The 115,343-nt window shown below is 49.8% G+C and carries 100 protein-coding genes and 3 tRNA genes (2 of these 103 cut by a window edge); 46 read left to right on the forward strand and 57 right to left on the reverse strand.

The window, feature by feature from the left end:
- Together HHL17_RS33880 and HHL17_RS31555 are read left to right on the forward strand one after the other, a co-directional pair.
- A protein-coding gene (locus HHL17_RS33880; protein WP_169228789.1) for an O-methyltransferase crosses the window boundary here: on the forward strand, positions 1–151 show its end. It extends 647 nt beyond the left edge of the window; the window shows 151 of its 798 coding nt (coding positions 648–798); its start codon lies off the left edge, out of view; the stop codon is at positions 149–151.
- A gap of 54 nt (positions 152–205) precedes the next feature.
- Positions 206–1,003, forward strand: a complete 798-nt coding sequence (locus HHL17_RS31555; protein ID WP_169228790.1) for a carboxylesterase family protein — start codon at positions 206–208, stop codon at positions 1,001–1,003.
- 185 nt (positions 1,004–1,188) lie between these two features.
- On the opposite strand, the gene HHL17_RS31560 is transcribed toward HHL17_RS31555, so the two are convergent.
- The 11 genes from HHL17_RS31560 to hemA all read right to left on the reverse strand — a co-directional run bounded on the left by HHL17_RS31560 (position 1,189) and on the right by hemA (position 14,880).
- A complete protein-coding gene (locus HHL17_RS31560; protein WP_169228791.1) occupies positions 1,189–2,637 on the reverse strand; it encodes a TolC family protein in 1,449 nt (482 codons plus the stop codon).
- Positions 2,630–5,770 carry an efflux RND transporter permease subunit gene (locus HHL17_RS31565; protein WP_169228792.1) on the reverse strand — a complete coding sequence of 1,047 codons (3,141 nt, stop codon included), beginning with the start codon at positions 5,768–5,770 and terminating at the stop codon, positions 2,630–2,632. The genes HHL17_RS31560 and HHL17_RS31565 overlap by 8 nt, the downstream gene beginning before the upstream one ends.
- A gap of 34 nt (positions 5,771–5,804) precedes the next feature.
- The gene (locus HHL17_RS31570) at positions 5,805–6,923 is read right to left on the reverse strand and encodes an efflux RND transporter periplasmic adaptor subunit (protein WP_169228793.1); all 1,119 of its coding nucleotides are present in this window, start codon (positions 6,921–6,923) and stop codon (positions 5,805–5,807) included.
- A 146-nt stretch (positions 6,924–7,069) separates the two neighbouring features.
- On the reverse strand, positions 7,070–7,492 hold the full coding sequence (locus HHL17_RS31575) for a hypothetical protein (RefSeq protein WP_169228794.1): 423 nt from the start codon (positions 7,490–7,492) through the stop codon (positions 7,070–7,072).
- A 143-nt stretch (positions 7,493–7,635) separates the two neighbouring features.
- Positions 7,636–8,931: a glutamate-1-semialdehyde 2,1-aminomutase gene (gene hemL / locus HHL17_RS31580; protein WP_169228795.1), complete on the reverse strand. Its 1,296-nt coding sequence runs from the start codon at positions 8,929–8,931 to the stop codon at positions 7,636–7,638.
- A 56-nt stretch (positions 8,932–8,987) separates the two neighbouring features.
- Positions 8,988–9,959 carry a porphobilinogen synthase gene (gene hemB, locus HHL17_RS31585; protein WP_169228796.1) on the reverse strand — a complete coding sequence of 324 codons (972 nt, stop codon included), beginning with the start codon at positions 9,957–9,959 and terminating at the stop codon, positions 8,988–8,990.
- 43 nt (positions 9,960–10,002) lie between these two features.
- Positions 10,003–10,977, reverse strand: a complete 975-nt coding sequence (gene hemF, locus HHL17_RS31590; RefSeq protein WP_240976010.1) for an oxygen-dependent coproporphyrinogen oxidase — start codon at positions 10,975–10,977, stop codon at positions 10,003–10,005.
- Entirely contained in the window at positions 10,937–11,965 is a 1,029-nt protein-coding gene (gene hemE / locus HHL17_RS31595; protein WP_169228797.1) for a uroporphyrinogen decarboxylase, read from the reverse strand. Before hemE ends, hemF begins: the two co-directional genes overlap by 41 nt.
- A complete protein-coding gene (locus HHL17_RS31600; RefSeq protein ID WP_169228798.1) occupies positions 11,962–12,711 on the reverse strand; it encodes a uroporphyrinogen-III synthase in 750 nt (249 codons plus the stop codon). The genes hemE and HHL17_RS31600 overlap by 4 nt, the downstream gene beginning before the upstream one ends.
- A complete protein-coding gene (hemC, locus tag HHL17_RS31605; RefSeq protein WP_169228799.1) occupies positions 12,701–13,621 on the reverse strand; it encodes a hydroxymethylbilane synthase in 921 nt (306 codons plus the stop codon). Before hemC ends, HHL17_RS31600 begins: the two co-directional genes overlap by 11 nt.
- Positions 13,622–13,626: 5 nt before the next feature.
- Positions 13,627–14,880 carry a glutamyl-tRNA reductase gene (gene hemA / locus HHL17_RS31610; RefSeq protein ID WP_169228800.1) on the reverse strand — a complete coding sequence of 418 codons (1,254 nt, stop codon included), beginning with the start codon at positions 14,878–14,880 and terminating at the stop codon, positions 13,627–13,629.
- Between the two features lie 296 nt (positions 14,881–15,176).
- On the opposite strand from hemA, the gene hemH reads away from it, so the two are divergent.
- The 7 genes from hemH to HHL17_RS31645 all read left to right on the forward strand — a co-directional run bounded on the left by hemH (position 15,177) and on the right by HHL17_RS31645 (position 23,404).
- Positions 15,177–16,220, forward strand: coding sequence for a ferrochelatase (gene hemH / locus HHL17_RS31615; RefSeq protein ID WP_169228801.1), 1,044 nt, complete (start codon positions 15,177–15,179; stop codon positions 16,218–16,220).
- An 11-nt stretch (positions 16,221–16,231) separates the two neighbouring features.
- Entirely contained in the window at positions 16,232–17,581 is a 1,350-nt protein-coding gene (gene hemG / locus HHL17_RS31620; RefSeq protein WP_169228802.1) for a protoporphyrinogen oxidase, read from the forward strand.
- A 61-nt stretch (positions 17,582–17,642) separates the two neighbouring features.
- Positions 17,643–18,788 carry a Re/Si-specific NAD(P)(+) transhydrogenase subunit alpha gene (locus tag HHL17_RS31625; protein ID WP_169228803.1) on the forward strand — a complete coding sequence of 382 codons (1,146 nt, stop codon included), beginning with the start codon at positions 17,643–17,645 and terminating at the stop codon, positions 18,786–18,788.
- A 38-nt stretch (positions 18,789–18,826) separates the two neighbouring features.
- The gene (locus HHL17_RS31630) at positions 18,827–19,138 is read left to right on the forward strand and encodes an NAD(P) transhydrogenase subunit alpha (protein WP_169228804.1); all 312 of its coding nucleotides are present in this window, start codon (positions 18,827–18,829) and stop codon (positions 19,136–19,138) included.
- A gap of 20 nt (positions 19,139–19,158) precedes the next feature.
- Entirely contained in the window at positions 19,159–20,715 is a 1,557-nt protein-coding gene (locus HHL17_RS31635) for an NAD(P)(+) transhydrogenase (Re/Si-specific) subunit beta (protein ID WP_169228805.1), read from the forward strand.
- Between the two features lie 101 nt (positions 20,716–20,816).
- Positions 20,817–22,220, forward strand: a complete 1,404-nt coding sequence (locus HHL17_RS31640) for a methyltransferase RsmF C-terminal domain-like protein (RefSeq protein ID WP_169228806.1) — start codon at positions 20,817–20,819, stop codon at positions 22,218–22,220.
- Between the two features lie 212 nt (positions 22,221–22,432).
- Entirely contained in the window at positions 22,433–23,404 is a 972-nt protein-coding gene (locus tag HHL17_RS31645) for a LysM peptidoglycan-binding domain-containing protein (RefSeq protein WP_169228807.1), read from the forward strand.
- A gap of 84 nt (positions 23,405–23,488) precedes the next feature.
- Here the strand turns inward: HHL17_RS31645 and fmt are convergent, their stop codons facing one another.
- Positions 23,489–24,415, reverse strand: coding sequence for a methionyl-tRNA formyltransferase (gene fmt, locus HHL17_RS31650; RefSeq protein WP_240976011.1), 927 nt, complete (start codon positions 24,413–24,415; stop codon positions 23,489–23,491).
- A 20-nt stretch (positions 24,416–24,435) separates the two neighbouring features.
- On the reverse strand, positions 24,436–25,608 hold the full coding sequence (locus tag HHL17_RS31655; RefSeq protein WP_169228808.1) for an exo-beta-N-acetylmuramidase NamZ family protein: 1,173 nt from the start codon (positions 25,606–25,608) through the stop codon (positions 24,436–24,438).
- 93 nt (positions 25,609–25,701) lie between these two features.
- On the opposite strand from HHL17_RS31655, the gene HHL17_RS31660 reads away from it, so the two are divergent.
- Positions 25,702–26,130, forward strand: a complete 429-nt coding sequence (locus HHL17_RS31660; protein WP_169228809.1) for an FKBP-type peptidyl-prolyl cis-trans isomerase — start codon at positions 25,702–25,704, stop codon at positions 26,128–26,130.
- A 68-nt stretch (positions 26,131–26,198) separates the two neighbouring features.
- Here HHL17_RS31660 and HHL17_RS31665 read toward each other — a convergent pair whose 3' ends face one another.
- From HHL17_RS31665 to metE, 3 genes are read right to left on the reverse strand one after another with little or no spacing between them, the layout of a single operon-like run.
- Complete coding sequence (locus HHL17_RS31665) at positions 26,199–26,591, reverse strand: acyl-CoA thioesterase (RefSeq protein ID WP_169228810.1); 393 nt, start codon at positions 26,589–26,591, stop codon at positions 26,199–26,201.
- A gap of 8 nt (positions 26,592–26,599) precedes the next feature.
- Entirely contained in the window at positions 26,600–26,809 is a 210-nt protein-coding gene (locus HHL17_RS31670; protein WP_169228811.1) for a cysteine-rich CWC family protein, read from the reverse strand.
- A 33-nt stretch (positions 26,810–26,842) separates the two neighbouring features.
- Entirely contained in the window at positions 26,843–29,131 is a 2,289-nt protein-coding gene (metE, locus tag HHL17_RS31675; RefSeq protein WP_169228812.1) for a 5-methyltetrahydropteroyltriglutamate--homocysteine S-methyltransferase, read from the reverse strand.
- A gap of 195 nt (positions 29,132–29,326) precedes the next feature.
- On the opposite strand from metE, the gene pepT reads away from it, so the two are divergent.
- The 3 genes from pepT to HHL17_RS31690 all read left to right on the forward strand — a co-directional run bounded on the left by pepT (position 29,327) and on the right by HHL17_RS31690 (position 31,809).
- Positions 29,327–30,574: a peptidase T gene (pepT, locus tag HHL17_RS31680; protein ID WP_169228813.1), complete on the forward strand. Its 1,248-nt coding sequence runs from the start codon at positions 29,327–29,329 to the stop codon at positions 30,572–30,574.
- Between the two features lie 113 nt (positions 30,575–30,687).
- Positions 30,688–31,401: a MotA/TolQ/ExbB proton channel family protein gene (locus tag HHL17_RS31685; RefSeq protein ID WP_169228814.1), complete on the forward strand. Its 714-nt coding sequence runs from the start codon at positions 30,688–30,690 to the stop codon at positions 31,399–31,401.
- A gap of 12 nt (positions 31,402–31,413) precedes the next feature.
- Positions 31,414–31,809, forward strand: coding sequence for an ExbD/TolR family protein (locus HHL17_RS31690; protein WP_078667353.1), 396 nt, complete (start codon positions 31,414–31,416; stop codon positions 31,807–31,809).
- 54 nt (positions 31,810–31,863) lie between these two features.
- Here the strand turns inward: HHL17_RS31690 and prmC are convergent, their stop codons facing one another.
- Positions 31,864–32,724 (reverse strand): peptide chain release factor N(5)-glutamine methyltransferase, encoded by an 861-nt coding sequence (prmC, locus tag HHL17_RS31695; protein ID WP_169228815.1) that lies wholly within the window; start codon positions 32,722–32,724, stop codon positions 31,864–31,866.
- A gap of 103 nt (positions 32,725–32,827) precedes the next feature.
- Here prmC and ribD point away from each other — a divergent pair, with 103 nt between their 5' ends.
- The gene (gene ribD, locus HHL17_RS31700) at positions 32,828–33,868 is read left to right on the forward strand and encodes a bifunctional diaminohydroxyphosphoribosylaminopyrimidine deaminase/5-amino-6-(5-phosphoribosylamino)uracil reductase RibD (protein ID WP_169228816.1); all 1,041 of its coding nucleotides are present in this window, start codon (positions 32,828–32,830) and stop codon (positions 33,866–33,868) included.
- Positions 33,869–33,901: 33 nt separating this feature from the next.
- Positions 33,902–34,501, forward strand: coding sequence for an IMPACT family protein (locus HHL17_RS31705; protein ID WP_169228817.1), 600 nt, complete (start codon positions 33,902–33,904; stop codon positions 34,499–34,501).
- A gap of 434 nt (positions 34,502–34,935) precedes the next feature.
- Here HHL17_RS31705 and HHL17_RS31710 read toward each other — a convergent pair whose 3' ends face one another.
- Together HHL17_RS31710 and HHL17_RS31715 are read right to left on the reverse strand one after the other, a co-directional pair.
- Complete coding sequence (locus HHL17_RS31710) at positions 34,936–35,820, reverse strand: 3-hydroxyacyl-CoA dehydrogenase family protein (protein ID WP_169228818.1); 885 nt, start codon at positions 35,818–35,820, stop codon at positions 34,936–34,938.
- A 111-nt stretch (positions 35,821–35,931) separates the two neighbouring features.
- Positions 35,932–36,585: a carboxypeptidase-like regulatory domain-containing protein gene (locus HHL17_RS31715; RefSeq protein ID WP_169228819.1), complete on the reverse strand. Its 654-nt coding sequence runs from the start codon at positions 36,583–36,585 to the stop codon at positions 35,932–35,934.
- A 128-nt stretch (positions 36,586–36,713) separates the two neighbouring features.
- Here HHL17_RS31715 and HHL17_RS31720 point away from each other — a divergent pair, with 128 nt between their 5' ends.
- Both HHL17_RS31720 and pyrF read left to right on the forward strand, forming a co-directional pair.
- Positions 36,714–37,811, forward strand: coding sequence for an Mrp/NBP35 family ATP-binding protein (locus tag HHL17_RS31720; RefSeq protein WP_169228820.1), 1,098 nt, complete (start codon positions 36,714–36,716; stop codon positions 37,809–37,811).
- A gap of 271 nt (positions 37,812–38,082) precedes the next feature.
- A complete protein-coding gene (gene pyrF, locus HHL17_RS31725; RefSeq protein WP_168872127.1) occupies positions 38,083–38,904 on the forward strand; it encodes an orotidine-5'-phosphate decarboxylase in 822 nt (273 codons plus the stop codon).
- 86 nt (positions 38,905–38,990) lie between these two features.
- On the opposite strand, the gene HHL17_RS31730 is transcribed toward pyrF, so the two are convergent.
- Complete coding sequence (locus tag HHL17_RS31730; protein ID WP_169228821.1) at positions 38,991–39,428, reverse strand: YciI family protein; 438 nt, start codon at positions 39,426–39,428, stop codon at positions 38,991–38,993.
- Between the two features lie 190 nt (positions 39,429–39,618).
- Here HHL17_RS31730 and HHL17_RS31735 point away from each other — a divergent pair, with 190 nt between their 5' ends.
- Together HHL17_RS31735 and HHL17_RS31740 are read left to right on the forward strand one after the other, a co-directional pair.
- Positions 39,619–40,797, forward strand: a complete 1,179-nt coding sequence (locus tag HHL17_RS31735; RefSeq protein WP_169228822.1) for an acyl-CoA dehydrogenase family protein — start codon at positions 39,619–39,621, stop codon at positions 40,795–40,797.
- 140 nt (positions 40,798–40,937) lie between these two features.
- Positions 40,938–41,957, forward strand: a complete 1,020-nt coding sequence (locus tag HHL17_RS31740; RefSeq protein WP_169228823.1) for an FAD:protein FMN transferase — start codon at positions 40,938–40,940, stop codon at positions 41,955–41,957.
- Positions 41,958–42,037: 80 nt separating this feature from the next.
- Here the strand turns inward: HHL17_RS31740 and HHL17_RS31745 are convergent, their stop codons facing one another.
- The 7 genes from HHL17_RS31745 to HHL17_RS31775 all read right to left on the reverse strand — a co-directional run bounded on the left by HHL17_RS31745 (position 42,038) and on the right by HHL17_RS31775 (position 47,673).
- On the reverse strand, positions 42,038–42,658 hold the full coding sequence (locus HHL17_RS31745) for an outer membrane beta-barrel protein (protein ID WP_169228824.1): 621 nt from the start codon (positions 42,656–42,658) through the stop codon (positions 42,038–42,040).
- A 33-nt stretch (positions 42,659–42,691) separates the two neighbouring features.
- Positions 42,692–43,333: a DUF4136 domain-containing protein gene (locus tag HHL17_RS31750; protein WP_169228825.1), complete on the reverse strand. Its 642-nt coding sequence runs from the start codon at positions 43,331–43,333 to the stop codon at positions 42,692–42,694.
- 231 nt (positions 43,334–43,564) lie between these two features.
- Positions 43,565–44,194: an HAD family hydrolase gene (locus tag HHL17_RS31755; protein WP_169228826.1), complete on the reverse strand. Its 630-nt coding sequence runs from the start codon at positions 44,192–44,194 to the stop codon at positions 43,565–43,567.
- Positions 44,195–44,226: 32 nt separating this feature from the next.
- Positions 44,227–45,480, reverse strand: coding sequence for a DUF2130 domain-containing protein (locus HHL17_RS31760; RefSeq protein WP_240976012.1), 1,254 nt, complete (start codon positions 45,478–45,480; stop codon positions 44,227–44,229).
- 346 nt (positions 45,481–45,826) lie between these two features.
- Entirely contained in the window at positions 45,827–46,150 is a 324-nt protein-coding gene (locus HHL17_RS31765) for a hypothetical protein (protein ID WP_169228828.1), read from the reverse strand.
- A 183-nt stretch (positions 46,151–46,333) separates the two neighbouring features.
- Positions 46,334–46,417, reverse strand: a tRNA-Leu gene (locus HHL17_RS31770).
- Positions 46,418–46,524: 107 nt separating this feature from the next.
- Positions 46,525–47,673, reverse strand: coding sequence for a sensor histidine kinase (locus tag HHL17_RS31775; RefSeq protein WP_169228829.1), 1,149 nt, complete (start codon positions 47,671–47,673; stop codon positions 46,525–46,527).
- A gap of 118 nt (positions 47,674–47,791) precedes the next feature.
- On the opposite strand from HHL17_RS31775, the gene HHL17_RS31780 reads away from it, so the two are divergent.
- The 4 genes from HHL17_RS31780 (at position 47,792) to HHL17_RS31795 (ending at position 50,972) form a co-directional block, all read left to right on the forward strand.
- On the forward strand, positions 47,792–48,811 hold the full coding sequence (locus tag HHL17_RS31780) for a glycosyltransferase family 2 protein (protein ID WP_169228830.1): 1,020 nt from the start codon (positions 47,792–47,794) through the stop codon (positions 48,809–48,811).
- A 506-nt stretch (positions 48,812–49,317) separates the two neighbouring features.
- Positions 49,318–50,544: a PepSY-associated TM helix domain-containing protein gene (locus tag HHL17_RS31785; protein WP_240976013.1), complete on the forward strand. Its 1,227-nt coding sequence runs from the start codon at positions 49,318–49,320 to the stop codon at positions 50,542–50,544.
- Positions 50,545–50,770: 226 nt separating this feature from the next.
- Positions 50,771–50,846 (forward strand) — tRNA-Gly (locus tag HHL17_RS31790).
- Positions 50,847–50,899: 53 nt separating this feature from the next.
- Positions 50,900–50,972, forward strand: a tRNA-Gly gene (locus HHL17_RS31795).
- Between the two features lie 436 nt (positions 50,973–51,408).
- On the opposite strand, the gene HHL17_RS31800 is transcribed toward HHL17_RS31795, so the two are convergent.
- Both HHL17_RS31800 and HHL17_RS31805 read right to left on the reverse strand, forming a co-directional pair.
- The gene (locus HHL17_RS31800; protein ID WP_169228831.1) at positions 51,409–52,575 is read right to left on the reverse strand and encodes a hypothetical protein; all 1,167 of its coding nucleotides are present in this window, start codon (positions 52,573–52,575) and stop codon (positions 51,409–51,411) included.
- Positions 52,572–53,543, reverse strand: coding sequence for a DUF2157 domain-containing protein (locus tag HHL17_RS31805; protein WP_169228832.1), 972 nt, complete (start codon positions 53,541–53,543; stop codon positions 52,572–52,574). Before HHL17_RS31805 ends, HHL17_RS31800 begins: the two co-directional genes overlap by 4 nt.
- Positions 53,544–53,599: 56 nt before the next feature.
- Here HHL17_RS31805 and HHL17_RS31810 point away from each other — a divergent pair, with 56 nt between their 5' ends.
- Positions 53,600–54,472, forward strand: coding sequence for an SMP-30/gluconolactonase/LRE family protein (locus tag HHL17_RS31810; protein WP_169228833.1), 873 nt, complete (start codon positions 53,600–53,602; stop codon positions 54,470–54,472).
- 185 nt (positions 54,473–54,657) lie between these two features.
- Positions 54,658–54,951 carry a GNAT family N-acetyltransferase gene (locus tag HHL17_RS31815; protein WP_078667376.1) on the forward strand — a complete coding sequence of 98 codons (294 nt, stop codon included), beginning with the start codon at positions 54,658–54,660 and terminating at the stop codon, positions 54,949–54,951.
- Between the two features lie 179 nt (positions 54,952–55,130).
- On the opposite strand, the gene HHL17_RS31820 is transcribed toward HHL17_RS31815, so the two are convergent.
- Positions 55,131–55,628 (reverse strand): OmpH family outer membrane protein, encoded by a 498-nt coding sequence (locus HHL17_RS31820; RefSeq protein WP_169228834.1) that lies wholly within the window; start codon positions 55,626–55,628, stop codon positions 55,131–55,133.
- A 271-nt stretch (positions 55,629–55,899) separates the two neighbouring features.
- Between HHL17_RS31820 and HHL17_RS31825 the strand changes: the two genes are divergently transcribed.
- The 4 genes from HHL17_RS31825 to HHL17_RS31840 all read left to right on the forward strand — a co-directional run bounded on the left by HHL17_RS31825 (position 55,900) and on the right by HHL17_RS31840 (position 60,562).
- Positions 55,900–56,535: an RNA polymerase sigma-70 factor gene (locus HHL17_RS31825; RefSeq protein WP_206156238.1), complete on the forward strand. Its 636-nt coding sequence runs from the start codon at positions 55,900–55,902 to the stop codon at positions 56,533–56,535.
- A 10-nt stretch (positions 56,536–56,545) separates the two neighbouring features.
- Positions 56,546–57,526: a FecR family protein gene (locus HHL17_RS33885; RefSeq protein WP_169228835.1), complete on the forward strand. Its 981-nt coding sequence runs from the start codon at positions 56,546–56,548 to the stop codon at positions 57,524–57,526.
- Positions 57,527–57,541: 15 nt separating this feature from the next.
- A complete protein-coding gene (locus HHL17_RS31835; RefSeq protein WP_169228836.1) occupies positions 57,542–59,347 on the forward strand; it encodes a carboxypeptidase-like regulatory domain-containing protein in 1,806 nt (601 codons plus the stop codon).
- 75 nt (positions 59,348–59,422) lie between these two features.
- Entirely contained in the window at positions 59,423–60,562 is a 1,140-nt protein-coding gene (locus tag HHL17_RS31840; RefSeq protein ID WP_169228837.1) for a hypothetical protein, read from the forward strand.
- A 79-nt stretch (positions 60,563–60,641) separates the two neighbouring features.
- Here HHL17_RS31840 and HHL17_RS31845 read toward each other — a convergent pair whose 3' ends face one another.
- Together HHL17_RS31845 and HHL17_RS31850 are read right to left on the reverse strand one after the other, a co-directional pair.
- On the reverse strand, positions 60,642–61,508 hold the full coding sequence (locus HHL17_RS31845; protein WP_169228838.1) for an NHL repeat-containing protein: 867 nt from the start codon (positions 61,506–61,508) through the stop codon (positions 60,642–60,644).
- 61 nt (positions 61,509–61,569) lie between these two features.
- Entirely contained in the window at positions 61,570–62,436 is an 867-nt protein-coding gene (locus HHL17_RS31850) for a helix-turn-helix transcriptional regulator (protein ID WP_169228839.1), read from the reverse strand.
- Between the two features lie 111 nt (positions 62,437–62,547).
- On the opposite strand from HHL17_RS31850, the gene HHL17_RS31855 reads away from it, so the two are divergent.
- The 3 genes from HHL17_RS31855 to HHL17_RS31865 all read left to right on the forward strand — a co-directional run bounded on the left by HHL17_RS31855 (position 62,548) and on the right by HHL17_RS31865 (position 67,430).
- Complete coding sequence (locus HHL17_RS31855; protein WP_169228840.1) at positions 62,548–62,964, forward strand: hypothetical protein; 417 nt, start codon at positions 62,548–62,550, stop codon at positions 62,962–62,964.
- A 172-nt stretch (positions 62,965–63,136) separates the two neighbouring features.
- Complete coding sequence (locus HHL17_RS31860; RefSeq protein WP_169228841.1) at positions 63,137–65,668, forward strand: phosphocholine-specific phospholipase C; 2,532 nt, start codon at positions 63,137–63,139, stop codon at positions 65,666–65,668.
- Positions 65,669–65,858: 190 nt separating this feature from the next.
- Complete coding sequence (locus HHL17_RS31865; protein ID WP_169228842.1) at positions 65,859–67,430, forward strand: L,D-transpeptidase family protein; 1,572 nt, start codon at positions 65,859–65,861, stop codon at positions 67,428–67,430.
- Here the strand turns inward: HHL17_RS31865 and HHL17_RS31870 are convergent.
- Positions 67,427–68,185: a murein L,D-transpeptidase catalytic domain family protein gene (locus HHL17_RS31870; protein WP_317166661.1), complete on the reverse strand. Its 759-nt coding sequence runs from the start codon at positions 68,183–68,185 to the stop codon at positions 67,427–67,429. The genes HHL17_RS31865 and HHL17_RS31870 overlap by 4 nt on opposite strands.
- A 249-nt stretch (positions 68,186–68,434) precedes the next feature.
- Between HHL17_RS31870 and HHL17_RS31875 the strand changes: the two genes are divergently transcribed.
- Entirely contained in the window at positions 68,435–70,150 is a 1,716-nt protein-coding gene (locus tag HHL17_RS31875; protein WP_169228843.1) for a DUF885 family protein, read from the forward strand.
- Positions 70,151–70,178: 28 nt separating this feature from the next.
- Positions 70,179–70,955, forward strand: coding sequence for a DNA-formamidopyrimidine glycosylase family protein (locus tag HHL17_RS31880; RefSeq protein WP_169228844.1), 777 nt, complete (start codon positions 70,179–70,181; stop codon positions 70,953–70,955).
- A gap of 3 nt (positions 70,956–70,958) precedes the next feature.
- Here HHL17_RS31880 and HHL17_RS31885 read toward each other — a convergent pair whose 3' ends face one another.
- From HHL17_RS31885 to HHL17_RS31945, 13 genes are all read right to left on the reverse strand, one after another.
- Positions 70,959–71,771 (reverse strand): SDR family NAD(P)-dependent oxidoreductase, encoded by an 813-nt coding sequence (locus tag HHL17_RS31885; RefSeq protein WP_169228845.1) that lies wholly within the window; start codon positions 71,769–71,771, stop codon positions 70,959–70,961.
- Between the two features lie 12 nt (positions 71,772–71,783).
- A complete protein-coding gene (locus HHL17_RS31890; protein ID WP_169228846.1) occupies positions 71,784–72,677 on the reverse strand; it encodes a phytanoyl-CoA dioxygenase family protein in 894 nt (297 codons plus the stop codon).
- A gap of 292 nt (positions 72,678–72,969) precedes the next feature.
- Positions 72,970–73,554 (reverse strand): nucleotidyltransferase family protein, encoded by a 585-nt coding sequence (locus HHL17_RS31895; RefSeq protein WP_169228847.1) that lies wholly within the window; start codon positions 73,552–73,554, stop codon positions 72,970–72,972.
- Positions 73,554–74,711: an XdhC family protein gene (locus HHL17_RS31900; protein ID WP_169228848.1), complete on the reverse strand. Its 1,158-nt coding sequence runs from the start codon at positions 74,709–74,711 to the stop codon at positions 73,554–73,556. The genes HHL17_RS31895 and HHL17_RS31900 overlap by 1 nt, the downstream gene beginning before the upstream one ends.
- 4 nt (positions 74,712–74,715) lie before the next feature.
- Positions 74,716–76,899, reverse strand: a complete 2,184-nt coding sequence (locus HHL17_RS31905; RefSeq protein ID WP_169228849.1) for a xanthine dehydrogenase family protein molybdopterin-binding subunit — start codon at positions 76,897–76,899, stop codon at positions 74,716–74,718.
- Positions 76,896–77,876, reverse strand: coding sequence for an FAD binding domain-containing protein (locus HHL17_RS31910; RefSeq protein WP_169228850.1), 981 nt, complete (start codon positions 77,874–77,876; stop codon positions 76,896–76,898). Before HHL17_RS31910 ends, HHL17_RS31905 begins: the two co-directional genes overlap by 4 nt.
- Complete coding sequence (locus HHL17_RS31915) at positions 77,873–78,511, reverse strand: (2Fe-2S)-binding protein (RefSeq protein WP_169228851.1); 639 nt, start codon at positions 78,509–78,511, stop codon at positions 77,873–77,875. Before HHL17_RS31915 ends, HHL17_RS31910 begins: the two co-directional genes overlap by 4 nt.
- A gap of 171 nt (positions 78,512–78,682) precedes the next feature.
- Complete coding sequence (locus HHL17_RS31920; RefSeq protein ID WP_169228852.1) at positions 78,683–80,266, reverse strand: RagB/SusD family nutrient uptake outer membrane protein; 1,584 nt, start codon at positions 80,264–80,266, stop codon at positions 78,683–78,685.
- Positions 80,267–80,287: 21 nt separating this feature from the next.
- Positions 80,288–83,626 (reverse strand): TonB-dependent receptor, encoded by a 3,339-nt coding sequence (locus tag HHL17_RS31925; protein WP_169228853.1) that lies wholly within the window; start codon positions 83,624–83,626, stop codon positions 80,288–80,290.
- Positions 83,627–83,898: 272 nt separating this feature from the next.
- Positions 83,899–85,056: a FecR family protein gene (locus HHL17_RS31930; protein WP_169228854.1), complete on the reverse strand. Its 1,158-nt coding sequence runs from the start codon at positions 85,054–85,056 to the stop codon at positions 83,899–83,901.
- A 121-nt stretch (positions 85,057–85,177) separates the two neighbouring features.
- Complete coding sequence (locus HHL17_RS31935) at positions 85,178–85,777, reverse strand: RNA polymerase sigma factor (RefSeq protein ID WP_169228855.1); 600 nt, start codon at positions 85,775–85,777, stop codon at positions 85,178–85,180.
- Between the two features lie 356 nt (positions 85,778–86,133).
- Positions 86,134–86,688 carry a hypothetical protein gene (locus HHL17_RS31940; RefSeq protein WP_169228856.1) on the reverse strand — a complete coding sequence of 185 codons (555 nt, stop codon included), beginning with the start codon at positions 86,686–86,688 and terminating at the stop codon, positions 86,134–86,136.
- On the reverse strand, positions 86,681–87,895 hold the full coding sequence (locus HHL17_RS31945; protein ID WP_169228857.1) for a tetratricopeptide repeat protein: 1,215 nt from the start codon (positions 87,893–87,895) through the stop codon (positions 86,681–86,683). The genes HHL17_RS31940 and HHL17_RS31945 overlap by 8 nt, the downstream gene beginning before the upstream one ends.
- An 81-nt stretch (positions 87,896–87,976) precedes the next feature.
- On the opposite strand from HHL17_RS31945, the gene HHL17_RS31950 reads away from it, so the two are divergent.
- Positions 87,977–88,369 (forward strand): hypothetical protein, encoded by a 393-nt coding sequence (locus tag HHL17_RS31950; protein ID WP_169228858.1) that lies wholly within the window; start codon positions 87,977–87,979, stop codon positions 88,367–88,369.
- Between the two features lie 5 nt (positions 88,370–88,374).
- Here the strand turns inward: HHL17_RS31950 and HHL17_RS31955 are convergent, their stop codons facing one another.
- On the reverse strand, positions 88,375–89,352 hold the full coding sequence (locus tag HHL17_RS31955; RefSeq protein ID WP_169228859.1) for a sugar phosphate isomerase/epimerase family protein: 978 nt from the start codon (positions 89,350–89,352) through the stop codon (positions 88,375–88,377).
- 178 nt (positions 89,353–89,530) lie between these two features.
- On the opposite strand from HHL17_RS31955, the gene lepB reads away from it, so the two are divergent.
- Positions 89,531–90,730 (forward strand): signal peptidase I, encoded by a 1,200-nt coding sequence (gene lepB, locus HHL17_RS31960; protein WP_169228860.1) that lies wholly within the window; start codon positions 89,531–89,533, stop codon positions 90,728–90,730.
- A 56-nt stretch (positions 90,731–90,786) separates the two neighbouring features.
- Here lepB and HHL17_RS31965 read toward each other — a convergent pair whose 3' ends face one another.
- From HHL17_RS31965 to HHL17_RS31975, 3 genes are all read right to left on the reverse strand, one after another.
- Positions 90,787–92,202 carry an amidohydrolase family protein gene (locus HHL17_RS31965; RefSeq protein ID WP_169228861.1) on the reverse strand — a complete coding sequence of 472 codons (1,416 nt, stop codon included), beginning with the start codon at positions 92,200–92,202 and terminating at the stop codon, positions 90,787–90,789.
- The gene (locus tag HHL17_RS31970; RefSeq protein WP_206156239.1) at positions 92,199–93,401 is read right to left on the reverse strand and encodes an MFS transporter; all 1,203 of its coding nucleotides are present in this window, start codon (positions 93,399–93,401) and stop codon (positions 92,199–92,201) included. Before HHL17_RS31970 ends, HHL17_RS31965 begins: the two co-directional genes overlap by 4 nt.
- Positions 93,402–93,478: 77 nt before the next feature.
- Positions 93,479–94,321 (reverse strand): helix-turn-helix domain-containing protein, encoded by an 843-nt coding sequence (locus HHL17_RS31975; protein WP_169228862.1) that lies wholly within the window; start codon positions 94,319–94,321, stop codon positions 93,479–93,481.
- A 149-nt stretch (positions 94,322–94,470) separates the two neighbouring features.
- On the opposite strand from HHL17_RS31975, the gene HHL17_RS31980 reads away from it, so the two are divergent.
- The 6 genes from HHL17_RS31980 (at position 94,471) to HHL17_RS32005 (ending at position 102,668) form a co-directional block, all read left to right on the forward strand.
- Entirely contained in the window at positions 94,471–95,418 is a 948-nt protein-coding gene (locus HHL17_RS31980) for a YheT family hydrolase (protein WP_169228863.1), read from the forward strand.
- Between the two features lie 58 nt (positions 95,419–95,476).
- Positions 95,477–96,577 carry a FecR family protein gene (locus HHL17_RS31985; protein WP_206156240.1) on the forward strand — a complete coding sequence of 367 codons (1,101 nt, stop codon included), beginning with the start codon at positions 95,477–95,479 and terminating at the stop codon, positions 96,575–96,577.
- Between the two features lie 72 nt (positions 96,578–96,649).
- Positions 96,650–97,237, forward strand: a complete 588-nt coding sequence (locus tag HHL17_RS31990; RefSeq protein WP_169228865.1) for a TetR/AcrR family transcriptional regulator — start codon at positions 96,650–96,652, stop codon at positions 97,235–97,237.
- Between the two features lie 49 nt (positions 97,238–97,286).
- A complete protein-coding gene (locus tag HHL17_RS31995; RefSeq protein ID WP_169228866.1) occupies positions 97,287–99,341 on the forward strand; it encodes a HelD family protein in 2,055 nt (684 codons plus the stop codon).
- Between the two features lie 37 nt (positions 99,342–99,378).
- The gene (locus HHL17_RS32000; protein ID WP_169228867.1) at positions 99,379–102,048 is read left to right on the forward strand and encodes a GH116 family glycosyl-hydrolase; all 2,670 of its coding nucleotides are present in this window, start codon (positions 99,379–99,381) and stop codon (positions 102,046–102,048) included.
- Between the two features lie 44 nt (positions 102,049–102,092).
- Positions 102,093–102,668 (forward strand): DUF1543 domain-containing protein, encoded by a 576-nt coding sequence (locus HHL17_RS32005; protein WP_169228868.1) that lies wholly within the window; start codon positions 102,093–102,095, stop codon positions 102,666–102,668.
- A gap of 130 nt (positions 102,669–102,798) precedes the next feature.
- Here the strand turns inward: HHL17_RS32005 and HHL17_RS32010 are convergent, their stop codons facing one another.
- Positions 102,799–103,029 (reverse strand): hypothetical protein, encoded by a 231-nt coding sequence (locus tag HHL17_RS32010; RefSeq protein WP_169228869.1) that lies wholly within the window; start codon positions 103,027–103,029, stop codon positions 102,799–102,801.
- Between the two features lie 112 nt (positions 103,030–103,141).
- Here HHL17_RS32010 and HHL17_RS32015 point away from each other — a divergent pair, with 112 nt between their 5' ends.
- Complete coding sequence (locus HHL17_RS32015; protein WP_240976014.1) at positions 103,142–104,284, forward strand: TlpA disulfide reductase family protein; 1,143 nt, start codon at positions 103,142–103,144, stop codon at positions 104,282–104,284.
- Positions 104,285–104,292: 8 nt separating this feature from the next.
- Here the strand turns inward: HHL17_RS32015 and HHL17_RS32020 are convergent, their stop codons facing one another.
- From HHL17_RS32020 to HHL17_RS32030, 3 genes are all read right to left on the reverse strand, one after another.
- Entirely contained in the window at positions 104,293–105,555 is a 1,263-nt protein-coding gene (locus tag HHL17_RS32020) for an acetyl-CoA C-acetyltransferase (RefSeq protein ID WP_169228870.1), read from the reverse strand.
- Between the two features lie 50 nt (positions 105,556–105,605).
- The gene (locus HHL17_RS32025) at positions 105,606–106,571 is read right to left on the reverse strand and encodes a 2-hydroxyacid dehydrogenase (RefSeq protein WP_169228871.1); all 966 of its coding nucleotides are present in this window, start codon (positions 106,569–106,571) and stop codon (positions 105,606–105,608) included.
- 82 nt (positions 106,572–106,653) lie between these two features.
- Positions 106,654–109,164, reverse strand: a complete 2,511-nt coding sequence (locus tag HHL17_RS32030) for a cation-translocating P-type ATPase (protein WP_169228872.1) — start codon at positions 109,162–109,164, stop codon at positions 106,654–106,656.
- A 184-nt stretch (positions 109,165–109,348) separates the two neighbouring features.
- Here HHL17_RS32030 and HHL17_RS32035 point away from each other — a divergent pair, with 184 nt between their 5' ends.
- From HHL17_RS32035 to HHL17_RS32045, 3 genes are all read left to right on the forward strand, one after another.
- On the forward strand, positions 109,349–110,854 hold the full coding sequence (locus tag HHL17_RS32035) for an ArnT family glycosyltransferase (RefSeq protein WP_169228873.1): 1,506 nt from the start codon (positions 109,349–109,351) through the stop codon (positions 110,852–110,854).
- Positions 110,855–110,998: 144 nt separating this feature from the next.
- Positions 110,999–111,682 carry a hypothetical protein gene (locus tag HHL17_RS32040; protein ID WP_169228874.1) on the forward strand — a complete coding sequence of 228 codons (684 nt, stop codon included), beginning with the start codon at positions 110,999–111,001 and terminating at the stop codon, positions 111,680–111,682.
- Positions 111,683–111,774: 92 nt separating this feature from the next.
- Positions 111,775–112,080, forward strand: a complete 306-nt coding sequence (locus tag HHL17_RS32045) for a hypothetical protein (protein ID WP_169228875.1) — start codon at positions 111,775–111,777, stop codon at positions 112,078–112,080.
- Between the two features lie 274 nt (positions 112,081–112,354).
- Here the strand turns inward: HHL17_RS32045 and HHL17_RS32050 are convergent, their stop codons facing one another.
- From HHL17_RS32050 to HHL17_RS32060, 3 genes are all read right to left on the reverse strand, one after another.
- Positions 112,355–113,413 (reverse strand): response regulator, encoded by a 1,059-nt coding sequence (locus HHL17_RS32050; protein ID WP_169228876.1) that lies wholly within the window; start codon positions 113,411–113,413, stop codon positions 112,355–112,357.
- Between the two features lie 6 nt (positions 113,414–113,419).
- Positions 113,420–114,946 carry a sensor histidine kinase gene (locus tag HHL17_RS32055; RefSeq protein WP_169228877.1) on the reverse strand — a complete coding sequence of 509 codons (1,527 nt, stop codon included), beginning with the start codon at positions 114,944–114,946 and terminating at the stop codon, positions 113,420–113,422.
- 295 nt (positions 114,947–115,241) lie between these two features.
- A protein-coding gene (locus tag HHL17_RS32060) for a pirin family protein (protein ID WP_169228878.1) crosses the window boundary here: on the reverse strand, positions 115,242–115,343 show its 3' portion. 612 nt of this gene lie beyond the right edge of the window; the window shows 102 of its 714 coding nt (coding positions 613–714); the start codon falls outside the window, past its right edge; its stop codon occupies positions 115,242–115,244.

Raw genomic sequence — 115,343 nt, forward strand, 5'->3', positions numbered from 1 at the left:
CGATATCCATTGGACCCCGGACATGGAAGCGGCCTGGCATACCATCCAGGAGCACCCGCAGGTGACCATGACCATCGACCTGTTTTTTATCGGGCTGGTCTTCTTCCGGAAGGACTTCAAAGTGAAACAACATTTCACGCTGAAATATTAAAAAAATTTAAAAATACCGGTTGGCAGGTAGTATATTAGGAAACAAATTCCTCATATGAACTACTGCAGATACCTGTTTTTTTGTTGTTGCTTCCTGCTGGTTGCCCTACAGGGCCAGGCACAGGAGCTCGACGCTTTCAGCTATGAAACCTATTACCACCATGGCGATACCCTGCGCTACCGCCTGCTGACGCCAGCTAACTACGACGTACATAAAAAATACCCGCTGATCGTTTTCCTGCATGGCGCCGGAGAGCGGGGGTATGATAACAACGCGCAGTTGCTGCACGGCGGCACCATGTTCCTGCGGGACAGCCTGCGGACCAGGTACCCGGCCTTTGTACTCGTGCCACAATGCCCTTCCGGCAGCTCCTGGGCGCCCATGAACTTCAAACGTGACAGTACCGGTAAGATCATCAGCGCGGATTTTCCGCTGGATACTCCGGCACCGCCGGCCACAGCGGAACTCAACGTGCTGCTGGACAGCCTGTTGGGCACCGGGAAAATTGATACTAAAAGAGTGTATATCGGCGGCCTGTCCATGGGTGGCATGGGCACCTTCTATATGATCACCCAAAGACCGGGATTGTTTGCCGCCGCGTTCGCGATCTGTGGTGCAGGCAATGTTGCAGAAGCCGGCCGTTTTGCCCGTAAAGTGCCGGTATGGATTTTCCATGGCGACGCCGACGGGGTGGTACCAGTGGAAGGCTCCCGGGTATACGATGCTAAACTGAAATCGCTGCGTGCGGAATACAAATACACCGAATATCCCGGCGTAGGACATAACAGCTGGGATAACGTGTTTGTGGAGCCCGATCTCTTCCGATGGCTCTTCTCTCATAAAAAGAAATAATACATCCCGGTAAGATGTGAAAATAAAAGCCCCTGACCATACAGTCAGGGGCTTCGCTCTTATAAAACCTTCCAGGTCAAACCAATATCACATTGTCATCAAAGAAGGTTTTATTCATCACACTAGTCCATACTCCATCCGCCATTCTAATCTTCATTTTATCATCTGTCTGAAATCATCCGATATCAACGCGCTCCGGAACCTCCCAAAGACCTGTACAGCGACACGAGTCCCTGATACACGCCTTTCCGTGTGTTAACCAACGCCAGTTCTGCTTCCAGTACGCTTTTCTGGGCGGTGATCACCTCCAGGTAGTTGGCATATCCGGTGGTAAACAGGATATTGGCAGTGGACACGGCTTGTTGCAACACCAGTACCTCTTTGGATTTGAGAGAAAATGCCTGTTGCTGGTTTTCTACTTTGTTGAGCGCGGTGGCCACTTCCTGGTAGCCATTCACAATGGCCTGCTGGTATTCATAAAATGCCGTATAGGCATTAGCGGTAGAGATATTGTACTGGGCCTTCAACTGTTTTTTATTGAAGATGGGAGCTGTGATACTTCCCAGTGCGCCCCAGGCCATGGAGGCGGGTGTTTTAAACAGCAGCCCTGCCTTGAAGGCATTAAAGCCGGCATAAGGCGTAATGGTGAGCCCCGGGAAAAAAGCGGCCCTGGCGGCTTTTACATCGGCCTTGGTAGCGCTGAGCTCCAGTTCGGCCCGTTGGATATCCGGACGGTGCAACAACAGATTGGCCGGGATACCGGAAGGAACAGCAGGAGGCCGGTTGGTGGTATCCACCAGATCTGATACGGCGCTGCGCTCAATATGTTGTGGCAGCCTGCCCATCAGGGCATTGAGCTGATTTTCGATGGAAGCGATTTCCTGTTTTACGCCAAATTCCAGTGCCTGGGTGCTCAGCAGCTGTGCGGTGAACTGTTGTACGGCCAGTTCAGTAGCGCGCCCGGCGTCTTTCTGTATATGTACTGTGGCTACGGCTGCTTCCTGTAGCTTGATGTTGCGGTGTATGATCACGAGTTCGTTGTCCATCGCCAGCAGCTCGTAATAAAGGCCGGTAATGCCTGCCACAATTTGTGTGGTAAGCAGGCGGCGTGCCTCGCTTGTGGCAAGGAAACGGGCCATGGTGGCGTGCCGTTGCTGTTTCAGTTTCCCCCAGATATCTATCTCCCAGGAACTTCTGATACCGGCAAAGTACTCAGGAGTGGGATCGGATACACGTTGATCATCGTTGATGTTGGGTGATTTGTTGGTATCGAAGTTACCCACCCCGGTCATGGTATAATCTGCAAAGTGGTCTACCCCGGCTGTCAACGAGAGGTTGACAGAAGGCAGCCATGCATTCCGGGCCATCATCAGGTTGGCCTGTGCGGCGGAGATGCGGCGGGAGGCGGCCAGCAGGTCGTAGTTATTTAGCAGCGCGCTGTCTACCAGGTTTTTCAGGTACCGGTCCTGGAAGATACGGTCAAAGCTTGCCAGTGATATGGTGTCAGCAGCCGGTGCAGTGGTAACGGTAGTGGATATACGTTCCGGCAGCTGCAGTTCTTTCTGCGTGGTGCAGGCGCCGGCACCTGTCAACAGACAGGCGCCCAGCGCATATTGATATATTCGTTTATTCATTGGTGTAAGCTTTCAGTTCAACTTTCTTTTTCGGAATCATGGACGCAAACAGCACATAGAGGCCGGGGATGATAATGACACCGAAGATGGTGCCTATCAGCATACCGCCGGCAGCAGCGGTACCAATGGACCTATTGCCCATGGCGCCTGCGCCTGAAGCGATACACAGCGGGATCAGGCCTGCGATAAACGCGAAGGAGGTCATCAGGATGGGCCTCAGCCTGGACACCGCGCCCTCTTTGGCGGCTTCAAGAACGGAAGCGCCGTGTTTGTTGCGCAGAATGGCAAATTCCACGATGAGGATGGCGTTTTTACCGAGCAGGCCTACCAGCATGACCAGCGCCACCTGTGCGTAGATATTGTTTTCCAGTCCTACCAGTTTAAGGGAGATGAAAGCGCCGAAAATACCAGCCGGGAGGGAGAGCAGTACCGGCAGTGGCAGCAGGAAGCTCTCATACTGAGCCGCCAGCAACAGATATACGAACACGAGTACAATCGCAAAAATGTATATCGCCTGGTTGCCGGAGAGGATCTGTTCGCGGGTCATACCGCTCCATTCGTAGCTGAAGCCTCTGGGGAGTTCCTTGGCGGCCACTTCCTGTACAGCTTCAATTGCCTGGCTGCTGCTGTAGCCGGGGGCGGCGTCACCATTGATCATGGCGGCGGTGTACATGTTGTAGCGGGTAAGCTGCTCTGGTCCGTATACCCGTTCCAGTTTGACGAAGTCAGCGTAGGACACCATTTCTCCGCGATCGTTTTTAACATGCAGCCGCAGCAGGTCGTCTGGCTTGCTCCTGAAGGCGGGATCGGCCTGTACCATCACTTTGTACATCTGTCCGAAGCGGATGAAGTTGGAGGCATAGTAGCTGCCCATCAGTGTTTGCAGGTTTTTCATGGCATTTTCAATGCTGACGCCTTTTTTGGCGGCCATGCCCTGGTCCACATGAATGAGGTATTGGGGGAACTCCGCATCGAAGCTGGTGAAGGCGCTGCCTATTTCGGGCCGCTTTTTCAGGGCATCGATGAAGTTGTTGGTGATATGGGCGGTTTGCCGCAGATCGCCGCTGCCGCTGCGGTCCAGCAGGCGCAGCTCGAAGCCGCTGGCATTACCGAAACCGGGCACTGTTGGCGGCGGGAAAAATTCGATGCTGGCGTCTGCAATGCCTGCTGACAGTTTTTGCAGTTTGGCAATGATATCGTTGACGGTGGCTTTACGGTCATCCCATGGTTTGAGGTTTACCATGCCCATACCGTAGGAGGCGCCAGCTACTTCGTTCACGAGGCTGTAGCCGGCGAGGGTGGACACGGATTCTACTTCATCCAGCTGTGAAGCGAGTACCTGTATCTGGTCCAGCACTTCTTCGGTACGCTCTACCGTAGCGCCGGGAGGTGCGGTCACGTTGACATAGATCATGCCCTGGTCTTCTGTGGGGATAAAGCCGGAAGGCAGGATGGCGCTGGCGCCCCAGGTGGCCACAAAGAAGCCGGCGAGCGCAATCAGCGTGATGAGCTTGCGGCCGGCGATGAAGCTCACCAGTTTGGCATATTTGTTTTCCGTAGCACTATATCCTTTGTTGAAGCCGTTGAAGAAACGTTGCAACAGGTTCTTTTTACGTGGCTGGCCATGGGTGTCTTTGAGCATGATAGCACAGAGTGCAGGCGTTAACGTTACCGCGTTGATACCTGATATCACGATGGAGATGGCGAGGGTGAGGGAGAACTGGCGGTAGAACACGCCCACTGGTCCGGAGAGGAAGGCCACTGGTATAAACACGGCCGACATCACCAGGGTGATGGCCACCAGTGCGCCGCTGATTTCCCTCATGGCGGCAATGGTAGCCTCCATGGGCGGGAGATGGTCTTCACTCATTTTTACGTGCACCGCTTCCACCACCACGATGGCGTTGTCTACCACAATACCGATGGCCAGTACCAGGGCGAAGAGGGTGAGCAGGTTGATGGAAAAGCCCATCATCTGCATGAAGGCGAGCGTACCGATCAGCGCCACCGGTACGGCCAGCGCGGGGATCAGCGTGGACCGGAAATCCTGCAGGAAGATGAACACGACGATAAACACAAGCAGGAATGCTTCAAAGAGGGTGCGTACCACTTCATGGATAGAGGCATCGAGGAAGCGGGACACGTCGTAGTTGAAGTTGTAGGTCATGCCGGGCGGGAAAGAGGTGTTTTTCATCTCTTCCATCTTTTTCTTCACGTTGTTGATCACCTCGCGGGCATTGGAGCCGGGCCGCTGTTTGAGCATGATGGATGCAGAGGGTTTACCATCTGTTTTAGACACCATGCTATAGGTGAGCGAGCCAAATTCCACGTCTGCCACATCTTTGAGGTGGAGCACCGATCCATCGGCGCCGGCTCTCAGTACGATCTGCTTGTATTGTTCCGGTTCAAAGAACTTGCCGGTATAGCGGAGCACATATTGCAGCAAGAGGGGATTTTTATCAGAGCTTTCACCGGTTTTACCGGGAGCGGCTTCGATGTTTTGTTTGCGGATAGCGTCGATGACTTCATCGGAAGATACGTTATAGGCCAGCATGCGGTCTGGCTTCAGCCATATACGCATGGCGTATTCCTTGGCGCCCATGATTTCGGCGCGGCCTACACCGTCAATACGTTTCAGCTCCTGCAATACGCTGATATCGGCGAAGTTGTAGATGAACTGTTCATCCAGTGAGGTGTCTTCACTCATCACGTTGAGATACAGCAGCATACTGTTCACTTCTTTTTCAGTGGTAACACCGGCTTTGATCACCTCTTCGGGTAATTCGTCGATCACGGTGGCCACCCTGTTCTGCACGTTTACGGCAGCCTGGTCGGGATCAACTCCTACCTGGAAAAATATCTGGATAACGGTGATACCATCGTTACTGGAAACAGACGACATGTAAGTCATGCCCGGGACCCCGTTGATAGCACGTTCCAGCTGTGTGGACACGGCTTTGGCCGATACTTCGGCATTGGCGCCGGTATATTTGGCCGTTACGGTTACCGAGGGAGGCACGATATCGGGGAACTGGGTGACGGGCAACGTGAAAAGCGCCAGCAGGCCTACCAGTGTGATAATAAGCGATATGACCAGTGACAACACCGGCCTTTTGATAAATATTTCAAACATTGATCTCTCTTTTTCAGCTAATAAGCAGGGTGATTTATATTCTCAGCAGACTGTCCATCGGCACCGTGCGGGGGGCGATCTGTACGCCGTCGCGGATGTTGCGCACGCCTTCGCATACGATGCGTTCACCGGGTTTCAGACCGGATTTTACGATGTAGAAATGAGAGAACCGGGCCTGCGGAACGAAATTCCGCATCGTTACCTTGTTGGAGGCGTCTACCACGAAGACATAGTTTTTGTCTTGCATTTCAAACACCGCTTTTTGCGGGATGATGATAGCGCTGTCCATTTCTGTTGTGAGCCGCACTTTACCGCTGGCGCCATGTTTCAGGAGCTTGGCGGGATTGGAAAAGCGGGCGCGGAAAGCGATGGAACCGGTGTTCTCTTCAAATTCGCTTTCCATGGTTTCGATTTTGCCGACGTTCGGATAATCACTGCCATCAGCGAGTACCAGCTGTACCTGGTTGTAGCTGTTGTCGCCTTTGGCGATGGCTTTGCTGTATTGGAGATATTCTGTTTCAGATACGTTGAAATAAGCGTATACCTCACGGGTGTCTGACACGGTGGTCAGCAGGGCGCCTTCATTGATAAGGCTTCCTTTTTTCAGTGGTATACGGTCGATGATGCCATCGAAAGGCGCGCGGATACTGGTGTAGGAGAGGCGCATGGCGGCGTTGCTTTCTGCTGAGCGGGCTTCATCTATTTTAGCCTGGGCCGCAGCAAGGCGTGCCTTGGCCACTTCCAGCTCAGAAGCAGCAATGACTTTTTTCTCTACCAGCATTTTCACCCGTTCCAGCTCCAGCGAAGCTGATTTTGCTTCCGCTACCATGTTGCTGAGGACTGCTTTTGCTTTGGTCAGTTCTGCACTGTATTCCGCATCGTTGATGCCAAACAGCAGCTGTCCTTTTTTCACTTCCTGTCCTTCATCCACATAAATTTTATCCAGAAAACCACTCACGCGGGCACGTATTTCCACGTTCTGAACAGCTTGTATATCGGTAACATATGTACGGTGCAGTATAGTGTCCTTTACCATAAGACTGGTAACAGGCAACGATTTCAGTTCTTCGTTTCCGGTACTTTCTCCTTTGGTAATGCAGCCTGCCACGAACAACGCGAGCAGCGAAGCATAAATCCCTGTATTTTGACGCATAGATATAACAGTATTGTTTCCGGTGGAAGCCGGAAAGTTTAGTTCAACACATAGGAAGGCTCATTCCGCGTCAATAGCGGCGATGGTTGTCATCTCCCTAAAAAATAAAAAAAGAAAAACAGTAAAAAACGAAAGGAAACAGGTACTCAGAATGGAGTAAACCGGAAGAGGAAACTGTAGTAGGCGGGTAAAAAAGCCTTTTGCCGGCCATATTCGCCGGGCAAATTTTCTTTGATAAGACAATATTGAGAGAGGTTACCGCCCTCTATATAAGCCACACGGGTGGCGATACTGAACTGTTGGGAAGAAGCGCTGAGGTAGTACCGCGTTTTACGGCGGTGTTTGGTGGCATGTATACACTCGTGATCATCTTCGACATCATCTGCTTCCAGTTGAGGAGGCAGCTTGGCGGCGAGATCCTCCAGAGAATCTTCCAGGGCCGCCTGCCGGTGGATCTGTTCAAACAACAGGTGTTTGTGCGCTGCCAACGAGGGCAGCACGCTTGCTGTCAGCTGTGTTATCATCAGCAGACAAACAAACATCCAACGTTTGAGTATGTGTGACGGCATGCTCATCGGGGGCAAAAATAGTCCTATTTTTTGATATGCTTATTTGGTTATTTGATAATCGGTATGTTACCTTTTTGAAAACAGCATAAAAAAAGGGTTGGCGTAAGCCAACCCTCCCACTCTGCACAGGATTTAATTGTTAACTATTGTTTGATTGCCTGCATAGCGGCTTTGGCGGCCTGTATGGTGGCATCGAGTTCTTCTGTGGTCAGCGCGTTACACATAAACCAGCTTTCAAACGCTGATGGCGGCAGGTATACGCCGCGTTCGAGCATGGCATGGAAGAAGCGCCGGAATAATTCGTTATTGGCAGCGGAGGCGCTAGTGAAGTCAATAATCGGATATTCGGTAAAGTGTACGCTGAGCATAGAGCCCAGGGTATTGATCTGATAAACGCTGCCGGATGCGCCAAAAGCTTCCCGGAGGCCGTTGACCAGGTAATCGGCTTTCTCCTGCAGCTGCTGGTAGATCACCGGATTTTCATTCAGTGTTTGCAACAGCGTATAGCCGGCGATCATGGCGATAGGGTTACCGCTCAGGGTACCTGCCTGATATACTTTTCCGGCGGGCGCCAGGTTTTCCATGATAGCTTTGGGACCTGCCACGGCGCCTACAGGCATGCCGGCGCCAATGATTTTACCGAAAGTAACGAGATCAGCACGGATACCGAACAGTTCCTGTGCGCCACCACGGGCGAGGCGGAAGCCGGTCATCACTTCATCAAAAATGAGCAGGATACCGTTGGCATCGCAGAGCTGGCGCAGCCCTTCGAGGAAGCCCGGCTGGGGCAGGATACAGCCCATGTTACCAGCTACTGGTTCCACGATGATGGCAGCGATCTGCTCCGGATTATCGGCGATCAGCTGTTCTACCGCAGGAAGATTATTATAGGGTGCGGTCAGGGTGTCATCCGCAACGGTGGCGGTTACACCGGGAACGGACTGGATACCAAGCGTTGCCACGCCGCTGCCGGCGCTTACCAGGAATGCATCCGCATGTCCATGGTAGCAACCTTCAAATTTGATGAACTTATTGCGGCCGGTATAGCCACGGGCCAGCCGGAGGGCGGTCATACAGGCTTCGGTACCGGAGTTCACCATACGGACCATGTCGATATTGGGGACCATGCTCACAATGAGCTCCGCAATTTTTATTTCCAGTTCTGTAGGCGCGCCAAAGGAAGTGGAGAAGGCGGCATATTCCTGGATGGCTTTTACCACCGGTTCATAGGCGTGCCCGAGGATCATAGGGCCCCAGGAATTGATATAGTCAATATACCTGTTGCCGTCCACATCATACATGAAGGGACCCTGGGCGCGTTGCATGAATACCGGTACACCACCTACGCTTTTGAATGCACGCACGGGGGAGTTTACGCCGCCGGGGATGACCTCTTTGGCTTTCCCGAATAACATTTCACTTTTGCTGTAGCTGTACATGAAAGGAAACTGTTTTATTTAGTTATTTTTTTATTTTCTTATTGCAAGATACTGAATTAAGCATTCAGCAGTCTTACTGCGTCTTTAGCGAAATAAGTGGCGATCAGGTCGGCACCGGCACGTTTAATGCTGGTCATGCTTTCCAGGATAGCCTTGTTCTCGTCGAGCCAGCCGTTGGCTGCTGCTGCTTTGATCATGGCGTATTCGCCGCTTACATGATAAGCACTAACAGGAACGGTCGTACGGTCTTTGATGATGCGCATGATATCGAGGTAAGCCATGGCTGGTTTTACCATCACGATATCGGCGCCTTCTTCAATGTCCATCAGGGTTTCCTTGATAGCTTCGCGGGAATTGGCGTAGTCCATCTGATAGGTCTTTTTGTCGCCGAAGCCGGGAGCGGAGTCCAGCGCATCGCGGAAAGGACCGTAGAAGCAGGAGGCATATTTGGCGCTGTAGGCCATGATACCTGTTTTGTCGAAACCATTTTGTTCGAGGATATTGCGGATGGCAAGGATACGGCCGTCCATCATATCGCTGGGAGCTACGAAGTCGGCGCCGGCCTGTGCATGGCTGAGGCTCATGCGGGCCAGTACTTCCACGGTGGGGTCGTTCACGATTTCGATGCCATCCACAATGCCATCATGACCGTAGGAGGAGTAAGGGTCCAGCGCTACGTCTGTCATAACCACCATATCGGGAACAGCATCTTTGATGCCGCGGATAGCACGTTGCATTAATCCATTGGGATTAACCGCTTCGGTACCTTTGTTATCTTTAACGCTATCGGGTGCTTTCACAAAAAGCAATACACTTTTGATGCCGAGGCTCCATAATTCTTTGGCCTCTCTGATGGTGAGGTCCAGTGAATACCGGAAATAGCCGGGCATCGAGCTGATCTCTTCCTGCACATTTTCTCCTTCAGTTACAAACAGTGGGGCGATGAAATCGCTCGGCCGCAATATTGTTTCTGCTACCATTGCACGAATGGCAGGGGATACTCTCATGATTCTGTTTCTTCTGATCATCTTAGGTAAGTTTTTGTGTTTGTTATTTTGAGATGATAGTGGATCATCCGTTGTCCTGCATATTAATCCAGTCGCGCGGTTTCAGCCATTCCACCAGTTGTGCCTCCTGGCTTCCGGGCGCCGGATGGAAATCGTATTCCCAGCGGGCTACGGGCGGAAGGCTCATGAGGATGGACTCGGTACGGCCATTGGTTTTCAGTCCGAACAAAGTGCCGCGGTCGTGGATAAGATTGAATTCCACATAACGTCCACGTCTATACGCCTGCCAGCTTCTGTGAGCATCTGTATAGGGGATGTCTTTGGTTTTCTCCACAATGGGCAGGTATGCTTTCAGGAAAGCGTTGCCATTGGCTTTGGAGAAGGCGAAGAGGTCTTCGGCTGTTTTTTCCGCATTGGGACGGAGGTAATCGTAAAAGATACCGCCGATGCCGCGGGCTTCGTTATTGCGGTGTTTATTTACGAAATACTCATCGCAATGTTGTTTGTATTTTGGGTAGAGGTCTGTGCCAAAGGCATCGCAGGCCTCTTTGAAAGTGCGGTGGAAGTGGCTGCCGTCTTTCTCTTCGAGATAGTACGGCGTGAGGTCGGCGCCGCCGCCAAACCAGCTGTCTTTCAGTTGTCCTTCGTGGTCGTATAATTCGAAGTAGCGGAAGTTGGCGTGTACGGTGGGCACGAACGGGTTGAGCGGATGGATCACCAGGGAGATGCCGCAGGCCATGAACTTGCTGTTGCTGACACCAAACTGTTGCGCCATTACTTCGGGCAGGTCGCCATGTACCACGGAGGTGCTGACGCCGCCTTTTTCAAACACGTTGCCATCGGCGATCACGCGGGAGCGGCCGCCACCGCCGCCGGGGCGTTCCCAGTGGTCTTCCCGGAAGGTGGCTTTGCCATCTATTTTTTCAAAGGCGCTGCAAATTTCATCCTGCAGGTCCCGTATAAAGGCGATGAATTCGTTTTTGATGCTCATGGTATGTTTAGCCGTGTGCTTTAACAGTTTCAACAAATGCTTTGGCATGATCTACCGGTACATTAGGCAGGATGCCGTGGCCGAGGTTGGCGATATAACGCTGGCGGCCGAAGCCTTTCAGCATTTCCTTCACTGATTTTTCAATTTCAGGGATGGGCGCCAGCAGTTTAGCCGGATCGAAATTGCCCTGCAGGGTGATGTTGCTGCCGGCAAACTGGCGCGCCAGTTCCGGTTTGATGCACCAGTCGATGCCGAGGCCATGGGCGCCGGTGGCAGCCATGTCTTCGAGCGCGAACCAGGCGCCTTTGGCAAATACGATGGTCGGGCAAACATCTTTCATCGCTGCTACGATCTGGCGGATGTATTGCAGGGAGAACACTTCAAAGTCCTGCGGACTGAGCAGGCCACCCCAGGAATCGAATACCTGTACAGTGTCTGCACCGGCAGCTACCTGTGCTTTCAGGTAGGCGATGGAAGTATCGGTGATCATCTGCAGCAGCTGATGCGCTACGGCAGGTTGCTGATAGCAGAAGGCTTTGGCTTCATCAAAGGTTTTGGAGCCTTTGCCTTGTACCATATAACAGAGCAATGTCCATGGAGCGCCGGCGAAACCGATCAGCGGCACGCGGCCGGCGAGGGTTTGTTTGGTAAGCTTCAGGGCATCGAATACATAATGCAGTCTTTCGTGTACATCGGGAACGCATAAACGTTGAAGGTCTTGTGCGCTTTTTACCGGTTGTGGCAGCAGGGGGCCTACTTTCTCTACCAGCTGTACTTCCATGCCCATTGCCTGCGGCACCACGAGGATGTCGGAGAAAATAATGGCGGCGTCAACACCTACCTGGTCCACCGGCATCACGGTGATTTCAGTGGCCAGTTCAGGATTTTCGCAGCGTTCAAAGAAGCTATATTTATCACGCAGTTTGATATAATCCGGTAAATAGCGGCCTGCCTGACGCATCATCCATACGGGTGTGCGGGAAACAGTTTCGCCTCTAAGGGCCTTCAGCAATAAATCATTCTTCAATGCGCTCATTCGTAGCAATTAATGTTGTTAAAGTAAAATATAGCTGTTTTCACCATGTAGTCTTCCCCGGTAGCGGGCGACATGATGATTTTGTTATCGGTATATTCCCTCAGCAGGGTGGCGGTTGTTCTGCCAATCGCAAAACAAACGGTTTTCAGCGGCAGCCTGTTGGCGGAAAAGTAGCTTTTTACCGCGCTGGGACTGAAAAACAGGATGCCATCGTATTCATCGGCCACCAAGGTGGGGGTGGGGATGTTTTCGTAGATCACATATTCGTTGACTGTGATGCCTGCATCCCGTAGGCTTCGCGGCAATTCATCCCTGCGCTGGTTGCCACAGAAGAAATGTACTTCGTTTATATTGCCCAGTGCAATGATAGCGGCTGCAAGGTCTTTGCCATAGGAGGCTTCAGCCAGTATTTTATTATTGGGCAGTTTTTGTTGAAGCAGTTTTTTTGTGTTGCCGTCTATACAACAAATGGGATTGGCGATGATATAAAAAGTAGCGTACTGATGAAGGTAGTATTTTGTGAAAACCCTTACAGCATGTGCGCTGGTAAAGACAAGCGGTGTATCGGTGTCATGACCGAATATGCGCATCATATTTTCATCGCCCAGCAGGTCATTGTTGATCAGCGGTTTTATCTGGATAAAATCCTGTACATCAATAGCAATGCCCTGTTCACCCGCTTCGGTGATCAGGTTGCCAGACAAGGGCCTGGTACACAGTACACGGTATTTGGCATTATCGGGCATTTCTGATTTCAGCTACTACTTCAGCGCCACCCTGGGCCATGATTTCTTCCGCTGCGGATCGGCCCAGGTGTTGTGCCTGTTCCAGCGGTACTTCGCGGCTGATGCTGAAGAACCGGGAGCCATCGAGGCTGCATAGTTCTCCGCTGAAGTGTACGGTATTGTTATGTATATGAGCGTACGCGCTGATAGGGGTGGTGCATCCGCCCATCAGGGTACGCAGGAATTCGCGTTCAATATGAGTGGCCAGGGCTGTTTCCGCATCATTAAAGGCGGCACAGGCTTCGCGGCAGAGCGTATCATCTTCGCGGCATACGGCCACTACAGCGCCTTGTGCGGGAGCTGGCAGCATCCAGTCGAGATCGATGGAGTTGGAAGGGCGTACGTTGATCCGTTCCAGTCCGGCCACAGCGAAGATGGCGCCGTCCCAGTTTTCAGCTGCAAGTTTTTGCAGGCGGGTGTTGACGTTGCCACGCAGGTTGTGCAGCTGGTGTTGCGGGTATTTCCGCAGCCACTGTGCTTTGCGGCGTACGCTGCTGGTGGCGATGTTGGCCACATAGTCCGGCTGATCGAGGAAAGACGTATCGTTTTTATATACCAGCAGATCTTTTACCGGTCCGCGCTTTAATACGGCTGCCTGTATGATTTGTTGCGGTAGCTGTGTGGGCACATCTTTGAAAGAATGAACAGCAATGTCGATGCGGTTGTTCAATAGTGCCAGGTCGAGGCTTTTGGTGAAGATGCCCTGTACACCGATTTCGTACAGTGGTGTAACGAGATCGATATCGCCTTCGCTTTTGATGGGCACCAGCGTTGTTTTATAGCCCTGTGCAGTGAGCAGGTCATTAACCTGGTGAGCCTGCCATAAGGCCAGCTGGCTTTCTCTTGTGCCTATCCTGATAATTTTGTCCATGATGATTAGTCCTGCTTGACGCCTGTCTCAAAAATATCGTTGATCATGGCGATATACAGGTCGCTTTTGTCGGTTTCCTTGCGGACCTTGCCTGCCATGAGATTGATCATTTTCTGAATAATACGGGAAGATACTTGTTCCATGTCTTCCACTTTATAACCGGAGCCGTTTTTCTGTTGTTGTATTTCGCGGGTATGTATCTCCTGCAGTTTGTCTTTTACCGCTTTGAGTACAACGGCATGTTTGCGCATTTTGTACCAGTACAGGAATTCCGCCATATGCTCCTCGATAATGGAGAGGGCCTTGGGAACTTCACCCAGCCTGTTTTGCAGGGTTTCGTCCTGTACTTTCGACAGCTCGTCGACGTTGATCAGGGAGACATGTTCCAGATCGCCTACGGCTGATTCCACGTTGAAAGGAATGGAGAGGTCGACGATCAGTTTTGGAGAAGACTGATGGAAATGGGATGCCAGTACGGTCGGTTCGGGAGCGTTGGAGGCAACGAGCACCACATCGGCAGCCTGCATTTCAGCGACCATATTTTCATAGGGCGCGTAACGCAGTCCGTGTTGATCGGCAAAATCAGCCGCCACCTGAAGGGTGCGGTTGATGAGGGTTACCTCTTTTACGCCGAGGTATTCTATCATGTTCTTGCAGGTGTTACGGCCTATTTTGCCTACACCTACCAGCACAATTTTTTTATCACGGATGTCCGGGCACCGGCGTTCGAGCAGGCGTACCGTAGCGAATGCCACTGATACGGTGCCTTTGCTAAGGCCGGTTTCCGTCTTGATCAGTTTGGAGACTTGTAATACGCTGTTGACCAGCCTTTCGAGGAAACTGCCGAGGCATTGATGTGCTTTAGCAAATCTGGCAGCAATGCGTATCTGGCCGACAATCTCATAATCACCAAGGATCTGGGAATCAAGGCCGGTGCCTACCTGGTACAGATGACGAATGGCTTCTTCACCGGATTTGATGTACGCCAGTTCTTCCAGCTGTACACGATCGCCGTTTGTTTCGCGGGACAACAGATTTAACAGATCGCCAGGTGTATTGGCGAACCCGTATATCTCGGTTCTGTTACAAGTGGAGAGTACAAAGAGATCATCTAATTGCACAGTCCTGGCATGCTCCAGGAGTTGTTGGTATTGGGCCTGATTAATGGCGTATAATCCCCTGATAGCAGCGTCTGTTTTCTTATAGTTGATCCCAACGATATGAAAATTTGCTATTTCTTTTGAGTGACTGACCTGCATGTTCTTGAATAAGCTTCCGGCTGCAAAAATACTTGGATACGCCGCAAACAAAGGGTTTAGGCTGTCATTAGTGTGTCATTTCTCCTACTGGTGTTCAGTACGATGAAAAAATGATTTTTATCAGGTTTTGCATGCTTCGGGTACTGTGGCGGATGGAGGCACGAATATACGAAAAATACCACCGTATTCATTACAAACACATGACATTTGAGCCGGGAGCATGGCTTACAGGCCCCTTTCTGAAAAAGCATTTTGTGTGGATTTGTTATTTACTTTTGCAGCAATTTATAAAGCACATGGTATCTAAATCTGAAGTTGGCATTATTCTGATGAACCTGGGGTCGCCCGATAGCACGGCAGTTCCTGATGTAAAACGTTATCTGCTGGAGTTTCTGATGGACAAGCGTGTGATTGATTATCCATGGCTGTTCCGTAAAATACTGATAGAAGGGATCATTGTTCCGCGCCGTGCTGAGAAGTCTGCCGAAGCTTATTCCTCTATCTGGTGGGAAGATGGTTCTCCGTTGATCGTACTGACAAAACAATTACAGGCGGCTGTGCAGCATGATATGGACGTGCCGGTGGAAATAGCGATGCGTTACGGTAATCCGCATCCGGAAGTAGCGTTTGACAATCTGCTGAAAAAGAACCCGCAACTGAAAGAGGTGATCGTGTTGCCTTTATATCCGCATTATGCCATGTCTTCTTATGAAACAGCGGCGGAGTATGCGAAAGAAATCTACAAAAAGAAAAAATACAAGTTCAGACTCTCGATCATTCCTCCTTTCTATGATGAGCCTGCCTACATCGATGCCGTAGCAGAGAGTATGCGCCCATTCCTGCAACAGCAGCATGATTATGTGCTGTTCAGCTACCACGGCGTACCGGAACGGCATATCCACAAAGGCGATGTTACGGGTCATCATTGTATGAAGGTAACAGACTGCTGTCATGTGAAATCGGCGGCGCATCAGTATTGTTACCGGCACCAGGTGACGATTACGGCGGAACTGGTAGCCGCTAAACTGGGCCTGCCCCGCGAAAAATGGGGTATCTCTTTCCAGTCGCGCCTGGGCAGGGAAGAATGGCTGAAACCTTATACAGCCGGTCTATTGGAGACATTGCCTAAAGAAGGAAAGAAAAAGCTGCTGGTAGTATGCCCGGCATTTGTATCTGACTGCCTGGAAACACTGGAAGAAATTGCAGTAGAAGGAAAACATTCGTTCATGAACAATGGTGGCGACAGTTTTACTATGATCCCCTGTCTGAATGTACATCCGATGTGGGTCAATGCTATCGTTAAGTACTGCAACCAGATCATGCAAGCGGAAACCGTATAATCTTGTTCCATATGCCACAGAAACCCGTTTTGATCATCGGGGCCGGTATTTCCGGCCTGAGCATCGCCTATGAGCTGCAAAAAAGAGGCATACCTTATCAGGTGCTGGAAGCAGCCGGTCATAGCGGCGGTGTGATACAGTCATTCAACAAGGAAGGTTTTGAACTGGACGCCGGTCCGAATACCATTGCCGCTACGCCGGAAACGATGGCGTTCCTGCAGGAAATCGGGCTGGAGCAGGAGATACTGCCTGCCGCCGCTGCCAGTAAGAACCGCTTTCTGGTGAGAAACAACCGGTTGCATGCTGTGTCGCCTCACCCGTTCAAGATCATGGGTTCTGATTATATCAGCCGCGGCAGCAAATGGCGCCTGTTTACCGAACGTTTCCGTAAACCCGCACCGGTACAAGGGGAAGAGACGGTGACGCATTTTGTGGAGCGCCGGTTCAACAAAGAAATAGCCGATTATTTATTCGACCCGATATTATCCGGTATTTATGCCGGTAACCCCGACCTGATGAGCATTGGCGAGGTATTGCCCGCTTTGCCGCGCTGGGAAAGGGAGTATGGCAGCGTCACCAAAGGCCTTATGAAAGAAAAGGGCGTGATGGCGGGCCGTAAGATCATCAGTCTGGCTGGTGGCAATCAAACGCTGACCAGGCGCTTGCAGGAAAAGTTGCAAACACCGGTACGTTTTCAGTGTACCGTAAAAAATATAGTAGTTTCCGCCGTTGGCGGTTACCAGGTGATAACCGAAGAGCAGGGCCGTGAGGCCGTGCTGGAAGCAGACCGTATCATCCTGACTACGCCGGCTTATACCGCCGGGCGGCAGCTCGCGGGGCTGGACGAGGGACTGGCCGCTTTGCTGCAACAGGTGTATTATCCACGTATGGGCGTACTGCATTTGGGTTTCGATGCCAAAGCCCTGCCTCAACCACTGGAAGGCTTTGGTTTCCTCGTGCCGCATGCAGAAAAACTGCATTTCCTCGGGGCTATCTGCAATTCAGCCATCTTCCCTCATAAAGCACCAGACGGAAAGTTACTGCTGACCGTATTTACCGGTGGTTCCCGCCAGGAGCATTATTTCGATGAGCTGGGAACGGCGCAGCTCCAGGAAACCGTGATCAAAGAAATCCGTTCCCTGCTGGGGCTGACGGCTGCTCCTGTGATGCAGCATTTCAGTTTTATACAAAAGGCGATCCCGCAACTGAATATCGGACATGCAAAGTTGCGCAGTGCCGTTGCTGCTATGGAGCATAATTATCCCGGCATATTGCTGCGGAGCAATTTTGTGCAGGGAGTGGCTTTACCTGCACTGATACAGCATGCCGCATCGCTGGCAGATAAGCTGAAGAAAAATTAATCAATGATTGTTTCGTAGTTGCCGTTTTTTTTGTTTAAATTCCATTATAAACTTCCACCAGATGATTGCAGGAATTTTAAAAGAAAACAATGGCGAAAGCCGGGTGTCCCTCACGCCTGAAATCGTGAAACAGCTGCAGCAGATGTCGGTAACCGTGTGGGTGGAGCAGGGTGCCGGCGCACAGGCTTTCTATAACGATGACGCCTATATGCAGGCGGGTGCGCAGATTAAAACTGCCGCGGACATTCTTTCCCAATCTGATATCATTTTTACACTACAGCCACCCCCACGAGAGCTGGCGGCGCAGATACCCGCCGGGAAGGTGATCCTGGGCGTATTACAGCCGCTCTTCCGTCCTGAAGAGGTGGAGTTTTGGGCCACCCAACAGATTACGGCACTGAGCCTCGATGCCATTCCCCGCACCACCAGGGCGCAGGTGATGGACGTGCTTAGTTCCCAGGCCAATATTGCCGGGTACAAAGCGGTGCTGCTGGCAGCGTATACCTATTCCCGTTATTTCCCCATGTTTATGACGGCCGCGGGCAGTATTGCACCGGCCAAAGTGCTGATACTGGGTGCCGGTGTGGCCGGTCTCCAGGCCATTGCCACCGCCAGAAGGCTGGGTGCCGTGGTAGAAGTGTTTGACACCCGCCCCGCGGTAAAAGAAGAGGTGATGAGCCTTGGCGCCCGCTTCGTGGAAGTGGACGGCGCCGCTGATGCCTCTGCTGCCGGTGGTTATGCGGTAGAACAAAGTGAAGACTATCAACAGAAACAACAGGCTAAAATCGCCGAAAGTATTGCCAAGGCAGATATAGTGATCACCACCGCCCAGATACCAGGTAAAAAAGCGCCGGTGCTGGTCACACAACCTATGCTGGACCAGATGCGCAGCGGCGCTGTTATTGTAGACATGGCTGCCGCTACCGGTGGTAACACCGCCCTTACCAGGAACAATGAAACGGTGCTCTATCAAGGTGTCACCATCATCGGAGATTCCAACCTTGCCGCCTCCATGCCGGCAGATGCCAGCAAACTATACGCTAAAAACGTTTTCAACTTTCTGAAACTCATATTGACCAAAGAGGGAAACCTGCAGTTGAATTTTGAGGATGACATTGTGCGGGGCGCCTGCATCACCCACAACGGTGAAATCGTTCATGAGCGCCTGAAAAGCGCGAAACCGGCCACCAGCAGCGTACAAGGCTGATGACACCGGACTGTACCGACTAATCAAATACCGCAAGCATGGAACATATTCTATCTTTTTTTCAACAACATATAGAGCTGATCTATATCGTGATCCTCTCCATTTTCCTCGGAGTGGAGGTGATTTCACGGGTGCCTTCCGTATTGCACACGCCGCTGATGAGCGGCGCTAACGCTATTCACGGAGTGGTGATCATCGGTGCGATCATCGTGATGGGTCAGGCGGAGAAAGACAATTATCTCGCACTGGTTCTGGGCTTCCTGGCGGTAATTCTGGGTACGGTCAATGTGGTAGGCGGTTTTGTGGTAACAGACCGTATGCTGGAGATGTTCAAAAAGAAAAAGAAATAACGGTTTAAAGCGCAATGTTTATGGGACTCAGTGTACTATCCATCATCTACCTGATCGGCTCTGTTACGTTTATCCTTGGCCTGAAAATGCTCAGTAAGCCGGATACTGCCCGCAAAGGCAATCTGGTGGCGGCAGCCGGTATGGCGCTCGCTATTGTGGGCACTATCTTTCTCTACAAATCTGAAGGAAAACATCTGCATAACTACGGCTGGATAGCTGCCGGCCTCCTGATAGGCAGCATCATCGGTGTAATGGCTGCCAAAAAAGTAAAGATGACGGCCATGCCCGAAATGGTGAGCATGTTCAACGGTATGGGAGGCGCCTGCGCTGCCCTGATATCGGTAGTGGAGTTTGATCATCTGGTACATTCCCGCTTTGATGCCCGGGAGGTAATTACTTCAGCCGGGGAACAGGTGATGGCGCAGCTGCAAGTGCTCCTTCAGTCCGGGGGAGGCGAGGTCAATAATTTGTCCGTAAACCTTAACCCTGATGTGCGCGGGCATTTACTGATTATCCTGTTAGGATTGATCATTGGCGCTGTTTCCTTTGCCGGCAGCGTGGTGGCCTGGGGAAAACTCAATGGCCGTATTCGTGATTTTGCTTTCAAAGGACAACATATCGTAAACCTGGTGGTCATGGCAATTGTGGTGATAGGTGCTGCAGTGATGGTGTTAACCGTTAATCAGCATGTGGAAGCGATGCTGAAACCTGATGCTGATCATTCACAGCTTAGCTTTCAATTATTGTTTTATCTCATACTGGTTTGTGCCCTGATATATGGCATCCTGTTCGTACTGCCGATTGGTGGTGCGGATATGCCGGTGGTGATATCCCTGCTCAACTCATTTACAGGTGTAGCCGCAGCCTGTGGCGGTTTCCTGTACAACAACCCGGTGATGCTCACTGGTGGTATCCTGGTGGGATCTGCGGGCACTATCCTGACTATTCTGATGTGCCAGGCAATGAACCGCTCCCTGAAAAATGTGCTGATCGGTTCTTTTGGCGGTGGTGGCGCCGCAGCGGCGGCAGGTGGCAAGGAACAGGGCAGCTACAAGGAAATCAGTTTGTCTGATGCGGCAGTGGTGATGGCGTATGCCAGCAAAGTGATGATCGTTCCGGGTTATGGCCTCGCCGTGGCGCAGGCACAGCATGCTTGTCATGAGTTGGAAAAACTATTGGAAGATAAAGGGGTGGTGGTGAAATATGCTATCCATCCGGTGGCGGGCCGTATGCCCGGCCATATGAACGTGCTATTGGCGGAGGCAGACGTGCCGTATGAGAAACTGTTGGAGATGGAAGACGCCAACGCTGAAATGCCTACTACCGATGCTGTACTGGTACTGGGGGCCAATGATGTCGTTAACCCTGCCGCTAAAAACGATCCTGCCAGCCCTATTTACGGAATGCCTATTCTGGAAGTGGAAAATGCAAAGCTGGTGATCGTGAATAAACGTAGTATGAAACCTGGTTACGCAGGCATCGAAAACGAGCTGTTTTTTCAACCAAAAACATCCATGCTGTTTGGTGATGCCAAACAGGTATTGCAACAGCTGGTGGCAGAAATCAAACAAGTGTAATGCACTGATACGGATTACGGATTTTGGGGAAGTGGAAAGCACCGGAGGCTCCAAAATTCGTAATTCGTAATTGTAAATCGTAATTTTGCGGAAAAAGAGCATTGTCCAATCAATTACCCGCAGCACTGATTGCTTCTCTGGAAGGCCTTCCCGGTTTTGACCGGGCGCCGTTTGAGCAGGTGCATGCCGCCGCAGAGAAAATCACTTCCCTGAGATTTAATCCACTGAAAGTACGTACTGCGGAAACGCAGGAAAGTATCCTGTCTGCCTTGTCAGCCAGCAATGCTACGCAGATACCCTGGAGCAGTGCCGGGTACTATCTGTCCCAACGCCCTTCTTTTACGTTCGACCCTTACTTTCATGCAGGTGCGTATTATGTGCAGGAGGCCTCTTCCATGTTTCTCGAACATGCGGTGCGGGCAACAGTTGATCTCAACCAGCCGTTGAAGGTACTGGACCTCTGTGCTGCGCCGGGTGGTAAATCTACGTTGCTGCAATCGTTGCTCAATGAACAAAGCATGCTGGTGGCCAATGAGGTGATCAAGCCAAGAGCTGCTTTGCTGGCTGATAATCTCAGCAAATGGGGTGCGGCCAATGTGGTGGTGAGCAATAACGACCCGCGGGATTTCAGCCGGCTGCCAGGGTATTTTGATTTGATCGTGATTGATGCGCCCTGTTCGGGTTCCGGTCTTTTCCGCCGTGATCCTGAGCTGATACCGGAATGGTCCCCTGAAAATGTGGCGCTCTGCAGCCAGCGCCAGCAGCGGATTTTAGCCGATGTGTTACCCGCCCTGAAGGAAGACGGGATACTCATCTATTCTACCTGTTCCTTTTCAAAAGAAGAAGATGAAGTGATACTGGACTGGCTGGCCGATCATTTTGAACTGGAGAATGTTCCGCTGAATGTGCCGGAAGAATGGCAGATCATACCAACGGTAACGGACAAACGAAATTGTACCGGTTATCGTTTTTACCCTAACCGTTTGAAAGGGGAAGGCTTTTTTATCAGCTGTTTCCGCAAGCGGGACATGGCCCACACGGCAAAACGCAAAGAGACAAAAATGGGTGTTGTCAGCGCTAAGGAGCGCGAGTTATTGTCTTCCTGGATACGGTTGCCCGAAGGCTATAGTTATCTGCCTCATCAGGATGAAATGTTGATTTTATCACCCATGGTGGCAACAGAAATCGCATTCTTGCAACAACAGTTGTATATTCGCAAAGCGGGCGTTAAAGCCGGTCAGCCGGGAAAGAAGGAATTGATCCCGGACCACCAGCTGGCCATGAGCCCTATGGTGGCGGCTGAAGTGCCGGTAGTGGACCTGGAACTGAAAGCGGCGTTGCAATACCTCCGCAAGGAAGATCCGGGCATCGATACACCTGTCAGAGGCTGGGCGTTGATGCGTTATGGTCAGATGCCCCTGGGATGGGCTAAAATACTGCCCAACCGCATGAACAATTATTATCCTAAGGAACTCCGTATTTTGAAAGATATCAGCGGGCTATAAAAAATACCCGCGCTATTTGTTCCCACTGTTACATATTTGTGAAATAGGCTGCCAACAAGTGTTTGCAGGTGTGAAACGATCATAATCGGCACATCATGACAAACAACAAAAAGCATGTTTTTTCGTTTGTTTTATTAAATATTTTTGTCAATTTTATCGCATATATTCGTTGCCCGAAAAAGGACGGTCATTCAATCATAAAAAGAGTTAGTATGGTAAAATCGATTCTATCAATTGCCTTGTTTGGTTTAAGTGCAGGAGTGGTAAAAGCGCAGGACACACTGCTGGTACAGGGTACCACACCGGCTCTTTACATCTCTCACGTTGTTAAAAAAGGAGAGAACTTCTATAGCCTCAGCCGTGCTTATGGCGTGCCCCCCAAAGAAATTGCTGCGGCCAACAAGATAACGATGGATCAGGGTTTGCAGTTAGGACATCAGCTGCATATCCCGCTGACAGCTTCCAATTTCTCCCAGAAAGCGGATGCCAGCGGAACACCGGTGTATCACAAAGTTTCCGAGAAGGAAACTTTATACCGCGTGAGTGTTAACCACAACAAAGTACCCCTGGACAACATCCGCCAATGGAACAACTTCCAGGGCGATGGTCTGAAAAAAGATGGTTACGTTATTGTAGGCTACCTGAAAGGCGGTGGCGGCGCTACTGCCTCCACACCGGCACCGGCCCCACGCAAGGAAGTGGTGAAAAACGAACCGAAGGAACAAGCTCCTCCGGCGGAACCCGTAACACCTCCTGCTACAGAAGCTCCCCGCAAAGAAGTAAAGAAAGAACCGGAAGCACGCCCGGTAACAGATGCGCCGGAAACAGCGCCTGCACCTGCTCCTAAACCGGCAGCACCGGTAGTGGCTAACGGCGACTTCGAAAAGCTGTATGAACAGCAGACCAGCGGCGGTAAAAAAGCTACAACGGAAAAAGGCCCCGGCACCTGGTTTAAGAGCAATGCGGTAGGTAAATACTACGCACTGCACAACTCCGCGGCACGTGGTACTATTATCAAAGTAACCAACCCGCTGAATGGTAAAGCAATCTACGCGAAAGTGCTGGACGTTATCCCGCAGATGAAATCCAACGCCGGCCTCATCGTGAAATTGAGCGATGGCGCTATGCAGGCACTGGGCACTACTGACGCCCGTTTCTACTGCGAACTGAGCTACGATAATTAATCGTCGGAAACAATACCGGGTATAAAACGAAAAGAGCGGGATATCATATCCCGCTCTTTTCGTTTTATTGTACATCGGTAGGTATCAGAAACGATAACCCCGCAGGAAAGCGGCGATATCCATGCGTTTCTTGCCTTCCAGCTGTATCTCATCGAGATAAAGGTATCCATCCGGTGCTGCGATGCGCACATATGTTTTCTGGTCTGTATCAAATTCACCGGGAGCAATGGAAGGTGTTCCCTGTTCTTTGTGCGCTTTGTATATCTTCATGCTTTTATCCTGAAGCGTGGTCCAGGCTGCAGGATAGGGACTGAGGCCCCTCACAAGATTATATATTTTATCCAGCGGGTCCTGCCAGTTGATCTGACAGGTTTCCTTGAATATTTTAGGCGCGTGTTTGATATCGGCGGCGGCAATATTGGCCTGTGGCGTTTCTTTGGCGGTACCGGCGGCGATGGACTGTACTGTTTTCAACAGCAGGCGGGCGCCGGTATGCATCAGTTCATCGTGGAGCTCACCGGCTGTTTCATCATCACGGATCACTACCTTATCTGCGAGCAGAATATCACCGGTATCAATTTCGTGTTGCAGTTTGAATGTGGTAACACCGGATTCTTTTTCTCCGTTGATGATCGCCCAGTTGATCGGTGCCGCACCGCGATAGTTGGGCAACAGCGAAGCATGTACGTTGATGGTGCCTTCGGGGGGCATATTCCAGACTATTTCCGGCAGCATACGGAAAGCTACCACCACCTGCAGATCTGCTTTGAGAGCGGTCAGCTGTGCAATGAACTCCGGGTTTTTCAGTTTCTCCGGTTGTAATACCGGTAAACCTTTGCTGACAGCATATTTTTTGACGGCGCTCTCCTGCATCTGCAGGCCCCTGCCTGCAGGTTTGTCGGGCGCTGTGATCACACCAACGATATTAAATCCATTCTCTACCAGTATATCGAGGGATGCTACTGCAAAATCAGGCGTCCCCATAAAAACGATGCGAAGCTGTTTGTCCATATGACGCAAAAGTAAATGAATTATTCCTCGTACAGCAGGTATTTTGCGCGGATAGCTTTAAACTGCCGCAGTCCTGGTTCCCAGCTCTTGCGGATGTCGGCTTCTGACAAACCATTTTTGATTTGCTGCTGTAATTGTGCATTGCCCGCCAGTTTATTGAAGAAGGCGTTGAAGAATTTATCCTTTTGAGGATACAGTGCATACGCCTGTAACAGCCATTTCAGCGCTATCTTACGGCCTTTCGCAGGCGTGGCCTCCGGGGCTTTGCTCAGGTCAAATCCGTAGCACAGCTGATCTTTCAGCGGTGGATTTTTAGCGCCGGCTACGCTGCGGGGCGTAAAGGAAAATCCTTTCTTCGGGAACAGCGGGGAGCCAAACAGCTGGAAAGGCTTGTCGGTGCCGCGTCCCAGACTGATGGGCGTACCTTCAAAGAAACAAAGCGCGGTGTAAAGATTAACCGCCGCCATATCAGGCAGATTAGGAGATGGCGCGATAGGAAGGCTGTAATAGGTGTGATGGGTATAGTTTTCGCAGGGGATGACGGTTAATTTGCATTTGACACCTTTGCTGAGCCAGCCTTCGCCATTGAGCATTTGCGCGTATTCACCTACGGTCATGCCGTGTACAATGGGAATAGGCTGCATGCCTACGAAAGAGCGGAAAGCGGTGTCCAGTATTGGTCCATCTACATAGTCGCCATTGGGATTGGGCCTGTCGAGTACAATGATGGGTTTATTGTTTTCTGCGGCGGACTCCATCAGTTCCTGCAGGGAGGAGATGTAGGTATAGAAACGGGCGCCTACATCCTGTACGTCAAAGATGAGCACATCTACATCCTGAAGGTCTGCTGCAGTGGCTTTGCGGTGCTGGCCATACAGAGACACTACAGGCAGTCCTGTATTCTTATCGGTGCTGTTGCCTACTTTTTCGCCGGCATCGGCCTGGCCGCGGAAACCATGTTCCGGACTGAAGATTTTGGCGATGTGTACCTGCAGTTTCAGCAGGGTGTCTACCAGGTGCGTGGTGCCGATGGTAGCGGTTTGATTCACGAGTAGGGCCACCCGCTTGTTTTTCAGCAGTGGCAGGTACTGATTGGTTTGTGCTGCTCCCGGTATAACATGGGAGGCATACTGTGCCTGTGCAGAGGTGAACAGGCTGCATAAAAGCGTGCAGATGATTAATAGACGGTTCATGGCCTTAAGATACGGTATGGCAGTGAGAAAAATTGAGGAGATATAGTCCGTTTTAGTATCTTGCGCATATTATTCACTATAAACAACTAATTTATGCAAGCTGTTAAAAACGGGGATACTGTGAAAGTGCACTACCAGGGCCGTTTGACCGACGGGACCATGTTTGATTCCTCAGAGGGCAGAGCACCGCTGGAATTCAAAGTAGGTGCACACATGGTGATCAAAGGTTTTGAGAACGGTGTACTGGATATGAAGCCGGGCGAGAAGAAAACAATCCATATCCCTGTTGATCAGGCATATGGTCCGAAGAATGATGAAATGATCATGGAGTTCCCTAAAGCAAATATTCCTCCTGACCTGAACCCTGAAGTGGGCATGGAACTGCAGATGAGCAATCCTGAAGGCCATGTGTTCCAGGTGAGAGTAGCTGCTGTTGGTTCTGAGTTTATCACCCTGGATGCTAACCACCCGCTGGCTGGTCAGGACCTGGTGTTCGATCTGGAACTGGTGGAAATCGTTTAAGATATTTGAATATTTGGTTATTGGACCATTTACATATTAAATAGCCCAATAACCAAATGACTAAATTTTTAAGCCGGTACTTTAATAGGTATCGGCTTTTTATTTTCATCAATTGCCACGAAGGTGAAAATACCGCTGATCGCATGTTCCCGGTGCTCAAGGTACATTTGCTCCACATAGATGTCCACCCTTACTTTCAGGCTGGTGTTACCCACATGAATGACGGTGCCTACCAATTCAATGATGGTGCCGTGCGGAATAGGTTTTTTGAAATCGATCCTGTCTGATGATACGGTGACGGTGCGCATTTTCGTGAAACGGGTAGCGGTGATAAAGGCCACTTCGTCCATAAGATGCATGGCGGTGCCGCCGAAAAGCGTGTCGTAATGGTTTACCGTGTTAGGAAATACCGCTTTGAAAATTCGTGTAACGGATTTCTCGATCTGTTCTTCGTATGCCATGATATGATTTATAGTGGAGCGTTAGGCTGTTGTTGTAATACAGCCTTTAGTTCGCGTAAACAATTTTCGCAGAGGCAGCCCTGGTATTTTTCACTTATTCTGAAACGTTCTTCCAGTGTGAGTGGTACATCGCTGCACTGGCAGCGATGAATACTGTTGACCCGGCATTCAAAAGTCCGGTTGCAGCGAGGGCAGGAGACGATTTCATGTTTCAGCATGTACCAAATGTACGAAATGCTGAAGGAATGAAATCACGCCAGCTGCTTCCTCACTTCACGGGCCGCCTGTACCATATTCCGCAGCGACATTTCCGTTTCCGGCCACTTTCTTGTCTTGAGGCCACAGTCGGGGTTTACCCAGAGGTTGCGCACCGGCAGCAGTGTGGCCGCTCTGTGTAGCAGCTTGCCCATTTCTGCTACGCCCGGCACACGGGGAGAGTGGATATCGTATACGCCCGGACCCGTTTCATTCGGGTAGCTGAAGCGCGCAAAAGCTTCCAGCAGCTCCATCTGGGAGCGTGATGTTTCCATCGTGATCACATCTGCGTCCATGGCGGCAATATGTGCGATGATGTCATTGAATTCTGCATAACACATATGCGTATGTATCTGCGTGGTGTCCTGCACAGGCGCTACGGACAAGCGGAAGGCGTCGACAGCCTGCCGGAGGTACGCGTCCTGCTTGCTTTTACGCAGGGGCAGCCCTTCGCGGAGTGCCGGTTCATCTACCTGGATAACAGTAATACCAGCGTCTTCCAGGTCTTTTACTTCATCCCGGATAGCTAGCGCTATCTGAAACGCAGTATCCATGCGGGGTTGATCATTTCTCACAAAAGACCACTGTAAAATGGTGACCGGACCGGTAAGCATGCCTTTGACAGGCTTGTTGGTGAGCGATTGTGCAAACTGGCTCCAGGCAACGGTCATCGGCTGCGGGCGCCATACATCGCCGTAAATGACAGGTGGCTTCACACAACGGGAACCGTAGCTTTGCACCCATCCGTTTTGCGTAAAAGCAAAACCTTCCAGCTGTTCTCCGAAATATTCCACCATGTCATTGCGCTCAAACTCGCCATGCACCAACACATCGAGGCCAAGTGATTCCTGCCAGGAGATAGCCTCGCGGATAGCGGCGCTGATGTCCTGATCGTATTGCGCTGGGGTGATTTGCCCCTTTTTGAGATGGGAACGCAATTGCCGTATTTCTACCGTTTGTGGGAAAGAACCGATGGTAGTGGTAGGCAGTAGTGGTAGCTGCAGCTTCGCTTGTTGCAGGGGCTGACGTTCGGTAAAACTATGCTGACGGGAAAAGTCGTCGGCTGTAACGGCTGCCAGTCGCGCTTTTACGGCCGGTACATGAATGCCGGGCGCTGATTTGCGTTGTTCCATCACCTGCTGGTTGACTGCCAGCAACGTGGTGTCTCCGACAGTAATTTGTTTCAGGGAGATGACTTCTTCCACTTTCTGCCGGGCAAAAGCCATCCATTGTTTGATGTCGGCATTAAGAGCTGTTTCATCGTCAAGGTTGTATGGCACATGCAGCAGTGAGCAGGAAGTGCCCAGCATCAGGCGTTCCCGGCCGATAGCCTGTACTGCCTGGTGGATCAGCGACATTGAGGTGGTGTAATCATTTTTCCAGATGTTGCGGCCGTCCACTACGCCCAGCGATAATTGTATGTTTTCTGGCAGGGCGTTCAGTACAGTGTTCAGTTGTTCCGGAGCACGAACAAGATCGATATGCAACGCGTCCACCGGTAGCTGCAAAGCCAGGTCGGTATTGTCTTCCAGGGCACCAAAGTAAGTGGTGAGCAGGAGTTTCAGATTTGGAAATGCGTCACGGATAGCGGTATATGCCAGTTGATACAATATTTTATCAGCGGGTTCCAGATCGGTCACCAGGCAAGGCTCGTCCAGCTGTACCCAGTCGGCGCCAGCGTCGCGGAGTGCGGCCAGCAATTCCAGGTAGGCGGGCAACAACTGTTGTAACAGGGCTGCACGGGTTACACCGGCTGTTTTTATTTTGCCACAGAGGATATAGGTGACAGGCCCTATCAGCACAGGTTTGGTGCGAATGCCCTGTTGCAGTGCTTCTGTGAATTCCTGGACGCTCTTGCGTGATTGCAGGCTGTAAGCCTGACTGGCATCAAATTCAGGTACCAGGTAATGATAGTTGGTGTCAAACCATTTGGTCATTTCCACCGCGGTGAGATCGAAGCCATTTTTCTGGTAACCCCTTGCCATGGCGAAGTACAGCTCGAGGCAGTTGGGGTTGGCGAAAGAGCGGCGCAGCTCCTGGAAACGCGCGGGTATCACTCCCAGTGCCATGCTCATGTCGAGCATCTGATCATAAAAAGAGAAGTCGTTGGAGGGGATCAGGTCTATGCCTGCCTGATGAAGGGTTTCCCAGTGTTCTTTTCGTAGAAGCCTGGCCGTTAGCTCCAGCTTCTCCAGGGAAATTTTACCTGCCCAATAGTTTTCACAGGCTTTCTTCAGTTCTCGCTGGCTGCCTATTCTGGGGTAGCCTGGAATGTTGGTAATCATATACAGGATGGTTTTTGTTACCAGCAAACCTATTATTATTGTATGTTTGTTTTATGAAGAATAAAAAAATTGGTGTTTTGTATAAGGATTTTATCCTTTTGTAGAATATTTTACTGAAACAGCTATTGTGAGAGATGGTAAAACAGAAAATTTTACGGCAAAAGGGTACACCGGTTTTTTCCTTACGTTTGCAATATGTTTACAAATTATTCATACACTGTTGATACGCGCTTTATTCGTTACGCGCAAATAGATACACAATCCGATCCGCAAAGCACCAGCTTTCCGACCACTGAAAAGCAGAAAGACCTGTCCCGCCTGCTGGTAAAGGAATTACATGAAATGGGCATCACAGATGCGGAACTGGATGAACATGGTTACGTATATGCCACTATTCCGGCCAATACCGACAAACAAGTGCCGGTTATCTGTTTCTGTTCCCATGTGGACACTTCTCCTGACAGTAGCGGCACAGGTGTAAAACCTATTGTGCATCGTGCTTATGATGGTGGTGATATCGTATTGCCTGATGACAGCAGCGTGGTGATCAGTCCGCGTGAACATCCTTACCTGGCCTCCAAAAAGGGAGATGATATCATCACTGCCAGCGGTACTACTTTACTGGGTGCAGATGATAAAGCCGGTGTAGCGGAGATCATGGACGCTGCCAATTTCCTGATGACACATCCGGAAATAAAGCATGGCGCTATCCGTATCCTGTTCACGCCTGATGAAGAAGTGGGTCGCGGTGTGGAAAAGGTAGACATGAAAAAACTTGCCGCTCAATTTGGTTATACCATGGATGGCGGTGAACTGGGTTCGTTGGAAGATGAGAACTTCTCCGCCGATGGCGCCCGTATTACGGTATATGGCGTGAGTGCCCATCCCGGTTCAGCGAAAGACAAACTGGTGAGCGCTATTAAGATTGCCAGCGAGATCGTGGATGCGCTGCCGAAAGACAGTCTTTCTCCTGAAACAACAGAAGACAGGGAAGGATTCATCCATCCGGTACGTATAAGCGGCACCGTGGAAAAAACAGAAATCGACTTTATTATCCGTGACTTCGCTACCTCCAATCTGGAATCACATGAGGCTTTCCTGCGCCGTCAGATGGAGAAAGTGCTGGAGCGTTATCCCGATGCCCGTGCGAGACTGAAAGTCACCGAACAATATCGCAATATGAAAGAGGTGCTGGACCTGCATCCGGAGGTAACAGCCCATGCAGCGGAAGCTATCCGCCGCGCCGGCGTGCAGCCGCTGAAAATGAGCATCCGTGGCGGTACCGACGGTTCCCGCCTGTCCTTCATGGGATTGCCATGCCCCAATATTTTTACCGGTGAAATGGCCCTCCACAGCAAACAGGAATACGTCAGCATCCAGGATATGCAGAAAGCGGTGCAGACAATTGTATATCTGGCACAAGTTTGGGAGGAAAAGGCCTGATCAATTACAAATGATGGGTTACGAATGATGCATGACAACGTCTCCATTTGTCATTCGTAATTCTTAATTCGTAATTATTTTACTATTTTAACCGTTAATAGAAGAAAATCCACATGATACTAGGGCTCATCACATTATTGCAGGATACATTGCTTCCGAAGGCCGATTCATTAGCGCAGGCCGCCAATGCAGCTGCAGCACCACCACAACAGATACATCTGATAGACATGCTCATGAAAGGGGGCGTACTCATGATTCCATTGGGTATTCTCTCCATCATCGCTGTATTTGTGTTTGTAGAAAGGTATCTGACCATTGCAAAGGCTGGCCGCCTGGAAGATAACTTTATGCCAATGATCCGTGACCAGATCACTACCGGCAATATTATGGGTGCCCGTTCCCTCGCCAAAAACACGCAGGGGCCTATTGCGCGAATGATCGACAAAGGCCTTCAGCGTATCGGTAAGCCGATCGAGTCCATCGAGAAGTCCATGGAAAATGTGGGTAAACTGGAAATCTACCGGATGGAGAAAAATCTGGTGATCCTTTCCATCATCGCAGGTATTGCGCCGATGTTCGGGTTTCTGGGTACCATCGCAGGTATGATCCAGACGTTCTTCAATATCTCTATCACATCTGATATTACGCTGGGCACCATTGCGGGTGGTATTTATGTGAAGATGATCACGTCCGCTACCGGTCTGATTATCGGTATTGTGGCCTTTATCGGTTACAGTTTCCTGAATGCACAGATAGACAAGGTTGTTAACAAGATGGAAGCCTCTGCAGCGGAATTTACCGATATCCTGCAGGAACCTACCCGCTAAAAACCACGGCTCATGAATTTACGCAGGAGAAATAAGAAACACGTGGAAATGCACAACTCGGCATTGAATGACATCCTGTTCATTCTGCTGTTGTTCTTCCTGATTGTATCCACGCTGGCCAATCCCAACGTCATCAAGCTGATGTTGCCTAAAGCCCAGAGCAATACCAAAGCCAAACAAACGGTGGTGGTGAGCATCAACGAAAAACATGAGTTCTTCGTGGGTACCACCAAGGTGCCTTTTGAAGGCCTCAAACAAGCGCTGGCCCCGGCTGTCGCCAATGAGAAGGTAGATCCTACCATTGTGATCAATGCGGAGAAATCAGTGCCGATAGAAGATGTGGTGAATGTGATGGAAGTAGCCAAACAGATAGGCGCGAAAGTAGTGCTGGCAACGGCTAAACAATAACGCGGTCCACAAACGTATAAACGAAAGAAGCAAGGGGATTCCCTTGCTTCTTTTTTATTTTTCAGGTAAACTGCCTTTTACCATTCTGTCTTTGCCGAACATGTCCTGCCGGAGTGTTACCTCCCTGAATCCCAGTGACTGTAGCAGTTGGACTACTTCCTGTCCCAGTGATTCATTGATCTCAAAGTAAAGTGCGCCGCCGGGATTGAGCTTCTGTAGCGCAGTATGGGCGATATGCCGGTAAAACAGCAGTGCGTCATTGTCCGGCACAAAAAGCGCGATGGAAGGTTCAAAGCCCCATACCTGTTGCTGCATAGTGGCTTGTTCGCTTTGTGTGATGTAGGGCGGATTGCTGACGATCACGTCAAATGCAGGCAGTGTGGCCATTTGTTGCTCATCGAGGGCGCTGAGGCGGGAGAATTCCACTTCCAGCCGCAGCTTGGCTGCGTTTCCGCGGGCTACCGCCAGGGCATCTTCGCTGACATCGATGGCTGCTACCACGGAGGAGGGGATATGCTGTTTTAATGCCAGCGGGATACAGCCGCTGCCGGTGCCGATGTCCAGCAGGTGGGGGCGGGGATGCCCTGCCAGGTCCTGTATGATCCATGCTACCAGCTCTTCTGTTTCCGGCCGGGGAATCAGTACGTGATGGTTAACGGTCAGTTCCATGCCATAAAACCAGCCGGAACCGGTTATATATTGTACCGGCTCCATCCGTTGCAGCGCTTCTATGGCGCTTTTGAGCCGGGCATTCTGATCGGGCGTCAACAATTTGGCTTTATGCACGAGGCGGTCCAGTTTATTCATGCCCGTTATATGCTCCAGTACAATATGAGCTATATTGGCGGCTTCGCGCGCATCGTATAAATCGCCTATGGCACCTGTGATATAGGTAAAGGCTGTTTGTATTGTCAAATTTGATAATTTAAGAAGCCGGAAAATACAAACCAGGAGGTGATTGGCATTTTCCGTCGGCTAAAAACGTAATTTTGGCAAAAATATTACTTAACAGGGTATCATGAATAGCACAGACCATGAAATTTTTATGAGGCGGTGCCTGGAGCTGGCTGAAATGGGTCGCGGCAACGCGGCGCCTAATCCGGTGGTAGGGGCGGTGCTGGTGCATCAGGGCCGAATCATCGGGGAAGGTTACCACCGGCAATATGGTCAGGCACATGCGGAAGTGAACTGTGTGAACAGCGTTACGGCAGAGGACAAGCCCCTGGTCCAGCGGGCCACGATGTATGTAAGCCTTGAACCCTGTGCGCATCATGGCAAAACGCCACCCTGTGCAGATTTGATCGTGTCAGAAAAAATCCCGGAAGTAGTGATCGGTTGTGTGGACACTTTCTCTGCCGTGGCCGGAAAAGGTATCGAGAAACTGGAAAAGGCTGGTGTAAAAGTACATACCGGTGTGCTGGAAGCAGCATGCAGGGCTATCAACCGGCGCTTCTTTACTTTTCATGAGCAGCAGCGGCCTTATATTATCCTGAAATGGGCGCAGAGCCGCAATGGCTTTATGGCCGGCCCCGACGGAGTGCCGGTGCGTATCTCCAACCGCTGGAGCGACCGGCTGGTACACCGCTGGCGCAGCGAGGAGATGGCTATCCTGGTGGGTACCCGCACGGCTATCCTCGATAATCCTCAACTGAATACCCGGCTGTGGCCCGGTAAAAGCCCTGTGCGACTGGTCATCGACAGAACATTGTCTGTGCCCCGCACGCATCACCTGTGGGATGGCAGTATTCCTACCATCTTCATCACGGCGGAAAAAGCGGAGGAAGAAAAAGTGGACATGATGCAACTCGACTTTACCTCGCCATTGTTGCCACAACTCATGCAACATCTTTACCAGCGCCAGATACAGAGCGTGCTGGTGGAAGGTGGTCCTTATCTGTTACAACGTTTCCTGGAAACGGATCTTTGGGACGAAGCGCGCGTAATAACGGGGACGAATACACTGTCAGACGGACTGGCAGCGCCGGTACTGCGGCGGGCAACAGTAGCAGAGAGCATACACCTGGAAGATGACCGTATCGACATTTACCGTCGTGGTTAAAACAAGAATATCTGGTTTTTCTAAAATATATAGATGGAGGTTTATTTTACTATTGATAAAACCGCTGTGGCTGAATTCAGGGACAGGGGCAGCAAATTTCTGGCTTATGTATTTCCCGTGAAGACCCCCGAAGCGGTGAAAGATTGTCTGATGGAAGTGAAAAAGGAGCATCCCAAAGCTACCCACCATTGTTATGCTTACCGGTTAGGTACGGATGGACTACAGTTCCGTGCCAATGATGACGGAGAGCCTTCCGGTTCTGCGGGTAAACCTATCCTCGGACAAATAGACAGTAAACAGGTAACAGATGTGCTGATAGTGGTGGTGCGTTATTTCGGGGGTACGTTGCTGGGTGTTCCCGGACTGATCAATGCTTATAAGCTGAGTGCTTCCATGGTATTGCAACTGGTGCCGGCTATTCAGAAAAACATAGAATCAAAATATCATCTCACGTTCGATTATACCATCATGAATGATGTGATGATCGTTGTGAAACAAAATAACTGCACCGTACTGGCGCAGGAGCTGCAGCTCTTTTGTACTATGGACATAGGAGTGCCCCGGGCGAACGAGGAACTGTGCCTTTTACGCCTTCGCGACATTCACGGACTGGAGATAAAGGCGTTGAAGTAGCGGCGGCATGTTTCCCCGTCAGGTGAAAATCGGCAAACAGTTCAAAACAGAGGTAAGGCGATTGAGAGGCTTCCGGGGTGTCCAAATTAACGCATGCTCTTTTTAATAACAGCAGGGTAGCCACTGCGGCTGCTGTAATTAAGAAGAATCGATAACGTTTCAACATAGTTGTAATATTAGGGTGATAACGAGGACGATAAAAGAATATGCCAGAAAAAGATTTGTTGAAAATGAATAAGTTATACAGTAATTAGGTCGATAAGATTGTCCGAACACGAAAGCCGAACGTCCAAAACCGGACAATGCTGGTTGTTAAATCGAATACAAATTACGAATTAGACATAATGAATGGAGGGTTTTCTTATGGGAAGTTAAATTATTAACATTTCCCTAAGAAAACCCTCCATTCGTATTTCGTCGGCTGTAATTCGAAATTAAAACCGTGGGCTTACCACAAGGTCTTTGCTGCCTGGAGTGTATTTGTAGAAACCTTCCCCGCTTTTCGCGCCGAGATATCCGGCGGTGACCATGTTGACCAGCAGGGGGCAGGGTGCATATTTCGGGTTGCCAAAACCATCATGTAACACATTCAGGATGGAGAGGCATACGTCCAGCCCGATGAAATCTGCCAGTTGCAGTGGTCCCATCGGATGGGCCATACCGAGTTTCATCACCGTATCTATTTCAGCCACGCCGGCTACGCCTTCAAAGAGGGAGTAGATGGCTTCATTGATCATGGGCATGAGGATACGGTTGGCAATGAAACCGGGATAGTCGTTTACTACGCAGGGCACTTTGCCCAGTTTTTCGGAGAGGGCCACAATTTCCTGGGTAATGCTTTTATCAGTAGCATAGCCGTTGATGATCTCCACCAGTTTCATCACAGGCACCGGGTTCATGAAGTGCATGCCGATTACTTTTGCCGGCCGTTTGGTGGCGGCGGCTATTTTGGTAATGGAGATGGAAGAGGTATTGGTGGCCAGGATAGCGTCCGGATGGGCGTGTTGATCGAGATCCTGGAATATCTTCAGTTTCAGCGCTACATTTTCGGTAGCTGCTTCCACCACGAGAGACACTTCTCTTACGCCATCAGGAATAGAGGCGAGGGGATTGATGTTAGCGAGTGTCTGAGCTTTTTGTTCTTCGGTAACAGTGCCCTTGGCAACTTGTCTGTCGAGATTCTTGCTGATGGTTTGTATGGCCTTTTCGAGGGCTGCAGCTGATACATCTATCAGGTTTACCGCATAGCCGTTCTGGGCAAATACGTGCGCGATACCATTGCCCATGGTGCCTGCGCCTATAACCGCTACTTTTTGCATGGAGATTATTTTGGTTCTGAATGATAGAGCAATATAATTAAAATCGTGTGCTCCAAAAAAATACCATCTCCGCACTAATCTCCGCGATCAGGCGAATCAGCATTAATCATGTCAATCAGAGTTCCGTTTGAAGTCACCCCGTTTCCAGGCCTGGATAAATTGTGCCCAGGCGAGTGGGTTGAAGATGTTCTGTGGAGGTGGTTGACCGGCATAATACAGGGATTGCGCCTGTTTGTTGAGATACATGTTGGTGCCTTCTGCCCCATCGATGGGCGTAAAGCGGGTCATGGCCCTCAGACGGGCGTTTTCCGTGTTTTTACGGGCTATTTCGTAGGCATCATCGGGGATGTCCATACTGGCGAACGCCCTTTCAAACTCCTGCCGGTTGAGGTAGGGTTTGATGATGGTTACTGGAAGATAGGTGGTATCCTCCACCATGAGTTGTATCAGAGAGAAATTATTGCCTTTGAGTGTGGTCGGTATTTTATAGTCTTTCTTTTTGAAGCCTACTGCGCTAAAAGTGAGGGTATCACCTTTAAAAACCACGATGGAGAAGACACCGGCGGAATTGGAAATGGTACCGCGGCCCTGGCCTCTGACGAGAACGCTGACTGCTGGTACGGCCCGCAGGCTGTCGGCTGTCATGGTAATCCCTGAAATTTGAATAACGCTGTCCCTGAAATCCGCAATTTGGGCCTTCAACAGGAAAGGAGATAAAAGGAACACCAGGATAAGTGACAGTATGTAGGATCTTTTGTGATGCATGCCGGCCCTAAGATATAGAAATTTAATTTACTTGTCTCCCTGCGATGGATGAACGCGAAGAAGAGTTTGTAAATTAACTTCCAATTGGGTTAACTTTGCAGATAGGAATCGAATTTTAACAACAATTTATGATGACGAAAGAGCAGATTTTACAGGCCCTGAGCAACGTCGAAGAACCCGATCTGGGAAAGGATCTGGTGACGTTGAACATGGTAAAAGATATAGAGATAAACGGCAATAAGGTGAAGTTTACGGTAGTGCTGACAACACCAGCCTGCCCGTTGAAAGATCTTATCAGGAATGCGTGTGTTAATGCCATTCATATGATAGTGAGCAAGGACGCTGAAGTGGAAGTAGTGATGACAGCCAATGTAAGCTCGCGGCGCACGGAAGGTAAAGGTGTACTGCCCGGCGTAAAAAATATTATTGTCGTGGCCTCCGGAAAGGGCGGCGTGGGCAAATCTACCGTAGCGGCCAATCTGGCGCTGGCACTGGGCCGTGATGGCGCCCGTGTGGGCCTGATGGATGCTGATATCTACGGTCCGTCTGTTCCCATTATGTTTGGCCTGCGTGGCGAAAGACCGATGATGGTGAATGTGGAAGGTAAAGGCATGATCCAGCCGATAGAGAAATACGGCATCAAAGTGATGTCCATCGGCCTGCTGATCGATGAAAGACAGGCAGTGGTTTGGCGTGGCCCAATGGCCAGCAGCGCGCTCAGACAATTCCTGACAGACGTATACTGGGGTGAACTGGATTACCTCGTGATCGATATGCCTCCCGGCACCGGCGATATCCACCTGACACTGGTACAGACCGTACCGGTAACCGGCGCGGTGATGGTGACTACCCCGCAGGACGTAGCACTGGTAGACGTACAGAAAGGTATCGCTATGTTCAACGGACAGCAGATCAATGTGCCGATCCTTGGACTGGTGGAAAATATGGCCTACTTCACACCGGCTGAATTGCCTGACAATAAATACTATATCTTCGGAAAAGAAGGCGGTAAAAAACTGGCAGAAGACCTGGAAATACCATTCCTGGGCCAGATCCCGCTGGTGCAGAGCATCCGTGAGGGTGGCGACAGTGGCCAGCCTGCTATGGCCAGCGATGATAAAATTACCCGCAAAGCCTTCCTGGACGTGGCCGGTGCCACTGCCAGAAGCATTGCCATGCGTAACGCCAATATCGCACCCACTAAAATTGTGGATGTGATCGTATAAAATCACCCAGTCGGGGCTTTAACCCCGGAATTACATATCTACAGCGAAAATGAAGTGGTAGCCTCCACAGCATTTTCGCTGTTTTTTTTGGAAAATCTTCATTCTTTTTTTCCTTACCTTTAGTTGAATCTTCCTCCGAAATGATTGTCGGTAAAGCATAACGGCCATAACAAATACATTACAGTAAGATATTTTAGAGGTAATCATAATATGTTTAAACTGCTGCAATGCTTAAGTTTTACTTAACTTTGCGCCCCAAATAAAACCGACTATGAATCGACAGGAATTGGTGAATCTTATTAAGGAAAAACAATCTTATCTGTGCGTAGGATTGGATACAGACATGCAAAAGATTCCAAAACACCTGCTGTCTCACGCAGATCCGGTGTTTGCCTTTAACAAGGCAATTATTGACGCTACCAAAGACCTTTGTGTGGCGTATAAAATCAATACGGCCTTTTACGAATGTATGGGCATCCGCGGATGGGAGAGCCTGCAGCGGACGGTAGAATACATCCCTTCCGGTATCTTTACCATTGCTGACGCTAAACGCGGTGATATCGGCAATACTTCCACTCAATACGCCAAAACTTTTTTTGATACGTATAAGTTTGATTCCGTTACGGTAGCACCTTATATGGGTAAAGACAGCGTACTGCCATTCCTTCAGTTCCCGGAAAAGTGGACCATTCTTCTGGGACTCACTTCCAATGAAGGCAGCCAGGATTTCCAGCTGCAACAGGCAGGAGATGAGCTGTTGTTTGAAAAAGTGATAAAAACAGCGATGGAATGGGGTACACCAGACAACCTGATGTTTGTGGTAGGCGCTACGCAATCCGCTCAACTGGGCTACATCCGCAAAATGGCGCCGGACAACTTTTTCCTGGTGCCGGGTGTAGGCGCTCAGGGAGGCAGCCTGCAGGAAATTTCCACACAGGCCATGAACAAAGATTGCGGCCTGCTCGTGAATGTGAGCCGTGGGATCATCTATGCCGGCAATGGTGAAGACTTCGCCACCGATGCCCGTAATGCCGCCCTGCAATACCAGCAGGAAATGGCCACTTACCTGAATCAGACAACTGTCAGCCTCTGATACTGACAATAGCCGTTGGCGTTAGCTTTTAGCCGGCCCTGAAAAGTTTTTTCCGGAAGGCTGAAAGTTAACCGCCACTCAGGCAATTATTTGAATACACAGTTTTTTTCTGTCCACCACGGAAGTACCTCAAAACGTAATCTCCCTGCACGCACCGCCGGATCTTCCTTCACCAGCTGCACCGCTTCCAGACTGTCCCTGCAATCCAGTATAAATATCCCCTTCATATCGCCATCATTGTCAAAAGGGCCTGCTACCAGCAATTTGCCGGTCTGCGCCAGTTGTTGTATATGCTGCATGTGTGCGGTCTGAATGCCGGCTGCTGCTACTGCCGGTTGGTCGCGGTGCGGGCCGTTCTTCAGAAATACCATCCAGTAACGTTTCATGTTCGGGTCGGCATCTGTCTTTTGATGGGCTTCATGGATAGATGATGATACTGATTGCAAAGCAGCGGGATGAAAAGATACCATCACGATCACCAGAAATCCCAGCAGAAAAATTGCAGGAATAACTTTGCTTGCCATATGGTTATTTTCACCGAAGGTAGTTAATCAATAACGAATTGTGAATTAGAATTAAATTAAGTAATGATGATGAATGATTGATAGCTAATGCGTTAGCGAAGTCCGCCATTAGCCGTCACCGTTATCGGTAGCGTACCATCCGTCGTTCGTAATTCGTAATTGGTTATATTGGGGTATTAAATACGAACAGATGTCTAAAGATTTATTCCAGTCACCGGATTATTATGCTGTAGATGGTTTGTTGACAGAAGAACACCTGTTAATCCGCGATACAGTAAGGCAATGGGTAAAGAAAGAGGTTTCACCCATTATTGAAGATTATTGCCAGCGTGCTGAATTTCCTTCGCAAATTTTAAAGGGGCTCGGCGAACTGGGCTGTTTTGGCCCTACTGTCCCGCAGGAATACGGCGGTGGCGGTATGGACCATATCGCCTATGGACTGATGATGCAGGAGCTGGAACGAGGCGACAGTGGCATCCGTTCTACCGCTTCCGTACAAGGCTCCCTGGTAATGTATCCCATTTTTACTTTCGGCAGCGAAGCGCAGAAAAAGAAATACCTGCCTAAACTGGCCACTGGTGAATGGATGGGCTGCTTCGGCCTCACCGAGCCAGACCACGGTTCCAATCCGGCCGGTATGATCACCAACTACCGCGAAGATGGTGACCACGTTATTCTCAACGGTGCAAAAATGTGGATATCCAATGCGCCATTTGCACAGATTGCCGTAGTATGGGCTAAAGACCCCGAAGGAGTCATCCGTGGCATCATTGTGGAACGCGGCATGGAAGGCTTTACCACACCGGAAACAAAAGGTAAATGGAGCCTACGCGCCAGCGCTACCGGTGAACTGGTATTCGATAATGTTAGGGTACCCAAAGAAAATATTCTGCCGTTGGTGAAAGGACTGAAAGGACCACTCAGCTGCCTTTCTTCTGCCCGCTATGGTATTGCATGGGGCGTGATCGGCGCCGCGATGGACTGTTACGACACCGCCCTGCGTTATTCTAAAGAACGCAGCCAGTTCGGCCGTCCTATCGGTGGTTTCCAGCTTACGCAAAAGAAACTCGCTGAAATGGTAACGGAAATTACCAAAGCGCAGCTGCTCAACTGGCGCCTGGGTGTATTAAAAAATGAAGGCAAGGCCACACCGGCACAGATCTCCATGGCTAAACGCAACTCCTGCGAAGTGGCTACCAAAATAGCCCGCGACGCCCGCTCTATCCTGGGTGGTATGGGCATCACCGGCGAGTTCCCGGTAATGCGGCATATGATGAACCTGGAGAGTGTGCTTACCTACGAAGGCACGCACGAGATCCACCTGTTGATCACCGGTATGGATGTTACCGGCTTTGATGCTTTTAAATAGCCTGTATTTCTCCGATAAAGTACCGGCAGCTATGCATATCCCTGCATGGTTGCCGGTATTGTGTTTTATGGCAATTGTTACAGAAAACCCCATTGCAAAATATTATCTTACCTGTCCGTTATCCATGTTATCTGTTTTTTATGAAGATGATTTTATTGTTTTTGATGAGTGTATGTACCGTGGCTGCGGCACAGGCGCAGGAACAACCGTTGAAACTGGTGGCTTTTGAAGGAAAGGCGCAGGGCACTTATTACATTGTGAAATACCTTGCTCCGGACACGGCTTCGCTGCAGGGCCGTATCGACTCTGTATTTGCGGTGATAGACCAGTCGCTGTCGTTGTACAAGCCCGGCTCTCTCATCAATCAGTTCAATGCTTCCGGCGATGTGAAAATGGATGAACATATGCGGAACGTAGTGGATAAAGCTATGTACGCCAGCAAAGCAACCAACGGCATCTTTGATATTACGGTGAAGCCGCTGGTATATCTCTGGGGTTTTGGCGTTACCAAACCTTCTTTCAGGGGCGTGCCGCCGGCAGATAGTATCAAAAAGGCTTTATCGTATGTGGGTTACCGTTACCTGTCGGTAAAAGGGGATCATCTCACTACAACAAAAAAAGGCGTACAGATAGATTGTAATGGTATCGCGCAGGGATATACGGTAGATGTACTGGGCAGGTTTCTGGAGCAGCAGGGCATTCGGAATTATCTCGTAGATGTAGGCGGGGAACTATGTGCCAAAGGGGTGAACCAGCAGGGCAAAAGCTGGCGTATCGGTATTGAGCGCCCGGCGCCTGGAGATACAACATATGAACCCATACAGGCTATGGTGGAATTGAAGAATATGGGCATTGCCACCAGTGGCAACTACCGCCGTTTTTTTGATCAGGGACGTACCCGTTTTGCGCATACCATCGATCCGGTGACGGGCGTGGCGTTGCATAATCAGATCATCAGTGTGACGGTGATCGCGAAAGATTGTTTTACGGCGGATGCATTTGATAATCCCCTGATATTAATGGGCGTGGAAAAAGGATTGAAGTTTATAGCGCAGCATCCGGCGTACGGACTGGAAGCGCTGTATATCTACAAAGCCGCCGATGGTAGTATCAAAGAGGCTTACAGCAAGGGTTTCAGCCAATACTTTTTTGTGCCATAAAAATAAAAACCCCGCTTCGTATAAACGGAGCGGGGCACATCCTCACTATTCCTCTTTCATGAATATGGATAAAAGATGTTTTAGTGTATGTGTACTTTAATACCAATATTTCCCTGGATGCTGTTAAAGCTGGTGATCTCATTGTATTTGTACGGCGCATAGTTGTACCGTACATTGGCATTAAACATTACGGGTGAATATTGGCCGAAAGGTATGTTGATACCTATTTCCGGGCTGACCATAAACTGCCAGCTGTTTTTCTTGTCTACAAACTCACCCCAGTATTTTTCATAGTTCATATTGGCGGCGCCAATGCCGAGCACACCGTAAGGAATAACTACGCTGGTGGCCGGCGTGAAAGCATAACCTACAGTGGCCTGCAGCGGTATCACTTGCAGGGTGCGGGACTGTACCGCAGATACATCTCCTTGTTTATCGGGGTATACCGCGCGAGGCAGTCTTTTATAGAAATCCTGGTAGCCGCTGCGTACGCCAACAGACAGGCGATCATTCAGCATATAGGACAGGCCAGCGGACCAGCCACGGAAGCTGGTTTTGTTGGCGTAGTCTTTCACAGAACCAAAAGGTTGGGCAATGGAGTAATTGAGGTCTATGGACAAGGGTGGACGGCTTTGCGCAGACACAGCCTGTGCAGCGATACATCCCGCAAAAATCAGCAGCCAGTTTTTTATCTTTTTCATCTCTCTATCAATTTAAAAATTTCGGAATGGACTTTATTTGCTTTTGCTCAGGTAAGCTGATTGTGCAAAGGAAGCCTGTACCATCGGATCTACGTTGTTGGTGCTCCATACTCCAGAGCCACGCCACAGGGCGTTCCAGATAACGTTGAACTTGTCGTTCTTGGCATTTTTCAGATCGAAGAGATCGATCGCTGTTTGTTTTTCATTTACCTGGTACACGGTATAATAGGAAGGCCAGTACCAACCGCCGCCGGGATAACCCCACCAGCCAGCATCCCAGTAGCCCGGGCCGCCCCACCAGCCTGGATTCCAGCCGATGCTTGTGTAGGAGTTGTCAATACGGGTAAGGTTAATGCCCAGATCAGGTTTAGCGGATTTGTCCACCAGTGTATAACCTCTCTGTTTCATGGCAGCCGTTACGGAAGCAATCAGTTGTTTGTCGTAGGTGGTCAGCGCTTTTTTGGCAGAATCACTGTTTCTGCTCAACACGGCCACGGAGTCAACGATGCTGAAAGTGGAATAGGAAGTAAAATCAACCGTGTTGTCGTGGTTAGTGATATAAATCCTGGACTCCTCGTCTGTCATGTCTTTCAAGGGGTCTTTACGGCAACTGCTGATGGAAATCATTGCCACGAGAGCGGCAACAGCACTTAGTAAATACATTGTTCTTTTCATATCCTCGCGTATTAATTTTTATGATAGGTCTCTTCCGTAAAGGTTAACAGCGGAATGCGTGTCAAATGTTAACATATAACGCCGGCTGGCACGCGGCTGCAGGGAAGTTTCCGTATTTCCTATTATTCAACGCTTTGGATAGAAAGATGTTACAGGAAGTTTAGTGGTTAATTGTTAAGGGAATCTTAAAAAGAAATTTGGGTTAACAAAATGAGCTTTTAACGAAGACGATTAATTTAATATGTTTTTGGAAACTAATGCATCTTTTAACTGCTCCGGATGAACGAAATGGACGCTGTCGATGCCTTGTTCTTCTGCCGCTTTTACATTACGGAGATTGTCATCGATAAACAGCGCGTGTTCTGCATCAACCTGGTAACGGTTGAGTAAAAGTTGATAAAAAGAGGGAAAGGGTTTGCGTTGTTTTTCGCGGCCGGACACCACGATACCGTCAAACCATTGCAGGAAGGGGAATTCCACCAGGGCCAGGGGGAATGTTTCGTTAGACCAGTTGGTGAGTGCGTATAATTTGTATTTACCGCTGTCTTTCAGTTGGCGGAGCAGTTGTACTGATCCCGGGATTTCTCCGTTGAGCATTTCTTTCCAGCGGCCATAGTAGGCGCGTATCTGCGCTTCATGTGCCGGATGGTGGGCTACCAACATTTCAGTAGCTTCCTGCAGACTTCTGCCTGCATCCTGTTCTTCGTTCCAGTCGGATGTGCAGATGTTCTGCAGAAAATTGTCGATTTCTGCTTCTGTAGCAAATATTTTGCGGTACAGGTAACGGGGATTCCAGTCGATCAGCACCGATCCCAGATCAAAAATAATTGTGTCGTACACGTTCTTCGTTTGGCTTTTCATAGGTTAATGAGACAATTAGAAAGCGATTGAGTTTAAAGGCCGTCGGATATTTCATCAGCAGCGTCTTCCAGTAGTTTGAGATCTACGGAGTCGCTGCCGGCAATACCTTCGATAGAGCCTTTGATATGTGCAGCGTTGAGTAGTACTTTTTCCAGCTGTTTTTCGCGGGCTTTCCATAGTTTTTCCATGGCATCGCGTTCGCGTTGGATGGAGAGTTTCATGGCCATAAAACCTTCACGGATAGCCTTCCATTGCTCAGCGAATTCGCTGCTGGTGAGGTAACCGTAAAGCATATGCATTTTATCTCCTTTGTTTTCCTGTGTGCGGATACTGCCGGCGATTTTGATAATACCATCGCGCAGTACATAGGCGAGTGATTTTACTTCTGCGAAAGTACAGATCCAGATACCTTCTTTTTCGCCGAAGCGTTCCATATCACGGGGCATGGTCTGGGTAACGAGGATGGCCACGTCTATTCCCTGGCTGCGCATGTCGGCTTTCAGTTTCTCTACCCAGTCACGCGCAAATTCTTTGGTCCTTTTGCTTTCGTAAATGATGCGGCCGCATTCCTGGCCGAAGGAGTTACGTATCAGCTGGACACAGTCGGCGCCACGCACACCTTTGCCTACAGGCGTCACTTCATCAAACGGGAAGGTGCTGCGGAGCATTTCCTCCAGCACCAGCTCCTGCACTTCGCCCTGTAACTGGGTGGAGCCTTGTTCTGCGCGGCGTTTCATTTCTTCCGCCAGTTTACGCTGGTCTTCCAGTTGTTTTTCCAGTTCGCGCATGCGCATCTGGTATTCGGTATCTTTCAGTTTATTGCGCTCTGTTTCTTCTGTGCGTATTTTCTCCGCCAGTTCACCACGGGCTTCCATCAGTTTTTTCTGCAGGTCCAGTTCCAGTTCCTGCTCTTTATTTTTCAGTTCCTGTTCTTTCCGGAGAAAGTCCAGTTCCTGTTTGCGGGCTTCGCGCAGCCGGGCTTCCTGCTCCTGGTTGGTTTCACGGAGCGAGGCCAGTTGGTTGTCAAAATCTGCTGTGATGGATTTGCGCAGCTCTTCTGACAGGCTTTCCTGCAGCCGCTTTTTTTCTGATTGTACCCGTTGGATGACTTCCTGTTCCTGTTGTTGCCGGAGCACTTCTATCTGCTGGCGTTCCTGCGCCATGCGGTTTTTCTCCGTCAACAGGCTGGTTTTTTCGGCTTGCAGGGAATCGAGGCGCTTGCGCCATTCAGATTCCATTTTCCCCCTCATTTCCTTCTCGATGTCTGCAGCAAATGCATCCTCCATGACAAACTGGTGTCTGCAATTGGGACAGGTAATAGATGTTCCCATAATTTCAGTACAAAAATTACGTAAAGATAGGATTTAGAAAGGTTTGCCGGGTACGAATAAAAAAAGGAAGGAACATGACTTCCTTCCGGTCTGGATAAATGGCACAAACAATAGCAAATAAGGTTTTACAATAAGATAGTTCAATTTCCTGTCTGGGGGCTGTTGCTAAATTCTTCTTTTATTATTAGCTACGCGTTAAGGAATGATGATGTAATTGTTAAGAAACCGGCTGCAGGAGAAGGAATTTAAACAATTGAAATTCAGTATAAAATACTGAATTTCAATTGTTTAGTCTGAAGAATTAGTTGCCTAGCTGGACGTTCATGACGGTGCTTGTTATTGTGCCGAATGCAGCCGCAGTGCTGTTAAGGTCCTGAATGTAATAGGAGTCGCCGATGTTTGCCTGGACAAACCACGGCCCATAAATGATGGTAGCCACAAACTGTCCGTTAATATACAGATTTGAATAAGGGACAAATTGGCCGTTCCAAAAGTAGGTCACATTGAAGGTGATGACCTGCGTTGCCTTTTTGGGAGATATAATGCCAATTGTATCATGTGCCGTAGAAAAAGTAGAAACACCCAGCAAGAGGGATAAGACCGTTAAAAAGATTAGCTTTTTCATATGGGTTGGATTTCTGTAAAGTTAAGCACAGGCCGCGCGTGCGGGTATCAGTGGGGCCTTCTTTAGGGAGATGTCGAAAAAACAGGGTGTGAATGCTCGCTGCGGTGGGTAACAATTTTGGGCGAGGGGTAACTGCCAAAAACAAAAAATCCCCGCTCTCAGAGCGGGGATTTTTTGTTTGAGTGCGAAGGAGGAGATTCGAACTCCCAAGCCCTTTCAGGCACTACCACCTCAAAGTAGCGCGTCTACCAATTTCGCCACCTTCGCATCTTTTCTGGTAGAATGGGCTGCAAAAATAATGGCTTTTTAGAAATAAGCAAATTTATTTATGCTTTTTCTCAAAAATGTGTCTTTTGCTGCAGTGGTATAATCGGCTACTTCCTAAGCAGGATGCGGAAAGTAGAGCCTTTGTTTATTTCTGAAGATTTTACAAAAAGTCTTCCTTTGTGATACTCTTCGATGATTCTTTTGGCTAAAGAGAGCCCTAAGCCCCATCCTCTTTTTTTGGTACTGAAGCCGGGCTTGAATACTTTTTCGAAGTTCATTTTGGGAATGCCCTTGCCGGTATCAGCGATATCGATGGTCACGAAGGTGGGGTGGTTTTCGATGTTGATATCAATCCGGCCACTGCCTTCCATGGCGTCGAGCGCATTTTTTAGCAGGTTCTCTACTACCCAGTCAAACAGCGGGGGAGAGATCATCACGGGCAATTCCTTTTCGGTGGAATGGACGGTGAAGCGTACTTTCTGCGGCGCTCTTTTCCGGATATAGGCGGTCATGTTTTCTATCTGTTCAAGCACGTTGCGTTCTTCCAGTTTGGGCACGCTGCCTATTTTGGAGAAGCGGTCGGTGATCAGTTTTAGCCGGTCTACATCTTTGGCGAGTTCTGTCACCATCATGGTATTGGCTTCATTTTCCCGGAGTATTTCCAGCCATGCTTCCATAGAGGAGAGGGGAGTGCCGAGCTGGTGGGCGGTTTCTTTGGCAAGGCCTACCCATACCTGGTTTTGGGTGGCGCGGTTGGTGCTGGACAAGGCAAAGAGCACCAGGGCGATGAAGAGTGTTACCACGCCCAGTTGTATATAAGGGTAGTAGCGGATTTGTTTCAGGATAAGGGAGTCGCCGTAATAAATATAGTTGTACAGTTTATGTTTGGCGTCTACCTCCATGATAAAGGGAGGGTGTTGTTTTTTAAATATCGACAGTTGTTCCTGCAGGTGGGCAGGATTTTGCTCGATGCGTACGGAATCGATGTTGCGGCTGTCGAGGATATGTCCTTGTTCATCGGTCAGAATGAGGGGGATGGTGGTGTTGGTGGTCACTATTTCAGTGGCGAGGTTAAGGTTTGCGTCGGGGGCTGATTTGAGCAGTTCCCGGTTGGCCTCTACCCAGGTGGCAACCTTTTTCCGTTCTTCATCCTGTATTTTTTTGGTCAGGTTGCTGACGAACCATATCGTGGTCACGATAATGAGCACTGCTATGGAGGCCAGTACGAACTTCCACCCGATGTATTGTCTAAACATATAACTAATTTAAGCCTTATTCCGCTTTGATGATTCGGGATGATTAGCAAATATTAGAATCCTTTGTTGCATATTTGCATCTCTTTATTTTATTATTCACGCATAAACGTAATATCATTTGCACATATTGCCGTCGGTTGCTGTCGTTATATTAAATTGGAACGGAAAGGCTTTCCTGGAGAAGTTCCTGCCGTCTGTGTGCCGCTCTACTTATGGTAATTTACAGCTGGTGCTGGCAGATAACGCTTCTACTGATGACAGTGTGGCGTTTGTGGAAGCGCATTACCCGTCGGTGCGGATTATCCGTAATCCTTCCAACGACGGTTTTGCAGGTGGCTATAATGAAGCGCTGGCGCATGTGGAGGCTGATATTTATGTGTTGCTGAACCAGGACGTGGAGGTGGAGCCGGGATGGATAGAGCCTGTGGTGGCGCTGATGGAATCAGATTCCCGCATTGCTGCCTGTCAGCCTAAGATGCGGGCTTACCACCAGCCGGACGAGTTTGAATATGCCGGTGCTGCCGGTGGCTGGATGGATGTGCTGGGCTATACTTTTTGCCGGGGCCGTATCCTGTATACCACTGAAAAAGATGAGGGCCAGTATGATGATACGCAGGATATCTTCTGGGCTACGGGCGCTGCGCTCTTTATCCGGTCAGCCTGTTTCCGGGAAGTGGGTGGGTTTGACCGCGATTTTTTCGCCCATATGGAAGAAGTGGACCTCTGCTGGCGCCTGCAAAGAGCCGGATACCGTGTTTGTTACTGCCCTGGTTCCAAAGTGTTCCACGTTGGTGGTGGCAGTCTGCCACAGGGCAATCCGCGCAAACTTTATCTTAACTTCCGCAACAACCTCATGATGTTGTGGAAAAACCTGCATAGCGAAGACCGCTGGATCGTGCTGTTCCAACGTTTTTTCCTGGATATTCTCGCTGGTGTTAAAAGCCTGGTATCCGGCAAGCCGAAAGACATGGTGGCTATTTATCGCGCCTACCGCGATTACTACCGCTGGCGGAGAACATATGTCAACAAACATGAGCTGCCGGAAGTGAAACTGATGAAGATGAAAGGTGTTTTCCATGGAATCATGATCTGGCGCTATTATTTCCTGCGGAAGAAGAAGTTCAGGGACCTGATATAAAAAATCAGGAAAATCCCCGGTTTTCTCCCTAAAATATCCCGATAACTAAATAAATAAATCCAAAATATTTGTTAGGTTTGCACCGGAAATAAACTGAATATGGAACACAATACCGTAGAAAATAAGAATGACATCACCCGCGACAGGGTTTCCCGCTCCCGTTTCCTTTATTATGTGGGTCTGTTTTGTTTAGTGGCATTTATGCTGGGAGGTTGCTACAATCTGTATAAACATAAATATCAGGGTAAACCTGATGTGACTGTTCAGGAAAGTTCCTTGTATAATCCAAAATATAAGTAAGTAACATAAGCGATCGCTTATTTACTGCCAAACATAATTATCCAGCCTCCCGCGGTTTTCCCGGGAGGTTTTTCTTTTTAGCCCCTGATATTGTTTGTTTTAGTTCGATGCTTTTCCCTTTCGCGTAAATTATATTCCCGATACGAGTAGCCTGTTAACCGATAAGCGGGGAATTTTGTAGTGTCGGATAATTCCGGCATGGCTTTATGACAACAATGGTCCAACGGAAAAAGAAGGAAGCGCACAAACCGGGTAAAAAATCTATAGTAAGACTGGTGGTTGACAAGCTGCACCTATGGCTGGGGCTGGCCTCCGGCATTATTGTGCTGATCATCGCCGTCACAGGCTGTTTGTTTGTTTTCCAGCGGGAAATCAATGAAATGATTTACCACAAGGAGATGTTCGTGACGCCGCAGGAACATACGCTGCCGCTCAGCGAGCTGCGGACACATGCCCAGCAGGCACTGGGAGACAAGCCTATCCTTTCCATGACTACCTGGCGCCTGCCGGACCGTGCCTGGGAATTTATGGCCTATAAAGCCAACGATACCGCGTTTACCTATTTCGGCTGTGTGGAATATTACGAATCTGTGTTCGTAAACCCCTACACCGGCGCCATTAATGGCCGTATCAATTACAAATACAGCTTTTTCCCGATCGTGAAGATGATACACTGGAGCCTGCTGCTGAATACCCGCTATGGTCAACCAATAGTAGGCTGGAGTACGTTCATATTTGTCATTTTGTTGATTACGGGGCTGATTATGTGGTGGCCAAAACGCTGGACCAAAGCCACCCGCGACCAGAGCTTCAAAATCAAATGGAAAGCCAGTTTCAAACGGGTCAATTATGATCTGCATAATGTGCTTGGTTTTTACAGTCTCATTATAGCCCTGGTGCTGGCCCTCACGGGTATGGTATGGGCCTTTACCTGGTTCGAGAAGGCCGTGTATGTGGCCGCTGCGGGTACTACTACGCCGCCGGTAGTGAAACAGGTCACTTCTGGTCCGGCCACGGCTACTGCCACCGGTAATCCGCTGGATATCGCCTTTACTGCCGCTCAGCCCCTGATAAAAGACGCCACCCGTGTTTTCGTATATCCGGCAGCGTATCCTGAAGGCGTACATACCATTGGCGGGTACAGAGGAAAAGACATTTATTTTGGCAGTGATGAGTATCAGTTTGACCAGTACACGGGTAAAATGGTAGGCCATAACGAGTACAAAAAAAAGAACCGTGGAGAGAAACTGATCGCGATGAATTATGATATTCATGTGGGTGCTATCGGTGGACTGCCAGGAAAAATTATTGCCTTTGTGATCAGTATTATCTGCGCATCGCTGCCGGTGACGGGCTTCTATGTTTGGTGGGGCAAACAGAAAAAATCAAAAAAGAAGGTGGCAAAACCTGTTGCGCGACTGAATACGGTATAAAATTGTAATAATTTTTGTTTTCCTGAAATGGGCTATGGTATTGGTTTTGGGGAGATGATTTACAATTGTGTGCAACTATTTTTTTAAAAACTTTGAAAAAATATTTTGTGTTTTCGGTCCGTTTCCTATCTTTGCAATCCCAGCGAAAACGCCACACGGCAAAACAAACACGCCGAAAGCGCCGACAGTCGGGAAGTTCTTAAAAGTTTTATGTTTTAAAACACCTGCGGAAGTAGCTCATTTGGTAGAGCACGACCTTGCCAAGGTCGGGGTGGCCGGTTCGAGCCCGGTCTTCCGCTCCAAGCCGGAATGCTTTAACAGTATCATCCGTCGAAAAAAGTTCTTAGTCAAAATTGCGGAAGTAGCTCATTTGGTAGAGCACGACCTTGCCAAGGTCGGGGTGGCCGGTTCGAGCCCGGTCTTCCGCTCTAAAGCCTGATCATATTCATGATCAGGCTTTTTTTTGCCCTGTACCGTAGGGTTCTTCATAAACCTGCTCCATAGGAGTACTTCGGCTATGGTACATACAGCACCCCTATAGTAACCCTGGGGTAAAGGTGGACTTGATGCGGGGGGCTTTGGCTGCAGGGAAAATATTCAGGCGGAGTGCATCAGGTATTAGATATCCGTTAAAGCCGGGTGAACCAGGTTTAGAAAATTTTAAAAATACACAACAAGAAAACAGGTACACCGCTTTTCGGCCCCCAACTTTTCAACTTGATCCTGTACTTCATAAAGCTATGTTGTAGGAATGCTTCATAAAGCTATACCGAGCACTTTATAGACCTTTGCCGTAGGTTTCCTGTATAAAAAAAGCGCACCGGTACCGATGCGCCTCTTATTTTTATAGTTTCATTTTATTCTTTAGAAGTCACCGCTGGCGCCGCCACCGCCGCCTGAACCGCCGCCAAAATTGGTGGGATTGGTGTCTGTAGATCGTGCGCCTGGCGTGAATGTCTGCGCAATGATCAGCGACTCTACTTTCAGCCGGTCAGCCATGCCTGGTTCATCGGAAGCTGCATAGGTGAAGCCGTTTTTAGGCGTATGCAGGTACCTGATCAGTGCCCAGGCGCCTCCGGTGAGTACCAGTCCACCAACGACCATGGCCGTTTCCAACGGCATCACGCTGTGGTAATAACGAACAGTAAAGACGATCATGGCGATTAAAATAATGCCTGTACGCAGTAGCACAGCGTCTTTTTTCCTGATGCCCAGGAATATATATAGTGGCGGAATGATCACCGTGAGTATCCAGAAGATCCATCCGCCGGGGATACCCTGGCCGGGCTGAAGTTCCAGCATAAACATGGAGTTGGTGGTTTCCCTCACTACATAATAGTTGCCCGCCATATAGAGCGTTATCAACGACAAAATACGCAACAACGTGAGGCAATCGGCGTAATGCCGGAGGGCAGGGCGTTTCTCTAGTCGTGTTGTGACCAGGTAAGCTGCCAGTGACAAGGCCATAAGCAGAAACGGTAGTGCCTGGACGCCATGAGGGATACGCATTGCCTGCTGGAAAATAATGAAGAGGAAGGAGAGCCAGGCCACTGCTGAAGACGCCATATCCGCATACCGCAACGTACCCAGTACGGTGAGCCCGAAAACGATGATGGCAATGGTGTTTTCAGTCACATGGTGGCTTTCGAAGAATATACCTGTGCAGAGTAGTCCGACAGCGCTCCATAGCAACGCTTCGTTTATCCCTGAGCGGTAGGATCCTTTCTGGCTGATCGCAAATTCCAATGCGCCGATACAAAGCAGCGCAGCGATGATCAGCATCGCCCGGAGGCTAGCAGATTCACCGGAGATAGCCAGTAATAACAGAAATCCGGTAGTGAAACAAACCACGATAGTGGTGAGGATAAAAAGACCTACACGGGTGATCGGGTTGGGCAGGTAAAGCTTAACCGGATGGGCTGTACGTATAGCCTCCAGTGTTTCAGGGCTGATGCAGCCCTGCCGGTGTGCTTTGGCTGCCTCGTTTTGTATAGCGAGATTGTCGAGGGTGACAGAAGGCCAGGCGATCATGGTTGTTTGATTTTTTTGCTGAGGTTAACTAAAAGGAAAATGACGGATATGGTAGACACTATCATATACATGAATGCCAGGAAGAAATCATTTGCCAGGTGATTAAACAGTACCCGTGTCAGCAGAATGGTCAGGGCAACATAGCCGTACAATACCGCCAGCATTACAAAATAGAAGGAGTGGTCACGGAACGCGCGGAACCAGGTAAGGTATACGCCGCCAGCTGCCAGCAGGAACCATACAAAGTACCAGTTGTCGAAGATGCACATGCCGGCAATGGTGGCAATGAAGAAGATATGCACGCCGAAATTGCGGTAGGTAAACGCGAAGTGTTTTTTGAAGTCGCGTTTCTCCGACAATTCCGCCATGGCCACCAGGCCTATGCCCAGCACGGTACCGGTGTATATCAGCGTATGGTTGCTGAAGTCGTTTTGTGACAGCACCTGGAACGGGGTGATAGCGATACCCGCCCAGGCAGCCAGGTTAGTGATGGCCATGGACAGGATGCCGAGGTGGTCGAAGTAGTAGGCCGTAGCAAATAGTGCCACCATGGGAATAAAGATGGCGAGGCCGTAGGCCGTACCAAAAGCGGCGTACTGGTATTGCAGGTACCCGATAAAGGTGACGAAGGTAAGGCTGCCTAACAGTAACGCATAATCGTAGAATGCGTTGGGTGATTCCGTTTTTTCCCGGGAGAAGGGCGCCCGGTGCCGGAAACAGTAAGCATAACAGCCGATGCACAGCAAGGCAATGAAAAGGAGAATGACCTGGTGACCGATGGTGTCAATGTTTTTGTAAACCAGGGTGCCGAGGCCGCCGCTCAGCAGCAATACGCCGAGGTACAGGGCTGTTTTGATTTCCCAGTGAAGGGAGAAAAGGCGGGTGGTTTCGGTATGGGTAACACGTTGCATTTCCTCGTCACTGATCAATCCTTCTTTTTGGAGTTTGGAGAAAGTATCAATGTTCATGCGGTGAATTTACGAATTACAGGCACAATTCATAATTTCTTTGCTATTTTGGGGTTATGGAGATGTATCAGTCAACATTATTTTCCCCCGGCCCTTTTGAATTGGGCGAAGGTGCTTTCTGGTGGCCGGAGCGTTCGGCATGGTGCTGGGTGGATATTCTGGGCCATTCCCTTTATATCATGGATAGTAAAGGTCATCGCACTCAATATCATATAGGCGAGTACGTGAGTATGATGGTGCCGGTGCAGGGCAGTAATGAATTGTTATTGGGGCTTCATGGCCGTGTGGCGCGCTTTTCGCCGGAGCAGGGCCTGGGCCGTACGTTGGCAATACTGGATGGTAACCCCAGTCTCCGTTGCAATGATGGCAAGTGTGATCCTGCCGGCCGTCTGTGGATAGGTACGATGCACCTGATTACCCAGCGGGATAACGGGGCTTTGTATTGCCTGGAACATAACCGTCCGCCGGTGATCAAAGTCCCGCAGGTGAGTATTTCCAATGGTCTGGTATGGCATGGCGACCGGATGTATTTTAATGATACGGCGACCAATATGGTGAAGGAGTATGCTTATGATGTAAATTCCGGGGAGATCCGTTTCCTGCGCAATGCCGTGGTGATTCCGGCAGAACTGGGGTGTCCTGACGGGATGACGATCGATACCGAAGGGATGTTGTGGATTGCCCAATGGGGCGGTTGGGGCGTATACCGCTGGAATCCGGTCAACGGGGAGCTGCTGGGAAAAATCGAGGTGCCTGCCCCGCATGTGTCCTGCTGTGTTTTTGGTGGCCCGGACATGCAGGAAATGCTGATAACTACTGCCAGAGAGCATATGACCCCTAAACAGATTGAAGCTTATCCCATGAGTGGAAACGTGTTTCACGCTAAGCTTCCTTTTAAAGGCTTGCCTGTCAATTATTTTAGATATTAGTTTAATATAGATATAAATGTTTCACGGGAGTGTCGTATTTTTTTCGTACTTTTGTAAGTATGAACAGGCATTTTTAGGGTATTTTAATACCATTCGCAGCACTATCTTATCCAACTTCCCTTTATAGAATTACTTCCCTTTAGTACGCTACTGAAACATTGAAGTGTTTAAACTAACGAACAGTCATGAAGGATTTCACAATTATTGACAACAAAGAGGCCAGGCAGTTTGAAGCGCATATCGCTGGACAGCTGGCAAAGGTTATTTATGAGAGAAATGGTAGCCGCATTTTCCTGACAGGCGCTGAGGTGCCTCCAACATTGGAAAAACAAGGCGTACTGCCGATGATGCTGGGTAAAGTGATGGAGGAAATTTCTGCACAGAATATCCGGATGGTCCCTTCCAGCAAAAAAGTAGCGGAATACGTGCGTAGCAATCCTAAATGGAAAACGCTGCTCGCGCATGGACTCCACATCTAATTTGAAATTTAGTTATTTAGAAATTTAGTCATTTAGCTGAGCTGTTTAATTTATTGGGCTGTCGCAGGAAAAGTTACTTTTTCCGAATGGCGGTTGGAGAGGAGTATCTTCAAAATGCTACAAACAACCCAATAAGTAAAACAGCTCAGCTAAATGACTAAATTTCTAAATAACTAAATTTATTTCAGTCCAAGTTTGGCTTTTACCGGCGTCATCAGATCGTCGGCGTCAGCGCCTATTAATACTTCGTCCTTAGAATTATCAATCACCAGCGTATAGCCTTTTTCAGTGGCGACCGCCTTCAGCGCTTTCTTCGCTTTATCCATGATTGGTACCAGTAACTGCTGGTCTTTAAGTGATAATTTCTCTTCCATCCGCTGGCGGTAATCCTGGATACCTGCCTGTGCGTCCTGTAATTCTTTTTCTTTCGACTCTTTCACCTGCTGGCTCCATTTGGTGCCAAGACTGTCATACTCCTGCAGTTTGCGGGTGTATTCCGCTACCAGGTATTGTCCGTCTTTTGCCAGTTCCTGCTGATATTTTTGTAGTGTGTCAGTCGCCTGTTTAGTTTCGGGCATGGCAGCAATCAGTTGCTGAAAATTGATATAGGCGGTCTTTTGCGAGAATGCTGCAGTACTCATGAGCAGCATCAGCGTGACAGTGCAAAAATATTTCATGATATAGTTTTCAGCAATATTATGGAATAGATATATAAGAGAATGTTAAATTGTCGTTGTCCGGGAGTATAGAACGATCCCCCTTGATAATTTAATTTGAGACCCGGCTCCCTTTACAGTCATCTATTTTTGCGAACTGATATCCCGTAGTTAACAATTTAATATTAATGATAATGTATTTTTTCGGACATTTGTGACGCCACTGCCTGGCGCCTTTGTGCGAGTTTTTTTGTTTCTCCCGTAGGGGTAAAAACAACCATTGGTGTCGTCTATGAAAGCATTTCAATTGGCAGAAGGAATTATCTTTGACTTTAGTTATCAAAACCTACGCATGGAGTTGCAACATCCAGGTGATACTTCGTTACTGGAAAAAGAAGACGTATTAACTTTTGAACAGGCTTTTAAAACCCATTTTAAAGGTCTGCACGCCTATGCCTGTACCATATTGAAAGACGAAATAATGGCGGAGGAAATGGTGCAGAATGTATTCTGCAAACTGTGGGAGAAATCAGGAGATATCAGGATCAAACAAACCATCTCCGGTTATTTGTACAGGGCAGTATATCATGAGAGCATCAATTACCTGCGGCATCAGAAAGTAAAAGCTACGCATCAGGCGCATACTCAATATCAAATGAGCAATAACAGGGATACCGGCAATACTTCTGGCAAAGTGACCATGCGGGAACTGGAAGAAAAACTGGCCAAAGCGCTGAGTGATCTGCCGGAAAAATGCAGGACCGTTTTCCAGTTGAGCCGCTTTGAAGAATTAAAATACCAGGAGATCGCCGATAAGCTCGATATCTCGGTGAAAACAGTGGAGAATCAGATGGGCAAAGCTTTAAAGCTGCTGCGGCTCAATCTGGTGGATTTCCTTCCCCTGTTGTTAATATTGCTCCATCTCTAAACCTTCTACCGTGAAAAAGCAAACTGACCATATAAACGACGATCTGCTGGTGAAATATATGCTGGGCATCACCACACTGGTAGAAAAACAATCTGTGGAAGCATGGATGGCAGCGGATGCGGCCAACGCCAAATACTACGAGCATTTCCGGCTTATCTGGAACGAAAGTAAAAAGCTCGCAGCCGTTAGCACTGTTAACGAAGACGATGCCTGGGTACGTTTTCAGCAACGGGTAGGCGCCAGCGAAGAAGCAGGCGGCGCCCGCATCATCAAAACCGATTTCTCCACCTGGCGCCGTAACCTGGCCATAGCCGCCACTTTGCTGGTACTGCTGGGCGCCGCCGGATTCTGGTTTATGCAATCATCCCGTCCGCAACATACCATCTACGCCAGCAATGCTGTCAGATTGGACACACTGCCCGATGGCTCATTTGTTACGCTGAATAAACAATCTTCTCTCAGTTATGCTAACTCCTTCGAAAAGGAAAGGCATGTAAAACTGGAAGGCGAGGCCTTCTTCAATGTGGCGCAGGACCCGGGCCGTCCTTTTGTGATCAAAGTAAACGATGTGACCGTAAAAGTACTTGGTACATCTTTTAACATCAAAAGCAGCAATGGTAAAACAGTAGTCATTGTGGAAACAGGCGCAGTGGAGGTAACAAAACAACACCACAGCGTACAGCTGCAACACCACGAAAAAGCTATCGTTACAGATCAGGACGCAGCACCGGTGAAACAGGAAAACACGGACGAACTGTATAATTACTACCGCACACAAACATTCGTATGTAATAATACACCACTGTGGAAACTGGTAGATATACTGAATGAAGCATACAGTGTCAATATCGTGATTGCCGATACCAGCAAGCGCGATATGCCGATCAATGTTACCTTCAGTAACAGTTCGCTCGACAGTACCCTGAAAATTATCGGGCTCACCTACGGTATCACCGTAGAACAAAATGGAACTAATATCACCTTGAAATAATTGTAGCTGTAGCGTATGCCGTTTAGCAGAATATTGACAACATTAATACTAATCATCACCCTCCCGCTCTATGCACAGGCACAGGGCCTGCTCAACAAGACCGTGACGGTGGAGGCGAAAAGACAAAAGTTATCGGAAGTATTAAATATCATTTCCAAACAGGGTGGTTTTTATTTCTCCTATATCAGCAACATTCTCCCGCAGGACAGCCTGGTCACTATCTCGGTGAAAAATAAATCGGTCCGGCAAACGCTTGACCAGCTATTGGACGGAGAGTATCTCTACAAAGAATCGGGCAACTATATCATTCTCTTTAAAAAATCTCCCGGGCAAAATTATTATCAGGTCACGGGATTCGTCACGGACAGCAAAACAGGACAACGGGTACCCAATGCGAGCGTGTACGAACGACAGCAACTCATATCTACTTTAACCAATAATGACGGTTATTTCAGGCTGCGGTTACGGGATAAAACCCCTACCGCAGCCATCAGCATTAGTAAAGACCTGTATACAGACACCTCGGTAACGGTACATGCAGGGCAGGACCAGGAGTTGGCGGTGAATATTTCACCGGTAAGCTATCAGTTACAGGTGGTAGAAATTACCGGTCATAATATGAAGGTGGAAAAAACCTGGTGGGGCCGTACGATATTGTCTTCCCGTCTGAAAATGCAAGGTATCAACATCGGTAGCTTCTTCGCCGATAAGCCTTATCAGGCCTCGCTTACGCCGGGACTGGGCTCACACGGAAAGATGAGCAGCCAGGTGGTCAACAAATTCTCGATCAATGTTATTGGTGGTTATACCGCTGGTGTAGATGGTTTTGAACTGGGGACCGTGTTCAATATTGTGAAAGGTAATATGCAGCATGTGCAGATAGGAGGTGTTCTCAATGTGGTAGGTGGAAAAACCAACGGAGTGCAGGTTGCCGGTGTTCACAACCAGGTGCTGGATTCCATGCGTGGCTTGCAGGTGGCTGGTGTGAGCAATATTGTGGAGGGAAGTGCAAATGGTGCGCAGATTTCCGGTGTTGTCGACCAGATACACGGCGATATAGAAGGTGTGCAGGCACAGGGCGTACTGGGTATTGTAAAGGGCAATGTAGTTGGCTGGCAGGTGTCTGGTGTTGGTAACTATGCCGGTGGTGAAATGACCGGTGCGCAGATTAGCGGCGTATACAACTATGCGAGCGGTAGCGTCAGCGGTGCTCAAATATCACACATCGGCAATATCAGTCATGGTACTGTGAGAGGTGTACAACTCGGCGCTATTTTTAACTACGCCAGACATCTTAAAGGTGTGCAGATAGGCCTGGTCAATATCGCAGACACGTCTTCCGGTTATACCATCGGGCTTGTCAACATAGTAAAACATGGTTATCATAAACTGTCGGTCTATACCAGTGATGTCGTGAACTATAACGTAGCCTGGAAAACGGGCAGCAGTAAGCTCTACAGCATTTTGCTCGCGGGCTTCAATACCGGCGACAGGAAAGTATATTCTTTCGGATATGGTATCGGAAGGGAGTTTAACTTCAATAAACATTTGTTCCTCGGTGCGGAGGTCACCGCTCAAAATATGTATACCGGTAATGAAGAGTCTTCCCAGATGATTCGAATACAACCTTTGCTGAACTATCGTATCTTCCGTAACGTATCCATATTCGCAGGGCCTTCCCTGGCATTTCATCTGTATGATGAATGGAATCCCAAACCTGGTTATATTTCAGAAATTCCCGGATCGGGTTATCATCCTTTCAAACTTGGGGATTCAGGTTATGGCTGGATAGGTTGGCAGGCCGGCATCACTATTTTCTGATTTTTTGTTTGTGTCCGCATAGGGGTAGTTGTTCATTGACGTGTCGTTAATCAGTACGCATTAATACACACAGATATGAGAACAGATACCTTGACCAGAATTACCGTTTTATCCCTCCTGACCGTTATCAGCTTAACTGTAAAGGTATTGGGACAATCAGCTGTCAGACCTGCACACGTGGGAATCGTTTATCCACTCAGTACCAACGGTACACAGGCTGCAGAATATACCAACCGTTTTTCACTGCATGTAATTGCCGGTGTATCCAAAGGCGAAATGGGCGCCGCTATATCCGGCATATCCAATATTGTTAAGGGAAGTGCTACAGGAGCTACCCTTGCCGGTTTTTCCAATCATATCGGCCTGTTGTCACATGGCGCCAGTATTTCAGGTTTTATGAACATGGTGCGGCAAACCTCGCATGGAGTAATGGTTACGGGCTTCCTGAACCAGGCGGGAGAAATGCAGCACGGATACCAGGTTGCCGGCTTTGCTAACATCGCGCGTAAAAGTGATGGTACCAGCGGGCAGATATCCGGTTTCATGAATCATACCGACAGCGCGAGCGTGGCTGTTACGGGCTTTTTAAACAGCCATCGCTCCGCAAAGGTACAGGTAGGTGGTTTCCTCAACCTGGCCAAAGATGCGAATATACAAGTGGCCGGTTTCATGAACGTAGCCAAAAAGGTGAAAGGCGTGCAGGTGGCTGGGTTGCTGAATATTGCGGACAGCAGTGATTATTCGATCGCTTTGATCAATATTGTGAAACATGGTGAAAAACAAATCAGCCTCAGCATCGATGAAACGTCTAACGCTATTCTTTCCTTTAAATCCGGTGGCCGCGTCCTGTATGGCATTGTAGGCGTAGGATATAATTTCAGAAATGATTCCGCTACGCGCTATGCGTTTCAGGGCGGTATAGGTGCACATCTGTATGTGTCTTCTCACTTCCGTATTAATATGGAAGCCACCAATACCACTAATACTGATTTTCATAAAGTGGTATTCAACAAAAGTACCTTTGGGGTTTACCCGGCATACCGGTTTGGCAACAATATAGAAGTATTTGCCGGCCCCACCTTTAACGAGGTGCATACCAAAGATGGTGTGGGTGAAGATCTGGCGCCCTACTATATATGGTCAAAACATCGCAGGAATGACAAGTTCAACGGGGTTTATGTAGGCGGTGTTGCGGGTGTACAAGTACGATTGTAATAGTGGCTTGTGTTTTATAAAAAGCAAAGGGAGCGGACCATGGCCTGCTCCCTTTTTTATTTTGATATACCCGTTTACGTTATTTTTTGGGAGAGAAGCGCAGTACATTGCCTTCCATCATAGCGGGCGTGATCACGTCTCCATTTTTAGTGAGCGTGAAATCGGCCGGGCCGGAGATCGGCTCTTTGTTGACTGTGGTTGTTTTACCGGTTTTGAGGTCTACTTCCACAATCACTCCTTTCTTTTCGAACGCCACCCAGTCGGAAACCAGCAGGGTATTGTGTTTGGTGAGCATAATACCATCGTAATAGCCGGTACGGTCTGTGAGGCGGACAAATTTTTTGTTTGCCGGGGCCAGGTCCACGTAACCGATTTCGCCGTTGGGCGTGCCGGCAGCACCGAATCCGCATACGTAGAGGCGTTTGCGTTGACCGTCATAAATAACGCCGTTGGCGCCTTTTACGGGGTTGTCGAATGCCAGTTCCTCGTAGCGTGGATGGGCGCCCAGGTGTACGAGGTATATTTTGTTGATGTCTGTAGCGGAAACAAAAACAGTGGAGTCGTTCATTGGTGCAATATCATTGAGCAATGTGCTGCCGGTGGCCGCCATATCGAGCGTGAAGACTTCTTTGCCGGTTGATATGTCAAATCCTCTGAGTTTGTCCACATCCGGGGTATAGAGGATGTTATGCAGTATCCAGGTGCCTTTGGGAGAGTCCAGTCCACTGGCGAATACTTTGACTTCTCCCTGGCTGTTCATTTTATACAGCATACCGTCACCGTCTTTTTTGGAGGGGTCGCCACCGGTATCAGAGATGTAATAATCACTACCGTGAATGTATACACTTTCCGGGGCTTTCATAGCGGTGCGGTTGAGTTGTTGCATCTGGCCAAAGCTGGTACCGGCGGCGGTCAGCAGGGGGAGCAGCAAATAAATTGTTTTCATAATGTTGAGTGTTTAAGGCAAAGGTAGGGGCGGGCCGGGGCAGCACGATAACAGAAAGCGTTCAGAAAATAGCAATTTTAGCCCGTTGCGCATTTTTAGGCGTATCGCCGTAGCGGCTTTTGTATTGTTTAATGAAATAGGAGGTGCTTTCAAACCCACAATCATCGGCTACTTCATTGACATTTTTCTGCGTATGCCGCAGCAGATAGTCGGCATGTTTCAACCGTTCATCGTTGATCCATTTTTTAGGTGGTGCATGGTATATTTTGGCAAATTCCCTTTTGAACACAGAGAGGCTTAATCCGCATAGAGCGGCGTATTCCTGCAGCGACAAAGGTTTCAGCAGATGTTCACGGATGGTGAGCGTGAGGTTTTCTGTACTGGTATCAAACATGTGATGCAGGAAAGCCAGTACCTGCGCGCGATGCGGGCCGGAGAGCAGCAACAGGAACACCTCCTGTATTTTCAGTTCCAGCAGTTTGCAGGTGTTTTCGTTGGGCCGTTCCATATAGCCGATGATACTGTTGCGTACATTAACCAGCTGTTCAGAGCAGGGCAACACCATGGGGATATTTGTACGCGCTTTTCTGATATCATTCATCTCTTCCAGAAAGGAGCGTAGAATGTGGTCATCCACGCAAAGCATCAGGCCCTGAAAGGTGCCTTCTTCTTCCGGCAGCAGGGCAGACATGAAGTAGGTGCCTCTTTTGAGCAGTATCAGATCGCCTGCGGCGGCCACAATTTCCTCTTCCGGCAGATGGATGTGTTTACTACCTGAAATGATGAATACGAGTGTGTTTTCTGTGAGGAACCCTTCGGCTTTGGCCTGGTGTTCCACCAGTTTGAACCATGCCAGGGCAGATTTACCCGCACGATTGATATGCATGCCCGGATAACTGCCGAATTCCTGCGGTAAGCGATACAACATACAACACAGATTATAAAAATGAAGGTTTTTACAAATATCAGGATTTCTTTATTTATAGGAGGGATATTTATGGCATTGTATTTGAATAAATCCATACCAAACACCTTGTATATGAAAAGATGGCTATACTTATTACCCCTGCTCATGACTGCTGCGGTATTTTCCAGCTGTACCAAGACCACCAATGAAGTTGTTATTCCCAACAAAACGATCTTCTTTACCATGACACCCGATCAATGGAAGCTGGACAACGGTGTCTACTTTATACAATTCAATAATCTGCCTGAACTGGACCAGAATGCCAATCAGAATGATGGAGTGGTGGTATCCATTGCCCGTCAGCAGAATGGACAATTTGAGCTGTTTGAGTTGTTACCGGAAGTGTTTAACAATGAATCCTATAACGTGATACATCAGACAGGTACATTGATTGTGGAGCTTCGCGGGCCTAACAATACAGTTGCTCAGAAACCTAATGTGACCATGAAGTTTAAAATTGTGATCATACCCTCCAGAAACGTATCTTAAGTTTTTTGAAGTCAATACGAAGGGCTTTCGCAGCAATGCGGGAGCCCTTTTTTGTTGCCTTTATATGACCTTTCGTCCTTTGTTAATTGTGACATAACATACTTTTTGTTATTTTAAGCCGCTTAAAGCATACCCTGTTGGATGCTAACAGCTGAACAATAAAAAGTATTTCATGAACACCAGAAGAGATTTTATCAAGAAAGCAGCCCTGCTGTCTGGTGCCGCCGGCGTAGCCGGGACCCTGCCAGGGTCCATCCAGCGTGCATTGGCCATAGACCCCCATCCCGGTACCACCTTCCACGATGCGGAACATGTCGTGATCCTGATGCAGGAGAACAGGTCATTTGACCACTGCTATGGCACCCTCAGAGGTGTGAGAGGATACAATGATCCCCGCGCCATCCGGCTTCCCAACAATAATCTCGTATGGTTACAGACCAACGATAAGAACGAAACGTATGCCCCTTTCCGGTTGAATATAAGGGACACCAAGGCCACCTGGATGAGCAGTCTGCCGCATTCCTGGGCCAACCAGGTAGATGCCCGTAATAATGGCCGCTATGATAAATGGCTGCAGGTAAAACAATCCGGTAACAAAGACTGGGCGCCGATGCCGCTCACCCTGGGTTATTACAACCGCGTGGATATTCCTTTTTATTACGCCATGGCAGATGCCTTTACCGTTTGTGACCAGAACTTCTGTTCCTCGCTGACCGGTACTACACCGAACCGCCTGTACCTCTGGACCGGCACCCTGCGCGACGAACAGAAAGCCAGCGCCAAAGCCAACGTATGGAACGAAGACGTGGATTACGGCGCAGAAGCTCACTGGACCACTTTCCCCGAGAGACTGGAAGACAATGGTATCAGCTGGAAGATCTACCAGAATGAAATCAGCGCCGCCGGCCTTGAAGGAGAAAAAGACGGCATGCTCGCCAATTTCACAGACAACCCCATCGAGTGGTTTACCGCTTTCAACGTGCGTTTTGCCACCGGCCATATAAAATACCTGCAACGCCGCATACAGCAGCTGCCGGAAGAAATCGCGAAACTGACAGCGACTATTCCTGCTGCCGAAGGAGAGAAAGCGAAAAAAATGCAGCAGCAGCTGGAAGAGAAGAAGCGGGAACTGGAGAAAGTAAAAAAAGATGCGGAAACCTTTACCGCAGCTAACTTCGCCAAACTGTCAAAGCGGGCGCAGAACCTGCACAGTAAAGCATTTACGACCAACATTTCAGATCCGGATTACCATGAACTGGAAACGCTGCGGTATAAAGATGGTGATGTGGAAAGGACCGTGCAGGTGCCTAAAGGTGATATCCTCCATCAGTTCCGCACTGATGTGCATAACGGTCAACTGCCTACGGTTTCCTGGCTCGTAGCCCCCGGTGAATTCTCCGATCACCCTGGTTCTCCATGGTATGGTGCATGGTATGTGTCTGAAGTGCTGGACATCCTCACCCAGAAGGAAGAGGTGTGGAAGAAGACCATTTTTATCCTTTGTTATGATGAGAACGATGGTTATTTTGATCACGTGCCTCCTTTTGTAGCACCTTTCAAACCCGGTACAGGGCTCGTTTCCAAAGGCATCGATACCGCCGTGGAGTATGTTACCAAAGAACAGGAACGGGCTAAAGGCCACGTAGGGGAAAATTCTGTGCGGGAAAGTCCTATCGGCCTGGGATACCGTGTGCCGTTGGTGATTGCTTCCCCGTGGAGCCGCGGCGGTTATGTGAACTCACAGGTGTTTGACCATACTTCCATTCTTCAGTTTATGGAAGATTTCCTGCAACACAAAACCGGTAAGGCCGTTAAAGAAACGAATATCTCCGCCTGGCGCCGCACAGTATGCGGTGACCTCACGTCTGTTTTCCGTCCGTTCAATGGAGAAAAGGTGAAAGTGCCTTTCCAGGAAAGGAATGAGTTTATTGAAGGCGTGTATAATGCCCGTTTCAAAAAGCTGCCGGATGAATTCAAAATACTCACCGCTGCTGAAATTGAGAAGATCAATACCAACCCAGCCAAAGCAGAATGGATGCCACGGCAGGAATCCGGTACCCGTGTTTCCTGTGCATTGCCTTATCAGTTGTATGTAAATGGAAAGCTGGGTGCTGATAAAAAGACGTTTGACATCAGCTTCACCGCTTCCAATGAAGTGTTTGGCAAAAAAGCAGCCGGCTCGCCGTTCAATGTGTATGCGCCTGGCAAATACCTGCAGGCAGACAGTCGTGAAATGGAACCGGTGCGTACCTGGTCTTATGCCGTTACCGCCGGTGACCAGCTGAAAGACGCCTGGCCTTTGTCTTCTTTTGAAGGTGAACAGTACCGCCTGCGTGCCTATGGCCCGAATGGTTTTTACCGCGAATTCGCCGGCAACGCCAAAGACCCGCAAGTGGACATTACCTGCGAATATCAGCGTTCGCTGCGTAACCGCAAACAGCTCACCGGTAATACAGACCTGCATATTGCCAACCGCAGCGGCAAAGCCCTGACGATAGTTGTGACCGATAACGCTTACGGTAAAGCCGTGGTGCGTAAAACCATCGCCGCCAATACACAGGCAGCCATGATCATTGATAATAGCAAAAGCCAGCATTGGTATGACTTTACCATAAAAGTGGAAGGTTATAACGAGTTTGAGCAACGCTTTGCCGGCAGAGTGGAAACTGGTGCTGAAGGCATCAGTGACCCGGCCATGGCTTAATTATTTAGATATTTCATTATTTGGTTATTGAAGGAGTTTTGATGAATCAATATGCTTTCAATAACCAAATAATCCAATAGCCAATAATCAAATTTCCACGGTTTGTGTCCCTGCAACCACAACCGCAGTACGATTCTGATGGCTGCGGCCCCTTTTTAGGTTCTGGTGTTTATTTTGATGTAAAAAAGGCATGAGATACCTTTTTCTGCTCACCCTGCTGGCATATCTCCTGTCAGGCTGCAATACCCCTTCAGCGCCTGAGCATGCCGAAGTTGTGACCGTTGACGTGCTCACACCCCGAAATACGGCGATCACCCGCGAAAACGCCTATAATGACCTTTTTCTGGATACCGCTGCCCTGGAGGGCTTTATTAGCAAGCGGCAGTTGAATGATACCGTGGCCAACCGGTTGCGCAGCTTTTATAATGCACGTAACTACCAGTTTGCCTGGATAGACAGCCGTGGCCTTACAGAAGAAGCCGCCGCTTTCCGCAGCCTGTTCAACCAAAGTCCGGACACCACCGGGGATAAGCCGCTGAATACTAAACTGGACCGGCTCCTGGAAGAAGATACGATGCATGCAAAGGCCACCGATCCTGATATGGTACAAACGGAACTGATGCTCACCTGGCGGCTGGTGCGTTATTTTCGGCAGAATGGCGGCACGGTGGAACAAATGGAGCATATGGTGCCCATGCAGAAAGAAGATATGATGGAGATGGCTGATTCCATGTTGCATACCAGCGAGGAACAATACCCGGCCATAGCGGGCCTGAAGCCTGCCTTGCGGCAGTACCGCGATATCGTCAAAAATGGCGGATGGAAGCCGGTGGATTCATCGGTCCGGTCAATAAAAAAAGGGCAGTCATCTCCCGTTATCATCTCTGTAAAACAAAGGCTGGCAACAACCGGGGAACTAAAGGAAAACGACAGCAGTGATGTATTCACCGACGAACTGGAGGCTGCTGTGAACCGTTTTCGTAACGGTCATGGCTATTCGGAAAACGGGGTGATCAACGACAGCGTTATCAGGGTGATGAATGTACCTGCGGAAGAGCGTTTGAAACAGTTGCTGATCAATATGCAACGGATGAAATGGTTGCCTGCCACTCCCCAGGGAAAGCTGATTGTGGTGAATATTCCGGCCTTCATGCTGCATGTGACCAACGATGGTAAAAAGGTATTTGATATGCCGATTGTAGTGGGGAAAGAAGGTCATAGCACCACGATGTTTTCAGGGAAATTAAATCAGGTGGTGTTTAGTCCTTATTGGAATATCCCGCGCAGTATTGTGCGGAAAGAGATATTACCGGCTATGTCGCGTAACAGCGGTTACCTGGCGCGCAAGAACATGGAGATCACCGGGCATGTGAACGGTCTGCCGGTGGTACGGCAAAGGCCGGGTGTCCGCAATGCACTGGGACGGGTGAAATTTCTGTTTCCAAACAGTTTCAATATCTACTTCCATGATACCCCGGAAAAAGGATTGTTTAACCGGGATAACCGTGCTTACAGTCACGGTTGCATACGGCTAAAGGACCCCGGTACGATGGCGAGGTTTATACTGGAAGACTCACCCCAATGGACCGACGAAAAAATTGATGCCGCCATGAACGGCGGCAAACAAAAATATGTGGCGGTGAAACATCCGGTACCAGTGATTATCACTTACTTCACCGCGTGGGCGGATGAAGATGGTGCGCTGCACCTGGTACGGGATGTTTATGGCCACGATGCGGTGATGAAACAAAAAATGTTTTAGCTGTTCACACTGTCTTTAGCCAGCATCCTGGAATGCATAGAGTAGTATTTGTCCGGGCTGTAAAGAAACAGGCAGGTGCCGTTGGCAATGCGTTGAATGACTTTGCGGTGCACACCTTCCGGAATGGCCGGGCAACCGAGGCTGCGGCCAATATAACCCTGGCTTTTGATCAGGGCTTCGTTTACATAATCAGCGCTGTGCATCACGATACCGCGGCTGAGCGCATTGTCGTTGATGCCGGCTTCTTCACCTTCCAGGCGCAGGGAATAACCATGCTCCCCGTTATAGGTGTCGCCGGTCACATAAAACCCGAGGCTGCTTTTATAGCTGTTCGTTTTGTTGGAAAAGGTGTTGGCCACCAATGTTCCTGAATTCCTGCCATGAGATACCAGCGTGTTAAACAGCAGCAGTCTGTTTTTGATGTCAATCACAAAAAGCCGCTTTTTGCTGGATGGCAGCGAAAAGTCGATGATGGAAAGAATGTCCGGGTTTTTGAGCCGGCCTTTGCCTTCGAGTTGATTGTAGCCTTGCAGGGCGCTTTCAAATGCTTCCCGGGATAAGCCGGTGGTATCCAGCCGCATGCTTTCATACAAACTTTCCTCCTCCAGTGAGTCATTCACTGCCGGTATAAGGGTGCGATATGCGGTGGCAGGATTTTTTTCAGCTGAGGTAAGGGTGGTAATCAGGAATACAAAAAAACCGATGGTTGCAATAAAAATTAACGGTTTAATAAACTTCTTCACTTTCAATGTCACTCCGTAAAATATTTATCAAGGTTAGAGAATGATGATTAATCCATATCGAACGAAAATAACGATTATCACCGGGATATGTTGCCCTAAAAAAGGCTATTCCAGCTCGCTTTCGGCTATTTTAACAAGATGTTGACATACATGGAAAATGTTGATATGGGGCAATTTTGGTGAAAAAGGGGACAATTTCAGCATAGGATGCCAAGGGTGGATGATTATCTTTAATGCCAGATCTAAAACAGCCTTTGCGTTATGATAAAAAGATACCTGTTCCTTATTCCTTTGCTGTTCCTTGTAGCCCGCACTTATGCCAACACGGGTGAGCCTGTTAAAGAGCTGATTCAGCAGATGACCTCAGATGTGGACGACCTGCATAAAGTATACATTTTCCGGTACAGCCCGGAGTACTTCGGCCGTATGCGCACGTGCTACCACCAAACACTGGCATCACTGAAATCATTGTCGTTTGCCTCGTTGCCGGTGAGTGACCAGGTAGATTACATTCTGCTGAAGCGTAAGATAGGTGAGGAGCTGAGGGATATCGATGAAAATGAAGCGTTGTATAAACTGCTGCAACCTGCAGTAATTCCCTTCGCGCCAACACTGATGACCATGCAGGTGAAACGCCGTCGCGGTGACAACCCCGACGTGCCTAAGATGGTGGCTGATCTCGCTACTGTGCAGCAACAGATCATCACTGCACAGGCCTCGCTGAAGAACAAAAGTTCGCTGACGCCTGCACAGGCCCGCCAGGCCGCGGAGATCGTGGGAGAGCTGCGTAACGGTCTCAAAGGTGTATATACCTTCTATTACAGTTATGAACCAGCCTTCACCAAACAGGTGAAACAGCCCTATCAGCAAACTGACAGCCTGCTGGGCCTGTATGGCCGTTTTCTCGGTCAGGAGCTGGCAGATAAAACCGATAAAACACTGGACGCTTCCGGAATCAAAGGAACACCCATTGGCCGCGAGGCGCTTATTGCACAATTACAATATGAAATGATCCCTTATTCCCCCGAAGAACTGGTGGAGATGGCTAACAAAGAATTCGCCTGGTGTGATGCGGAGATGCTGAAAGCGTCCGCAGCACTGGGTTTTGGGAAGGATTGGAAAAAGGCGCTGGAGAAGGTGAAAGAGAACCATGTGGAACCAGGGCGGCAACCGGAAATGATACACCGGTTGGCTGATGAAGCGATCAAATTTGTGGAAGACAGTAACCTGGTGACCGTACCGGCGCTGGCCAAAGAAGCCTGGCGCATGTTTATGCTGTCTAAAGAGCAGCAACGTTTTGCACCGTTTTTCCTTGGCGGTGAATCTATCCTGGTGGCTTATCCGACTGATGATATGGACGAAGCTACAAAAGCAATGAGCCTGCGCAGCAATAACTACGCTTTTGCCCATGCTACAGTTTTTCACGAACTGATACCCGGCCACAACCTGCAGGGGTTTATGAATAAACGCAATAAACCTTACCGCCGTATGTTCGGCACGCCTTTCTCCGTAGAGGGGTGGGCGTTATATTGGGAGATGCTCCTGTGGAATAAAAACTTCCACAGCACGCCTGAGCAGAAAGTAGGTGCGTTGTTCTGGCGGATGCACCGTTGCGCCCGCATTATCTTCTCCCTGAATTACCATCTGGGCAAATGGACACCTCAGCAGTGTATCGATTTCCTTGTTGACCGTGTAGGGCACGAACGTTTCAGCGCGTCATCCGAAGTGCGCCGTTCTTTTGAAGGCGATTATGGTCCGCTGTACCAGATCGCTTATATGATGGGTGGATTGCAACTGCGGGCGCTGCATCATGAGCTGATTGACAGTGGAAAGATGACTGAAAAACAATTCCACGATGCTTTCCTTCATGAGAATGCTATTCCCATTGAGATGTTCCGTGCTATCATCACGCATCAGGCACTGACGCCGGATTTTAAAACAAAGTGGCGTTTTGCGGACCAATTGTTGCAGCAGTAAGGAATCGTTACTTTTATAAAAAAATGTTATGCCTGAATTACCTGACCTGAACGTGTTCAGTCACAATCTGGAGAAAGTGCTGCTGCATCAGCAACTGGAGACAATCGATGTGACGGTGAAAAAGAAACTGCTTACGCCTGAAAAAGAGCTGAAAGCAGCACTGGAAGGGCAGCACCTGGAATCCATCCGGCGTGTGGGCAAAGAACTGCATTTCGAATTTAAAAATGGCCATGTGCTGGGAATGCACCTGATGTTGCATGGCAAACTATATTTATTTGACCAGCAAAACGAGCAGAAACACACCATCTGCACGTTGTTGTTTAAAGATGGCAAAGGCCTGGCCCTGACGGATTATCAGGGCCAGGCAAACATCTTCCTGGACCCAGCCCCCAAAGAGGCTCCCGACGCGCTTTCCAAAGAATTGACCGAAGCGTGGCTGGAAGCTGCGCTGGCCAAAAAGAGAACAGCCATCAAAAAATACTTAACAGATCAAAAAAATATCCTTGGCATCGGTAACGCCTATGCGGACGATATCCTGTGGGAGGCGCGTATCTCGCCGTTCTCTGTTTGCAATCAAATTCCTTCAGCGGCGGTAAAAGCGCTGTACAAAGCTATCCATAAGGTATTGACCACCGCGGAGAAAAATATCCGCAAAAATCATCCTGATATTATCAATGGTGAAGTGCGTGATTATATGCTGGTGCATAGCCATAAGCTGATAGAGAGCCCCGGTGGTGCAACGATACAGCATGTTTCATCCGGCGGCAAGACTTACTACACGAATGAACAAGTGGAGTATAAATAGCTGTCAGCCTGTTGTGATAGCCACGGCCGGCGTTTCTTCCCGTTGTTCATAAATGTTGCCTGCAATTTTTTCTACCAATGGTTTCGGGAAAAATTTCGGCAGGAATGCATTCAGTTTGTTGATGAACCCCGGCACAATTTCCGCTTTGCCTTTAAACAGTCCGTTCACAGCTATTTTGGCCACACTTTCCGGGGTCATATTGAACCGGTCTGCAATTTTGCGGGTACTGTTGCCCATGCGGGCGCGGTTCACAAAATCAGTGTCTGTACTGCCGGGGCTCAACGCGCTCACCGAGATGGGCGAGTGGCGCAGCTCATAGCGCAGGCCTCTGGTGAACGACAACGCAAATGCTTTGGTAGCAGCGTAAATGTTGAGATAAGGGACTGTCTGATAAGCTGTGGTGCTGGCGAGGTTAAGTAACCATGATTTTGGAGACCGGCGCAGTACCGGGATATAGGCGTATGATAATCCCACCTGGGCTTTGATGTTCACATCGATGATGTTGAACTGCTCTTCGAGGGAGAGATTTTCAAAAGCGCCATTGATGCCATAGCCGGCATTGTTCACTACCACAGTCAGCTGTTCGTGCCAGCGGCTGCTCCACGCGGTGACCTTCGACAATGCGTCCGGTTTCGACAGGTCCTGATGGAGCGTGTGTACATGGACGTGATAAAGCCCCACTAATGCTGTCGCTGTTTCCTGCAGAGACGTATCATCCAGGTCCACCAGTAGCAGGTGATAGTTTCTTTGTGCCAGTTCGGCTGCAATGGCTTTGCCAATACCCTTGGCAGCGCCGGTTACCAATGCGTAAGACATACGTATAATATTTTAGATAGCAGTACTGTTAACTTTCGCCAGCTTACCTTCGGTGGCTTTAGCGGCGGCCCATTGCGGTTTTCCGCCGTGCAGGTGCTGCTTCAGCTGTGCCAGTTTATGATAAAATGGTGTAGGAGACTGTGCATGTTTGGGTTGGTAAGCACCCGTGACTACGGGGATGTACATCACCCTTCGGCGGCTTTTTTCGCCGGTGAAAGGTGATTGTTGTACACGGTGCCATAACCGGCCATCATGCACGGTAAGGTCGCCGGCTTCAATCTCAAAGCCGGTTTCCCGCTCGTCAGGCGTATGATCGATAAAATATTTTTTACGGAACAGCAGCCGGAAGAGACTTTGGTGGTGTGTGCCTGCGAGTACGCGCAGACCACCGTTTTCCAGCGGGCAGTCATCCAGATGGATGCCTACGTTGAGCATAGGCAGAATCCGTGTGCCGAGGAAAAGATCACGGGGACTGTCGGTATGCCATCCCAACTGCCGGAACTGGCTGCTGTCGGTATTTACATAGTGATTGATGACGAGGCCGTCTTTTTCATTTTCGCCAATGCGGCCATCATAAGGCGATAGCAGGTTGGTCAGCGCCAGGAGGCGTTCATCTTTCAGCAGCTCCCGCAGCGCATTGCTGTAGTGAGAGGCAAATGCGATGCGTTGTATCAGGGGCGTGCCGTTAATGTCGCTGCCAAATTTCAATGGGATGCCATTTACTTTTTCTACCTGGTTGCGCAGCAGGAAATCCTGTACCTGCGCTACTTCGCTTAAAATAAGAGACAACGATTCTTTGTCGAGGAAATTTTTAAACTGTATGATACCATGTTGCTGAAAATAGGTCAGTTGTGGGGCAGTGACAGTTTTCCCCAAATGAAATACGGGTTGGTTGTTCGTTTTCATGACGAGCAGATTTTGTAACAGTAAAAAATGAAGCTTTGAAACGATGCTATGTGTGCGGAAGTTGGTGGGGAAGACCGCAGCAGGGGAGAGCAGGATTAACAACAACAGGAGCAGGCAGCAGGTTGGCTGGCTGATAAAAGCCTTTGCAGGCGCAGGTTTAGATATCGAAGCTGATTTTCCATAATGGTAGATTTTATTAGTCTACTAATTCTGTAGACAAATGTAAGTAAAAAGATCTGATAAAAAATACAACGACCGGATGTTTTTTTTTCGATGATTGATAATGACGGGGTTAGCGGAGTTTTTCGAGATCTTCAGGGGTGTCGATGTCTATGATGCCATCAGGGAAGGGAACAGTAGTGACATCATCGGGGTGTTGCTGGATGATTTTTCTTGCGCCCTGTGGTGCTGTCAATGTCAGTAAAGCAGGGAAATATTTGCTGTTGAATACTACGGGCGTACCGGTGACAGCGCTGTAGGTACAGGCGGTGATGCCCTTGTTTTGCTGGTGATGTGTGGTGATCAGTTCCTCCAACAGGGCCGGGGTGATGAAAGGTTGGTCGCACAGGAGGATGAGGATGTCACTCACGTTGTTATCTATACGTATTATTTCACGGGTACCGGTTTGTATGGAGCTGCCCATGCCGCTTTCCCAGTTGGGGTTGATGACTACAGCGGCTTCACTATCCTGCATGTCAGGCAGGATAGTGTCTGCAAAGGCGCCCAGCACCACTACTACAGGGCGGGCAGTGGTCTGGTGTGTGGTGTGAATGATACGTTGCAGCAGGCTTTGTTGCTGAAAGCGGACCTGTTGTTTGGGTGTCCCCAAACGCCGGGAGGCGCCGGCAGCAAGGATGACCACGCCCGTACGCCTCATTATAATTGTTTTTGAATGACCTGTTGCCGGGTGCGCTGATGGATAACAGCCGGATTGTTACGCAGGGAATCACCGGGTGCGCCAGCCATGACTGCTTTTACTTCGCTGATGATGGAAAGGGCTATTTCTTCCGGTGCATCCGCGCCGATGTCCAATCCCACAGGACCGTATATACGTGCCTGTTGTTCCGGAGAGACCACGGTACCGGCATCTTCCATCTCCTGTAACATCCGTTGCAGTTTTCTGGCGGGCCCGAGTACGCCCGTATAGGGAAGGTGGTGAGGCAGCAATGCGGTCAGCAGGGCAATGTCGTAGTTGTAGTTATGCGTCATCAGCACTGCGGCGGTATAGTCGTCCGGTTGCAGGTGCTGCAGCACCTCTACCGGCTTGGCGACGATCACACGCGTAGCTTCCGGGAAACGTTGTTGCTGGGCATAAGCCGGGCGGCCATCCACCACGATGGTATGCCATCCCAGCACAGCAGCTATTTTCACCAGTGGCCGCACATCGTTGCCGGCGCCGGCAATGAGCAGCTGTAATGCCGGCGGATGCCAGGCAATGAGCGCGGTGACTTGTTCCTGACCGTTATCGTAGGTCTTCACAGCGGAACGCCGCGAAGTAAAGGCTGCACATACATCCGCCAGCACGGCGGTGCGCAGCGGTCCATCTTCGAGGTGTACCTGTCTTTCTCCGCCGTCAGTAATGAATATACAGGTGCCTGGTTGTGGGGCGGAACGTTGTTCAAGGTTAAATAGTGTAACCATTACCGTGGTATCCCGTCTGCCGGCATGTTGCTGCAGCAGTGTGAGTGGGTTCATGGAGAGGTGTGGCCCCAGCGGTTCCAGTAGGATGTGTATGATGCCGTTACAACCCAGTCCCACGCCGATAGTGGCATCATCTTCATCTGTTGTATCGTAGGTGACCAGCATGGGTTTTTGTTGCATCATGGCGAGTTGGGCTTTGCGCAACGCGTCGCCTTCGAGGCAGCCGCCGCTGATAGCGCCTGTTAATGCGCCGTTTTCGGTGATCAGCATGCGTGCGCCGGGCTGCCGGTAGGCTGAACCTTCCACGTGTACAACCGTGGCCAGGGCTGTTTGCAGGCCTTGCTGACTGGCGGCAAGGTACGCCTTCACAATATCTTCCAGCTCTTTCTGCATGGTATTAAATCAGTTTGTCGGGGGTGATGGGCAGGTCGCGGACCCGCTTGCCGGTGGCATTGAACACCGCGTTGGAAACAGCGGCAGCAAAGCCTATCAGAGCTATCTCGCCCATGCCTTTGGCCCCCATCGGGTTAATAACAGGATCTTTTTTATTGATAAACAACACATCTGTTGGCGGCGTATCAGCATTAACGGGAACATGATAGTCCGCATAGTTGTTGTTGACATAACGGCCGAAGCGGTGATCGATCAGGGCTTCTTCTGTGAGGGCCATGCCGATGCCGCCTACCACGCCACCGATCATCTGGCTGCGGGCCGTTTTGCTGTTCACTACGGTTCCTGAATCGGCCACGCTGACGATATGTTTAATCCGTACTACACCGGTAGCCGGATGTACCTGTACTTTGGCGAAATGAACAGAGAAGGAATACATGGCGTACTGTTTCCGTTCGTCGCCGGCCTGGGAAGTGGTGGTCACTACCAGCTCCGGCAGTTGTTGCTGTTGCAGTAGGGCAGCGTAGTCCAGCCGGGTGTTGCCGGCTACCAGCTGCCCGTCTTCATGTTGAATGTTTTCCGCTTTCAGGTCTTTGAACGCGGGGATATTGGCCGTGGCCAGTTCGCCCAGTTTCTGTTGCAGGTTGCGGCATACGTCGTTGACAGCGCTGCCGACGGTGGATACTGTAGAAGAGCCGCCCTGCCGGGGTGCTTCGGGGTATTCCGATTCTCCCAGCAGGAATTTTATTTTTTTAACATCGATGCCGGTAGCGTCGGCGGCTATCTGGACCATGGCAGTAGCGGTGCCCGGACCGATATCTGCGGCGGCGCTGCGGACCACAAGGGAACCATCGGCTTTGAGGGTGGCGCTGGCAGTGGCCCTGCCGCGCCCGGCGCCAAATACGCCGCTGCTCATACCATAACCTACCAGCCAGCCGTTCTCCTCCAGTTTACCGGGTGTCTGGCTGCGTTGCTGCCAGCCTATTTTAGCGGCGCCCATCTCATAGGCTTCCTTCAGGTATTTGCTGGAGTAAGGCAGGTTCCTTTCCGGATCTATATCAGCATGATTGACGAGGCGTAACTGTAACGGGTCCATATGAAGTTTATGGGCCAGTTCATCGATGGCGGATTCCAGTGCAAAAGCGCCGGTGGCTTCACCGGGGCCGCGCATCCATACCGGTGTGCTGAGATTGAGTGGTACCAGTTGGTAATGTGTGTTTACATTGGGACAGGCATACATCATGCGGCTCATGTTCACAATCGCTTCTGTAAAGTCTTCGTACGGCGATGTATTAGCCACCGCCTCATGTGTGATGCCGGTCAGCTTACCCTCGGCAGTAGCGCCGATGCCTATACGTTGTTTGGCTGCCGGGCGGTAGCCCACGAGGGTGAACATGTCCTTACGGGTGATAACCAGCTTTACCGGCTTGCGTATCTTCTTAGCTGCCAGGATAGTGGCGATTTCCATGGGCCATATACGCAGTGCCATGCCGAAAGCGCCTCCTACAAACTGGGAGTGTACGGTGATCTGGCTTTCCGGCAGCTGAAAGAGTGTTTTTAAACTTTGTTGCACGCTTTTTACGCCTTGTGTTTTGGCGTAGAGTGTCAGTTTATCGGGTGTTTCCCAGTGGGCGATGATGCCCGCCAGTTCCATCGGGTTGTGTACTTCGATGGGAATGTTGTATTCCGCTTCTACGCTGACCGGTGCTTTTTTCCAGGCATCTGCTTCGCCACGCAGGTAGTCTTTCATATTTTTATTTTGAAAGGCCTGGTCCATGCTGTGGGCCATATCAGTCTGATGAACTTCCTGTGCGTAGGTGACTTTCACCAGTGACGCAGCGTATACCGCGCGTTCCAGCGTATTGGCCACTACGATGGCCACTGGCTGACCGTTGGAATAGATACGGTCGTCATGGAATATTTTAAGTCCTTGTTTAGGATTGGGATTTTCCACTTTATAGCCGGGAACAGGTGGTGCGTTGAGGTGGGATACCACGTCGGCCACGCCGGGCGCCCTGAGCGCCTTTGTTGCGTCAATGGCGGTGATCCGGCCGCTGCTGACAGGGCTGCATACCAATGCGGCATACAGCATACCTTCCGGCTGATGGTCAGCAAAGTAGCGGGCGCCTCCGGTTACTTTGAGGCGGCCATCTACACGGTCCATGGATTGTCCTACTGTTTGCTTTTTCATACGGCAGCAGCTTTTTGTAAGGCGGTGACGATACTGTTCTGTGCCATGGGCACTTTGAATGCGTTGTGTTGGTAGGTGCGGGCTGATTGTGTAGCCACGGTGGCGGCTATACGGAAATTGTCCGCTGTGGGTGATTTCCCGATCAGTGTTTTTTCGGCTTCGTGCAGGCGCCAGGGTTTGTGGGCCACGCCACCCATCGCAAGACGGGCGCCGCGGATAGTATTGTTGCTGATATCCAGTGCCGCTGCCACAGACACGAGGGCAAAAGCATAGGAGGCGCGGTCACGTACTTTCAGGTAATATACGTTTTGGGTGAAGGGGCTGTGCGGTATCTCTATACCGGTGATCAGTTCTCCTTTACCGAGGTTATTGTCTTTGTCGGGTGTATTGCCAGGCAGCCGGTGGAATTCACCGAAGGGAATACGGCGGTTGCCTTTAGGGCCGGCCACCAGTACGGTAGCATCGAGCGCCACGAGGGCAATGCACATATCGCTGGGGTGTACAGCGATGCACTGGTCGCTGGCGCCGAAGATGGCGTGCATCCGGTTGATACCGCCAATAGCGCTGCATCCGCTGCCGGGCGTTCTTTTATTGCACGGCATGGTGATATCATAGAAGTAGCTGCAGCGGGTACGTTGCATCATATTGCCGCCGGTAGTGGCCATGTTGCGCAGCTGCTGCGAAGCACCGGCCAGCAGGACCTGTGATAGCAACGGGTGGTGTGTTTTTACCAGCGGATGCGCGGCCACCTCGCTGTTGAGCGTCAGTGCGCCGATATGCAGGATGTTATTGTTCAGCGTAATATTCTTCAGCGGCAGCCGGTTGATGTCTACCAGCTTCTCCGGCGCCAATACGCCGTTTTTCATCAGGTCGAGCAGATTGGTGCCGCCGGCAATGAAACGGGCGGAACTGTCCCTGGTAATGGCGTCGATGGCGGCCTGCTGACTGGCGGGCCTTACATAGGAAAACTGGTTCATACGGTATGCCCTCCCTGTTTTACTTCCGTAATAGCTGCCACGATATTGTCGTAAGCACCGCAGCGGCAGATGTTCCCACTCATGAATTCGCGTATCTCTTCCGGAGAGCCTGCATGCCCTTCGCGGATACAGGCCACGGCCGACATGATCTGGCCGGGCGTACAATAACCGCACTGGAAGCCATCATGTTTGATAAAAGCTTCCTGTACGGGGTGTAAGGTATCTCCCTGTGCAAGGCCTTCGATGGTGGTAATTTTTTTCCCTTCCTGCATCACGGCGAGGGTAAGGCAGGAGTTGATACGCTGACCATTGACATGTACGGTACAGGCGCCACATTGACCGTGGTCGCAGCCTTTTTTGGTGCCTGTCAGGTGCAGCTGTTCACGCAGCAGGTCGAGCAGGGTCACCCTGGGTTCAACAGAGAGCTGGTAAGCTTTTCCATTGATTTCCATGCTGACCGGCATTTTCTCAAAGAGACCGGCGATCGTTTCATCATGTTCGCCTGCTTTTACGACCAATGGTGGCGTGAGTGCGAGGGCCATCAACGCGGAAGATTGTTTCAGGAAGTCACGCCTGGCTTCGTGCTTGTCCTTTTTACCCGGGCATGACGGGTTTTCGTTTGGTGCTTGTGACATAGACACAAGGGTTTTATTCAGCAATAAGGTACAAATATTTAGGAATTTTTTGATTGACGATTTTGGGATTGGGGGAATGGATAAAAGAGGAAGACCGAAGCGATCTATTACTCGCTTCGGTCTTCTTATAAAAATCAAAAAATCGAAAATCAAAAAATTCCTACATATCCTCTAGTAGCCAGGATTTTGACCAAGGCTTTTGTTGATATCTCTTTCTTTCTGCGGAACAGGCCAGAGGTAATCTCTTTGCGGATTGAAGTTACGCTGTTCAGCCACCACATGGTTGCCGGTCAGTGTCACTTTACCGGTGTTGGCGTCTACGGTGCCCAGGCGGGTACCATATACGGTACCGGTCCTAACGGTGGGGCCTATCTGCCAACGCTGGATATCATACCAGCGAAGACCTTCCAGCGCCAGCTCCACGCGGCGCTCCCGGCGGATAAGTGTACGCAGCGAAGCGATATTGTTGTAAACAGTGCGGTCTACCGCAGGCATACCGGCGCGGGTGCGGATATCGTCCAGTGCCTGATATACGCTGTTGTCCATCACACCTGATTCTATTTGTGCTTCAGCGTAGGTGAGCAGTACTTCTGCATAACGGATCACGATGATATTCACACCGGTGTTCCACATATCAGGGAAGTCTGACAGAAAAGGAACAAACTTCCTTACCAGGTAACCGGTGGGGGAGTTGTTGCCTTCGCTGTAATAATCACCGCTGCCTGAAGTAATAGGATCGTAGAATTTACCGCTGTACTGTAATCCCGGATATACAACGTTAGCGGCTAAACGAGGATCTCTGTTGACATATGGATTGTCTTCACTGTAACCGGAAGTAGGATCATCAATTGTTTTACCATTGGCCATTTCGAAGGCATCTACCAGTGACTGGGTAGGACTAAGTGAAGCCCATCCGCCATAACCGGAAGAAGGCAGGATACCCAGGTCGCCATTGCTGTTATCTTTTTCGTTGGCTTTGTATTGAACATCGAGGATGACCTCTTTGTTGTTTTCGAAATCCTGACGGAAAAGATCTGTGTAATTGGGATAAAGGCCATAACCGAGTGCCATTACTTTTTTACAGTCTTCGATGGCGGCAGCGTAGTTTTTGTCAAACAACGCTACGCGTGCTCTCAGTGCCAAAGCGGCTCCTTTGGTGATACGTCCTAAGTCACTGCCGGAATACTTGTCTGGCAGTATCAGAGCAATGGCTGCCAGTTCATCGGTGATAAATTTGCGGACCTCTGCGCGAGGTGTTCTGCTGATGGTGTTAGCTTCCTGTACGCTCAGGTTTTTTACTGACAGCGGAACGTCGCCGTAGAGTTGTGTCAGGATGAAGTATCGGTATGCGCGCAGGAAGCGGGCTTCTGCCTTGAAACGGTTTTTCAGGTTGTCGGCAATAGTGGCTTTATCCACGTTTTCGATGAACCAGTTACATCTCTGGATAGTGACATAATCCCACTGGTTGGCAACCTGAGGGTCGGTAGCGGTGGCTGTTCCGTTGCCTAGGTGCTGGTAGTTGTCCCATGGCCACTGACTGTAGCTGTTGTCGCTTATCGCGTCCATATAGAGGATGCTGGAGCTGGTTTCCCAGTTTTTGTAACATCCGCTGAGAGCGGCAACTGCGGCAGCTTCGGTAGTCCACAGCGATTCATTGCTATAGCCATCGGAAGGAGATTTGTCCAGAAAATCTTTCTGACAGGCGGTTTGTGTCAGCACACCTGCGAGCAGTATATAGAGAAGGTTTCTTTTCATGATCATGATTTTTCGTAACGGTTAAAAACTAACATTCACGCCAAAAGTGTGCACTTTCACCTGCGGGTAGTAATAAATACTGCTGCTGATGGAGGCTTCCGGATCTACCCATTTATAGAGATGGTCAAACGTGAGGATGTTCTGGCCGCTATAGTAGAAGCGCAGTTTGGTCAGGCCAATCCGTTTGATCATTTTTTCCGGGAGAGAATAACCTACTTGCAGGTTTTTGAGGCGCAGGTAGGAACCATCTTTTACCCAAAAGGAAGAAGGGGTACCGCTGGGATCATTTTGTTTATAGTTAGACCAGGCCCGTGGCATGGGAGCATTCGGGTTGTCCGCTGTCCAGGTGTCGAGGAATGCGGAAGTAGGTTTGTTCGCATTACCGCCGATAGCACCGATCTTGCCCCCGTCATAATAATTTTTTACACCAGCAGCACCCTGTAGGAATATACCGAGATCAAAGTTTTTCCAGGAGGCGCTAAGGTTCAGGCCAAAGGTCACTTTCGGGAAATAGTTACCCAGGTATTGTCTGTCGTCTCCCGTGATCTTACCATCGCCGTTTATGTCGCGGTATTTGATGTCACCAGGTGCAGTAGTCGGTAACTGGGTGGGTGAATTTTTTACTTCTTCTTTTGACTGGAAGATTCCGTCTGCGATATAGCCATAAAGTGAGCTGACAGGATAGCCTACCTGTTGGAACGTATATCCGCTGGTGATAGGGCCGGAACCATGGAGGTCGGTAACTTCGTTATGAATAAATGCTGTGTTGAAAGCGGCGTTGTAGGTAAAGTCGCCTTTGGTATCGCCGTAGCTCAGCACAAATTCCCAACCCCGGTTCAATATTGCACCGGCATTTTGAGCGGGTGCTTTGAAGCCGTAAACTGCGCCTACCGGTATGGCGAGCAGGATGTTGTTGGTCACTTTATTGAAATAGTCGGCGGAGAAATTCAGCTTGCCGTTGAAGAAGCCTGCATCAATACCAACACCTGTTTCTGTGGTGCTTTCCCATTTGATATCGGGATTGGCGCCGTTAACCGGTGCCACGCCCGGCATTACGCCAGCTGCTGTTCCGCCCAGTACATAGTTCTGGTTACCGGAAACGGTGAAAATATATGGGTAGTATGGATAGGTGGGATAAGCAACATCATCTATGCCTTTGATGTACTGATTACCCAGCATGCCCCAGGATGCTCTGAGTTTCAGGTTGGACACTACCGGTTTCAGTGCATCGAAGAATGCCTCCCTGTCAATGTTCCAGCCGGCGGAGAAGGAAGGGAAGGTTCCCCATCTGTTGTTCTTGGCAAAGCGGGAAGACCCGTCATATCGCAGGTTGGCTTCCAGCAGGTATTTACCATCGAAGTCGTAGTTGATTCTACCGAACCAGGAACGCAGGCCCAGCTGATAGCCATAGTTGAGTGCATATTGTCCTTCGGTAGCGCCAAGGTTAAGGTCTGTGAGCTCATTGTTAAGATATCCTTTACGGTAGCCTTCATCGAAGGTGTATTTTGTTTGTTCCTGAGAGAAACCGCCCAGTATTTTGAAATTGTGTTTGCTGAAGGATTTGGTATATTCCAGCAAAGCCTGTTGTGTAACGGTGTTGCTGAAATTACTCTGATCGGTAACAGAGCTGGGGCCCTGATAGAAGGTCTTATCCCCGTTGGCATTATAATACTGCTGATCAGCCCTGAACTTTTTAATGCTGCCGATCTTCATGATATACGCCAGGGAGGGCTTGAAGTGTAGGTTTTTTACGATTTCCCAGTCTACGCCTACATTACCTACGAGGTCATAGTAGGAATAGGTGTTCAGGCTGTTGCCTTCCAGCCAGGCCATGGGATTACCATCGCCGATAGCGCCATACTGGCCGTTGGCATACTTATACGGTATGCGCGGGTTGATCCTGTTGATCTGCCTTACCAACTGTTGAAAATCGCCGGTGTAAGGGTTGGACGGCTCTTTCTGACCGGTGGAAGTAAAACCGATATTGGCGTTTACTTTCACGTGGTTGGCCACTTCGGAAGTGATGTTAAGACGGGTGGTATATCTTTTGGCGTTGGTTTTCTTTACAATACCATTTTCGTCAAAGAGGCCGAGAGACAGTGCGTACTGTGTTTTCTCCGTTCCGCCGGTGAGTCCGAGATAATGATTTTGCTGGATGCCGCTGCCTTTATAGAAGAGGCCTTGCCAGTCAGTATTCGGATAGTTGTAAGGGTCGGAGCCGTCTTTGTATTTAGCGATTTGTGCTGCGGTGTATTTAGCTGAACCACCTTCATTGATGGAGGCTTGATTTTCCAGTTCAGCTACCTGCCAGGAGGGCAGGAAGTCTGCCAGGCCAGTGGCTTTCTGTTTCCCTACATAAGCGTTATAAGTAAGCTGCGGAGCCCCTTTTTTGCCTTGTTTGGTAGTGATGAGGATTACACCGTTGGCTGCACGGGAACCATAGATAGCTGCAGAGGCAGCGTCTTTCAGCACTGACATGGAGGCAACATCGTCCGGGTTGATATTGTTCAGGTTGGCCACGTTGGTCACCACTCCGTCGATTACAATCACAGGGTCGCTGGTGTTGAGCGTACCGATACCGCGGATACGGATTTTAGCGCCATCAGCACCTGGCTGACCGCTGTTGGCAGCCATTACTGTTACGCCGGGCATAGTACCCTGTAAAGCGTTGCTGACGCTGGTAACGGGCCTGTTGGCGAGTTCCTTGCTGCCGATGCTGGACACGGCGCCGGTGAGGTTGGCTTTTTTCTGGACGCCGTAACCTACTACTACCAGCTGTTTCAGGGAGGCTACGTCGGACTGCAGGATGATATTGAGATGTGTTTTCCCTTTTAGGCTGATTTCCTGTGCGGTGTAGCCGATGCTGGTGATAGTCACCACTGCATTTTCATCTACGCCGGCGATCTGGAACTCCCCGTTAGGGTTGGTGATAGCGCCTTTGGTGGTGCCTTTCACCATTACGGAAGCACCGGGGATGGCTGTACCGGTTTCGTCTACCACTTTGCCGGAGATGGTTACCGGCGGCGGGGTATTACTCACTTCTGCTTTTATGTTTTTTTCCGTTTTTTCATTACGGGTGATGAATACCGTATTTCCCTGTACCTCGTAGCTGAGGGACTGGTGTTGGAGCACCATGTCCATAGCAGCTTGCAGGGAAGCGTTTTTCAGTTCCACAGTTACCGGTGACGTGTTTTTCAGGTCTTCCCGGTCGTAGAAGAACGCATAGCCGGTCTGCTGGCGGATGACGTTCAGCACTTTCTGGAGGCTGGCTGCACGGGCAGACCAGGTGACGGTTTGGGCGCTGGTGGCAGCGCTCACCTGTAAAATAGCCGTCAGGAGCAGAAGAGAAGTTAGCTTCATAACTAACAAAAGTTTGTTGAACAGCCCGGCCTTTTTTGGATGACAACCGGGTCCGGAATTACAAATAGCCTTTACTTGCATACTTTTGCAATGTTTGGTTGAATTAATAAAGAATGTTTACCGACTTGTTTGTTGGTTTAACTGAACTAAGGCCGGGGTTCTGACGCCAATCTTTACCCCCGGCTTATTTCATTTAAGTACATGGGAATACCTCTATGTTAGCCTGAATTGATCATTGTTCCTGTTTTGTTTTTCATCGTTCTTTATAAAGGTTATGGCTGGATAACAATCCGGTGGCCATCTTCTATTCTATATTTTATTCTTGTTTTTGACAGTCCTTTCAGTACCTGTGAGAGGGTGAGGCTGCGGCCTATCTCCCCGTTAAATACGCGATCGGGTATTTTGCCTTCGTAGCTGACCTCCAGGTTGTACCAGCGGGACAGTTCCCGCATCACCGTGGGCAGGTCAGCGTTGGTGAAGGAGAAGTACCCTTCTTTCCATGCCGTGATGGCAGACAGGTCTACCTGGTCAGCCACCTGTACATCGGTATGCCCTACCCTTGCCTGTTGCCCCGGTTTCAGCACCAATTGGCGGTTGTGGGCAGACACCCGGATGGCGCCTTCCACGAGGGTGGTATTGATAGTGGCTTCGTCTGTATATGCATTGATATTAAAATGAGTGCCCAATACTTCCACGGTGGTGTTGTTAGCCGCTACGCGGAAGGGCATGGCAGCGTTTTTCGCCACGTCAAAAAAGGCTTCGCCTGTTACGCTCACTTTCCTTTCCTGGCCGGTGAAGGCGGTGGGGTAGGTGATGGACGAACCGGCGTTGAGCCATACTTTGGAGCCATCGGGGAGGATGAGGCTGTATTGCCCGCCGAGTGGTGTGCTCATGGTATTGTACAGTATTTTCCCCTGACTGGTGCCGGAAGCATCATATACCAATTGGCCATTGGCCAGTTTGGTGACTTTGCTGCTGCCTTGTTGTGCCAGTACGCCATTGGTGGCGCTGTCGAGTGTTATTTGTGAGCCGTCGCTGAGGGTGAGTACCGCTTTGTTGCCGCCGGGGGCCACGTCAGGTGTGGCTTGTGCATGTACCGGCGCCGGTGTTTTAGCGGGTTGCAGCCACCACCAGGTGCCGCCGGCCAGTAGTAACAAGCTGGCAGCGGCCACCCATCTCCAGCGGAGGAGCTTTATGCGGGCGGTATGCTGTGACTTGTCGGCGGCGAGGATATCGGTAACGAGCTGTTGCCATTCCGCAGGGTCGTTGCTGTCCGGGGCCGTGGGCCCGTGGAAGGCTTCTATCTGCGCATTGACCATACCCGTTTCATCTGCCTGGATGATCTCCAGCAGTTCCGTGTATTCCTCTTGCGTGGCGAGGCGTTGGCGGGCCTGTGATAATAAATATATCAGTCTTTCAGTATCTGGCAATGACGTGGTTTTAGTATCGCGTGAACGTTGGATTTTGGTGTGGGACGACCCGGTTGCAAGGGGCTCCCTGCATATACGTACCGTGAGCTATGCGATAGTACCTATCGATCTGAAAAAAAATTTAAAAAAAGTAGGAGAGGCTGTAAGAAAGCAGCATCAAAGGGATACTAATACCATGTCTGAGCAGGTATTCCCGGATGGTGCGGAGGGAGCGTACCAGTGAATTTTTGACAGTTTGAACCGAGATGTCCAGCTGTCCTGCTATATCGGCGATTTTCAGGCCGCTTTCCCGGCTGAGGAGGTATATTTTCATGGCCTGCGGCGGCAGCTGTGCGATGGCTTCCCGTATTAGCCGGGATGTTTCGGAGAGGGACAGGTTTTCCTCCGTGATGTTGGTGTATTCGTCTTCGCTCCAGGACAACTGGTGACGGGCTTTTTCCCGGACGCCCTGTTTTTGCAGCCAGCTGTAGGAGCGGTGGTAAGTCATTTTAAAGATCCAGTTACGGGGGCTGCTGACAGCGGAGAGTTTATCGCGTCCCATCCAGAGGCCGAGGAATATTTCCTGGATGATATCTTTTACCGGCGCTTCTTCCTGGATGATCTGCAGGATGACAGGCCTGATGCGGGGCACATAGAGATGAAACAGAGCTTCAAACGCTGTCTCGTCCCCTTCCGCGATCCGGTCAAATAATATCGTCTCCTGTGCTACGTCGTTCTGCATCCTGCGTCAGATACTAATCAATCAATTATTGGCCCCGGTGAGGTCATTAACAAAAAATGATGATGGGTACAACAGTGTAATGAAAGAAAATGCAACCGGGGTTGTCAAAGATAACATGATAAATCGGTAAAAACACCAGAACGTTTTAGCTGAGGGGATGTGGGAGACCAGGGGCCTGTGCTTTGATTATTGCAGGCTGAGGCTTAAGTATGGTAACGTAGGTAATAATTATTGATTTTCAGGGAAGTAGCCATTGCTGCGGGATATTTATGGACCAGGTTGTTTTCCAGCGCTTCCGCCATTGCTGTCTGGAGATACATTGTACCCCAGGACTGAAGCCCTGGGGGTTCCTGGGACTATAGTTTGCCGGCATTCCGGGTTTCGAAATCCTGTATTTCCTGTTGCAGGCGGCGTTTCTGAAGGAGGTACGTTTTAAGGTCCATCTGTGATTTTTCAGCTTCCAGCGCGGAAAGGGCCTGGTGCAGCTTAATCCATTCGTTGCGCAGCAGGTTTTTCTCTGAGTGGCGGGCGGCTATAAAAGCCGGGGCTTCCCGTAACACTTCGAGGGAGTAGCCTTGTTGCGCCCATTGAAGGAAATCGTCGCTGAGAACGTCCATGCATTCGGGGTCGAGGGCGCCGTATCCGGTAATGTATACTGTCAGCGTGGGCTGGGTGGTATGGAGGAAGATACCGCGGCCCCCGCTATCGTCCGCGATGCTGAGATAGCCGGGAAGGTAACGTTGTACCTGGTAGTCCTCGTTTCTGGTCACGAGGTCGTCGGTGCCGTAGAGGTTCACCAGGTCGGTGACGAGGCGGCTTTCCTGCAGTTGTTCTGTTTCGAGGAAGCGGGCATAAGCACCCGGCAGGGTGATGCCGAGTGCTGTTGTTATCCGGGAAAGTATCTTATCCATTGCTTTTGAGATGGGCCAGCCATTGTTGGGCAAATTCATTGTCCGGCTCGAGGGCCAGCACTTTTTCAAAGGAATCAATGGCCAGTGGCACATCTTCCATTTGATAGAAAAGGATGGCACGGTTGAGATGTACATAACTGTTGTCCGGAGCGATGGCCAGCGCTTTGTTGTAGCTGGCGAGGGCTTCTTCGTAGTTTTCGGCCAACATGTACAGCGAGCCCATGTTTACGAGCAGACCGGGTTCGTTGGGGGCCAGCTCAACGCCTTTTATGGCGTATTGCAGCCCTTGTAACAGGCGCGCTTCAATACTTTTCTGCGTGGCTTCGTCATAGCCATTGTCTTCCATGGAGGAGATGCTTTGATGGATACCTTCCAGCAGGTTTCTCACTTCGTTGTCATACCAGCTGGCGGTCTTCTCCACCTCCTGTGTAAAGGGAACAGCTTCGAGGTCTATGTCTTTATCCAGTTCTGCGGCTGTTTTCATTTTCCCTTTGGCGGGAGCGTACCACCATTCGCAGAATTTGCCGAGTTCACCGCCTTGGGGCAGTTCATCAACCGGTGGCAGTCCTTCTTCATAGATGGCGTCGTTGGCTACCACATGGTCCAGTATTTCTTTCAGGGCTTCCTGGTCGATGGGTTCATTTTCCTGTTCGGCAGCCATTACCATATAGGGCAGCAGCTGGTACCAGCTGGCGAGCACGTCGCGGTATTGCTGCTGTGCAGCGTTGGCCGCAACGATGCGGGCCATGGTGAAAACATCGAACAGTTGCGGTGGCACTGCGTCGGCGCCTTGCAGGGTGCCGTTGGCCACAAATGCTTCCCACAGGGTGGAACCGGCATCGCAGTACAGGATATAACGCTGCTGTTGCTGGTCGAAGTGGGCGTATCCGGCCACGGGATTGGTTTCAGCGTCCCATTCTTTCTCCGGTTCGGTGTAAATGAAACTGAATTTTTGGGCGGCGGCGAGACCATCCAGCAATGCCTGATGTTGCGCATAGGCGGGATGATCGGTTATCGGGAACGTATACACGAAACGGTGCTGTATCAGGATGTCCATCACCCGGAAATGGGTAAAGCCGGTATCAAACTGCGATTGCAGTTCATACAGACTGTAAAAGAGGCTTCTGCGGTCCAGTGAATCATCCTGGCTTTCATGCAGGCAGTAAACGGACATTTCCACCAGGGATTCTATTTCATGCATCGACATATCTTAGTTCGCTTTGTTTGAAATGCGAAAGTACGTCATTATGGAAAAAGCGCCGGGGGGCATCTGATTTAAAAAAATGTTATGAAAAACGTCCTGCTCCCTATAATTAAATTATGCCTGGTAGGCTGTAGCCTGCTGCTTTATTTCGGCAATTTTTTTGAATTACGGATGTACGAACTGGAATACGAGTGGCTGAAAGAGCTGGTGACTGGCCGGGTTGACTGGCGCGATGGTTGGTTGCTGCGTGTTTGTTTAACATTATTACTGGTATCACAGGCAGGGATATTACTGAGTATCCGGGTGCCGATGCGGCTGACGTGGCAGGTAGTTTTTGCGAGTGGCCTGATAGCTTGTGTGGTGGGATTGTCGGCTTTTATCGGACAGTTTATCCTGACAGTGTCCTGGGTATTACTGGGAATGCTGTATGCCGCCTTGCTGGTGGGATTGGTACCCCGGGCCGTAGCCCGGGGCTGAGGAGTTTATTTCAATAATACGTTCTTCACGTAATTGTAGCTTTTGGTAATGCTGTCAAACGGATCAATGGTGATCTTGTCCTGCTCTACGAAGATATGCTGAACGCCTGCCTGTTTTGCCTGGGCGAAGATCTGCCGGAAGTTGATGCTGCCGGTGCCTACTTCCGCGAAAGACACACCGGACAATAGCTGCATGGACGTTTTATTTTCATTGCCGGCTGCTGTGAGACTGGCGGTATTCTTTTTGTCCATGTCTTTTACGTGCCAGGCTACAAACCGGCCGGGTGCTTCGGAGAATAGTTTCAGCGGGTCTACACCAGACTTCACTGCCCAGAAGAGGTCCAGCTCAAAGGATACCAGTTTAGGATCTGTATTTTTGAGCATCACCTCATAACCGGTGGTGGCGCTGTCTGCCAGCTTTTTAAATTCCCAGTAGTGGTTATGGTAACCAATTTGAAGATTTGATTTCTTACAGATTTCACCGGCTTTATTCAGTTGGTCGGCCATGAACTTATAATCATCTGTTTTCAGTTTTTTATCCCACAGGGAGAGCGGTAGTACCGGCACAATAAAATACTGCTGGCCCAGTTCCGCTGCGAGGTCTATCTGTGGCTGCAAAGCAGCGGGGTTGCCGTTGCCGCGGGTCAGATAATCGTTGAGCTGATAGTGGCCGCTGGGAGTGGACAGCTGATACTCCTGGAACAATGCTTTTAGTTCGGATGGTTTGAGGCCCCAGAAAGTGCCTTTGTCTTTTTCACCTGCATAGCCGTAATAGGTTTCCACTTCTTTGTAACCAATCTGCGCTACCCGGATGATGGTGCTTTTAACGTCTTTGTCCAGCTGATCGCGCAGCGTGTACAATTGCAGTCCGATGTTGCGGGAGAGGCCTTTCTTTTCAGTCTGGGCGAAGAGGTGGCCGGGAAGCATCATGCCGGCAGCTAACAATCCGGCCTGTTGAATAAATGAACGTCGTGAGTTATGCATCTGTAATAATATTGTTTGTAACGTGGATAATGACCGAAATTAAGAAAAAGGGTTTTATCATCACGGAAAATGTTGCTGCTGCTTTACCGCAGCGGGTTTGCGGCTAAATAATTTTTATTCGGATATGGTTTTAATTGGTTAAATTGTTTAGACAACTGATTATCCTAAAGCCAACTCGATGAAGCTATTTTTCTGGAAGAGGAAAACAGCCGGGGGACCCCAAAAAAAGAAATCAAAAGTCAGGGAATGGATAGATGCGGCCGTTTTTGCCATCGTGGTGGCCACGCTGATCCGGACCTTCCTGTTTGAAGCCTTTATGATCCCCAGCGGCTCTATGGAAAGGACCCTGTTAATCCACGACTATCTTTTTGTTAGTAAGATCAGCTATGGTCCGCGTATTCCCATGACACCACTGGCATTTCCGTTCGCTAATCACACCCTGCCCTTTACTAAAACCACGAAAGCCTATTCCACCGCGGTGCAGTGGCCTTACCGAAGATTGCCTGGCTTCAGTGAAATAGAAAGAAACGATGTGATCGTGTTCAATTATCCTTGCGGCGATACGGCGTTGTACAGCAAATCGGGCGATGACGCGGATTATTATGTGATGAAACGGAACATGACACCAGATACGCTCAAAATGTTTTATAGCGATCCCATTTACCGGCCGGTAGATAAACGCGAGACCTGGATCAAACGTTGTGTGGGCATCAGCGGCGATACCATCATGGTAGTAGATGGACAGCTGTTCGTAAATGGTAAACCGGGATTTGAGCCGCCACATGCGCTTACGAGCTACCGGGTGAAAACGAAAAGCGGAAAGCCGTTCAACGATAAGCAGGAAAAAGATCTTGGCTTGTCAGGCGGTTATGGGTTGGGAACGGATTCCAGCCGGTACTATACCTACGATTTTTCGAAAGAAGCGGCCGCACTGGTGAAGAAATGGGGGGATACTATTTATGCAGATCCGAAAATACAAACACGAAAAGGCATCTTCCCCGGGGAACCTGATAAGTACCCCTGGAGCGAGGATATATACGGACCGGTGTACGTGCCGAAGAAAGGCGCCACGGTGCAACTGGATACCTGTGTATTACCATTTTACCGCCGTGTTATTGTCAACTATGAGCATAACCAGCTGGAGGTGAAAGGGGATAAAATATTTATTAATGGCCGGGAAACGAAAGCCTATACTTTCAAAATGAATTACTACTGGATGATGGGCGATAACCGCCATCAGTCTATCGATTCCCGCTTCTGGGGCTTTGTGCCGGAAGATCACCTGATTGGCAAAGCCTGGGTGATATGGTTTAGCTTCCACAAAACCTATAAGGATTTTTATATCCGCTGGGGTAGATTTTTTACGTTGATTAAATAACAAAAGCGAAGCCACCATCAGGTAGCCTCGCCTCGTATGTATAACAGCAGGGAAAATTAGTGTGCGTTGGCCGCTTTCACCTTGTTGAGCAGTTGGTCCAGTGCGGAGCGGTCCAGCAGCTGGCCTTTAGTGACCACGGCGTTTATTTTCCCGGTGTTGTGAATATCTTCCAGTGGGTTGGCGCTGAGCAGCAGGATATCTGCTTTTTTGCTGGCAGCAAGCGCTCCATAGTCCTGTTGATGGAGGAACACGGGAGAGTTGATCACGGACGTCTGCAGCGCCTGTAGTGGAGTGAGCCCGAAATGCACCATCAGCGCCAGTTCCCGGTGTAGTCCGATGCCAGGATAATCGAAGGAGTTCAGGTAACCGGCATCTGTGCCTGCCATGATCATCACACCTGCCTTTTGCAGCAGCGGCAGAATAGCGGATTCTTTTTCGTATAGCTCTTTCCGGTAGGCGATAGCGGTGCTGTCATCTTTCATCACCCTTTTCACCCGCATCTCATACGTTTTCTGCAACCCTTTGCCGATATAGGCCAGGTAAGGGTCTTGCGCGTGATTGTCCTGATCAAAGTAAGCAAGGATTTGTCCGAGCGACAGGGTGGGAGTAACCGCCGTGCCTTTGGCTGCCATGTGGCGATAGGCTTTCAGCGCGGCGGTGGTATCAAAATGTGCCAGTATGTACCGGTTAATATCGCGGCCTTTGATTTCGCCGTTGGCGATGCTGCGGGAAAGGGCTGCTTCGTCCTTCACGCCTGCTTTCCAGACGTATGACAGGTGTTCTACAGAGCTGAGCCCGGCATCGGTCACCTGCTGCAGGGTAAGGGCATAAGGCACGTGCCCGGAAATGATCATGCCCCGCTGACGCGCTGCTTTCACGGCTTCGAGGTACAGCTCCGGTTTAATAGTATTGTCTGTGATTTTGACGAAGTCTACGTGCATGCGTTGCAGTGAGTCCAGCGCATGATTCAGTTCGGCAGTGGTACCGATTTCGATATCACCGATCCATACGGATTTATATCCTTCCAGCTTAGGGCCGGAAGTGAAGATGGTAGGCCCCTGTAATGTTCCTTTATTTACTTCATCGCGCCATTTTAGTACCTGTGCGCTGATATCTGCGGCACAGTCGCGGATAGTGGTGATGCCATGTGCGAGATAGAGCGGCAGAAAGTTTTTGTTTTCATCGGCGAGGGAATCGCCGCCTCCGAAGTGCATGTGGTTGTCCCATAGGCCAGGCATGGCATATTGATGGCGGCCGTCGAAGGTTTTGGCGGCCTTGTATTGCCGTGCGCGTTGCGGCGTGGTGACAGCCAGAATGGTATCGTGCCGCACCACGATCGCCTGATCAGGCGTGATCTTGCCTGTTTTGATATCGATCACTTTTACCGGAGAGATGACCAGGTCCGCCTGTTGTTGTGCGGAGACAGTGATGCCACCCAGTAAAGTGAGAAAAATTAAGATACTTTTTTTCATGATGGTGTGTTATTCCGTTGTTGAAAATTCATTAAGAATGCAGCCAGTACGAAGGTGCCGCCGAGGAAACAAACACCGGTCCATTGCCAGTGGCTCCATACCTGTGCACCCAGCAGTGAGCCGAGGGCGCCGCCGGAGAAGGCGCTGGTCATGTATACGGTGTTGAGGCGGCTGCGTGCTTCCGGGAGCAGCGCAAACACTTTCGACTGATTGGAGATATGCACTACCTGTTGACCGATATCCAGCAGGATAACCCCTATGATAAGCCCTGTAAGCGATGCGGCAGAGAAGCCCATGATCACAAAGGAGAGCAGCATGGCCACCACGCCGAGGCGCAGGGTGAACTGCGGGCCTCTGGTGTCGGCTGATTTCCCTGCTGCCGGCGCGGCCAGTGCGCCACAGGCGCCAATCAGGCCGAAGAGGCCTACCATGTCGCTTTTATAAAAGAAAGGACTGCCTTCCAACAGGAATACCAGCGTAGTCCAGAACATGCTGAAAGCGCCAAATGTCAGGAAGCTGGTCAGTGCAGCATGCCGCAAAGGCGGATAGGTTTTTATCATTGATACGAGTGATTTCATCAGGCTGCTGTAGCTGCCTGTGAATGTAGGTGGGTCTGCCGGTAGCAGGCGATAAAGCACGATCAGTAAAATAGCCATCATACCACCTCCCAGCAGGAAGACCGCCCGCCAGCCCAAATGGGCGCCGATGATACCGCTGAGTGTGCGGGACAACAAAATACCAATCAGCAGTCCGCTCATTACTTTACCTACAATCCGGCCGCGGGCTTCATCCGGCGCCAGCGTGGCGGCCATCGGCAGCAGCAGCTGCGGCACGGCAGAGAAGAAACCAATGAACAGGCTGGCGGCCACCATCATATAGTAGTTCATGGATGCTGCTGCCACCCACATGCAAATGGTGGCGCCCGCAAGTTTCCATAATATCAGTTTGCGTCTTTCTGTTTTATCTCCCAGTGGTACGATCAACAGTAATCCCAGTGTATATCCTACCTGTGTGATAGTGGCAATTACGCTCACTTTGTTATCGCTGACACCAAAGGTGTCGGCCATCATCAGTAACAGTGGCTGATTGTAATAGATATTGGCTACTACCATTCCACAGGTAACGGCCATCAGTATTACAAGCGTGTTTGTTATCCGGCTGCCTTTCCTTTTGACAGGCAGTGTCATCACATTTTCCATGCAATCATTCATTTACTGCAAAAGTAAATCTGATGGCAGGCGTAAAATGGTACTCATTATTGAATGACGGGTACTTTTTATAGATGTCCGGCATGCCGGCGGAAGTCCATCGGGGTTTGTGTGGTATACTTCCTGAAAAAGCGGGAGAAATAAGAGGTATCACTGAAGCCAAGAGAAAAAGCAATTTCTTTCACATCCATATCTGTCAGTATCAGGAGCCGTTTGGCTTCCAGCAACAGTCGTTCCCGGATATATTCACTGGCGGTGATACCGGATTCTTTGCGGCAGACGGTGTTGAGATAACTGGGAGTGACATGCAGCTTTGCTGCATAGTAACTCACTTCGCTGTGTTGTGCATATTGTTTTTCCAATAGTTGCAGGAAACGGTTGATCAGCCGGTTGCCGGCGGCAGCTGTTTCGGAGGGATAGGCGACCGCATACCAGCGCTGTAACAGCAGCAGGATAATTTGCAGCCGATGTTGTGTGATATTGGCGGCAGTTTCCCCGCTCATCAGCTGTAGTTCTGCATCTAGTTGCGTATACTGCTCAGGGCTTAACTTCAGCAAAGGATTGGCGGAGGGCGTGAAAAACGGCCACATAGGCCCTTTCTGCAACATAAAACTTCCGGAGAACATCACCTGGCACCCGGTGGTGTTGGCGGAAAGGTTCCACTGGTGGGCTTGACCGGGCGCCAGGAAAAAAACGGTACGGGGTGCTGCTTTATAATCCCTGAAATCAATCGTATGGGTACCACTGCCTTTGTGACCTATAACCAGCAGCATAAAAAAATCATGTTTATGTGCTTCATCTATCACCGGCATATTGATAGGTGCATGCTGCACCAGTTTAAAATCCTCCTGCCGGTAGGGGAGATTGAAGATTTTTTCTATGCCCAGTGTTTTTAACCCCGTGATTGCCATGATGATTTACTGATTACATGATGAGCGGAGATGATCCCGAAGATCAAATTTGATTGTTGTTTTACAGAGATGGTATTAAGATTACTATAAAATTATGATAATCACCGGCAATTTACTGTTTATCTTTGTGTCCTGATATAAAAGCAATCATGGAGTACGCTGCGCCTTTTCTCTTACGTAATCGTCATATGCAGACGATCTATCCTTCTCTCTTCCGGAAGGTGAGGCCGGCTGATTATCAACGGCGCCGTATCACCACGCCGGATGGCGACTTCCTGGACCTGGATTTCAGTGAACAGGGGAAAGACAGGGTGGTAGTGATCCTGCATGGTCTTGAAGGCAGTGCCTCCCGGAAGTATGTGCTGGGAATGGTACATATTTTTAATGAAGCGGGTTTTGATACGGTGTCCATGAATTTCAGGGGATGCAGCGGAGAACCTAATAAGCTGCTGCGATTTTATCACAGTGGAGAAACAGATGATCTGCATACGGTGATACAATACCTGGTGTCACTGGGAAAGTATAAGGCCATTCACCTGGTGGGTTTTTCCCTGGGTGGCAATGTAACGCTGAAGTATATCGGAGAGCGGGGAAATGGCATCCTGCCTGTTATCAAATCGGCGGTAGCGATCTCGGCGCCGGTTGACCTGAAAGGCAGTTCCGCTGAATTGGAAAAGAAACACAACATCATCTACATGCAGCGGTTCATCCGCAATCTGAAAGAAAAGCTGGAGCTGAAGCAGCAGCAGTATCCTGATGGCATCAGCCTGGAAGGTTTTGAACATATCCGTAGTTTCCGGCAGTTCGATGACCGCTATACCGGGCCTATGCATGGTTTCCGGGATGCCCTTGAATACTGGGAACAGTGCAGTTCCCTGCGGGTGTTGCACCAGATCAGTATTCCCACGCTGTTAATCAATGCAAAAGACGACCCTTTCCTTAGCCCTGCCTGTTACCCCTACGAAATAGCGCGCCATAGCGATACTTTTTTTCTGGAAACACCGTTTAATGGAGGCCATGTGGGCTTCGTAACTTTTAATGAGCCTTACTACTGGTCAGAACAAAGGGCGCTCGCCTTTATCCGGGAACATGTTTAACACCGCGGACAAAGAAAATGCGCTGACAGGTGTTTATTTTTTATTATTTTGATGTTTAATGGCCACCAACAGCAGTGATCTAATACGGATGTTGTTCGAAGAACAACGTAACGGTACCCTCTCCGAATCTGCAGCACAGCAGCTGAAACAGTTGCTGGACAATGATCCGCTTGCCCGTGAAACATGGGATGCGTTGCAACAGCAAGCTACCCGGCAAACAATGCCACCTGCGCCACCACGCCGTCTCTCGGGTCAATGGTTTGTCTGGGCCGCTGCGGCCTTACTGCTAATGGTTGCTGCCGGCAGTTTTTTCATTTACCACACACATCAGCATGACAGCATATTTCCTGCGAAGACGCGTGAATTTGTGCCGATAAAAAATGCGGTACAGCTGCTGGTGCCGGGCCGCGCTTCGCTGGCACTCACCGGCGACAGTGCCTTTCAGCTATGGCAGGTGGGACAGGTGCAGCTGCGCAACGATTCTACAGGCCTGCATTACGGCGGCAACGCCAAAGGTTATGGCCTTAATACCCTGTTGATACCGCCTGGCGCGGACTACCGCATTACGCTGTCGGACGGAACAGAGGTGTGGCTCAACTGCGCCTCCAAATTGCGTTTCCCTTTCAGTTTCCCTGACCACAAACGGGAAGTGTACCTCGAAGGCGAAGCCTGGTTTAAAGTATCGCCTAATCCACAACAACCTTTTGAAGTACATACGCCCAACACCTCCATCGTTGTAGTGGGGACGGCCTTCAATGTCAATGCCTACGATGACGAACGGGTGCGGGTGTCGCTGGTACAGGGCGTGGTGACCGTACAGGGTGCTTCTGATGATGCCGTGACGCTGAAGCCAGGCATGGAGTGCATTTATGGTGATTACAATGGTATCCGCACCGCCCCCTTCGATACCGCTACTATCCGTGGATGGATGAAAGGAGAAGGATACGCTATCCAAAATCAGAAGCTACGTGACCTGAAACCTATACTGGACCGCTGGTTTGCCGTACAGGTAATTTTTGATAAACCCGAAATAGCCCATGTCGCCGTAACAGGCCCGCTGGAAAAAAATAAACTGCCGGCTTTCCTGCACGAAGTCGAAACCTCCGGACATGTCCGTTATTACTTTACGGGCAACGAATTACATTTCACCCTGCCATAAATTTTATGCCCCGGTTTTTCCGTGGCAGAATAAAATTTTTTAAATGAGCGACTGTTCATTTAAATTTGCGGCATGAGGCCAAGAGATGAAAACAAAGTTATCCAGCTAAAGCAGAAAGCTATTGAGATGATTGTCAGCGATGGCATTGAAGCATTTGGCGTCAACAAACTGGCCAAAGCTGCGGGCGTGGCCCCCGGCACAATCTACATTTATTTTAAAGACAAAGAAGACCTGCTGCTCACCCTGTGTGAGGAGGTGAGCCATCGTATACTGGAAACCAGCCTGAAAGGACTGGAACCGGACATGTCTTTTGAAAAAGGAATGAAGCTGCAATGGAAAAACCGCTATCTCTTCTCCCGCAAATATCCCGAAGAAGTGGCCTTTATTGAAAAAGTACGATATACCAGCGTTTATGAATCCATGGAAGAAAAGCTGACCGCCCGCTATGGCAAATTACTGCTGGCTTTTCTTCAGAAAGCCGTGGCCGATAAACAACTGGCGGAGATGCCTTTTGAAATGTACTGGTCGCTGGCTTTCGCTCCGCTGTACCAATTGATCAGCTTCAGCCGGCAACATCCCCAACGCAAACGTAAATTCACCCTCACGGACGACGTCCTGCAAAATGCCCTGGCCCACGTATTGAAAGGAATGAGACCGTAAGCTTTTTTTTGCTCATTTAAATGAATGAGTGCTCATTAAATAACTGTGTATGCAGATCATCACTGAAAAGGAAGAAAAAGAACATCTGGCTATCATTCAATCACGGATAACTGCCATGATGAACGCCGGCAGGGAACTGGCCAACAAAAGGGCTGCGGACCTGCTGGAGCAGAAAGCTTACGTGCGTGATAACAGAGACGAGAAAGCCATCCTGCATCAGTCCATTGTACAAACGGCCGGCAGCGGGGAAGCGGCATTGGCTAAAACAAGGCAGTTGGGGCGGCTGCTACAGACGCCTTACTTCGGCAGGATTGATTTTAAAGCAACAGGACAAACGGAGGAGCAACCCATATACATCGGCGTGTGTACGCTGAAAGATTACGATACAGGTGTACCGCTTATTTATGACTGGCGCTCACCGGTGAGCAGCATGTTCTATGACTTCGAAACTGGTGAGGCATCGTACGAAGCGCCGATAGGGAACGTGGCAGGGGAAATCTCCCTGAAAAGACAATACCGGATAAAAAACGGGCAGCTGGAGTTTATGATCGATACGGCAGCACCGGTTTTCGACGAGCTGTTGCAACAGGAACTCAGTGTCAGCTCCGATGAAAAAATGAAAAACATCGTGGCTACTATTCAGCAGGACCAACATGCGATCATACGCGATGAAACCTCGCAGATACTGGTGATACAAGGTGTTGCCGGGTCCGGAAAAACTTCTATCGCCCTGCACCGGATCGCGTTTCTGCTTTACCGTCATCGCGACACACTCACGTCGAAGGATATACTGATTATCTCTCCTAACAAAGTATTTGCTGATTATATTTCACAGGTGCTGCCCGAACTGGGAGAGGAGAATGTACCGGAAACCAGTATGGGCCTGTTGGTTGATGAACTGTTGGAACGCAAGTATGTTTTTCAGCGCCTGTTCGAACAGGTGACGATGATGCTGGAAAATACAGACGACGCTTTCACGAAGCGGGTAAACTATAAATCCGGATTTGAGTTCCTCCGGCAACTGAATGAGTACGTTGTCTGGCTTAATAATCATCTTTTTAAACCAACAACTATCACAGTTGGCCGCTTTGTCATACCAGCAGCGGTGGTCATGGAAAAATATACCGCCTGCCACCGGCTGCCGCTGCTGAAAAGAGGCCCCGAAATGGCGGCAGCGCTGGCACAGTATCTGTTTTACAAACATCGTTATGAGGCGGACACGAAGGATAAAACCGTATTGAAAAGAGCCGTGGCGGCGATGTTCGGCAATGCAAATATTTTCAGGTTGTACAAAGAGTTTTTCAAATGGACAGGCCAACCTACCATGTTTAAAATGGCGGCAGCAAAAGTGCTGGAGTACCTGGATGCGTTTGGACTGGCTTATCTGAAAATCTGCCTGGAAGGAGTAACGGTACATCGGAAGGTAAAACATTTGCTGATCGATGAAATGCAGGACTATTCGCCAGTGCAGTACGCGATGATAGCAAAAATATTCCCTTGTAAGATCACACTTTTGGGAGATATCCACCAATCTCTGAACCCCGGTGGGAAAATTGATCTGGACAGCCTCCGGAAAATTTTTCCGCAATCACAGCAGGTGACGCTGAATAAAAGTTACCGTTCTACCATGGAAATTCTGCGGTTGGCGCAGCAGATCATTCACAACCCGGCGCTGGTGCCAATGGAGCGCCATGGCCAGCCGCCCGTTTTTTTCAGGGCTGTTGATGAACGGCAGGAGCTGGTGCATATTCAACAACTGATCACTGATTTTACGCAACAGCGCCGCTGCAAATCGATGGCTGTGATCTGTAAAACGGAGACCGTCGCGGCCGCGCTGATGGAAACGTTGATGGAGCTGCCTGCGGCTGTACAATTGCTGACGGACGCCAGTCACCGTTTTACTGACGGGGTGGTGCTCATCAGCGCACAGTTGTCCAAAGGACTCGAATTTGACCAGGTGATCGTGCCTTTCGCTACGGCGGCCAATTATCACACAGCTATTGAGAAAAGCATGTTGTATATCGCCTGTACCAGAGCGATGCATGCGTTGCATATCACCGCCGCAGGCCCACTGCCTGCATATTTGGAAAATATTCCTCCCTGATTTTATTATCTTTCTGCTCTTGACCAATTGATCTCCTATGGGACTCGCACGCAGAAAATTTCTGAAGAATATCGGGCTGGCCATGGCTGGCACTATGATGATAAAGATACCGGCGTTGGGCCGGGCGATTGCACCGGATGGCAGCCTGCTGCTGACAAGACAGCCGGATACCGTCTGGCTGGCATCCTTATATGATCGTGGCCAGACCACTACTTATCTGAAAAGCCGGAACGAGTTGCAATACATTGGTATGCCGGTAGGCGGTATCCTTTGCGGTACTGTGTACCTCGGCGGTGATGGCCGTTTGTGGCTGTGGGATATTTTCAACAGGAACCAGGAAGGCATAGAGCCCAAAGAAGTAGAATGGAAAGAGGCGGTGCTCGGACAAGCGAAAAAAGTCCGTTCCCGCGATGGTGCCTGTTACATACAGCCCTCCAAAAATATCCGTCCGCTGGACCAGGGGATGGCGCTGAAACTCACCATAGGAAAAGAAACCATCATTCGTTTGCTGGATGAGGCCAGCTGGCCGGAGATAGCTTTTGAGGCCACCTATCCGATGGCGACCATCCGCTATATAGATCCTGCGCTACCGATAGAACTGACGCTGGAAGCATTTTCTCCCTTTATACCATTGCAGGAAGATGATTCCGGTTTGCCGGTCACCCTGCTTTCCTTCCATATTCGTAACAAAGGCAAAGTACCGGTGGAAGCCACTTTGCTGGGATGGCTGGAAAATAAGGTGGCTATATATCATGCAAAGGAAAATCTGCATGAGCGTGTTAACACCGCTACCGGTGGTAAAGGCTGGAAAGGCGTGTTGTCTGCTGTACGAGCCAAAGAGGCCGTAGATACCGTATTGCAGCAAAGTCCTGATTATGGTAACCTCTGTCTGGCGGCCCTCGATGAAAAGGCGAACATCAACACACAACTGGCATTGCCGATCACCGCAGTTTCGTTTAACCAGCCCCGTGATCAGGCGGCCGTACACGGCATCAATGAAAAACTGACCGGCGGTGTGATGGTAAAACATCGCCTGCTACCGGGAAAGGATATACGTACGGACTTCGCCATCGGCTGGTATTTTCCGAATCTTTCCTTTAAAGACATAGAGGGCAAAGGCCGGTATTATGCCAATCACTTTGCCGATGCCGCTGCAGTAGTGAATTATGTGCAGGAGCATCATGCCCGGTTGACCGGCGACAGCCGCCTGTGGAAAAATACCTGGTACGACGCATCACTGCCATGGTGGCTGATGGAGCGCACCTTCATGAATATTTCCACCCTGGCCACTACCACCGCGCACCGTTTCCAATCGGGCCGTTTCTATGCCTGGGAAGGCGTAGGCGCCTGCGAAGGCACGTGTACGCATGTATGGCAATATGCACAGGCAGTAGGGAGGATATTCCCTGCGCTGGAGCGTGATACACGGCAACGGGTGGACCTGGGCATTGGCATGCAACCCAATGGCGGTATCCTTTTCCGCGGAGAAGCGGAGAAACGCCCGGCTATCGATGGACAGGCCGGTACCGTGCTGCGTATTTACCGCGAACATCAAATGACGACCGATGATCGTTTCCTACGGCAAAACTGGCAGCAGATAAAAGAGGCCACACAGTTTATCATCCGTCAGGACCGCAACGGCGACGGGCTGGAAGACACGCCCATGGAGAATACGCTGGATGCCGTCTGGGACGGGGAAATTGCCTGGATAGCCGGATTGTGTATCGCTGCGGTACAGGCAGGCGCCCTTATGGCCACCGAAGTGGGAGATACTGCTTTTGCCAGTACCTGTAAAGACTATGTGGAAAAAGGCCGCCGGAATATGGAATCGCAGCTGTACAACGGTGAGTACTTTATCCATCAGCCGGACAAGGTGAAGGGCCGTTCTGTTATTGGCAGTTACAATACCTGTCACATAGATCAGGTGTACGGCCAGAGCTGGGCGTTCCAGGTAGGCATGGACAGGGTGCTGGACAAAGAAAAAACGTTATCTGCCCTGCGTGCTTTGTGGAAATATAATTTTATGGAAGATGTGGGCCCGTATCTGGCTACCCATTCGGGCGGCCGTCCTTATGCCCTGCCGGGCGAAGGGGGCATGATCATGAATACCAATCCCTATAAAGAAGAATATCCTTTCGGTGTGAAAGATGCGTGGCAGCTGGGATATTTCAATGAATGCATGAGCGGCTTTGAACACCAGGTAGCCTCGCATATGATGGCTGAAGGGATGACCACCGAAGCGCTCACGCTCACCAAAGCCGTGCATGACCGTTACCATGCGGCCAAACGTAATCCGTTCAACGAAATTGAGTGCAGCGACCACTACGCCCGCGCCATGGCCAGTTACGGTACCTTTATCACTGCCTGCGGATTTGCCTATCATGGCCCGCATCAATACATCCGCTTTGCGCCTGCACTGCAAAAAGAGCAATTCAAAGCGCCTTTCGTTACCGCTGAAGGATGGGGCACGTATACGCAGCAACAACAACATGGGCGCGGAGAATACCGGCTGGCGCTGAAACACGGCAAGCTATCTTTGCTGACCTGTTGTTTTGAGCAGGCCAATCCGGCCACGGTGGTGGTAAAAGCGGGGACGCGACAGTTGCCCGCTACGTTCTCGTATGAGAACGGCCGCGTTACCATTACCTTGAAACAGGCTGTCACCCTGCATGCGGGAGAAACGTTGCAGGTAACCATGATTTCATAAAACCAGAATTAAGTAGTTTTGTGTTTTCGTTAAACCCTTTGTCAATGGAATCTTTGAAACTGTACATGTTATTACTGGGCTGTACAACGCCCGGCCGTCATACGGAACAACACGATGTTTTTTTCGGCATCGCGCATAAAGTGAGCGATCTGATACCAGCTATGAAAGCCTTCTGGCCCGAAGCCGGTGACAAATTGCATGTAGATGCCTGGCGTGAAGTAACCAGCGTCGGCAACTATCAGATTACGGTAGTGTCCCGCGACGAAGCGGTAGACAATCCGGAACAGCTGTATTTCCTGAACCTTGGCGGATACAAGCCGGGAGAAATGGAAGAATATCACTATAAAATGCTGAGTGTAAGCAAAGATATCGGCGCAGCTATCCGGGAAGCAAAAGAAACAGCTTTCTACAAACATAATACTTTCTCTACCGAAACTTCTCCTGCCGCTACTTCCCATGTGGATGACAAGTATGGAGTGGATGTGGATGATATCATCCCTGTAAAAGATATCTTACCAGAACCCGTAAGAACACAGTACCAACTGAAAATAACGCCGGCAGCGACGCCCGTGCCTGAAGATGAAGTGTATTTGGGTTATTTCCAGCTCCACAAACTATAATTAATAATTTACGGATTTTGGAATTTTTTGATTTTGGAATTTTTAGCGAAGATCATATTGTGTTATATAATATTGATCTCCTATGCATTTTTAAATCTCTAAATCAAAAAATTCAAAAATCCGTAAATGACTAGGGGTTTTCTTCATCAATTTCTTCTTCTGAGTTTTCGTCCAGATCTTCATCAAATTCCAGCTCTTCCTGATCTTCCGGTTCTTCCTGATCTTCCTGGCTCGGTGGGTTGGGTTGGACAATACCATAGTTGTTGGTTTCCTCTGTTTGACGGAATTCACCGGTTTCTTCCCGTTCAGTATAGTGTTCGCTACCATCGGGCTGACCGGCGGGTTTACGTTGCTTTGCCATACCTCATGATTTTACTGAAACCGTTACAAAGACTACGCCATAAGGATGAGCGGTAAATCATTTTTCCGTTTTTGTTAGTACTTTTCCGGCCACAACCAACCATAAACCACCGATGAAAAAAGTTTTTCTCGTATGCGCTGCTATGGCAGGCATGACCAACTTGTATGCACAAAAAAAAGGGGTAACCATCACTGGTAAAATACCGCCTGTTTTCAACAATGAGTACATCTATCTGGCAAAAGGCTCTACATTCCTGGATTCCGCTAAAGTGGAGAAAGGCGCCTTCACACTGTCTCATCCTTTAACAGACACCATCCAGGCTTTATTAAGGGTAGCAAAGAAAGAAGATGGCAAGATCTACCGGGGAGTGAAAGTGATGTTCCTTGCACCGGGCGACAAAGTAACATTGACCGTTAAAGACACCAGTGGAGGTAACTTGCTGGCACAAGGTCTCGTGAAGGGCGCCTCGATCAATGCGCAGGAGGACCAGTTACAGGAACAGCTGAAAGAGGTAAGACGGCAAATCGATTCTGCACGTAAAGAATACATGCAGCTGATGCAGTCACCCAATGGTAAAACAGATACCGCCGGAATGATGGCCCGGGGCAAACGGATGGACGTGTTGTTTGAAAAGCAGGAGGTGATGACCAATACCTTTATTGATGCGCATCCGGACTATTACATCAGCCTGACGAACTTCAAGGAAAACCTCGGCAGCCCTGTAAGAGATGTGGCTGCTGCTGAAAAACGTTTTGCGAAATTCACCCCCGCATTGCGTCAATCCTCTTTAGGCCTGTCTATTCAGGACCTGTTGAAAGCCTCTGCCAAACTGGGCATTAATCAGCCTGCGCCTGATTTTGCTTCCACTACGCCGGATGGTAAAACACTGAAGTTGTCTGACCTGAAAGGTAAATATGTACTGCTCGATTTCTGGGCCAGCTGGTGCGGTCCCTGCCGTGCAGAAAACCCGAATGTGGTAAAAGCATTCCAGCAGTATAAAGACAAAAATTTTACGGTGCTGGGCGTGTCACTGGACCGCGAGGGACAGCATAATAAATGGACAGAAGCGATTGAAAAGGATGGCCTTGCATGGCATCATGTAAGTGACCTGAAATGGTGGAAAGCAGATGCAGCCACGCTGTATATGATCCGTTCCATCCCGCAGAATTTCCTGATCGATCCTAATGGAAAGATCGTTGCTATCGACCTGCGTGGCGAAGCGCTGCAAAAGGAACTGGCTAAATTGCTGCAATAACAACATAATTATCGCTCCAGGATCGCGGTAACGCCCATGCCACCCGCGGTGCAGATGGATACCAACGCCCTGCCTTCGCCGCGTTCCTGGAGCATTTTGGCCGTTTGCGCCACAATTCTTGCCCCGGTGGCCGCAAAAGGATGACCGATGGCCACACTGCCACCTTTGGTATTCAGCTTGCTGCGGTCAATACTTCCCAATGGTGCATCCAACCCCAGTTTTTTACAGTAGGCGGCGTCTTCCCAGGCTTTGAGGGTACAGAGTACCTGTCCGCAGAATGCTTCATGAATTTCATAGACATCAAAATCCTGCAAGCGCAGATTGTTGCGTTTCAGCAGTCTTGCTACGGCGTAGGTAGGCGCCATCAGCAGCCCTTCACCATGTACATAGTCTACCGCGGCGGTTTCTCCGTCCGTCAGATAAGCCTGCACAGGCCACTGCCGGCGTTGGGCATATTCTTCGGATGCCAGCAACAAGGCGGCGGCGCCGTCGGTATAGATGGTGCTGTTGCCCGCGGTGAGCGTGCCTTTGCCGCTATGGTCGAAGGCGGGTTTCAACATAGCTAATTTATCGGGCGTGGTATCGGAGCGGATGATGGTATCACGGCTGACATTTTTAAAGGGGATGACCAGGCCTTCGAAGAAGCCGGCTATATAGGCACGGGTAGCGTTCATATGGCTGGTATAGGCCAGTGCGTCCTGGTCCTGCCGGCTGATGCCCCATTCCTGCACCATCTTTTCGGTATGTTGCCCCATAGAGAGACCCGTGCGGGGTTCCACAATGGAAGGATAGAGCGGTGACAGTTCGCGGAAACGGATGGAGCTCAGTATCCGTAGTCTTTCGCCCAGTGTTTTAGCGGCTCTGAGCGCGGTGAGCTTCCATGACAGCTGTTGTTGCAGCATCAGCGGCAGGTCGCTGTTGGTGTCGCTGCCGCCGGCGATGCCGGTTTCTATCTGTCCGGCCGCAATGCGCAGGCCCAGCTGGATAGCGGCATCGAGACTGGTGCCACAGGCGCGTTGCACATTATACGCCGGTGTGTGTGGATCGAGCGCAGTGCCCAGTACACATTCCCGGGCAAAATTCCATTCGGTGGAACGGTTCAGCAGCGCGCCCAGCGCTACGTCGCCAATGCGGGCGCCTTCCAGCTGATAGGTGCTGACGAGAGCATGCAGACAGGCAGTCAGCATTTCCTGATTGGAAACCCGGTTATACTCCCGGAAGGATTTGACGAAAGGGATACGTTTTCCGCCGATAACAGCCACTTTTCTCATAAAAGCGCATTTACTTAAAGGTACTTAAAATGGAAGAAGCGGCCATGCTGTCAAAGGCTGGTTACCTGATTGGGCAGCGGTGTTCCATTGAAAGCTGCCAGGATGTTTTTGGCGGCCATCACTGACATGGCATTGCGTGTTTCCACGGTGGCGGAGCCAATATGTGGCAATACGGCCACAGTAGGCATATCGAGCAACGGATTATCCGGTTGCATAGGTTCGGGATTGGTCACATCCAGCCCGGCGCCCCAGATAACACCCTGTTGCAGCGCGGCAATAAGATCGCCCTCGTTGTGGATGGCGCCTCTGGCAGTGTTGATAAAAATAGCGGAGGGTTTCATCTGGCTGAATACTGCCTTGTTGAACATACCGGTGGTTTCAGGTGTCAGCGCGGTATGTACAGAGAGCACATCGCTTTGTGCCAGCAGCGCTTCGAAAGAAACCCTGACAGCTCCCAGCTCCTTTTCTGCGGCTTCGTTGCGGCCACGGTTATGGTAAATCACTTTCATGCCGAATGCACTGACGCAACGTTTGGCCATCACATGACCGATATTGCCCAACCCCCAGATGCCGAGTGTTTTCCCTTCCAGATCGATGCCCAGGTTGGCCGTCGGTTCTGAGAAATTCCAATCGCCGCGCAGGATACGTTTGTAGTGGAAAAAAGCTTTGCGGGCCACCGACAGCATGAGCAGAAAAGCGGTATCGGCCGTGGCGGCGCTTAATACACCCGGTGTATTGGTCACTGGTATACGCAGGTCATTAGCGGCAGCCACATCTACTTTGTCATATCCAACAGATAATAAAGCGATTATTTTCAGATGACGGCACTGCTCCAGGAAAGCACGGTCTATATGATTGTCGCTGGCCAGCAGCAGCGCGTCGTACTGCTGACAGTGTGCTATCAGCTCTGCTGCGGAAAGTCCCCGCTTTTCGGTCCATTGGGTAACGGTCAGGCCTGCACGTTGTAATAACTCCAATCCATCAGGTGGAATAACTCTAGTCGCGAATATTTTCATATTTAGTTATCTTTTTATTTAGATATTTTTTGAAGGATGAGGAACTCCTTCATACTTAAGAAATCTCTCAATAACCAAATATCTAAATTTCTAAATGTCTGATTCTCTTGCTCCATTTCCAAAGCTCAAACCACCACACAGATATCGCGCCAACAGTGGCGCATGTCAGTAAGGAACGTATATCCAATGCCGTGATACTGAAGAAACCTGCCACAGGCGGTATATAAAGCATGGCGGCCAGCAATACCAGGGTGATCAGGATGACTCCCACCATCAGTTTGTTGCGACTGTTGCGCATGCTGGTGATAAATGAATAGTAAAAAGAGCGGTTGACCTGCGTGAGAAATACATTGGCCAGCACGAGCGTGGTGAATACCATGCTGCGAGTATATATTTCGTCATGTCCCTGCGACAGGCTGTATTGATAAACGCCCAGTACCCCGGCGGTGATCACAAGTCCCTGCAGCAGGCTGATGGCCATCTCCTTAAAAGAGAGAAACGTCTGGCTGATAGGGCGTGGCGGCAGCCGCATGGCGTTGGCTTCCATTGGTTCGTTTTCGTAAACGATGGAGCAGGTAGGGCCCATGATCAACTCCAGGAAGATGACGTGTACCGGCGTGAAAATACTGGGATAGGCCCACCCCAGGAACAGCGGTAGGGATACAGTGAGGATAATAGGAATATGAATGGAGATGATGTACTGTACTGCTTTTTTGATATTGGTGTAGATCCTTCTGCCCATGGCCACGGCGTCTACCATGCCGGAGAGGTCATCGTTTACCAGGATCAGCGCTGCTGCCTGTTTGGCGATCTCGGTGCCTTTCTTTCCCATAGCGATGCCGATGTGGGCGGCTTTCAGTGCAGGCCCGTCGTTGACACCGTCGCCGGTCATGGCCACCACCTGGTTGTCAGCTTTGAGCGCATTGATAGCGGCCAGTTTAGCTTCGGGAAACATGCGGGTGAAGATGTTCACCCGTTGCAGGGTGGCCTGCATATCGGGCAGGGATTGTTGCATCAGCGTTTCTCCGTCTATTGCTTCCGCCGCATGCCGAAGGCCTGCCTGTGTGGCAATAGCTTTGGTGGTGGCGCTGTTGTCGCCGGTGATGATCTTAATATCGATACCGGCCTGATAGAACTGCCGGAAAACGTCTCCTATATTGGCTTTGGGAGGATCATGAAAAGCTACCAGCCCAATAAAGGAAAAGGGCAGTTCCTGTTGTTGTGCCGGATAATCCGTGCCAGTAAAGTCAGATGTGGCCACGCCCAATATGCGGTAACCCTTTTCGGCCAGTTGGTTGAGCTGTTGCTGTACCCGGTTTTTTTCTGCCTCCGGCAGATGACAAACGCGGAGAATTGCTTCAGGCGCACCTTTGGCAGCGATGATTCTTTGACCCTCATTTGTTTCAAAAACGTGGGTCATCATGGGCGGTTTACCTTCCAGCGGGTATTCGTGAACGATAGTGTACTGTGGGCGTTCGTCCGTGCCCGTAGTCTGCAAGTACAACTGGTGCAGCGTCTTCTCCATAGGGTCAAACGGTACCGGCTCGCTGGCCCACATGGCGACGCGGATAACGGCGGCGGGCCATTGACCGTCTTCATACAACGTATGGTCGGCAGCGTTATACACAGACTGCAGGCTCATCCTGTTTTCCGTAATGGTACCGGTTTTATCGGTGCAGATAACAGTGGCGCTGCCCAGCGCTTCCACCGTGCGTATCTTTTTGACGATAATGCCCAGTTGCATCAGCCGCCGGGAACCGAGCGCCATGAAAGTAGTGAAGGCCACGGGTATCTCTTCCGGCAGGATGGACATGGCAAGGGTAAGGCCTTTCAGCAGACTGCCGGTCAGGCTGCGGCTCTGGATGAAATTGTAAAGCCATACCGCCAGGAACACGCCGATACCGACGATGGCCATCCATTTTACAAATTGTTCTATCTGTTGTTGCAGTGGGGTGGGCTCTTCCCTGATATCCAAAATGGCCTTGCCCAGCTGTCCTATTTTGGTCTGTTCCCCGATCTGTTCCACGCGGCAGATGGCGAGGCCGGACACGACCACCGTGCCGCTGTATACGTAAGGATCATCGCTGTCTGCTTCCTTAAACACGGCATAGGCTTCTCCTGTCAATGCTGATTCATTCACGGAGAAATCGTTGCTATGCACAATCACCCCGTCAGCATTGATGGTATTTCCTTCTGATATTACCAGCATATCACCGATCACGATATCCGCTGTGGAGATAGATTGCAGCGTGCCGTTACGGATTACTTTACTCAGCGGCTCATTCATTTTCTCCAGCGCTTCCAGGGCCTTACGGCTACGGCTATCCTGATAAAAGGAAATGCCGGATACCACGGCGATGGCAGCCAGCATAAAATACGCTTCGCCCCATTCGCCCAATACAAAATAGATGGCCGTGACAGCTATCAGCAGCATCAGCATGGGCTCCTGCAATATCTCCTTCAGCAGTGCCAGCACCGGATTGATGGATGGCTCCGGCGGAATATTACGGCCGTTCTCTTCTCTGGAAGCAGCTACTGCTGCATCATCGAGACCGCTGATATTTTCAGGGAGATTTATTTTTACTGCTGCCATACATCGGATTTTTTTGTTGATACTGCCGTTGAAAACCGCCACAGTTTGCATCAGGATGGGGAAATAATAGCATGTCTAATATAGCAAATAATAGCGGGGCAATAGGCAAAAGTGTTATCTTCAGTACAGAAACACGTCCGGAATGGTTCTTGTGGGCTTATTTATCTAACTGTCGTCACAACTCATGCGGAAACCTGGCCCGAGCAATCTGTTTTTCAGATACCTCTCTGCGAATAAATGGCTGGTAGCTGCCATCTGTATAGTTACTGTATTAAGACTTTCTTTTGTAGGCGCTATGGGGCTGATGCCTCAGGACGCGTATTATTTTTTTTACGGTCAGCATCTGGCGTTGTCCTATTTTGATCATCCGCCGGCTATCGCCTATACGCTGCGGATTTTCACGGATGTATTAGGCAGGCATGCCTGGGTGATTAAACTGGCCGACACGTTGGTGACGATCGGTACGTTGCTGGCTTTTTACCACCTGGCCACCTTTTTCCTGTCGCGGCGCCGTGCCTGGAATGCGGGGCTGCTGCTGTATTCCACGCTAATGATCACGTTGCTGTCGCTCGTATCTACGCCCGATGTGCCGCTGATGCTGTGGTGGAGTATTTCGCTGATCGCCTTGTACAAGGCCGTGTTTGAGGGCAGCCGTATGGCGTGGGTGTGGACTGGCATCGCTATGGGACTTGCCTTTGACAGTAAGTATACCGGCATTTTTTTACCAGCGGGCGCCATTTTGTTTTTATTGTTGTCTGCCCGGTACCGGCGCTATCTCTGGTCACCATGGCTGTTGCTGGCCATCGCGTTTTTTTTACTGACGATTTCCCCGGTGGTGATCTGGAATGTAGACAATCAGTTTGCCTCTTTCCGTTTTCAGTCGTCCGGAAGAGTGGGCGGCATGGAGCTGCATCCGCTGGATTTCCTGGGTGTTATCGGTCACCAGGCTGCCGTATTGATACCGGTATTGCTGGGCGCGTTGTGCTATTATTTATACAAGGCTTTCAGGCGTTACCTGCGAAAGGGCTGGCGCGTGCCGGCGAAGCAGTTGTTCCTGTTTTGTTTTTTCCTGCCGTCATTTTTGGGTTTTATGTTGATTTCTCCCATTTATTGGGTGAAGCTGAACTGGATGATGCCCGGCTATATCACTGGTATTATCTGGGTGAGCGCCTGGATGGGCATGAAATTTATCCGTTGGCAGTGGGTTGTGTCAATGGTGGTGCATGTGGCGCTGGCAGTGGAAATCCTTTTTTACCCGGTGCCTATTCATTCAGATGATACGATGGTCGGCTGGGAAGGGTTGGGGAAAGCGATGAGAGAGGTACGCAGACAATACCCCGATGATTTTATTTTTTCTGCAGATGATTATAAAACGAGTGCCATGCTCAATTTTTATCTCCCTGAGCTGGTGTATTCACGGAATGTTATAGGAGTGCCTGCGCTTCAATTTGATTATATAGGTACTGATCTGCGCAGGCTGGAAGGCAGGAATGCCATCTTTGTTAATTCTCTGACAGATGTGAAGGATGATAAAGACGAACAGGCATTTGTGAAGGAGTTGCAGCCATATTTCTCCGCTGTGGAGCCGTTGCCACCCATTATTGTAAAACTGCATGGCAGGGTAGTACGTAAATTCCTGGTATACCGTTGTTTCGATTACAGGCCGCCGTTGCAGCCGGCTGTAGAATAACGGCAGTCGTTGACGGTGATCACCGGTTACGTTGATGACAATCATTGCATGTTGCCACATTTATCATTGTTCAGGGTTGGGGGTGGGGGTACCTTTGTGATGTCGGGAATATTTAATGTTTTTCTTTTTTTAATATGAACGCATATGTTTACCGGTTTTTTTTCCTCATCCCTGCAGCGGAGATTTTGTGAAGGCTTTCTTTTTTATCCGATCAGGAGGCTGCGCCAGTACGGAGGATATATTTTCAAGCAATATAAATCCAAGTCTGGTATCAAAACGTTGCTGGAAAACCAGCGACAGATATTTGACTTCAACGGTTTTTATGCGGCGGAACTGGCCCGGCAGTTGAAGGATACAGCATTACCACATGCCGCGAGGCTCTCCCGCAAACTGGAGGCGCTGTATGTGGCCAGTCGGCAGGAACATAATGCCGTAGGGTTTATGGAGTTCAATGAGGTGATCATCAGTTATTACCGTGAACTGAGCACCTATCAGGCAGTGGTGTTGGAAAGCCTGGAGAAAGAGATGAAACCGGCTGTTCGTATCAAGGCTGATGATACGGCTTTACAGTCCTTCAGGCCGGATTACCACGGCAATGTGAGAGACGTGATGAAGGCATTTATCCGGGAAAGCAACCGGACAGCCAGATATTTACAGAAATGTATTGATGGTGACAGCAATATTTATGATATTTGTGCAGATAGAAAAATGCAGGACTTGGTCAACAGCATCAAGGAAATGTCATTGATACAGCGTGGAATGGTTACCTTGCTGCAACACTGGGAAGACCAGCAACGGCTAAATGGTCTGCAAGTGTATTATAATTAGCAGTACTTATTATGAACAACCGGGAAGAAATAAGGGGCAAGAATCTGCAGGATCAGCAGATATGCAGAGGGTGGCTAGGTATTTTGGAAGGATTGAGAAAAGAGAACACAGCACTGTTGGACAGGCTGACTGCCTCTCTGCGCCATACTAACTCCCGGGAATTTTTAGACCAGGCGGAAGCGTTTCAGGAGAAAATGATCAGTAAAAATGAATCGCTGAAATTATTACGGCATGAGGTGATGGAGCAGCTGGACTGGCTGGATATTGTACCCCAGCCCAGGGAAGAAGCCCCACACGACTGGCCGGTGCTGACGCAGGATATGCGGAAAATGCAGGAAGAATTTGAAAAGATGAAAGCGGCGTTCAATAACCTGCTGCGCAACTGGCAATTAGAGTAGATACCTGAATGATTGATAAATGAGAAGGAAGACGATTGTAAAAGATGTAATGTGAATGTGTGGATGAAAGTGTAGCGAAATTGAAGGAGTGAGAGCGTGGAGTAAAGATTGTGAAAGTGAGTGTAGGGATGGTTTGTGAATGGATGGGAATGTGAAAGTGCTATGCAGAGATGATGGGTTTGAAATTGTGGGGAATGTGAAAGAGATGATGTGTGGAGATCATTTTTTGTTCCCCGGGCTCACTGGCCCGGGGCAAAAAGTGTTATAAGCCGGATCAGTTGCGCATCGCGGCAATTTTATCTTTTTCCATCAGCACAATGGTACCATCGCGTAACGTAATCAGTTGTTCGTCCCTGAAATCCCCGAGTGTCCGTATCAGCGACTCCTTGGCCACTCCGGCCACAGCAGCCAGGTTCTCCCGGCTGATATCTATTTCAAAATGTGTTTTTTGTGTAGTGTTGTACTTATGGTCCAGCGTAATCAGGGCGGAAGCTACTTTTTTACGCAGGGAGCTATAGGCCAGCGCAATCAGTTGCTGTTCTTTTTCTGCAATGTTTTTAGCCAGCAATTGCACAAAACGGCTCAGTACTTCCGGATTGTTGTTCACCAGGTCTTCAAAATCCTGATGCGGAATGATGGCCAGTACGGTGTCTTCAATAGCTTCCGCGCTCTCCTGGTAGGCGCCCGCTTCCAGTAAAGCCGTATAACCCAAAAAATCTCCTTCGTTATACAACCCGGTGATCAGCTCTTTCCCATCATCATTACGCTGATAGATTTTTACCTTGCCTTCCATGATATAGTACAGGCTTTCCGGCCTGTTGCCGGCGGCGTATATCTGTTGTTTCTTTTTATAATGATTGGTGTTGCGGTCTTCCTTCAGGGAGGCCAGCAGGTCTTTGCCTGACGTGCTGGACAACAGCGTATGTAACCCGCTGATGCCGGAGGTTTCCGGCTGCCGTATTTCTGCACACCTTCTGAGGCGGCTTTCGATGGCGCTGAGTAGTTCCGCTCCTTCAAACGGTTTGGTGATATAGTCATCGGCGCCCATCTCCATCCCTTTTCTGACATCGGTGCGTTCGGTTTTTGCCGTCAGAAAAATGAAGGGGATAGGCCGGAGGCTTTCATTCTTATGTAGCATATGCAGTACGCCGTAGCCGTCGAGCACGGGCATCATGATATCGCATACAATGAGATCGGGTTGTTGTTCCAGGGCTATGGTCACACCCTCTTTGCCGTTGGAGGCCGTCAGTACATGGTAATTGGCCAGTTCAAGAATCTCCGCCAGGTTATCACGGATATCTTTGTTGTCTTCGATTAACAGGATTTTTTCCAAGATATGTCAGGTTTTGGGCGTGGGAATATGAACGATGAATTCGGTGCCTTTGTTTGGTTCACTGTGACAAGTAACCTGTCCTTTCATGAGCTCCGTGTACTTGGCCACAATATGGAGGCCGAGCCCGGTGCCCTGGATGTTTTCCACGTTGCTGCCGCGGAAAAATCTTTCAAACAGGTGCTGTTGGTCTTCTGATTTAATGCCAATGCCGCAATCTTTTACCGACAAGGTAAGCCGGTAGGCTGTTGATAACGTGCGTACATAAACAATACCCTCTTCAGGAGAAAATTTTAATGCGTTGGACACGAGGTTGGTGAGCACGTGGCGAAGCAGGCTACCGTCGAATGAACTTTCTGCCGGGCCTTCGTGGCTGTATACCACTTGTTGTTTGCCCCGTTTCAGTCCTTCGGCTTCTGCCAGTATTTTTTCAACATGTTTCCGTGTGTCGGTCAGCGCAGGGCGTACCTGTATTTTGCCTTCCTCGATTTTTCCGAGTGACAGGAAATCATTCAGGATATCGGTCAGCAGATGTACGGCGGAAGCTATTTTCCGGATATGCGCCAGTCGTTTGGGTTGGTCTTCTGTAGTGGTATATTTTTCCAGCAGGTAGGTAGATGACAACACGGTGCTGAGTGGTGTCCGGAATTCATGTGAAGCGATAGACACAAACCGGGATTTGAGCACGTTGAGCTCTTTTTCCTTGTCCAGCGCCTGCCGCAGCTCTGCTTCCGACTTACGCCGGGCGGAAATGTCGAGGCCTATGGCAATGTAGCCGGTGATCTGTTGGTTTTCATCCCGTATAGCCGATACCGTTAACGCTACCGGGAACCGGCTGCCATCTTTACGGATGTAAGTCCATTCGTTTTCATTAGGCAGGTTCAGCCGGGCTTTGACGGTAAGGCTGTCAAAGCCTGGTTCCACTTGTTGTTGCAGCTCATCCGATAGTTTGGCGGCCCGGTACTCCAGCTCCTGAAAGTCGTGAAACTGTATCAGGGCGCCGGTATCAGTCACCTCACGGGCGGGATAGCCCAGCATTTTTACGGCGGCAGGATTAAAGAAGCGGATATGCCCCATCGGTTCAGTAACAATCAGGATGGCATCGAGATTGGTCCAGATACTGTTGAGGAAATTACTGACCCGCCTGTAGGCAGACTCTTTGCCTGCCATGATGTGCGCTTCCAGCTGTTGAGCGTCCTGTGCGCGTTTCAGCGCGTCGGCTGTTTGTTGCTGCGTAGAAATATCGGTGACGAAACAAATCTGGTAATGCTGGTCCTCCTGCAGATAGGAAGTACTGCTTACTTTTACCGGCAACGCCTGTCCGTTTTTACAACGCAGCCATGAACGGATATCACCGGCCAACAAAGTGTCCATCGGTTTGCCCAGCACTTCGTCAGCGGTGTGGCCGCTCCATTCCAGAAAACAGGGATTGGCCGCCTGAATCAGGCCGGCCCCGTCTACCAGGAGTATACCCTGTGTAGCATGATTGAAGAGCAGCTCAAAACCTGGCATACGTGCCGTGCTTGTGATGGTCATGGGTCTGAAAGGGTCTGTATAAAAATAAGGAATCCATTGTTATAAAAATACAGGTCGTCCGATTTCGGACAATCTCTTTTTATAATTGGATAAATAAAGTTAAATTTTAATTGGTAAAATTATCACTTTGATAAGACTGTGAAATTGGGTATGACCCATTATCCGGATATTTGAGGGGGTAAGACATTCCGGTGCGGAGCGTGTTGACGATAGCCATGGCCACGGTGAGTTTCCATGCACTGCGTGCAGCCATGGCGAATCCGGTAAAAAGTTTACGAGGGGAATAACCGGCAGGTTATTTTTGATTGATGGGGGTTTCTATGATCAGAAACTCGGTTTCTTCTCCATGTTGCAGGCTGATTTCGCTCGCTTCCCAGATACCCATGGCATCCCGGGG

The sequence above is a fragment of the Chitinophaga fulva genome, from assembly GCF_012927205.1.
Taxonomy (GTDB): Bacteria; Bacteroidota; Bacteroidia; order Chitinophagales; family Chitinophagaceae; genus Chitinophaga; species Chitinophaga fulva.

Bases quoted from the DNA above. Each gene is read 5' to 3' on its own strand.
- HHL17_RS31555 (WP_169228790.1), top strand. From the start codon at position 206: ATGAACTACTGCAGATACCTGTTTTTTTGTTGTTGCTTCCTGCTGGTT.
- HHL17_RS31560 (WP_169228791.1), bottom strand. From the start codon at position 2,637: ATGAATAAACGAATATATCAATATGCGCTGGGCGCCTGTCTGTTGACA.
- HHL17_RS31565 (WP_169228792.1), bottom strand. From the start codon at position 5,770: ATGTTTGAAATATTTATCAAAAGGCCGGTGTTGTCACTGGTCATATCG.
- HHL17_RS31570 (WP_169228793.1), bottom strand. From the start codon at position 6,923: ATGCGTCAAAATACAGGGATTTATGCTTCGCTGCTCGCGTTGTTCGTG.
- HHL17_RS31575 (WP_169228794.1), bottom strand. From the start codon at position 7,492: ATGCCGTCACACATACTCAAACGTTGGATGTTTGTTTGTCTGCTGATG.
- hemL (WP_169228795.1), bottom strand. From the start codon at position 8,931: ATGTACAGCTACAGCAAAAGTGAAATGTTATTCGGGAAAGCCAAAGAG.
- hemB (WP_169228796.1), bottom strand. From the start codon at position 9,959: ATGATCAGAAGAAACAGAATCATGAGAGTATCCCCTGCCATTCGTGCA.
- hemF (WP_240976010.1), bottom strand. From the start codon at position 10,977: ATGCCAAAGCATTTGTTGAAACTGTTAAAGCACACGGCTAAACATACC.
- hemE (WP_169228797.1), bottom strand. From the start codon at position 11,965: ATGAGCGCATTGAAGAATGATTTATTGCTGAAGGCCCTTAGAGGCGAA.
- HHL17_RS31600 (WP_169228798.1), bottom strand. From the start codon at position 12,711: ATGCCCGATAATGCCAAATACCGTGTACTGTGTACCAGGCCCTTGTCT.
- hemC (WP_169228799.1), bottom strand. From the start codon at position 13,621: ATGGACAAAATTATCAGGATAGGCACAAGAGAAAGCCAGCTGGCCTTA.
- hemA (WP_169228800.1), bottom strand. From the start codon at position 14,880: ATGCAGGTCAGTCACTCAAAAGAAATAGCAAATTTTCATATCGTTGGG.
- hemH (WP_169228801.1), top strand. From the start codon at position 15,177: ATGGTATCTAAATCTGAAGTTGGCATTATTCTGATGAACCTGGGGTCG.
- hemG (WP_169228802.1), top strand. From the start codon at position 16,232: ATGCCACAGAAACCCGTTTTGATCATCGGGGCCGGTATTTCCGGCCTG.
- HHL17_RS31625 (WP_169228803.1), top strand. From the start codon at position 17,643: ATGATTGCAGGAATTTTAAAAGAAAACAATGGCGAAAGCCGGGTGTCC.
- HHL17_RS31630 (WP_169228804.1), top strand. From the start codon at position 18,827: ATGGAACATATTCTATCTTTTTTTCAACAACATATAGAGCTGATCTAT.
- HHL17_RS31635 (WP_169228805.1), top strand. From the start codon at position 19,159: ATGGGACTCAGTGTACTATCCATCATCTACCTGATCGGCTCTGTTACG.
- HHL17_RS31645 (WP_169228807.1), top strand. From the start codon at position 22,433: ATGGTAAAATCGATTCTATCAATTGCCTTGTTTGGTTTAAGTGCAGGA.
- fmt (WP_240976011.1), bottom strand. From the start codon at position 24,415: ATGGACAAACAGCTTCGCATCGTTTTTATGGGGACGCCTGATTTTGCA.
- HHL17_RS31655 (WP_169228808.1), bottom strand. From the start codon at position 25,608: ATGAACCGTCTATTAATCATCTGCACGCTTTTATGCAGCCTGTTCACC.
- HHL17_RS31660 (WP_169228809.1), top strand. From the start codon at position 25,702: ATGCAAGCTGTTAAAAACGGGGATACTGTGAAAGTGCACTACCAGGGC.
- HHL17_RS31665 (WP_169228810.1), bottom strand. From the start codon at position 26,591: ATGGCATACGAAGAACAGATCGAGAAATCCGTTACACGAATTTTCAAA.
- HHL17_RS31670 (WP_169228811.1), bottom strand. From the start codon at position 26,809: ATGCTGAAACATGAAATCGTCTCCTGCCCTCGCTGCAACCGGACTTTT.
- metE (WP_169228812.1), bottom strand. From the start codon at position 29,131: ATGATTACCAACATTCCAGGCTACCCCAGAATAGGCAGCCAGCGAGAA.
- pepT (WP_169228813.1), top strand. From the start codon at position 29,327: ATGTTTACAAATTATTCATACACTGTTGATACGCGCTTTATTCGTTAC.
- HHL17_RS31685 (WP_169228814.1), top strand. From the start codon at position 30,688: ATGATACTAGGGCTCATCACATTATTGCAGGATACATTGCTTCCGAAG.
- HHL17_RS31690 (WP_078667353.1), top strand. From the start codon at position 31,414: ATGAATTTACGCAGGAGAAATAAGAAACACGTGGAAATGCACAACTCG.
- ribD (WP_169228816.1), top strand. From the start codon at position 32,828: ATGAATAGCACAGACCATGAAATTTTTATGAGGCGGTGCCTGGAGCTG.
- HHL17_RS31705 (WP_169228817.1), top strand. From the start codon at position 33,902: ATGGAGGTTTATTTTACTATTGATAAAACCGCTGTGGCTGAATTCAGG.
- HHL17_RS31710 (WP_169228818.1), bottom strand. From the start codon at position 35,820: ATGCAAAAAGTAGCGGTTATAGGCGCAGGCACCATGGGCAATGGTATC.
- HHL17_RS31715 (WP_169228819.1), bottom strand. From the start codon at position 36,585: ATGCATCACAAAAGATCCTACATACTGTCACTTATCCTGGTGTTCCTT.
- HHL17_RS31720 (WP_169228820.1), top strand. From the start codon at position 36,714: ATGATGACGAAAGAGCAGATTTTACAGGCCCTGAGCAACGTCGAAGAA.
- pyrF (WP_168872127.1), top strand. From the start codon at position 38,083: ATGAATCGACAGGAATTGGTGAATCTTATTAAGGAAAAACAATCTTAT.
- HHL17_RS31730 (WP_169228821.1), bottom strand. From the start codon at position 39,428: ATGGCAAGCAAAGTTATTCCTGCAATTTTTCTGCTGGGATTTCTGGTG.
- HHL17_RS31735 (WP_169228822.1), top strand. From the start codon at position 39,619: ATGTCTAAAGATTTATTCCAGTCACCGGATTATTATGCTGTAGATGGT.
- HHL17_RS31740 (WP_169228823.1), top strand. From the start codon at position 40,938: ATGAAGATGATTTTATTGTTTTTGATGAGTGTATGTACCGTGGCTGCG.
- HHL17_RS31745 (WP_169228824.1), bottom strand. From the start codon at position 42,658: ATGAAAAAGATAAAAAACTGGCTGCTGATTTTTGCGGGATGTATCGCT.
- HHL17_RS31750 (WP_169228825.1), bottom strand. From the start codon at position 43,333: ATGAAAAGAACAATGTATTTACTAAGTGCTGTTGCCGCTCTCGTGGCA.
- HHL17_RS31755 (WP_169228826.1), bottom strand. From the start codon at position 44,194: ATGAAAAGCCAAACGAAGAACGTGTACGACACAATTATTTTTGATCTG.
- HHL17_RS31760 (WP_240976012.1), bottom strand. From the start codon at position 45,480: ATGGAGGATGCATTTGCTGCAGACATCGAGAAGGAAATGAGGGGGAAA.
- HHL17_RS31765 (WP_169228828.1), bottom strand. From the start codon at position 46,150: ATGAAAAAGCTAATCTTTTTAACGGTCTTATCCCTCTTGCTGGGTGTT.
- HHL17_RS31775 (WP_169228829.1), bottom strand. From the start codon at position 47,673: ATGTTTAGACAATACATCGGGTGGAAGTTCGTACTGGCCTCCATAGCA.
- HHL17_RS31785 (WP_240976013.1), top strand. From the start codon at position 49,318: ATGACAACAATGGTCCAACGGAAAAAGAAGGAAGCGCACAAACCGGGT.
- HHL17_RS31800 (WP_169228831.1), bottom strand. From the start codon at position 52,575: ATGATCGCCTGGCCTTCTGTCACCCTCGACAATCTCGCTATACAAAAC.
- HHL17_RS31805 (WP_169228832.1), bottom strand. From the start codon at position 53,543: ATGAACATTGATACTTTCTCCAAACTCCAAAAAGAAGGATTGATCAGT.
- HHL17_RS31810 (WP_169228833.1), top strand. From the start codon at position 53,600: ATGGAGATGTATCAGTCAACATTATTTTCCCCCGGCCCTTTTGAATTG.
- HHL17_RS31815 (WP_078667376.1), top strand. From the start codon at position 54,658: ATGAAGGATTTCACAATTATTGACAACAAAGAGGCCAGGCAGTTTGAA.
- HHL17_RS31820 (WP_169228834.1), bottom strand. From the start codon at position 55,628: ATGAAATATTTTTGCACTGTCACGCTGATGCTGCTCATGAGTACTGCA.
- HHL17_RS31825 (WP_206156238.1), top strand. From the start codon at position 55,900: ATGAAAGCATTTCAATTGGCAGAAGGAATTATCTTTGACTTTAGTTAT.
- HHL17_RS31835 (WP_169228836.1), top strand. From the start codon at position 57,542: ATGCCGTTTAGCAGAATATTGACAACATTAATACTAATCATCACCCTC.
- HHL17_RS31840 (WP_169228837.1), top strand. From the start codon at position 59,423: ATGAGAACAGATACCTTGACCAGAATTACCGTTTTATCCCTCCTGACC.
- HHL17_RS31845 (WP_169228838.1), bottom strand. From the start codon at position 61,508: ATGAAAACAATTTATTTGCTGCTCCCCCTGCTGACCGCCGCCGGTACC.
- HHL17_RS31850 (WP_169228839.1), bottom strand. From the start codon at position 62,436: ATGTTGTATCGCTTACCGCAGGAATTCGGCAGTTATCCGGGCATGCAT.
- HHL17_RS31855 (WP_169228840.1), top strand. From the start codon at position 62,548: ATGAAAAGATGGCTATACTTATTACCCCTGCTCATGACTGCTGCGGTA.
- HHL17_RS31860 (WP_169228841.1), top strand. From the start codon at position 63,137: ATGAACACCAGAAGAGATTTTATCAAGAAAGCAGCCCTGCTGTCTGGT.
- HHL17_RS31865 (WP_169228842.1), top strand. From the start codon at position 65,859: ATGAGATACCTTTTTCTGCTCACCCTGCTGGCATATCTCCTGTCAGGC.
- HHL17_RS31875 (WP_169228843.1), top strand. From the start codon at position 68,435: ATGATAAAAAGATACCTGTTCCTTATTCCTTTGCTGTTCCTTGTAGCC.
- HHL17_RS31880 (WP_169228844.1), top strand. From the start codon at position 70,179: ATGCCTGAATTACCTGACCTGAACGTGTTCAGTCACAATCTGGAGAAA.
- HHL17_RS31885 (WP_169228845.1), bottom strand. From the start codon at position 71,771: ATGTCTTACGCATTGGTAACCGGCGCTGCCAAGGGTATTGGCAAAGCC.
- HHL17_RS31890 (WP_169228846.1), bottom strand. From the start codon at position 72,677: ATGAAAACGAACAACCAACCCGTATTTCATTTGGGGAAAACTGTCACT.
- HHL17_RS31895 (WP_169228847.1), bottom strand. From the start codon at position 73,554: ATGAGGCGTACGGGCGTGGTCATCCTTGCTGCCGGCGCCTCCCGGCGT.
- HHL17_RS31900 (WP_169228848.1), bottom strand. From the start codon at position 74,711: ATGCAGAAAGAGCTGGAAGATATTGTGAAGGCGTACCTTGCCGCCAGT.
- HHL17_RS31905 (WP_169228849.1), bottom strand. From the start codon at position 76,899: ATGAAAAAGCAAACAGTAGGACAATCCATGGACCGTGTAGATGGCCGC.
- HHL17_RS31910 (WP_169228850.1), bottom strand. From the start codon at position 77,876: ATGAACCAGTTTTCCTATGTAAGGCCCGCCAGTCAGCAGGCCGCCATC.
- HHL17_RS31915 (WP_169228851.1), bottom strand. From the start codon at position 78,511: ATGTCACAAGCACCAAACGAAAACCCGTCATGCCCGGGTAAAAAGGAC.
- HHL17_RS31920 (WP_169228852.1), bottom strand. From the start codon at position 80,266: ATGAAAAGAAACCTTCTCTATATACTGCTCGCAGGTGTGCTGACACAA.
- HHL17_RS31925 (WP_169228853.1), bottom strand. From the start codon at position 83,626: ATGAAGCTAACTTCTCTTCTGCTCCTGACGGCTATTTTACAGGTGAGC.
- HHL17_RS31935 (WP_169228855.1), bottom strand. From the start codon at position 85,777: ATGCAGAACGACGTAGCACAGGAGACGATATTATTTGACCGGATCGCG.
- HHL17_RS31940 (WP_169228856.1), bottom strand. From the start codon at position 86,688: ATGGATAAGATACTTTCCCGGATAACAACAGCACTCGGCATCACCCTG.
- HHL17_RS31945 (WP_169228857.1), bottom strand. From the start codon at position 87,895: ATGTCGATGCATGAAATAGAATCCCTGGTGGAAATGTCCGTTTACTGC.
- HHL17_RS31950 (WP_169228858.1), top strand. From the start codon at position 87,977: ATGAAAAACGTCCTGCTCCCTATAATTAAATTATGCCTGGTAGGCTGT.
- HHL17_RS31955 (WP_169228859.1), bottom strand. From the start codon at position 89,352: ATGCATAACTCACGACGTTCATTTATTCAACAGGCCGGATTGTTAGCT.
- lepB (WP_169228860.1), top strand. From the start codon at position 89,531: ATGAAGCTATTTTTCTGGAAGAGGAAAACAGCCGGGGGACCCCAAAAA.
- HHL17_RS31965 (WP_169228861.1), bottom strand. From the start codon at position 92,202: ATGAAAAAAAGTATCTTAATTTTTCTCACTTTACTGGGTGGCATCACT.
- HHL17_RS31970 (WP_206156239.1), bottom strand. From the start codon at position 93,401: ATGGAAAATGTGATGACACTGCCTGTCAAAAGGAAAGGCAGCCGGATA.
- HHL17_RS31975 (WP_169228862.1), bottom strand. From the start codon at position 94,321: ATGGCAATCACGGGGTTAAAAACACTGGGCATAGAAAAAATCTTCAAT.
- HHL17_RS31980 (WP_169228863.1), top strand. From the start codon at position 94,471: ATGGAGTACGCTGCGCCTTTTCTCTTACGTAATCGTCATATGCAGACG.
- HHL17_RS31985 (WP_206156240.1), top strand. From the start codon at position 95,477: ATGGCCACCAACAGCAGTGATCTAATACGGATGTTGTTCGAAGAACAA.
- HHL17_RS31990 (WP_169228865.1), top strand. From the start codon at position 96,650: ATGAGGCCAAGAGATGAAAACAAAGTTATCCAGCTAAAGCAGAAAGCT.
- HHL17_RS31995 (WP_169228866.1), top strand. From the start codon at position 97,287: ATGCAGATCATCACTGAAAAGGAAGAAAAAGAACATCTGGCTATCATT.
- HHL17_RS32000 (WP_169228867.1), top strand. From the start codon at position 99,379: ATGGGACTCGCACGCAGAAAATTTCTGAAGAATATCGGGCTGGCCATG.
- HHL17_RS32005 (WP_169228868.1), top strand. From the start codon at position 102,093: ATGGAATCTTTGAAACTGTACATGTTATTACTGGGCTGTACAACGCCC.
- HHL17_RS32010 (WP_169228869.1), bottom strand. From the start codon at position 103,029: ATGGCAAAGCAACGTAAACCCGCCGGTCAGCCCGATGGTAGCGAACAC.
- HHL17_RS32015 (WP_240976014.1), top strand. From the start codon at position 103,142: ATGAAAAAAGTTTTTCTCGTATGCGCTGCTATGGCAGGCATGACCAAC.
- HHL17_RS32020 (WP_169228870.1), bottom strand. From the start codon at position 105,555: ATGAGAAAAGTGGCTGTTATCGGCGGAAAACGTATCCCTTTCGTCAAA.
- HHL17_RS32025 (WP_169228871.1), bottom strand. From the start codon at position 106,571: ATGAAAATATTCGCGACTAGAGTTATTCCACCTGATGGATTGGAGTTA.
- HHL17_RS32030 (WP_169228872.1), bottom strand. From the start codon at position 109,164: ATGGCAGCAGTAAAAATAAATCTCCCTGAAAATATCAGCGGTCTCGAT.
- HHL17_RS32035 (WP_169228873.1), top strand. From the start codon at position 109,349: ATGCGGAAACCTGGCCCGAGCAATCTGTTTTTCAGATACCTCTCTGCG.
- HHL17_RS32040 (WP_169228874.1), top strand. From the start codon at position 110,999: ATGTTTACCGGTTTTTTTTCCTCATCCCTGCAGCGGAGATTTTGTGAA.
- HHL17_RS32055 (WP_169228877.1), bottom strand. From the start codon at position 114,946: ATGACCATCACAAGCACGGCACGTATGCCAGGTTTTGAGCTGCTCTTC.